Here is a 115,343-nt window from a genome sequence, read left to right as displayed (position 1 = left end):
ATGTTACAGCAGACAATCAGGTCTTTTCTGAGCTTCGCATACTTGAGATTTTTGCAGAATACTGCGATCAAATAGGTATTCGAATACCAAACGATTCTTGCTATTTTAGGGAAACAGCGCTAACCACAAAAAATCAAGATTGGTATTTTATGAGACCCGAGCGCTGGCCAAATGAAGAACTACTGGAGGTCATGGCACTAGCCCAACATCATGGTGTTCCAACTAGGCTTCTGGATTGGACAAAAATTCCTTATGCAGCCGTATATTTCGCGTCTAGTTCTGCGATATCTCAATGGAAGCAATGGAGAGAGTCAGATCGCCTGGCAATTTGGGCGCTAAATATTGAGCGAATTAGCTTGTATAAAGGCGTCAGGGTGGTTGAGGTTCCTGGCTCAATTAGCCCACATCTATCTGCTCAGTCTGGACTATTTACTGTTCATCCTCATAATGGTTTAAGAGGTGAAAACTTCACCGTTAAGGGGCTCGAGGATGAATTTGGAAATCTACCTGAAACTCCACTGTTGAAGATTACTGTTCCAGTAAAAGAGTCTGTAAGGCTACAAGAGCTTTGTGGATCAATAGGTTTTACGGGAGCACGGATCTATCCAAGTGCAGATGGAGCAGGCAAAGCGGTTATGGACAGCCTTAACCTTTGGGCCCTGCAGAAATCGCTATAACAAGGCCATGAACTTCGTGCCTTTCGGCGCCGGACAGCCTACGCTGCGCTCCGGCGGCTGGTTATGGCAACGTTATATTTCGGATGCGACAAACCAAGGAAAGGAAAATGTTCAGTTATAAAAATCTAAAAACCGTAAACCTTCAGCCGCTACTGATAGTCGCAAATATTTTGCATTTCATTTCAATTGCTGTTCTTGTCCTAGTGCCGATTTGCATTGTTCCTGCAATGCTTCTAGGTTTCTCTGCCTCATATACACTTTCGTTTATTTTCTACGGAGCATTTGGAGTTATTTTGGCTGGATTGCTCGCAGCAGTAGTAGCATTTGAAGAGAGCTACCGACGAAGGACGGCACATTTAGAGGCCACGCAGGAAGAGCAAGCTTGACCATCGATTGTGAAAAACATTGAGACGCAGGTATCACTACTTTCTGAAAAAGCAGAAACGGTGATGCGAAGCGACTGCCAACACAAAAATGAAGAAAATGGATACCAACAAAAATGACTGAAGCTACAGGCTTGCGAAACCAAACGGACTCAAAGCTCGATGATGATCTCTGGCTGAACGAGCACCTCTTTGAGATCCGCGAGAAAATCGTCGCCAGGGCGAATGAACTGTTGCTTGATGCGGATTATGAACTCACCAAGGCAGCGGCACTCTCGGAAGCAGCCAAGGAGTATGCGCCGGGCAAACGCTTTCCGGGTGAGCACCAGCACTCGTGGAGAGCAAGTATTCTGTCTCAATTGTCGGCGGTGACCCTGATTTCGGCGCTACTTGCCATTGTGTTCGGCTGTATTGCTTTCGGAATCTCTATTGCTGCTGAAGAAGGGGAACCGGTGCCGGATGTTTCAGGCTATATCGATCTCGTGAAGATCTTTGCCGGTGCCGTCGTAGGCTCGACCGGGGCGGCAGCAGTGGCTAGTCACACGAGGGGAAAAGTGAAGACCTGATCACACATATGGCACGATCAGCTATAAAGGGCACGCCGGAAGCTCCGGTTCTGAGAACCTCGCAAGGTGAGGCTACCAGTAACGAAAAGCACAGTTAGATAGTCAACATTGAGTAAGTACGATGAGCGATAGTTGGGACGAGTACGCTGAAGAGTGGGACTCGAATGCAGACGTGGCCGAACATTCCGAGAAGGCCTTTCTTTCGCTGAAAAAGTTCATTAAACCCGAGGGGTTAACCGTTTTAGATTTTGGCTGTGGTACCGGGCAGCTCGCACAGAAAATTGCGGACACCGCAGCTTCGGTTGTGGCAGTAGACACATCACCGAAAATGATTGATGTTCTGAAAGCCAAGAAGATCCCCAATATCACGCCAATGGCTCTGGATCTCTCGGAGAGTTCAGCTAAGGACAACCCGGCTTTTCGTACCGGGTTTGACTTGATTGTCGCTTCGTCGGTATGTGCATTCCTGCCAGACTATGGACAGGCGCTACTTGACCTGAAAGCCCTATTGAGAGAAGGCGGCACATTCGTGCAGTGGGACTGGCTGCGCTCAACAGATGAAGATGATCGAGGCTTTACCAAGGAAGAGATTATTGAAGCCTACTCGAATGCCGGGCTTTCGACCGTAGAAGTGTCGGAAGCGTTTTCTATCGGCTCCATGCAAGTATTGATGGGTGTAGCGACCAGGGCATAGTTGGGTATACATAGCATCGCCCACCCTCTCCGCAGTGCAATTATCGCCTGGCTGTTTTCTTGGCCAGAAAGATTGCGTGCCGCGCGCCCTTCCCCGGCCTTTCACGCACGGTTTTAACATCAACCTGAAATCCAGCCTTCTTCAGGCGGTTGGCATACACCGTATCGGGTGATGCCGACCAGACGGCGAGCACGCCTCCCGAGGTGAGGCTTTTATAGATGCTGCTGGTGCCGTCAATGGAGTACAGCCAGTTGTTATCGCTCTGGGTCAGGCCCTCGGGGCCGTTGTCCACGTCCAGTAGTACGGCGTCGTACTCCTCGCGGCGATTTACCAGCAGCTCGCCCACATCGCCAATGTGCACCCCCACGCGCGTGTCGTCCAGCGGGCGACCGGCGCACTCACCCAGCGGCCCACGGTTCCACTCCACCACTTCCGGGATCAGGTCCGCGACAATGACGTGAGCGCTGGGCGGCAAAGCGTCGAGTGCTGCGGCCAGGGTGTAGCCCATGCCCATACCGCCCACCAGCACGCGCGCATTCTTGTGATTTTTCAGGTGGGCGCAGCCCAGTACAGATAGCTGCTGCTCACTGTTGAACCGGCGGCTGTTCATCAGCTCCCCGCGGGGGCCGGACAGTGAAATGGAGAACTCCTGATCGCGCTGGCGCAATGTGAGGGTGCCGCCATCGTTGGGGATCTGGGCGGTTCCGAGTTCTATCCAGGGTTTCATGGGGCAAGCTCTGCAGGGGGGTAGATAGGGAGTGGCACTCTAGCATACGGTGGTGGATACTGGGTCGCGACAGGCCAATCACCAGCCAGGAAAAGGAGAACGGCATGGATTTGGGTGCATTTTCAATCAGCCTCGCGGTAAAGGATATCGAAGCCTCCAAGAAGTTTTACGAAAGCCTCGGATTTGAGTCACTGGGCGGCGACTGCGGGCAAGGATGGACGATTCTGAAGAACGGCGAGCATGTCATCGGGCTGTTTCAGGGGATGTTCGAGAAGAACATGCTCACCTTCAACCCCGGCTGGGACCAGCCTGCACAGAACACCGGGGAATTCACCGACGTCAGGGCACTGCGCGACGAGCTGGTGAAACGCGGCATCAAGATCGTCAGCGACGATGCCACCAGCGAGTCCGGCCCCGGCAGCATCGTGATCGAAGACCCAGATGGCAACCCGATCCTGATCGACCAGCACCGGTAACCTGTTCACGGGCACACACCTACCGACCACCCGGTCACAACTTGTTTCTCCCCACACTTTCCTCCCCCTCGACCGAGGGGGATAACAGCTCTGAGCGGAGCGGGCAAAATGGTGCGAAGAGGTAAAAAAGAACACCGTACCCCATTCACCCGTACGACCAGGTGCCCGCTATGTCCAAACCTTCCGGCCTGCTGTTTACGCTATTCCTCGCTATCAGCGGCAGCTGCCAGGGCGCCGTGTCTAGCTCGGTCCCGTCCATCAGTAAAGTAGAGCCGCCCTTCTGGTGGACCCGGATGGCAGAGCCGAACCTGCAACTGATGGTTTACGGCCAGGATCTCGCGGATGCCAGGGTACACGTTGAGTACCCCGGGGTCACAGTCACCGGCACTGAGCGAGAACAGAATCCCAATTACCTGTTTATCAACCTGAATATCGCCACGAGCACTCAACCCGGAACCCTCACACTCGAACTGCGCGGAGACGACTGGCGGCAGAGTATCGATTATGTACTGGCCCCCCGCCGCTCGGGATCCGCGGAACGTCAGGGGTTTGACAGCAGCGATACCATTTACCTGATCACCCCGGACCGCTTCGCCAACGGCGAGCCCGCCAACGACAGCACAGCAGACACAAAAGAAGAGGCCGACCGTACCGACCCGAACGGCCGTCACGGCGGTGATATCGCGGGTATGCAGGTGCACCTCGATTACATCGCCGATATGGGCTTCACCCAGATCTGGCCGAACCCGCTGATCGAAAACGACCAGCCTCAATACTCCTACCATGGTTATTCAGCCACGGACTTCTATCGTATCGACCCCCGTTACGGCAGCAACGCGAGCTTCAAAGCGTTCGTGGCGGCGGCGAAAGAAAAAGGCATCGGCGTTATCCAGGACATGGTGCCCAATCATATTGGCGACGGGCACTGGTGGCTCGCGGACCTGCCGAGCGGTGACTGGCTGAACGGCAAGGGCATCGAAACAGGCGAGTACGAGTACACCAACCACGCCCGCACCGTGCATATGGACCCCTACGCCAGTCACAAGGACCACCAGCTGTTTACCGACGGCTGGTTTGTGGACTCCATGCCAGACCCCAACCAGCGTAACCCGCGTATGGCCAACTACCTGATCCAGAACGCGATCTGGTGGGTGGAGTACGCCGACCTGTCCGGTATTCGTGTGGACACCTACGCGTATTCCGACGCGGACTTTCTTACCAACTGGTCAGCGCGACTGATGCAGGAGTATCCGAACTTCAATATCGTCGGCGAGGAATGGACCCGACAGGCGGCACTGGTGGCTTACTGGCAAGCGGGCAACAAAAACCGCAACGGCTACATCTCCCATGTGCCAAGCATGATGGACTTCCCCCTGCTCTACGGACTGCGCGATGGACTGGAAAAACCGGAGACCTGGAGCACCGGTCTAGTCACCCTGTACGAGTCACTGGCGAATGATGTGCTCTACCCCGATCCCAACAATCTGGTGATCCTTGGCGGCAACCACGATATGAGTCGCCTCTACAGCCAACTGGATGAAGACCTGGGCAAGTTCCGTATGGCGGTGGCCTACATCGCCACCATGCGCGGTATTCCGCAGTTCTACTACGGCGATGAAATTCTGGCGAAAAGCCCCAAGCGCCGCGACGATGGTGTGGTACGCAGTGACTTCCCCGGCGGCTGGGCCGGCGACAAGGTAAACGCATTTACCGGTAAGGGCCTGAGTATCGAACAAAAACAGGCACAGCAGTTTGTGCGCACCCTGTTCAACTGGCGCAAAGACAAGGAAGTTCTTCACAACGGAGAACTCACACACTTTGCGCCGATCGACGGCCTGTATGTGTATTTCCGCTATGACGAAAAAGACACGGTGATGGTAGCAATCAACAAGAGCGATAGGCCGCGTGAACTGCCGCTCACGCATCTCTCGGAAATTCTGGGGGGTAAATCCACCGCGACGGACATCACCAATGGCCAATCCAATACGCTCAATGAACTAGTTATCCCTCCTGGCGATGTGCTGGTTACCGAAATATTTTAAAAACAGAAGTAAGCGACGATGAAAGACATCATGACAAATAAGCCTAAAAGGCTATTTAAGAAACTCGGGCTGGCCACGCTGCTGGCGACCGCACTGCAACCTGCAGTTGCGGACTCACTCTCTGAATCCGCACGCAGTTACCAGAGCCACCAGCTGCTCGGTGACAAACTGGTCATCGAGACCAGCGACAGCCAGGTCACCCTGACACCGCTCAACCAGGCCTCCCTGGAAGTGCACTATCAGCGCGAGGGCATGAAGCAATTGCCCTCCTTCGCCCGTGCGGACCAGCTGCGTGCCGATGTACAGGCGCAGCTGAGCGTTTCCCACGATGCGCTGCGCTATTCCCTCGGCGAGCTGACCGCCGTCATTCACAAATCCCCTTTTGCCATCGAATACCTGCGCAATGGCGAGCGGCTGCTGAGCGAGGAGCACGGTTTCTTCGCCAACCAGACCCTGCGCGGCTTCCGCTTCAATCTGGCGGAAGATGAAAAGCTGATCGGTGGCGGTCAGCGCGTAGTCGGCATGGACCGTCGCGGTCACCGCCTGCCGCTGTACAACAAGGCACACTACGGCTACACCACCGAATCCGAGCAGATGTACTTCAGTCTGCCGGCGGTGATGAGCAGCAACAAATATGTGCTGCTGTTCGACAACAGCGCCAGTGGCTTTATGGACCTGGGCGCCAGCGAAGAGAACGTCCTGCAGTTCGAAGCCGTAGCCGGGCGCACCAGCTACATTGTGGTGGCGGGTGAAAGTTATCCACAGCTGATTGAAAACTATGTCGACGTCACCGGCCGCCAGCCGATGCCGCCGCGCTGGGCACTGGGTAACTTTGCCTCACGCTTCGGCTACCGCTCCGAGCAGGAAGTGCGCGATGTAGTGGCAAAGTTCCGCGAGGAAGACTTCCCGCTGGATGCGCTGGTACTGGACCTCTACTGGTTCGGCCCCGACATCAAGGGGCACATGGGCAACCTGGCGTGGGACAAGAATGCCTTCCCCACCCCGGTGGAGATGATGGCGGATCTCCGCGAAGACGGCATCAATACCATCCTGGTCACCGAGCCGTTTGTACTCTCCACTTCCGAGCGCTGGGACAATGCCGTTGCCAGCAATGCGCTGGCGAAAAACGTTGCCGGCAAGCCCAAGCAGTTTGATTTCTATTTCGGCAACACCGGTCTGATCGACGTATTTTCCGAAGACGGCCGCGACTGGTTCTGGAATATCTATAAAGACCTGAAAGAACAGGGCGTGTCCGGCTGGTGGGGCGACCTGGGGGAACCAGAGGTACACCCCGCAGACACCATTCATACCGTAGGCAGCGCCGATGAAATCCACAACGCCTATGGCCACCGCTGGGCGCAGATGCTGTTCGACAACGAAAAGGCCGATAGCCCGGAGCAGCGCCCGTTCATCATGATGCGTTCGGGCTTCCCCGGCTCACAGCGTTTCGGCATGATCCCCTGGACCGGCGACGTCTCCCGTGAATGGGGCGGCCTGCAGCCGCAGGTGGAGCTGTCTTTGCAGATGGGCCTGCTGGGCTTCGGTTACACCCACTCCGACCTCGGCGGCTTTGCCGGCGGTGAAGAGTTCGACCGCGAGCTGTATATCCGCTGGCTGCAATACGGCGTATTCCAGCCGGTATACCGCCCGCACGCGCAGGAACATATCGCCCCGGAGCCGGTATTCCACGACCGCAAGACCCGCAACATCACCCGCGAGTTCATCAAACTGCGTTACCGTCTGCTGCCCTACAACTACACCCTGGCCTTTGAAAACAGCCAGACTGGCATGCCGCTGATGCGCCCGCTGTTTTTCGAAAATGAAAATGCACTGGCGCTGATGGACAACAAGGACGCCTACCTGTGGGGTAACGACTTCCTGGTAGCCCCGGTCACCAAAGCAGATACCGACGAGGTCTCGGTACAGCTGCCCGGCGGCATCTGGTTCGATTACTGGAACGACAACCAGTACGGCGGCGACCTGGCACGGGTAGAAGTGGACCTGGAAACCATCCCGGTGCTGGTACGCGCCGGTGCCTTTATTCCCACCGTCCAGGACATGAAGACCACCCGCGAATATTCCAGCGCGAACCTGCGCCTGGATTACTACGCCCACGAGTCGGCAAAGCAGTCCAACGGCTACGTGTACGAGGATGACGGTGTTACCGCGAATGCCTTCGCCAAAGGGCAGTACCAGAAACTGCTGTTTGCCGGCGAGCGCAAAGAAACCGGTATCCAGTTCAGCTTTGACCGCGAAGGCAACGGTTATACCGGCGCGCCCGAGAGCCGCACCGTAGAGCTGGTGCTACACAACTGGGAGCAGGCGCCTGCGGAAGTAGCCGCAGGTGGACAGTCGATTGCGCTGGTGCGTCGCAGCAAGGAGCTCGCCGCAAACACCGCCTGGTACGACAAGCGCAACAAGACGCTGCACGTGAAGTTCAACTGGGCGGAAAAAAGCCAGAGCCTGACCGTTACCCAATAATCCAGCGACAGTAAAAACGAATATCGAATTATGAAAAAAATTGCACGACTACTGCTGGCTTCCGCCATCGCCACCAGCGCACTGACGGCCTGTGAGAGCAAGGTTGAAGCCCCGCAAGACCAGAAGCCGGCACCGGTGGCGAATGCCACCGACGGCAAGCCCGTGATCTACCAGGTATTGCCGCGCCTGTTCGGTAACACCAATGACACCAACAAGCCCTGGGGCACCATCGAAGAAAATGGCGTAGGCAAGTTCAACGACTTTACCCCCAAGGCCTTACAGGAAATCCGCGCGCTGGGTGCCAACTACATCTGGTATACCGGCTCCCTGCACCACGCGGTGGTGCGCGACTACACCGACTTTGGCATCGCCAATGACGATCCGGATGTAATCAAGGGCCGCGCCGGTTCTCCCTACGCGGTCAAGGATTACTACAGCGTAAACCCGGACCTGGCCGAGAACCCTGCGGAACGCCTGCAGGAATTCAAGGCGCTGATCGAGCGCTCTCACGAGGCCGGGCTCAAGGTCATCATCGACATCGTGCCCAACCACGTTGCGCGCAATTACCAGTCCCTCGCCAAGCCGGAAGGTGTGCGCGACTTCGGCGCCGACGATGACAGCAGCGTGGCCTACGCCCGCGACAACAATTTTTACTATGTTCCCGGCGAGCCCTTCCAGGTACCGGTGGCAGACGATGGTTACCAGCCGCTGAACGGTGAAGCACACGCGCTGATCGATGGCGAGTTTGCCGAGGTTCCGGCCAAGTGGACCGGTAACGGCAGCCGCGCGCCGCAGCCCGCGCAGGGCGACTGGTACGAGACCGTCAAAATTAATTTTGGTGTGCGCCCGGACGGCAGCCACGACTTCCCGGCACTGCCAAAGGAATTTGCACAGAAAGACTTCCGCGCGCACGCGGCCTTCTGGGCAGACAAAGATGTACCGGACAGCTGGAAGAAATTCCGTCAGATCACCGACTACTGGCTCGACTTCGGTGTCGATGGTTTCCGCTACGATATGGCCGGCATGGTGCCGGTGGAGTTCTGGAGTTACCTCAACTCCAGCATCAAGATGCAGAAACCGAACGCCCTGTTGCTGGCAGAAATCTATCAGCCGGACCTGTATCGCGATTACGTGCACCTGGGCAAGATGGATTATCTCTACGACAAGGTCGGCACCTATGACGCTATTCGCGCGGTAATGGAAGGCAAGGCCGGTACCGACCCGCTGGTGGACATCCAGCAGAGCCTGGACGGTATCGAAGACAATATGCTGCGCTTTATGGAAAACCATGACGAGCAGCGTATTGCCAGCCCGGAATTTGCCGGCAACCCGCAGGCGGGCGTCCCCGCCATGATCGTCTCCGCCACTATCAGCGGCGCTCCGGCACTGGTGTACTTCGGCCAGGAACTGGGTGAACCCGGTGCGGGCGATGCGGGCTTCGGCAAGGCCAGCCGCACCACCATCTTCGACTACTGGTCAGTGCCCACTGTTCGACGCTGGGTTAACGGTGGCCAGTACAATAGCGAGCAACTCAGCAACAGCGAGAAGGCCCTGCGCGAAACTTACCGCACCCTGCTCAATTTCGCCCGCCAGAGTCCGGCGCTTGGCGGTGAGTTTATGGACCTGCACCGCCACAATCGCGAGCACGGCAAAGAATACGGCGAGCAGCAGTACAGCTTCGCGCGCTGGGAAGGCGACGACCGCCTGCTAGTTGTCACCAACTTCGCCGACAGCGCAGTTGTATCGTCCCTGCACCTGCCAAAGGCGCTGATCGCGGCCTGGGAGCTGGATGCCGGTAAGTACACCCTTACTAACCAGCTGGATAGTGCGTCTGTAGAGATGGTTGTCGCCGATGATCAGACGGCCACCGTCTCTGTGAAGATGGCTCCGCTGTCCGGCCAGATTCTGAAAGTCGTTCACTAATAGTCACCCACTAATAGTCTCTCACCGACTTTCACATCCGATACCGGGGGCGCAATCGCGCCCCCGACTTCTCCCGCCGTCTTCAACTCCCCTCAAGCTCAGCCCTCTTGGCCACCGCTATAGGCGAAACCTTCCCGACCTGTTACTGTCCTAGACTTCACAGTCAGTGGTTTACACTGATTTTTGAGGCGCCAGATTCTGTGCGCGGGACTCAACGGGAGGATTTGCAGATGGGTGGCATCAAAGATTGGCTGATCGCCCTGCTGGTTGCGGCAGCGGTAATATTCGGCATCTACTGGTTCGCGGTGCGGGATAGCGCCGAGCCCGAAATCCCCGCCCCTGCACCCGAAGCCGCGCCGGAAACACCCAGTGTCGACCTCGATGAGCCTGAGGATGAACCGGTAATCCCCCCCGCCCCGGAGCCCGCAGAACCGGAAGATCCCCCTCGCCAGCTTCCCGCGCTTAACAACAGTGACAGCGAAGCCCGCAAAGACATCATCAGCCTCTCTTCCGACGGTGCCCTCGCCAAATGGATCGTCCCCGATGAAGTGGTGCGCAAATGGGTAGCCGCCGTAAATACGGCCACCAAAGGCGACCTGATGCATAAGAACCGCCCGTTCACCAATGTGGACGGCAAGCTCGCGGTCAAGGAACTGGAAACAAGACAGGACGGCCAGAAAGTCTATGTGCTGTCACAGGAGAACTACCAGCGCTATGAACAGCCGGTACGCCTGTTCGCCATGGTGGACACCGACACCGCGGTAAATCTCTACCAGTTCTGGTACCCGCGCCTGAAACAGGCCTACGGCGAACTGGGACTGAAGAACAAGAACTTCCACGCAGCCGTGCTCGCGGCCATCGACCAGGCCCTTGCCGCACCGGAAATCGAGGGCCCCATCAAGCTCGTGCGCCCAACGGTGTATTACAAGTTTGAAGATGAAAAACTGGAAAAGATGCCCGGCCTGCACAAGCTGATGATCCGCATCGGCCCGGACAATGCAGCGCGCGTGAAGGAGAAACTGCGCGAGCTGAAAGCGGCGTTACAGAATCTGCCGACCAACGAATAACCTGGATTTACTTCCCTGTACACCGGCGGCCTTTTGCCGCCGGTTTGTTGAACGTCTTAGAAAAATTCGTATTCCAAAAGCAATCGCAATGTCTGGTCCGGGCTCTCGCTTGTAAGCCCCTGGATCACCCCAACCTCCCAGCGCAATTGTCGCCCACCATCGAGACGCCAACTGCCCACTGCCACCGGGCCTATGCCAAGCAGATCTTCCGCCGCGTAGAATTCCAGCGCCGGTTCAAAGTGCGGGGATAATCGATAACGGGCCTGAGCACGCAGCTCGGTTTCAAACTCCTCGCTGACTCGCCCCCACTCGTACTCGAGTGCGAGGTTCGCGGAGCCTGTCCAGCGGCCCCAATCCCGGGCGGTGATCAGTGTTGCCGCGGCTTCCCACTGGTTCGCCGAGAACTCACGTTCGAGCTCAAACAACATTCCCCAGTCCGCGGCGTACTCACCCTGCTCCGTCAACTGCCACTTGGCCTCAAGCTCTACAGCCTCCACCTCGAAATCGTCCTGCGGTTGCTTCTCACCGATGGCATACACTTCGCCAAACCAGCGATCACTGAAACCGTAGCCAACCCCCAGTCTGTGCTGCCACAAGCCATCCAGCTCAGGCTCATCCGAATCACGCGCACCAACGGCGCGCCACTCGATTTCCGTTTCCAGAGCATCCACGTAGGGATCGTAAACCCGATCCACCAGATTGCCATCCGCCAATGCCGGCAGGCCAGGCAGGAAAAGTGCAAAGCGGGTTACAAATTTTAAGGCCAGCTTTGGTGTTAATCGGGGTATTAGCCTTGTAGCGCTATGCAAACTCATTGGAGACTTCTCTTCCCGATTCCGAAGGCGTTTTCATCCAGGTTGCCCACAGCAGCAATGCCATCAACATCAGGCCGCCGAGGTAAGCACTTACCGCCAGCAGCGTGGGTGAGGCTTCGTAACCCAGCAGGGCATAACACAGCTGGCCCACCAGTGAATTTTCCGGTAACAGCGCAGAGCTATCCCACAGCGGCGGGCCCGCGGGCAGCCAGTCTGCCTGCTCCAGTAACTGGGTAGCCTGCAGGCACAACCCCGCCGCCACCAGAGTGAGCAGTACCAGCGCAACTACTAAACGGCGCTTTCGCGCCAGCCCCACCAGCAGATAGTAAAACAGTGCACCAATACTGAAGCCGATACCGGCGCCGATTAGCGCACCCAGCATGACACTCTGCAGCGAATCGATCTGGTGCCGAAACGCGATCATGTACACGTAAACTTCCGACCCTTCACGCAGGGTAGCCAGGGCAACAGCCAGCGCCATGCACCATTGCAGCAGCTTCAGATACTGCTGTTTGCCGTCGCGATTCCAGATCAGCAGCATGCCGATCACCAACAGCAGCCCGTATATGACAAACTGCATCGCCGCGTTCAGTAACTCCTGCCCCATGCCCTCAAACATTTCCGAAACAGTGCCGATACTAGCCCCGTAGGCGATGGAACCAAGAATTCCACCCGCCAGCGCCATCAGGATCCAGCGCGCAGCCAGCCCGGTATACTGACTCATTGCAAGCAGAATACTGAGCAAAAGCGCCGCTTCGAGTACTTCGCGCAGTACCAGAATGACGCTGGTCAATAACATGATGTATTCCCCCGTACCGTCATTCCGCAATCACCTTGCCCTGTGCCGTCTTCGGGTTAAACTCACCGAAGAATGGATAAACACCGGGCGCCAGCGGACCGATAAAGATGATGGCCTTTTGCCCCCCCATGATCACTTTTTCGCGGTTAAGCTCATAGCTTTCGAACTCTTCTGGTGTCGGATCGCGGTTGATCACCACCAGCTTGATCTTGGTATTGGCAGGCACTTTAACGACCGACGGATAGAACAGGTGATCGCGGATTTCAATCTGCAATTCCGGGCGCGCAGCCTGCACTGGTAGCACAGGAAGCAGCACAGTAAGCAGCATGGCGATAAAAATGGTAACGAGATTACGCACGCCGGCTTTCATCTTGATTCTTTTCCGAGTTCGTTTCTAAACGGACTTTTGCATTGCGCCCTGGCACATCCGTCGCGGGTAAAGGGAGGCACACCGTCACCATCAACCCCGGCAACTGCGCATTTCCCAGCGGCGATGTGCCGAGTGTTATCCGCGCCCGATGCAACTCGGCGATGTGATGCACGATGGAAAGTCCAAGCCCACAACCGGGCACACGACTTTCATGCCGATCGCCACCCACCCGATAAAAGCGCTCGAAGACCCGTTCGCGCGCATCCGCGGGAATCCCCGGGCCCGAATCACAAACCTCCAGCTCAACGCACTTTTCCCGCTGATTTACAGCGACCGTGATACGTCCGCCCTCGGGAGTGTATTTACACGCGTTGTTCAGCAAGTTTTGCAACAGCAACACCAGTGCAAACCGATCGCCCTGAATAAAGGCCGCCTGGCCGCGTAGCTCTATTTCCTGTTCGCGTCGTGCAAATGCGGGATAGAGTTTAGCGACTACATCCCTCGCCATGCGATGCAGGTCGATGGACTCGAAGCGCGCCGGGTAGTGCTCTGGCGTCATCCGGAACAGGTTGAGCATCTGTTCCACCAGGTGGGCCATGCGCTCAATACTCTGCTGTAGCTGCCACAGGGAATCCGGCGCCTCTGCCCCGCTGTGCTCCAATGAATTCGCCAGATTGTCCGCATGTACCTGAATGGCGGCAATCGGTGTGCGCAGCTCGTGCGCGGCATCGGCGGAGAAGCGCCGCTCCCGATCAAAGGAGGCCTGCAAACGTTCAAGCAGCGCATTGGTGGAATCTACCAGCGGCAAGAGCTCCTCCGGCGGCGATGCCAGTGCCAGCGGAGTCAGGTCCTCCGCACGCTTGCGGCGCAACTCCCCCGTCAATTGCCGCAGACTGGCCAGGCCGCGGCCGATCACCAGCCAGATCAACAGGCCAGCAACGGGCAGCCCGAGCAGAATCGGCACCACCGACTGCAAAACCACCTCGTCCGCGAGGCGAAAACGCAAGTCGACCCGCTCGGCGACACGGATTGAACGGCCGTCGTCCGCAGCATGACTGTAGACGCGCCAACGAAAGCCGGAAAAGTTACTCTCGGCAAATCCATCCGATGCGTCGCCGATGGGATCGGTCGGCGCATTGTCGGAGCGCATCAACAATTTTCCATCGCGAGACCAGACCTGAAAGGCGAGCTGGTCATTTTCCTTCACGACCAATGGCGCACGCTCGTTAACAGGAATGGCGGCCAGCAATAGTGCGGTACCGATAACCTGGCGATCAAACAGGCGTTCCGCCTCTGCCATACTGGCGCGGTAGCCGTGTAAGGCGGCAATAAAGTTGACCAGAGTGATGGTCGACAGCAACGCGATCAACAGAAAAATACGAATGGACTTCAACGCGTGGGCCCCAGCTTGTAACCGACGCCGCGAATATTCTGGATAAGATCGGGACTGATTTTTTTACGCAGGTTGTGAATGTGTACATCCACCGTGTTACTGGCGACAGATTCGCCCCAGCTGTAAAGCTTGTCTTCCAGCTGCTCGCGACTGAGAATGTGGCCGGGACGCTCTGCCAGCGCACGCAATAAGCTGAACTCACGGCGTGAAAGGCGCACCGGGTTGCCCCCGTGCAGGACCGAGTGAGTTGCAAGATTGATGGTCACGTCGCCAATCACCACTTCTGCAGAGCCACCCACACTGCCGCGCCGCTCCAAAGCGCGCAGGCGCGCCAGTAATTCATCGACCGCAAACGGTTTGGTCAGGTAGTCATCGGCCCCCGCATCCAGTCCCTGCACCTTAGACGGTAAATCGTCGCGGGCGGTGAGGATCAGTACTGGAATTTTTCTCTGCTGGCTGCGCAGTGCTTTCAGCACGGCCAACCCGTCCATATCCGGCAGGCCCAGGTCGAGGACCAGCAGGTCCGGCTCGGACGCCGCAACCAGTGCAACGCCCTTACTGCCGGAAGGCGTGTGATCGACTGCATAACCGGCGTGACGCAAAGCCGTGGCAATGCCTTGCGCCAGTGACAGATCGTCTTCAATCAACAGTATCCGCATACTGATCCGCTGTTTTTCCTTGTGACCCGGACCCAGTCAGGCTAGGGATCAATCGAGTTTATGCCGGATTTTTACCTGCAGTCGCTTTATCTGGCCCAGGCGCCCTTCACGAGCCAGCGGACGATCCGGGTCTGCGGGACCGTGCTCCGCGCGGTCGGCATAGGTCAGTGCCTGGGCATAGTCCTTCTGCTGGAAAAGATAGTCCGCGTAAAAGTAGTTGGCATCCATGTCGCTGGCGCCATATTCCAGTCCCTTCAACAGCAGGGTCTGTGCCTTTTTATCATCCCCAAAGCCGATGGGCCAACCGGGAACCTGGTAATAGAGCGAACCGAGACTGGTATAGGCCGCGCCATCCAGGACACTGCCATCCAGGGCGATGGCCCGCTCCAGGTCCGCCTTTGCCGCTTTCACAATTGGCAATGCACCGAGCCCCCCTTTTGCACCAGCATGGGATGCGCGAATAATGCCACTCCATGTCCACACCGCGGGATTATTCGGATAGCGGGCACTCAAGGCGCTCGCTTTCTCTACCAGCGCGGCGAACTCGTCCGCGCGTTGTTTTTCCGGCACATGATATTGGATTTCAGCCCACTGCTGCTGAAGAGCGTGCACTTGCTGTTCCGCAGTCTGCGCAAAGGTTGGCACGGCCAGCACACTGACCATTAAAAACAACAAACTGCGCAGCCCGGTAACAATGCATCCTTTGCCGTAAATCGGGTGGGTCATCATGGCATATCTCCGTGAACTTGGTTTTGCTCCGCGAACCGGCGAATGACCGGCATTTTTTTGACCAGTGCGGTGTCCACCAGGAACGGCAGCAGCGCATTGACCTTGATAAACAGGCGCTCGGGCCAGCCCATAAAACGGCGCGCACTGCGCCTGCCCTCGAGCAGGGCGACACACTGGCGCGCCACCTGCTGAGGTGAATCCGAACGGTTTCCCAGTGCGCGATTGAGCCCCACTACCGCTTCGGTATTGAGGGAGGTATCCACCGCGCGCGGCGCGAGATAATGGACTTTGACCTGGCTATCCCCGAGTTCGCGGCGCAGCGCTTCGGTAAACCCGTGCAGGCCGGATTTACTGGCGCCATAAATACTGAATCCGGGGTGGCCGATGTGGCCGAAGGCAGAACCGATATTGATCACGGCACCGCGATGACTGCACTGCAACAGCGGCAGCAGATCGCGCGTGAGCGCCATGGGGACCAGCAGGTTGGTTTCCAGTATCGACTGCATGGCGACATCGTCGGTGTCTGCAAGCAGCGCAAAGCGCGCGATACCCGCGTTGTTAATCAGCACATCCAAACCACCGGGGAGGTCGCTGCAGGTTTTCACCAGCGTCGCACGCTGCTGTCGGTTGCACAGATCCGCGACCAGTACCTGATGCCGATGTTGCCCGGGTAGTGAGTTACAGAGCTGCTCCAGTGCCGTTTTGTTACGGCCCTGTAGCAATAACCGGTGCCCACGCGTGGCCAGCGTATGGGCCAGTGCACTGCCAATACCACCACTCGCGCCGGTCAGAAGAATCGTCAACGCATCGCTATTCCCGTCCATCTCACGCGACCTCTGCCAGTGCGGATCGGGTGTCCACTTCGCGGAATATATCCGCATACAGGCGATAAATGGCGCGCGCGCTGTGGACGATGGCTTTCTGGTCCTCGGGACTCTCGATCCGGTTCATTAGTCCCTGAAAAAATTCCACATGCCCTACATCGAGAGCACCGTGAGAGCGCAGGTAGCTAAACGCGCGGTCGGGAAGCCCAAGAGACTCCTTGATGGCACCTGCTGCCAGATCGGCGAGTTGGATAGAGGTGCCCTCCAGTACATTCACCATGCCGAAAAATCCCAGGGGGTTGCCGCGGGCAATCGTGTCGTACGCGTAAGACACCATCAGTTCGGTAGCGAAATTCGGTTTTCCGTGACGCACGGCCTCGGCATTGGCGCCGCAGGCTGCAATATCGTTCAGGATCCACTCCTGGTGCCCGATTTCTTCCTCGATATATTCCGCGAGAGCCTCCCGAATCCATTCCTGGCTGTCGTTAAGGCGACTGCCGCACGCCATCATCAGCGGCACCGTGTGTTTAACGTGGTGATAGGCCTGGGTAAGAAATCCGACGTATTCCTCAAGAGTGATTTCGCCCTGTGCACCGCGCTGGATCAGGGGAACACTGAGTAACTGCTGGCGCTCGGACTCGGTCTCACGCTGTAATTGGTCGAAGAAATTCATCAGGCAACTCCTGGAGTTTGTTCACCGGTTGAGGAAACCGGTACGAAATGGGAGGTTTGATTCGGTTCACCGCCCTTGTTCGGCTGGAAGTGATCGTTCTGATAGAGGCGCTCGATCAGCAGTGCATAGCGCTCGGCAATACATTCGCGGCGCGGGCGACCATTGGCGGTTAGCAGGCCATCGGCAAATGTGAGAGGCTGTGGCAATAGGGCCCAGTGTCGAATACGCGCGTAGTCGGGCAAGGTGCGGTTCACAGAATCGATCCACACGCCGATTTGCTGAATATCGCTGCCGGCTCGCGGCAGCACCAGTACGCCGCAATACGGACGCGCATCACCAACCACAACACACTGCAGCAGCGACTGTGCGCACAGCAGCTCGCTCTCAATCCACTCCGGGGATATGTTGCGACCATAGGAGCTGATCAGGATATTTTTCTTGCGCCCGGTGATATGCAGGAAGCCATCGCTGTCGCGGGAACCCAGGTCGCCGGTGGCGAGCCACCCGTCACCAGTGTCCTCGCCGTCATCGTCCTGCCCACTGCCCAGATAACCCAGGTAATGCGGCCCGCGCACTACCACCTCACCATTGCGCAACGCAATTTCACAGTGCGGCAGTGGTTTTCCCACGGTGCCCGCACGCGCGTCACCGGGAAGGTTCAAAGCAACCACCGACCCGCATTCGGAGAGACCGTAACCCTCGTAAACCGGAAGCCCCCGGCCTGACGCATCGCGCAGCAGGTCTGCAGATACCTTACCGCCACCCACGGCTACAAAACGCAGACTCGCAGGCGGTTGCCAGCCGCCCTCGTCCACCTGCTCCAGTAAAGATTTCAGAATCTGCGGTAACAGGATCAGGCTTTCGGGTTGATGTTCATCGATACAGGCACACAGGCGTTTCATATCTAATTGCGAGCTGCCGCTGAATCCGAGGCGCTCAAGACCCGGTGCCAGTACCGTCCCCCCAAGTAGCCAGCAGGTGTATGCGCCGGCCACATTTTCCAGCAGGGTTGCCAGCGGTAACAGGCAAAGATGGGTGGCACAGCCCAGTGGCGCAAGGCTGTTTGCCAGAGCCTCAGCCGTGGCGAACTGGGTCTGATTAGAGAGACAAACGCCCCGGGGAGTACCGGTGGAGCCGGAGGTGAAAGTGACTTTGGCGGTTTCCGCGGGCAGACTTTTTCCGGGTTGCGCTTCCTCATCCAGGGCTTTCAACTGGGCCAAATCCCACGGCAGCAGTGTCATGCCAGCGCAGGCTTCACCAGTGCCGAACCCCGGTGTATCGACAAAATATTCCGGCGAATCTGTGATTAATGCCTGCAACCCACTGGTGCGGACGGTGTGCAACAGCTGCTGCGGGGAAAAGAAGGCCGGCAGCGGCACCAGAGCCACCCCGGCCAGCTGGCACGCCAGATCCACCAGCAGCCAGCGGGGGCCATTGTTCGCGAACAAGCCGACCACATTAAGGTTGCGTGCTTTCAACTCCGCGGCAATCCCTGTAACCACCTGCAACAATTCGCCATAGGTAAATGCCTCGGTGTCGCCAAGCAGCGCGGCGCGACCGGGAAAGCATTCTGCGTTCGCATGCAGTCGGTGCAGCAGTGGGGAATCCGAGTTCAGCGTCGCACTCATTTGCCCGCCTCCAAAAATTTTTGGGCAAGCACGGTGGCCTGGGGACGGCACACCGCCATAAGCTCGCGGATGAGGGGGCGTGTCAGCAGCCGCTGCCGCTCGGCCCTGACGTTGATCGCGACCACCGCCGGGGAGGTGTTGTAGTAGGAGCCCCAGTCGGCCAATTCATCACCGAGGCGCGCGCCGTCGGCACGACACAGGACCAGCTGGTTGTCGGTGAGTTTCTGCAGCAAGTGCTGCACTTCCGGAGTGGCGGTGAATATCGCCCAGGTGAGATCTGCGGCGGCGAACAGTTCCGCCAGCATCAGGAACAGCAGCCGGCTGCCACCGCGGGCGGTAGCCACCAGATTGCCGATTTCGGCGATGTCTCCCCGGCCTACTGGGACTCCAGCCTTTTTGGTGAGCACCGTCTCTACCGGGTCATTGAGATAATGCTCAAGAAACAATGGCGCAGTGGAGGCGCGGCGCAGGCCAAGCACCCCGTGCATCTTCTGCCCTTTGCCGTAGGACAGCAGCCACGGCATGAAATGCCGCAAGCGCGCACCATAAACCTGCTGGAACTGCGCGGAGATGTAGCCTTCCACCGCCATGCGCTCGCGCTGGTCAGTGCCACAAAGCTGAAAGGTGATGGGCGCGGCTTCACGGTCACGCCCCTGCGCACTCTCAAAGCGATGTTCTACTGGGGAATTCTGCTCAAGATTAAAGGCACTCCAACAGCCGCCAGCTTCACCGGACGGTGATCTGGGCGGAATCGCAGACTGCAAGCGGACATCCACTGCCATTTCCTTTTCTCCTTGGGGGATATCGGATATGGACAGTCTACGGGGGCTAAATTAAGGCAAACTTAAGACTTTCAATCTGGCACTGGATCCTTTAGCCAGCACACGCTGGACGGTGAAACGGAAGACAATGCCATCCGCATCCAAGTGAATGACTCCCCACAGAATGCTTCTCGCGCCAGGTTTTCACCCGCTCAAACTCCTTGCAAGCTCGTGTAAATTCACAGAACATCTTGGACAGATGTACGAGGTTCCACAGCGGTGGCGCCTGATGAAGCATCAGGATAAACGCCAGACCGAAGCACTCTACACCGGCTCGGGAAAAGCGCCCCATGGAGAAATCAGCCAGAGGTACCTTGTTGTTCCAGCAATGCATTTTTGCATTGCTCACAGTTACTTTGAGCGCCTGCGGGGGCAGCTCGGGGGACACCAATGCTGGCTCCGGCTCTGGCAGCAGTTCTGGCTCCAGCTCCAGTAGCAGCTCAGGTTCCAGTTCCAGCTCAGGTTCCAGCTCCAGCTCAGGTTCCAGTTCCAGCTCCAGCTCCAGCAGCAGTTCTGGCTCCAGCTCTAGCAGCTCCAGTTCTGGGGGCGGCAGTTCCAGCGGTAGCGGCTCCGGGGGCAACTCCCCACCTGTAATCAGCAACATCTCCCTCACACCAAACCCCGCCTTTACCAATACACCTTTGCATCTGTCGATATCGGTAACAGATCCACAGCAACAAGAGTTGACTACCAGCTACCACTGGTCGGTGAATGGCATACCTATCGAGGGTACCGATGGCACCACGCTGGCCTCCGAGTACTTTTTCAAAGGCGATCAGGTAAGCGTTGTGGTTGAGGTCAGTGATGGAGAGCTTGTGGCAAGCAGCACTCAGTCGCTAACCATCAGTGATGCACCGCCCATATTCTATGTCTCGGGTGCCCCCGAAGCCGTAGCGTATGGCGTTCCGATCAGTTTTCCCGTCACCGCCGAGGACCCGGATGGCGACGAAGTCACTCTCGAATTCCTGGGCGGCCCCAATGGTATGCAGCTCGATGATGACGGCGTGATTTCCTGGACCCCCACTGGCCCCATGTTTGATACCCGACAGACGGTCCATTGGAAACTGTCTATGGCGCAGGGAGATATCAAGGAGGTGCTCTCCGGGCGTATTACGATCGTCGACGAAGATCGGCAGTCGCCACTGACTCGAAGCGGCATTCGTTTTGATAACAGCGGTCGGCAGAGCATTGCGTCAGGGGATTTTTCCGGGGATCAGACGCACGAGTTGCTCGTGGCCGATGACGCCCAGAGCCTGTACACCATTGGGTTCGACGGCAGCGGCTACGAGCAGAACTGGATGTATCCATTTATTCTCGAACCAGGAGGAAAAATTAGCTGTGTCGCTAGCGGCGATATCGACAACGACCAGATTGATGAGATATTCGTCGGCTTCGATAATTCAAACAATTTTGGCAGTGAAGACAAAACCAAAATACTGGTCCTCGATGGCAAATCCCGCCGTGTACGCCAATCCATTGACATTGATGCATCACTGGTAACCGCCATTCGAATCGGTGACGTGAACAATGATGGCCATAACGAGATCATTTCCCTGGTCAGGATAAACCCTTATGGAGACGATGAAAGTATCGTGGAAATTCGTAGCCACGATACCGCGAACGTGTTGTGGCAATCGTCCTTTTTAGCGCAGCAATCTGATTTAGCCATAGGTGATACCGATGGCGATGGCACAGACGAGCTCGTACTAAACGGGGGATACATTTTTGGTTTTAACGGCGACCAGTTTGCCAATGAGTGGTTTTACGGTGAAAGTTTTGGCTACCAGGTTAGGGCGGCGGATATCGATGGCGACGATATTGATGAAGTCATTGGAAACTCCAATAACAGCTCAGCTCCTGGGCTCAATGTGTACGACGCAGTAAACAAAACGGTAAAAGGACAGTTGGCCGGAAGATATTCAGATTTCTCGGCTTCTGATGTCGACGGTGACAAACGATCTGAAATACTTGCGATTCCATACGCAGAAAATGAGTCCGCGCTTTACAGCTTCAACCAGGATACAACATCAAACTTTTCCGCAGACTGGACGCTAAACCTGTCAAGTGCTGCCAGCAAGGGCTTGATTGCCGACATGGATGGCGACGGCGAGCAAGAATACGTCATCATTCATCCGAGAGAGTCTCCCCTGATCGTCGCAGGAGAAAATCCAGAAATTGAGATTGAATGGCAGGGTGGGCAGAGAGTGGATGGCCAATTCTCCGGTGGCGAGCAGGCAGAATTCAGTCACGATGGAAGTCGCCTGATTTTCTTTAACCGAGGGAGCCGAAATGCCCTGGCCATTCAGATGGATCCGCTGTCTGGCGACCTCAAATGGACTATGAGTCTTGGGGCTGGCACAGTCTCCACCTTCTGGGATATTGCCCTTAGTGACATAGGGCAGGATGGCAACCCCGAGCTACATTTTATCAATCGCCAAACGCTATCTATGTATGACTTTTTCTCCGATTCCATCGTCTGGAGCAGTACCCTGCCCGATTACGGACGTGCAATCGCAGAGGGAAGACTAAATGAAGTTTATAAAAGTGTGCTGGCGATTGTTACTGACGACGGCAGGCTGCAAGTCTATGACCCGAACAGCCAGACACTGCTCTGGGAGGCATTAGTCGAAGGTGGCAAGAGTGTCATGATCACCGATTTCGATGGTGACCTAAACAATGAAATTATCGTCACCACGAATGACACCATATCGCGCTACGCACTAGTCGACGGCAACCTGACGCTGGTGCAACAGCAGACCATGGCACAAATCGCACCACTGTTGGCGCCCCCCGAGTATGTTAGTGCTCTACAGGAGGCCTACATTAACAAGCTGGCTGTGGGCGATCTGGACAGTGATGGCAGGCAGGAGTTGCTGTTCACTGCCGCCTATGAGCCCGAAGTCACATGGCTTGTGGTTCTTAACCACGACCTCTCGCCACGCAGCGCGTACCGGCATTCCGGCGATATTGGAAGCCTGCTGGTACAGAACTATGGTACCGGCCGTCGCAATATTTTGATAAGCAGTGGCTCGGATCTGCTCAACAATACCCATAGCCAGATTCTGGAGCTCGCTCCCGATTCATTCATGCTGGTTTCGGAGTCACCTTACCTCCCCTTCATGCAGGCGGGACACGGGTTACAGTTTGTAGATACCAACAACGACGGCATTCCGGAACTGAGCTACAGCAATTATTTCTCGATGAACGTCACGCGTTGACTGCGCAAAAACAGCCAGCATCTACTCTCGGGGCAAAAAAAAGCCGGTACCAGAAAACCTGATACCGGCAAGCCTTTCGACGAGAAAGAGAGGGTCACACGCAGCCAATCACTGCTCTGTTACCGGCCCGGTCACATTACTTACCGGGCCGACGAATCAAATTCATTTCCGCTTAATCCCGGGTTATCGGGCGCTTAGTTTTTGCTTTTCAGGCGCACCCAGCAGCAGCGTATCGAACTCGGTGTCGAACACCAGTACGCCATTCTCTACCTTTGCTTCTGAGCCTGAGTAGTAATCTTTTACCAGGTTACCGTCTGCAAACACGTCAGACGCAGTCACACGTTTTTCACCCACCGGCATATCCAGGGCCACCATCACGCGGTCGCCTTCCAGTGAGCGGGAGAAAATATACGGTGCTTCGCTGAGCTGCTGGTGTACGCCGGCACCCACTGCGAAGTGAGACTGACGGAATTGACCGAGTTTCTGCCAGTGGCTCAGGATTTCACTGGTTTTTGCCTGTTCGATGCTGCTCCAGTCCATGGGCACACGCATGGAGGCGTCGCCATAGGCCTGCTCGTCAATCATCGGGCGGGCAATTTCGTCGCCGTAGTAAATCTGCGCAGCACCCGGGGCCAGCATCAGTTTCAGTGCAGAGCTCTTGACCTGCTTGCGCTCGCGGTCAAACGAGTGGTGGTCGTCGTGGGAGCCCAGGTAGTTCACCACGGAAACACCTTCCAGCTCACCGCCGTGGAGGATGCTGGAGTATTCGCTGAAGATAGTTTCCATATCCTGGCCAGCGTGGGCGGCGAAGCCCATGTTGATCAGGCTGTCGAAGCCGTAGTTGAAGAAATCCACCTTGCGATCGCCGAAGTCGTAGAAACGGCCGTCGCTGCTGGCGAAATCATTCACGCCATAGTGGAAAACCTCACCCACCATGAAGAAGCTGCGATCATCCAGCTTTTCTTGCGGGTTGTTGGCCTTCCACTCTTCCAGGGCAAGGCTGGCTTCTTTCTTGAGAACCGCCCAGATTTCCGGCTCCACATGTTTCACGGTATCCACACGGAAACCGTCTACACCGTATTCGCGCACCCAGTCGGTGAGCCATTTGACGATGTAGTACTTGGGCGCACGCGGGTAGCCGGTGCGCTCGAAGAAGGCATCCAGCTCCGCCACTTCCTGCTCCAGGCGGCCTTCGCGCTGCCACTTCTCGGTCAGCTGCGGTGGCAGCTCAACCGGCTTTTCACTCTCGGTGAGAATGTCGGGCAGATTGTCGGTCAGTGCGCACTGTACGTTCTGGGCAAAGCTGCTCCAGTCACACTGGGGATTGGTGCGTACCCAGTCGGAGGGCCACAAGGGGTCTTCTGCAGTAACCGGACCGGTGTGATTGATGATCACATCCAGCAGGATGCGTACGCCCTTGCTACGCGCCACCTGAATAAGTTCCGCCAGGTCTTCTTCGGTACCGAAGTTGGCGTCCACGGTGGTCCAGTCTTTTGGCCAGTAGCCATGGAAGGCATAAGTGCGCTTATCGCCTTCGTCATAACCGTGGATGTTCTCGATGACCGGTGACATCCAGATGGCATCGACACCCAGATCGGTGAAGTAGCCTTCTTCCAGCTTCTGGATCACACCGCGCAAGTCACCGCCGAGGAAGCCGCGCATATACGCTGCATCGCCCTTGCGCCCATAGGACAGGTCGTTGTCCGGATTACCGTTGTGGAAACGATCCGGCAGCATGAAATAGATGGTGGCGTTATTCCAAAAGGGGTCGGCAGCCGCAGACTTGATGTCGGTCAAGGCGGGAACGGCCTGCTCCGGCGAAGATGCCTGCGCGTCCGCGGGGGCATTCGCTGCTGAATTTGCGCCGCCGTCGGAACAGGCGGTAATTGACAGTGCCGCTGCGGAAATCAGCGCGGCCAAACCGGTCATTTTTCTCATTATCTTCTCTCCGTCGTTATCGAACGGTCATCACTACAGCCTAATGTACGCGCCTGGCGCCTGGATTCATCCTCCCTGCCCGGGGCGTAGGTGAAAAAACCGGCGGCCGGTGATAGGCTTGACCGCCCGTTCGCGGGGCCGCCCAGAGGCCCGTGGAACCTCCGGAGAGAGGCCTAAAGAGGGCGCCAACAATAGTGGGCGGTACGTCTGCGCGTTGGGCGAATCCTTACTGCGCAGTGAGAGAACTTAGGGACCAGATTTAAAAAATTGAAGGAGTGAACATGCAGGATAAACCCGTAGTATTTGTGGTGGTGGACCCCAACGACGACCGCCACGTTGCCCTGGAGCGCGCCCTGGCCACCGCCCGCGAGCGCAGCCCACAGCCAAAGCTTGCCGTTTTTGTGGCCGTCGACGGTGAAGCCGTAGACACCCGCGCAGTGAACGACCACCTGTTCCGCGATGAGTTCTGGTTCCGCGACCAGATCCGCACCCCGATCGAAGAAGCCGGCGTTGAATTCGAAATCAACGTCTGCTGGTCCAGTGACTGGCAGGGCGCGATCATTCAGGAATCCAAGCGCTACAACGCGGAAATGATCTATCTGCCGGTACACGCCCGCACCAGCAGCCGTCGTTTCACCTTTGCCGAGTCCAAGTGGCATGTACTGAAGCAGGCCAAGTGCCCGGTGGTACTGATCCGCCCGGGTGCCAAGGATCGCCGCAAAGTGGTACTGGCCACGGTCAACTACCAGGCCCAGACCACCCAACAGCGCCAGCTCAACCGCCAGATCACCGAGCGCGCCAACTACATCGCCGAGATGTACGGTGCCGAGCTGCACCTGGTCAACGCCTACCTGGACTCCATGCTCTATCCGGACCGCGGTGCCCTGGCCAAACTGGCACAAAAAACCGGCGTTCCCACCGACCGCATCCACGTGAAGCAGGGCTACACCAACGAAGTAGTTGCCGAAATCGCCAAAGAGATCGATGCCGATCTGGTGGTGATGGGCACCCTGAACCAGTACGGTGAGACCGGCTCCCTGCTGCGCGGCAATACCGCCGAGCGGGTGATCGGCTCTGTGGATACCGATGTGATGGTGTGTAACGCGTTTACCACAACCGCGCACTGATCCCATTGCTCCCGGCCCCGCATTTGCGGGGCCTTCCATTTCCCCCGCGCTCCCCATGTTCACCCTTCTCCCCCCAAGCCTAGGCTGAAGCAGGCTTCCTGCAGACATTGGATACTGGCACACTGCCCCAGCTGCGAGAGATATAACAGTGCGCAAGAAGCTCACCCTGGCCGTCGCCCTGCTGCTGGCGACCCAGCCGATAATTGCCGGCGCATCACCAACGCCAACATCTACCGCACAGCCGAACGTGCACGTGATGCCCGCCATCGAGATGGGCACCCTGCAACGAGAACGCACTTATCGGATTTACCTGCCCGAGAGCTACGAGGACTCTGACAAGCACTATCCCGTGCTGTATATGCACGATGGGCAGAACTTGTTTGACGACGCCACCTCCTATGTCGGCGAGTGGGGTGTGGATGAAACGCTCAACCAGCTGGCGCAGACCTGTGGTCTGGAAGTGATTGTCGTGGGCATTGACCATGGCGACAAGCTGCGCATGACCGAACTGAACCCCTATGACAATGAGCGATTCGGCAAGGGTGAAGGCGATGCTTATGTGGATTTCCTGGTCAATGAACTGAAGCCTCGCATCGACCGCGAGTATCGAACCTTGCCAGAGAGGGAACATACCGCGGTAATGGGAAGCTCGATGGGAGGCCTCATATCCAACCATGCAATCAATCGCCACCCGGATGTCTTTGGCAAGGCCGGCATCTTCTCCCCTTCCTACTGGATAGCGCCGCAGATGTTCGCCTCGACCAAAAACAATCCGCGCCTAAAGGAAACTCGCACTTACCTGTTGACAGGCAAACTAGAAGGCAAAGAGATGAGCGCAGGGCACCAAAAGATGCAGGCGCTCCTGGAGAACACCGTACCCGCCGGACAGTGGTATGCGGAGCTTGATCCGCAGGGGGAGCATAATGAAGCCTTCTGGCGGGGTGAATTTCCGCGGGCGGTGAGCTGGATGTTTGACGGGCATTGTGAAAATTAAATGGAGCGTCCGTTTAATTTGGGCACGCATCTACCTCTACTTTGCACTAAGCATAGGTCGAGATAAAAAAATGCCGGCAAACCGGCATTTTTTATTTCAGCGAACGGCATTGACCAGGCGATCGACCTCTTCCCGGTGGGACCGGAAGTTCAATCCACATCGCCCGATAAAACTCTGAATTTCATCTAGCTTGTACTTGTGCGCAAGCGCGTTGCCTGGCTTTAATTGATGCTGCTCAGGGTAAAGGCCGTAACCCGCCAAAAGGCAGTTCCAGGAAATCGAGGGGTAGTAGCGGTCGATATCCTGGCGATCCAGTTCATCGGAAATATTTTTCCCCCGCACCCAAGTCTCAAGAACCGCACGCAGTGAGGACGAGAGGTGTTCATTGCGCCCATTTTCAATCCAGTAGTCTGTATCACTGCGCGAATTGACCCTGTAGTGGGCCACAATATAGTTTCTCACCGCTTCAAATCGATCATTGATGCTCTTGTTAAATGGTGCACGATTCTTGTCTGTGAAGTTACCCTTCTCAAAGGCGTCGATAAACCCTTCCACCGTCTCCTGCACAAGGTGCAATGCGGTCGCCTCGAGCGGCTCAATAAAGCCTTGAGAAAGACCGACAGCCACGCAGTTCTTCATCCAGTGTTGTTCAAGCCGGCCCACCTTCATTTTCAAGTGCCGGACTGCCACATCGCTGTCCAACAAGCCAAGATGCTGCCGGAACTCCGTTTCTGCCTGCTCCGGGGTGCAGAAACTGCTACTGAACACATAGCCGTTGCCAATGCGGCTGGTCAGCGGAATCTTCCACGCCCAACCGTACTTGAGTGCCGTTGATATAGTCTGGGACTCGAGCTCATCTTCGCCAGGCGTCTGCACAACAACGGCGGAATCGTTGAACAGGTTTTTTCCAAAGCTAACGAAATCCGACTTCAGTGCCTGCTGGATCAATAAGCCCCGAAATCCGGAGCAGTCCACAAATAGGTCACCGGAGATTTCCTGCCCCTCATCAGTGACCACACTGGCAATGCCGCCATTCGCATGCAAGCGAACATCGTTGATTGTCGCCTGTACATGATTTACACCGTGATCGCGCGCAAACTGTGCAAGAAACTGCCCAAGCAACGTGGAGTCAAAGTGATACCCATAGTTGATTTCAAATGGAAAGTTTTCTGACGGGATCGGAGACTTCTTCTGGGCAGCGAGGTGCGTGGCCAGGAAAAAGTGATCCGGGTGCCCCTCCACATCAACGCCCTGTCGACGTACATAGCTGTTGTGAAAAAATGCCGGCGCCGTGTAATCATCCGGCTGTGCAGGAAAGGGATGGAAGTAGCTGGTAAAGCCAGGCCGCACCGACCAATCCTTAAAAGTGATTCCAAGCTTATAGGTCGCGTTACAGGCTGGCATCCACTGTTGCTCAGTGATACCCAAGGAATCCATGAAGCCCTTGAGCTGTGGCGTGGAACCCTCGCCCACACCAATAATGCCAATATTCGGTGACTCGATCAGTGTGATTTCAAATCCTTTTTTGATCCAGCTCTTTGCCATCAGGTTGGCGGCCATCCAGCCCGCCGTGCCTCCACCGACAATGACAATTTTTTTCGCGGGAGCAGCCCCCGGATTTTGACTCTGTTCAAACATGCTGAAACCACAATTCTTAAAGCAAAAAAGCCGCCTGTCGAGTTACCCCGGCAGGCGGCCTGTGTTACTGCAAAGCAGTCATGGGACTATCTTAAGTTCCGCAATCAGAACTGATAGCTCACACCCATGAAGTACTGACGACCGTACTCGGCGTACTCCGCAACCGCACTCGGTGTGCCGTAAGTTGCGATGTTCGGCTCATTGGTCAGGTTATTAACCTGGAACAGAACGTCTACACCATTATCGAAGGAGTAAGAAGACTGCCAGTCAACAGTGGTGTACTCATCGGCCATGGTCAGGCTGGAACCACCCGGTGCCACACCGGCAAAGGCATACTCATCGCGGTAACGAGCATTCACGTTAGTGCTAAAGTTGCCGATATCCCAGAATACACTGGTGCTCCACACGTTCTTTGAAAGACCGGGCAAAGGCAGCAGCTGATCAGGGAAGTTACCACCGCCATCTACCGCTGTCTCACTCTCAGTGTAGGAGTAGCTGCTGGTCATACCCAGGCCGGAGAAGATACCCGGCAGCTGATCAAAGGTATCGGTGTAAGCCAGTTCAATACCGCGGACGTAACCACCCATATCGTTGTTACGCACGGTCTGGTATTGACCTTCGACCAGACCTGCCGGCGCTTCCAAGCCGATCTCGGACCAAGCGATCTCACCTTCGAAGAAGGTAACAGTCTCGATCAGGGATTCGATATCTTTGTAGAACACGGCTGCAGTTACAGCACCGCCATCTTCAAAGTAGTGCTCGTAAGAGATATCCAGCTGGTTCGCGCGGAACGGATCCAAGTTTGGATTACCTTTTGACCACACGTTGTAGCGGTCGCTAACACCATCATTAGCGGTATCGATCCAGGAACCTGCACCACCGCGCAGCTGGAATACCGGCGGACGACCCATCACTTTAGCCGCGGAGAAGCGAACCTGGTCCTGCTCGGTGATGTGGAAGCTCAGGTTCAGAGACGGCAGTACGTCAGTGTACTTTGGACCGTACTCAACGTGAGCATAGTCATAACGTGCTACACCGTTGTCGTCGATGATTTCATCGCCTTCGCCGTCACGCACCTGCTGGATGCCGATAGACTTGGTATCGGTTTCAACTACGCGCACACCTGCGTTACCGGTGACCGGAATACCAAACATTTCGGTATCCAGGTTCGCCATGAAGTAATAAGCGGTAACTTCTTCTTTCAGCTCGCCACTTTCGATAAGGGTCCAGTTGTGGTCCCAGGTCTGCTGGGCATCGTAGTTACCCGGGCCAAATACCGCGTCGGCGATACCTTCCATATCTACCATCAGGTAGTTCGGGTAGCCGGACATGGAGCCACCGAAGGATCCTACGGTTACGAAACCATCCAGCTCCATTGGCATACATGCTGCGTCACTACGGTTGAACTCACAGCCTTCGTTCAGGACGACGTTGCCATCAGCATCAACAAAGCCGTTCTGGCCTTCGCGACGGCCCCAGCGGAAAGTGCTGCGGTCATCAGTAAATACCCGCTCGCTCCAGCGAACACCGGCCTCAAAAGAAGCAATTACCGGCATTTCAACATCGTATTTGAAGTCGAATTTCACGCTGTCCAGCTCATCGGTGTACAGGTGTGGGAATTGCTCCCAATCACCCAAACGCATATGGCTGAGGTCGGTGTAATCGGTATTGAATGCGACAGAAGGCATGTTGCCCGCGTTCAGCTGATACGCGAGACTCTGGCCACCCAGCTCTTGCCAGGACTGCAGGTTGCCGTCGGCATCGTATGTCAGGTCATAGGCGTGCAAGCTGGCGATACGGTCAAGACGGCTCTTCTCGCCACTGCTGTGTGCGATATCCATTTTCGCATTGAAAGTATCGGTGATCTGCCAGTCAAACTCGAAACCAAAGCTCTCGGTCAGGGACTCGGTTGACTGGTCCTCCTGGCGAACTTCGATCCATGGGCCAACCAGGGTGGTCAGGGTAACATCGCCACCGGTCAGGATACCGTCTTCAACGACAGCGTTTTCGATGTCGTAAGTTCCCGCGTCGCGCTGCAGGCCATCAACGTAGAAACCGCTGCGGGTGTCAACAGAGCTAAAGTCAGAGCGGAAATAGTCAAACTGGGCGCTGACGGTGTCACTTGGCTGCCAGACGACAGAAGCCAGATAGCCCTGACGTTCGTCTTCGCCATTTTCTGCACGCAGCTGGAAGCCCTTGATGATGCGATCTTCGCTACCGTCGCCATCAAAATCACGCGCACCTTCGATGAAGGAGTTCATGTGCTCAGCGTTGTTTGGCTGGGAAAGGTCGGCGTAACCAACAGCAACACCCAGGGTGTCATTGAGGAACTTGCCCTGGTAAGAGAAGCTCACGCGCTGGCCGGCGTCGTCGGCACCAACGTTTTCCGCAGCGTCGTTGAAGGAGTAACGCACGTTGGCATTGAAGTTATGCTGCTTTTCCGCCTCGAGGGGGTTGGCAGTCTTCATTTCAACAGTACCGGCAACACCACCCTCGATCAGGGATGCTTTCGGTGACTTGTAGACGGCGGCTTGGGTAATCAGCTCGGAGGGGTACTGGTCAAATGCAATCCAGCGACTGCCGGCGGTGTAGCCACTGGTGCTCGCCTGCTCGCGGCCATTCAGGCTGGTCTGAACAAAGTCACCATTCATACCACGGATGTTCAGCTGGGAAGACTGCCCAGAGTCGCGGACTGTGGTCACACCCGGCAGGCGGCCAAGTGCGTCAGCAATAGATACGTCCGGCAGAGATGCCAGGTCACCTGCGTCAATCACCTCGGCAACTACATCGGAATCTCGTTTGGCGGAAATGGAATCGAGAACACTGGAGCGAATACCAGTTACTACTACTTCTTCCAGCGCTTCAGCCTGTTCCTGAGCATAGGAACCCATGGAGGCGCTCACGGAAGCGGCAATTGCTGCAGACAGCAGTGCCGGCCGGAAACGTTTGTTAGTCAGACTCATCATCTTCTCCCTTGGACTTATGATTATGGTGAGTATTGCCATCCTAGGCTTACCCGAAGTCCTTATCCTCCACCCCCGGGGGGGGAGGAGGGGGGAGAAACTGGGGCCGGCGGAGGAATTAAGGAGGAAATGGAGCCGGCCCAGGTCACCATCGCGCGCGCATTATACAGATCGACTGAAATTTAACCAGAAAAAATGCTGCGCGAAAACACTGGAAGCGAAAGAGAGAAGAACTTGATCAGCGCTCTAGCCAAGCAGCCGCGCCGATCAGGGCGGGATAGCCGGCTTTCAGTACTTCCACCCGCACGCCCTGCAACCACTCTCCAAGGCGTCCCTTATTGGTAAAGCGCTGCTCGAACTGGCTCTCCGGCAGCAGGGATTCGATTCGCGGCAGAACACCGCCCCCCAGGAAGATGCCACCGCGGGCCACATAATAAAGGGCGGCGTCACCGGCGGCGCTGCCGAGGAAGTTGAGGAAGTCGATGAGGGTTTCACGGCACAGAGGGTCGGTGCCATCGAGACCGCGACCGCTGACGTCCGGTGGGGTGAGGTCTTCCGCCGGGCGTCCGTGCAGGGCGCAGACCGCTCGGTACAGATTGACCAGGCCGCCGCCACTCAGCACGTACTCGTTGTATACGGGCATCTGCTCGCGGGCCAGGATTCGCAGAAGCTCAAGTTCCCGCTCACTGCCGGCAGAGAGATTGGCGTGACCACCCTCTCCCGGCACGACGCGGTAGGCGCCAGCTTCATGGATGATCGCGGCTACCCCAAGGCCGGTGCCAGGGCCAAGCACAGCCATGCAGCCGTTGGCTTCCGAGGGCACATCCCGCAGTGCCCACTTGTCCCCTTCTTGCAGGCGCGGCAGGGAGAGCGCCAGGGCGGCAAAATCGTTGACCACCAGAGCGCGCTCCAGAGAAAAGCGGCTGCACAGCTCTTCGGCGCGTATATCCCATCCCAGGTTGGTCATGGTTACACGCCCGCCCTGCGGCGTCTTTTCGACCGGTCCGGCAACCGCGATACATGCCTGCGTTGGGCGCGGATCCTTCAAACCTTCCAGCCACTGCCCCATTGCGGAATAGAAGTCCTCAAATTTGGCGCAATTCACCACTTGGATGGACTCGAGCCGGTAGCCCCCTTGATGTGGGTGGGCGATGGCGAAACGGGCGTTGGTGCCGCCGATATCCGCGACGATACTGGTCATGACGCTTTCCTTACATATTCTGCATGCTGCGAGAGCGGCCGATGCGACTCGCTCGAAACCACTATCAGGGCGAACAGACACCCTGGAAAAATGGCGGTATAAGGTAATGATTTGCCGACGAAAACTCCAGTCCTCCCCCCTCTTTATGGTCACAAATTCGGGGGGATGAGGCGCCTGAAGAATCATCTTCAGATCGGACGTTTTCACGGCGTGTTAAAACGCGACACTGACGCATCGACTAAAGACATGGAAGCGGACGCAGGGGAAAAAATTACCGGCAGGGATGCCTGCCGGTCCAGCTAATACGGGAGGCCGACGAGAAAGGCCAACTAGCAGGAAGAGAGATGAAGTCAGGCCTCAATCCTTGTGACGAGCGCCGATGTACCACATCTGCGCCGCACAGGTTGCGCTGAAACCCGATGGACATAGCATGCGGCCAGGCCCTGCTCACGTCGCCCCACTTTCAAGAAATCGGCAAACTGGGCAGTGTCACTTTCGAAATTTTCGCAAACTGGATCACCGGGACAGTGGAATCACAACCGGCTGCGCTCCTACCCCGGCGGGAATTCTCATATACTCACGCAAACAAGAAAGATAAAAATGCCATAAGAACGAAATACCACTCGGCGATGACCCCATGAAAGAATATATCTTCAATATCCACGACGTGGTTCTGCTGATGACCGCGGCGGAATGCCTGTTGCTGGCGGTGTTCCAGTCGATCCTACCCACCCGGGCTCGCCACGACGGCCGCCTGTTGACCGCGTTTTTGCTAATTATCGCAGTGTCCTCTGGCTGCACCCTGCTTCTGTGGAATGATCAGTTTTCTCTTGCCCCCTGGTTTGAGCAGATCCTGCTGCCCTACCTGCTTTTCGCCTCCCTGCTACTCAAGGGACCGGCTATTTACCTTTACGTCTGCTCCCTTACGCAGCAGAAACTGAATCTCAATCAGCGCCATGCCCTACATTTGTTACCAACGGTTATCGGGCTACTGTGCGTTGCGGTGTTTAGCATCTCCAGCAATGACCTGCGCCTCATGCCGGACGCCGGTCAGTCCCTTTCAGCAACCACCATCGAATCTATCTGGGATCTGGCTTCCCTGGTGCCCTTTGCCTACGCAATCGCGGCCCTGATGCGCATCCGCCGCTACCGCCACGCACTGAAAGACGAGTACTCCCACTTTTCCGAAACGGAATTGCACTGGCTTTCCGCCCTGACGTGGGGTGTGAGCATTGCCTGGGGATGGACCATGGTCGTACACGTGGTGGCCAAGTTCTCCAGCGATGTCGTGGCCGACTATATGGGGATCGCCGACAACTACCTCGCGTTTATCCTGATCAACGCATTTTTTGCCTATAGCCTGACCTATGCGCACCAGTTGCTGGTAACCAAGCCAGAGGAAGAAACTCGCGAGACCATCAGCGAGGAAGAGCCTTCGGAACCCGCAATCGAGAAAGTGCGTAACGCAATGGAGGGCGACCAGATTTATCTCAAGAAGAACCTGAACCTGGAACAGTTTGCTGAACGCATTGATCTACCGGCAAAAGAAGTCTCGGCGGTGATCAACAAGCACTTCGGCACCAACTTCTTCGAATTTGTGAACAGCTACCGGGTCGAAGCTGCCAAGGCGCTGCTATCCGACCCGGACAAGACCGACATGACCGTGCTGGATGTACTGCTCGAGTCCGGTTTCAACAGCAAGTCTGCATTCCACCGGTTTTTCAGCCGTCTCGTAGGCATGTCGCCCACGGAATATCGCAAACGGGCGCTCGCAGCTGATGAGTAATCGCCCTAAACGAGGGCAGTGAAAATAGTTCGGCCAATAAAGTAAGGGCGCCATTTGGCGCCCTTACTTTTATCTCGCTCACTTTGCATGCACCGCCCCTGAGTGCGGGCACACCAGTGAATCAACCGCAGTTGATATCGGCATCCGCTTTTGAGGCGATGCGAATATCATGAACGGTCACGTCCAGAGAGCCCGCAGTGCGCACATAGAAGGGGGACAGCACCATATCCATTTTGGCGCCGCCGGCAGCCAGGCACTGCAGGTCTACGGTGACGGTTTTCCACTCACCGGGAGCTGCGCTCTGCAGCACGTCGGTAATGGACTGCTCCGCGCCACAATCCTGACCACAGTACATGCCCAGGCTCACCGCATCACTGGGTGCACTGTCGACCTTCACATCGAACATCAGTGCACCCTGGTTGCCCAGATAGGCGGAGAGGTCGGTGCGACTGTTGGCGAAGAAGCCGGCAATCGCGTTGCCCTCACCGGTCCAGCGCAAACGGCGACTGTCTTCCTGAACCTTGCGATCTACCGACTGCACGCTGATGCCTTGCAGCCTGGTGACACTACTGGAAATCACAGACTGGTTGTTTCCAGCATCGGTTACCTGGAGGCTCCAGGGGTCCATTGCCCGACCATTGAATACCGCCAGCGCTTCATTGCCGTCGGACTCGATCAGCCCGCTCTCCTCGGAAAGCACAGCCACCTGCACATTGTCTTCGTAGCCGAGGCCATAACCGTAGCTGAATTGCGCCAACGCTTCATTCTCGCCAGGGTTGCGCACGATGGGCTGGGCATCATTCGGCCAGGAGAAGGTCAATTTGCCGGTAAAGTCATGGTTCACCTCACCACTGACTTTGCGGAAGAGCACATCGGCTACACCGCCACCTTCGGTGCCGGGCTGCCAGATCACCGCAAACGCATCGGAGGCATTGATTTCCGGGTTGGTCCAAAGCGGGCGCCCAGTGATGAACAGGGAAACCACCGGGATTCCCTGCGCCTTCAGGCGCTGCAGTAGCGCCAGATCGGCATCGCCGTTGTAATCGAGATTGGCGATATCCCCCTGCATTTCCGCGTAGGGATCTTCACCAAATACGACAATGGCCACATCCGGTTTCTGCTCGAAGTTACCATCCACCGAGAGCTCCACGGTGCCGCCGGCCGACTCAACCACTTCGGCGATACCGCCGAACACGGAAGTCGCACCGGGGAAATCGCTGTTCTGGTTGCCGGTTCCCTGCCAGGTGATACTCCAGCCACCGGACTGCTTGCCGATATTGTCGGCGCCGTCACCAGCCACCAGTACACGCTGGTCGCGCGCAAGAGGCAGCAGTCCATCGTTGTTTTTCAGCAACACCAGAGATTCGCGCACCGCCTGACGGGCAATAGCGCGGTGCGCAGGCGCACCGATCAGGGACTCGTCACCGGCATTGGCGCGCTCGGACGGCAAGCCCGCCTCGAACAAGCCTGAACGCATTTTCACCCGCAGGATACGGCGCACCGCGTCGTCGAGACGCTCGGCAGAAATCTCACCGCTCTTCGCCTGGGCCACGGTGTTGGCAAAGAGGGCTTTCCAGCTCGGGTCCGGAGCCATAAACATGTCGAGACCGGCGTTGATCGCCTGCGGACAACTGTCAGTGCTGCAGCCATTCACGAACTGGTGACCGGCCCAGTCGCCGACCACAAAACCGTCAAAACCCAGGCGGTCTTTCAGTACATCGGTCATCAGGTATTTGTGACCATGCATCTTCTCGCCGTTCCAGCTGCTGAACGATGCCATCACCGACTGCACACCGGCTTCGATTGCAGAGAAGTAACCCTGGGCGTGGATCTTGACCAGCTCTTCTTCACTCATTACCGCGTCGCCGCGGTCGATGCCGTTCTCAGTGCCGCCATCAGCAAGCCAGTGCTTGGCAGTCCCGATGACGTGCTTGCCTTGCAAGCGCTCTTCAGTGTCGGCGCTGCCTTGCAGGCCTTCCACCAGTTTGCCGGCGTAGTTGTACACAACCTGCGGGTCTTCAGCATAGGATTCGTAGGTGCGCCCCCAACGGTCGTCGCGCACGACCGCAAGTGTCGGCGCAAAGATCCAGTCGATACCGGTCGCGCGCACTTCGGCAGCGGTGGCGGCGCCAATCTGACGCATCAGTTCGGGGTTCTGGGTGGCACCGAGGGCAATGTTGTGGGGGAACAGGGTCGCACCGATCACATTGTTGTGACCGTGAACCGCGTCAGTACCCCAGATCATGGGGATGCCGACTCCACCGTCACTGGTGTCCACGGAGGCCTTGTAGTACTCGTCCGCCAACGCAACCCAATCGGCCACGGTCGCGTGCTTGTTGTCGTTGGGGAAGCTACCGCCACCATTCAGGATGGAACCGATGTGGTACTGCTTCACATCTTCCGGTGTAGCGGTACGGATTTCCACCTGCACCATCTGGCCGACTTTTTCTTCCACGGTCATTCTGGCAAGCAGTTCGTCAATGCGCGCTTCGATCGCCGGGTCTTTGGTGATGGGGCTACTTAACTGCGGCCATGCGGCATTCACGCTGGCAGCGTTGGTGTCTTCCGTTTTCGCCCCCTCGGCCATTTTCTGCTCACCACAGCCGGCGAGTCCGCCGCCGGCTATCAAACCGGAGATGACCCCCAGCAGAATTCGCTTCTTCATCACCGTAATACTCCCATCATGATCTGGCCCATTATTGTTCTGAATTGTCATGTGACTTGTTATTGCCGGACAGTCGCGCTCGTCAAACAGCTGGCTAAAGCCTGCCCGGCTTTTCCAGCGTTCTTTTTACGCGCCGCCCCGAAAAGGGTCGTCCCACTTCGCCACCCGGTCGCAAAATGGTGCAAACCACCTTGCCACTTGGCGTCAGACGTCAAAATGGGACGCCGTTTTTCGATGAAGGGAGCGATCAACAGGCAGCGATCAACGGGTGAGTTTTACATTATCCACCTGTAGCACCACGCCCATCTGGTTGTCCCATCCTGGCGAAATCACGAAAGGGGTATTCACACTCGCGGTATTGAGCCCGCCCTGCTCCAGCTCCAATAGTGAGATCTGGAAGTGGGTCCATTGATCCAGCGCGGGCATGTCCAACGGATAATCGCCGGACGAACACGGGTACACACAGTCGGCGCGAAAGGTCAGAGCAGCGGAGCCCGCATCCGGCGGCTCGGCAAGCACCTGAAGGTCGAACTCGATGAAGGTGTAGTCGCTCAGGTCATAGGTGGCATCAGACTGGAAAAAGCCGATACCCTGGTCGGTATTCCAGGTGATCTGCCCCACGTCTCCATAGTCACCGCCGCCATCCGCCACCGCATATTCGACCGTGCCTGCTGCTGTCCACGTATACCACTGATAGGGCGCCTTCACTTCCCCATCGAATATCACCAGTTCATCGCCTTCAGTATCCGGAGCCTGCGGTGGTTGAGTGCCGGGATTGAGCACAAATTCGCCATCGGTGCTGGCACAACCCTTGCCCGTCTCAAAGTCTTCCGTGCACTGGTAAACCCTCACATAGTCGATCTGAAATTCCTGCGGGAAAGCACTCTCATCGATACCGGTATCGTTTACGTTGGCCGGCCAGTCACCACCTACCGCAAGGTTGAGGATCAGGTGAAACGTCTGGTCGAAGGGCGCCAGTGTGTTTTCCAGTGCAGCCGTGGTGTACCAGCCATCATTGGTCTGGGTGGCGTAATGGTCACCATCCACATACCAACGGATTTCACCTTCTTCCCATTCCACCGCGTAGGTGTGGAAATCGTCCGCCGGGTTCAGGTCACCGGGAATCTGGTAGGCCTCGCCGGTATGCACATTGCCCGGCCAGCTGCCGCCGTAGTGCAGCGTGCCGTAAACACGATCTTCGCCGCCGACCTTCAGATTCACGGCCTCTAAAATGTCGATCTCGCCGGAGAGTGGCCAGCCACCGTATACCCACTCGGTGGGAAGCATCCAGAACGCCGGCCAGGAGCCCTGTCCGAAGGGGAGTTTTGCACGCATTTCAAAGCGGCCATATTTCCAGTCGCCCAGCCCTTTGGTACGCAGGCGTGCAGAGGTATAGGTGCCGCTACCAGACACATCGCTGGGGTCGTAGTTGGGGTCGTCGTCTACGCGGTTTGGCCCAGTCGCATCTTCCCGGATCGCTTTGATATGCAGTATGTCATCCGCCACCCAGGAATTTTCCGGCGCATCGGTGTAGCACTGCGCCTCATTGTTGCCACCGCCGGTACAGTTTTGCTCATGGGACCACTTGTCACCATCAATACCCACACCGGAAAACTCATCCTGCCATACCAGGCAATATCCGGAGTTCATCGGATCCTCAATACACTGTTCGGGGCGAGTATCGACTACTGGCGGATCAACGAATTCGTTATCTTCATCATTACTGCTGGAGCTACCGCCGCCGCAGGCCGTCGCTGCCATGGCGATTGCGAGGGTCGAGCTGCGGAACATAAATCTGGACATCACTGCCTCCTAGTTCATTTGTTTATTTTTTTAATTGCTATCAACAGAGAGCGCGCCATTTTTAGCCCGTATCAGGATTCACCGTCGCCCCACATTGAGTGAACTTCTAACGTGGGTCATAGCCAACCCGGGCTTATACAAGAATCAGATACAGGCAATAAAAAGGGCGCGATAAAATCACCGCGCCCTCGGGTCAGGCTCTGAAAAAACGTTTACAGTGAATTCAGGAAATTCAGCACATCTTCTTTTTGCGTAGAGGACAGAGCCTGATACCCATTTTTCGCCTGCTGCCCCTCACCGCCGTGCCACAAAATGGCCTCTTCTACGGTGCGGGCGCGTCCATCGTGGAGATAGCTGTGTTGCGGAGTGCATACTTCATTTCCCTGTCCGCCAATGGGGTTTTCCACTCCGCCGGTAACACAGGCAGAAAGGCCCAACCCCCACAGCGGCGTGGTACGCCACTCCGCACCACTGGCTTCGTTCTCACCGAGATTGTCCGCGAGGCCCGGCCCCATATCGTGCAACAACATATCCGTGTAAGGGCGGATGGTCTGATCGCGCAACTCCGCAAATGGGTGGTCACTACTGGTCTGCTGTACTGGCGTGTGACAGTCGGCGCAGCCTATGGATGAAAACAGTTGTGCGCCGTTTTGAACGGATCCATCGTTGTAATTGCGCTGCGGACGCACACCCAGCAGAGCGATATACTTGGTAAGATCCTGCAGGTGTGTATCTGCCAGCTCAGTGCCTGACGATCCACAGTCAGACTGACTGCTGCCGCAATCCGGTTGCGGAAAAACCGAGGTCATCACGCCCATATCGGTATTGAAAGCACGCGCAAGTTGATGCCGAATACTCGAAGCACCGGCCTTCCAGCCAAAACGGCCGAGACGGGTCTCCCCCGATTCCGGATCCAGCACACGACTGACCCGTCCGGAGATACCATCACCATTGCTATCGGCCGGATCGGCTCGGGAAATGATGTCAGTTTCGGCAATGGCTTCTAACAGTCCCATTCCTACCAGGTTGGGGGCGATACGCGCAGAAAAACGCGCGGGTGTTACGCCGGAGAAACTGTAATTGGGTGACCGCAACCCATTCTGTTCCGTCCAATAAGCGATGGAAACCTGGCCCTCACTGGCCGCACCACCACGTGCTTTGGGTTGTAGCGCACTGCCAAGATAGGGGTCAGGATTGCCATTGGCATCGGCCACCTTAAACGTCCACTTTTCCAGCGGCTCACCCAGTGCTGCCGGCGCCGCGCGGCCATTGCGCTCGTGGCAGCTGGCACAACTGTCGTTGATATAGTGCGGCCCCGCCAGATTGATCATCGGCGCGAACGGTGGATTTTCGAGGGGCTTTTCATCATGCACGCCGTCGATTGCCGAACTGTGCAGTACGCGCCGGCCGCGCATAAATGGCTGCGCATTGTCGTAACCTACATTGGTTGCCATCTGCATAAAATGGTTGTCTGTTTCGCCAGAAGTCAGAGCGTGAACAGTGGTATCGCCACCGAGCCACGCGGCTTCAGGAAGCTTGAAGGAATCCTTGATACCCCCAAACGGGGTGGTGCCACCCACATCCCAGGGCACCAGCCCCTCACCAACGATGTACAGAAATGTTGTTCCGTAATAATTGGCGCGGCCGTTAGGCACACTCGCATCCAGGAACTGGCTGACTTCAAACTCCAACAAGTCGCCTATCTGGATATTGCGATTTTCCCGACAGTTAAATGTGCGCTCCTTGTAGTAGTTGTACTGATCCACCACCACCATGGTGCCGTTGTCACAGTATTCAGCGACCGTACCCACACCACGATAGAACCAGCGGTTTTCTGCCTCGGTATCGCTTAATTTAAATTCGGTGCGCACATTCATCCGCACAGAATCGCCGCCCTTGGCCACTTCATCGATAATTTCGACGGCCGCGGTGCGGTCTTCCCAGTAAAAACTCAGGTAATGATCGTATGCCTGAAACTGGTCTTCCTTTGCGTGACGATCCCGCGCGCGATCGGAGAAACGGGTGATGAGTGCTGTACCGGTCTCAAACTGAACCGCCGGTTCCAGTGCCGTACCGCTGTTATATAGCGGCACGATGTTGCCAAGGTCACCACCAGATGAACTGCTGGACCACGCACCTCCAGATGAAGAGCTACTGGAGGACGAACTACCGGAGCCACCGCCGGATGACGAAGACGAAGACGAAGACGAAGACGAAGACGAAGACGAAGACGAAGATGATGATGAGGAGGAGGAGGAGGAGGAAGAAGAACTACCGCTCTGGCCGGAAAACGTAAACTGGCTGGATGGCAAGTTTTCTCCAACACCACCGGTAATCTTGGTGTAGTAAACGGAGATGACATCACCCGCGGACAGGTTCGGAATATTATGGATCCACAGGTTTCCATTCTGCTGCATGCGAACATTCTGCTGACCACCACCATTGACCGAATAGTGCACGTCAACAATATCACCGCCTGTCACGCGGGCCTGCGCCGTGCTTGCATCCAGTTCCACCACGCACCCGCTGTCACAGCTTACGGGCGTACCGTAAATGCCCAGCTCCCAGATGGAATAGCCCCAGTAATTACCGGCACTGCGGGTCACACCGTGAATACGCACATGGCGGAAAGCGCCGCTGACTGGCACTGTATCTGTGCGATGACCGAACTGGCCGCCGGTCTGGGTAGACAGTGTGGTCCACTGGTTGCCGTCATTCGAGCCACGGATTTCATAGGTCTCCGCGTTGGCCGCCTCCCAAAAAATTTCCACCTGGTTAAGGTTGTACGGCTGGCCGAGGTCCACACTTAACCAGGACGGATCTGTCTGGGCGGCAGAAGCCCAGCGAGTGCCGTTATTGCCGTCAACCGCATTACTCGCGGCAAGGTCCGCGGTACTCGCAATTACCTGTGCGCCGGAGGCGAGATTGGTTTGCTGGGCCTGGCTAGGCGGAGAAAAGCTTACGGCGCCGATCATTAAAAATGCCGCACCACTAATTAGGGAAAAGATGGGCGCGCGAAACACGCTCCGGTCACTTTGGAGTTTACGCATCTAAAACCTCGCTTCTTCATTATTTTTGATTATCTGTATGCGAGCGCCGTAGTTCACATCTCAGTTCATCGCGAGGCTGAAGGTAGTTATTTTGATGCAGCGGGGTCGTCCCACTTTAAGAAAACCGCCAATCTGGGGCGAAAGATTGGCGACGAAAATAATTTCTACGACAGGAACGCCAACTAGCTACTGGTTTTCCGCGACAGAAATTCCTGCAGATATTGATCGTGCATTTTCAATTTCGACATGGCGCCGTCAACATGCTGGCTGACCTGCTGCATAAATCCGCGTAGTTCATCTTCAGACATCACGTCGACCAGTGGATGGTACCGCTCTGGCATTAACCCCTGCCCGAACATTACCTGCTGCCACGAATCCACAAATAGTTCATTGCCCTCTCTATTTACATGCCCCGTCTCGCGGAATAGTTCAATCTTGGCGGAGAGGGTATCGGGAATGCTCATATTGCGGCAGTAACGCCAGAATTCTGTGTCGTCTCGCTCTGTCACCTTGTAATGCAGGATGATGAAGTCTCGGATACGCTCCATATCAAATTCTGCTTCACGATTGAACGTATCTATGGCTACCGGACTGATTTCCTGATGGGGAAAGAGCCGCAGAAAGCGAACGATATTTTGCTGAATCAAGTGAATACTGGTTGACTCGAGCGGCTCCAAAAATCCGGAGGACAACCCTACCGCCACACAGTTTTTATGCCATTGTTTACGACGGCGCCCGGTCTGGAACTTGATTAATCTCGGATCGGTCAAGGGCTCACCAGCGAGGTTGTCCATCAACTGCTGGCGCGCGTCGTTCTCACTCTGGTAACTACTCGAAAATACGAGACCATTGCCCACCCGATGCTGCAGCGGGATTCGCCACTGCCAGGCACTTTCACGAGCGATTGATCGGGTATAGGGTCGTGGTGGCTCCACCGCCTGCGTCTGTACCGCGACGGCACCATCACATGGCAACCAGTGCGACCAGGACTCAAAGCCCGTATGCAAGGTTTTTTCGATCAACAGTGCCCGCATCCCGGTACAGTCGATGAAGAAATCACCTTCCAGCTGTTGGCCATTGTCCAGTTTCAGAGAAGATATATGACCGTTCTCCGAGTTGAGCTTCACATGGTCAATTTTTCCTTCGATACGCTTTGCGCCATGGCGCTCACTGAACTGCCGAAGAAACTTGGCGTACAGGCTTGCGTCAAAGTGGAATGCGTAATTCAGACCATTATTTGGCAAGTGGGAAAATTTACCCGCCTCTGCAGCACGGCGCTCCAGACAGTACTCACCAAAGTCACCGGCAAACCCAAGCTCTCTTGCGCGCAGCCAGAAATGTTGAAAACCACAGGCCCAACAATCTCTGCCGGTAACGCCAAATCCATGCAAATAATCATGCCCGACCTTGCGCCAGTTCTCGAAACGAATGCCGAGCTTGTACGTGCCCTGGGTCGCAGCAAGGAATTCAGCCTCATCAATACCCAGCAAACGATGGAAGAATAGCAAAGTAGGAATCGTTGCTTCACCTACACCTACGGTACCTATCTGATCGGACTCCACCAGAGTGATATCCAGTGAGTCACCCATCAATTTGGAGAGTGCCGCTGCGGTCATCCACCCCGCAGTACCGCCTCCCGCAATTACGATTTTTTTCAACGGCTTATTCATGGATTTCTCTCTCTCATCGTTCCCGCATTTTCACTCAGGGAGTTCTTTGCAGTTTTTCTAGTAATAATTTTTTCAACCTGCCGGAGGCGCCTCGATCCAGATTCGCGAGCAATCCCCGTCGCGCACGCGGTATGTGTTCTGCCGCCCGTTCCCGATTCACCACGAAGTGATCAAACAAGTTTCCCCAGGCACGGCGCTGCGTTTCAGGCAAGCCACCAATTGATAAAAGGGCATGCATAAGCGCATCTTGCGGCAACCCCGACCAGGCCTCGGTTGATCGCCACCAGTAGTTGATCAACATATTGACCTCATCAAGGCCCTCTACCTGATGCCACCACATGCTCGGCACATAGAGAATGTCGCCGGGCTCCATCTCGGCGACCTGGGCCCTTTCCATCGCCTCGCGAAATCGGGGGAAGCGCTGGTAATCGGGTGCGTAGAAGTCCACCATGCTGATCGCCTGACCAGCCGGATTGAACTCCAGCGGGCCAGGGTAGAGATTGGCAACCTGATCCGGCGGGAATAGGGTAAAGCGTCGACGGCCTGCGACAACGCAGGCCAAATTCTCGGGTAAATCGAAGTGTGCCGCGATACGAGTGCGATTGCCCAGCCACAGTGAAACGAGCGGCAGGTACTCGCCCAGGGCAAGATCATTGTCGTCGCGCATCCCAGGCAGGTGGTGATCTACCGGCGTAGAGCCGATATAACAATAGTCACTGCCTGCCGCGCCGGATTCCAGCATACGTAAAATTGCAACAAGATTTCCGGTGGCACGTTCGAAGTTAAAGCCGTCCATACTTTCGTTGTAAAAAATGCGGCCGTTTGTTTCCCCCGCAGCCCGGAACACGACAACCGGCCGCCCCCGGTCAAATGCTTGTAAATACTCACTCAACTGGTTGGCGCCTGCGGCCTTAACCAACGGCCAGTGAGAAACCGCGCTTTTGAAGAGTAAAGGATGTGTTCGGTTCTTTACTATTTCGGCGATCTCGTCTGCGTTGACACCAGAGCGGATCTTTACCGAAGGTATTTGCTCTGGATACTTCATGAAAAGGCGGCTCCCGTGGCGCTGTGCGCGATGATTTTTGCAATCAATTGGCGGTTATCCGGCAGTCCGTTGCTATATGCAGCCAACTGCTTCTGAACCTCTGCCATAAGGGCACGTGCGCGCGCCTGGTCATCGTCTTTCCGTGGGGAACGCAACCAGTCGCACTTGAAGCCCATACCATTCAGTACATAACGATAGCTCGCAGGAGGAAACAATGGCTGTGCTTGTGGGAAATCCTGCTTGGCCGGGGCGCGATGACGCCAGAACCCGAGGTTTTCCTGCAATGACTCTGGAATACTTTCTTCGGCGCGATGTGCCAGCCAGTAATCGGAATCGGTGCGCGCCGATAGCACATAGTGGAGCTTGAGAAAATCAACGATGTTGTCCCAGTGAGACAGCATCTGGCGATTATAACGCTTTGCCGCAAGCGGTATCTGCTGCACGCTGGCCGGCAGTAAATCCCGGATCAGCGCCGCACCCTGTTCAACCAGAGCGAGCGCGGATGCTTCCAGGGGCTCGATAAAGCCCGCCGACATTCCGACGGCCACACAGTTGGCCCGCCACATTTCCGCGCGGTAACCCGGGGAAAATTCCAGCTTGCGAATTTTCAGTTGCCCCATGTCTTCATCGGGCAACTCACCCCGCAGGAATTGTTTCAAGTCCGCTTCGGCCGTTTCCGTGTCACAAAATCGACTGGAATAAACCGAACCGATACCACGGCGTGTAGGCAGGCCAATGTCCCAGATCCAACCATGTGCCCGAGCGGTGGAACGGGTAACGGAAGCAATGGGTGCCGTCTCGCTGGCATAAGGGATCTGTACTGCCAACGCGCGATCGTTGAACAGGACCTGCGATTTATCGACCCACGGTACCTTGAGGTGTTCACCGATTAGCAGTGCAGAACCACCGGAGCAGTCCACATACAGATCTGCGCACAAATGCTCGCCAGTGTCGGTGACCAGTGCGCGAATTGTGCCGTCCTCGGCACTCTCCACGCGCGTAACTTCAGCCTGAACATGCTTTATACCAAGCTGATTGACGCAGTGATCCCGCAGACACAGTCCGAATTTTACTGCATCAAAATGGTAACCGTAATTTAGTACTGCAGCGTATTCAGGTGTGCCCAGCTGTTTGGGAGCAAGATGGGCATCGCAGATTGCGGCTTGGGGGGTCACGCGATAAGCGTACTCGCCGGCATCAGCGAAGCGCGCCAGATCCTGTTCGAAGTACCCGTGAGGAAGGGAAAAAGGGTGATAGTAACGCTCGCCAGGATTATGCGAACGCCAAGATGTAAATAGGGAGCCCTGCTTGAAGGATACCTCGCATTCGGTGAACAACCGCTTCTCACTGAGACCAATACGCCGCAGCGTTTCACGCATGGACGGCCATGTGCCCTCACCGACGCCGACGGTGGGAATCGCCGGTGACTCTACCAGTGTTACATCGCAGAGTCCGCCGCGTGCACGACCGTGTTCCGCAGCAAGTACCGCCGCGGTTAACCAGCCTGCTGCACCTCCGCCCAGAATTACAATGGAAAACGGAGACTGTGTCATTTTCGAGCCCTCCCACTTCAAGGACATCAAATAAAAAAAGGGCGTGATCACTCACGCCCTTTACATCCTGTGAGACGTGAGTGGCGGCTGCCCGCCACTCCAGACATTACATCAGAAGCTGTAACGCACCCCCAGATTATACCGGGCACCGGACTGGATCGCTCCAATCACCATGTTTTCATGACGACCGTACAAACGCTGAGTTTCGTCGGTCAGGTTAATACCCTCAAGAAATACAGAGAAGTTATCCTGGATATCGTAACTCACATTTGCATCCAGCTGGCCGTAGGCTTCGGTGTACACCGGGTTACGCTCACCGTTGCCGTCGAACGTGTTGGTCAGGAAGTCGTCACGCCAGTTGTAGGCAAGACGCGCCTGGATACCGTTCTTGTCATAAAAACCGATGACATTGAAGGAATCGCTCAAGCCAAACAGGACAAACTGGTTATCAACGCCTTCACCTTTGTTGGTATTGAAGTCGTCATACGCAATGTCGCCATTCACAGTGGTGAAGTTGACGATACCACCAAAACCGGAGTCACCAAACATATGCTGTACGGCAAACTCGAAGCCGTCGATTTTGGCCGTTTTGGCATTTACCGGGGTAAGTATCTTGAATTCGGCCAGAGCGTCGCCTTCTGCTACTGAACCAATAACGTCGCCATACTGTGCCTGCATGTACGCAAGAATTTCAGCGGAGGTCGCATCACTGCCCAGGGCTGCGACAGCCGCCTCGTAGCGCGGCCCCTTGGCCGGGTGCGCCAGGTCGAACGGCGTTTCGATGAACGATTCTTCGCCGATAAAATTATCGACATTTTTCTTATAGTAACCCGCAGAAACGTAGCTGCCCTCACCGTAATACCACTCATAGGATAGGTCGAAATTGGTGGACTCAAACGGATTCAGGTCGGGGTTACCACGCGCACCGGTGCCGTCAATGATACGCACACGCGGATCGATAGTCTGACCGCCCTGAATATGGGCATAGCTGGGACGGGTAATGGTCTTGCTGACCGATGCGCGTGCGACCATGTCATCATTCAGGGAAATGTTGAAGTCGATATTCGGCAGTAGGTTGCTGTATCCACCCTGTTGCTCACTGAAGCCAACGCCGTTGGCGTGTGCATCGAATTCGTTAGCAGAGGTCCACTCGATGTAGTCGTATTGGGGCACCTTTGCTTTCGCATCGATATCGGTCTTTTCGTAGCGCAGACCGATCGCCAATTGCATCGGCATGGGCACATCTTCCCAAGCCAGGTTCACCTGGGCATAGGCTGCCTGCTGGGTCTCAACCGCAATGCGGTCAGTGGTGAAGTTATCGTCTACACAAAGGACGGTACCGCAGGGGCTGATGGTTTCCCCGTTAGCCTGTGCAATTGCAGAGATGGCATCGCGCATGCCGTCAAAATCGGCCGCGTAGTAGTACGGGGTCATTTCCGCACTGTCGGCACTGCCGAACTGATCGAGCGCATCGGCCATGCTCTTACGCACAAAAAGGGAGTCATCGTAATCTTCCGGGGTACCGTAGCCGCCCCAGGTGCCGCGCTCCGCAACCGCGTACGCGGAACGGTTGGAGGACTCCATATGAGCAACACCGAAGTCAATGCTTTTAACCGCACTGGTATCGATATCAAAGGTGCCGTCAAACTTGGCCTGTTCGATATCGTGCTTCATGTAGCTGCTGCGGAAGCTGGTACCGGAGGTCAGCATCTGTGACGGATCGAAACCCTGGCCATCGATAAATTCGAAGCTCGTGGCTGGGAGGTCATACCCATAATTCACAGTGGTGGACGCGCGGTTGAACTGCACACCGGCAATATTGTTGTTCGTGCCACGCTCATCTTTTGCGCCGTTCTCAGCACTGGAGTTGTGGTAGTCGAACGCCAGCGTCAGGTCTTCGCGCGGACTCCACACCAGGTTGAGGCCGATAGAGTTATTTTTATTGACCCGCCCCCAATCGCCGGCGTTGAAGGTGACGTCAGAGCCGGTGCCGTCGGTGTACACGATCGGCGCGACAACGCTGCCGTTGCCAGAACCTTCGGTAAATGAGCCGGATACCGGCACACCATTGAACCAGGCACCCATGGCGTTGTACTGCTCTTCAACGTCCTGCTCGGCATAGGTGTAGTCCAGGGTGGCTTCAAAGTTATCCTGCGGCGCCCACTGCATGGTCAACTGGGCATTGGTGCGCTCGCGCTGAACTTCGTTGAATGAGTAACCCACACCGCGGGGCACCGCGTAGATGTCGCCCTCCTGTGGGGCGTTCTCGAAGTTGGTATTGTCCGGCGCGATGGAGCCCCAGTCACCTTGTCCGCCCGGAATGGTGTACCAGCCCGGGCCAGTTTCCGCTTTCGCGAAGCCGCTATCGCGCTTGGAGTGGGAGGCAGCCACCGCCACACCGAAAGTGTCGTCGGCAAACTTGGTGCTGAAGATACCGGAGACTTCCGGCGTCAGGCTGTCGCCAGTCTTGCTGGAGGTGTCATGAGTGGTCTTTGCACCCACATTCAACACCAGGTCGTCCATCTCAAGTGGACGTGCGGTGCGAATATTGATCACGGAGCCGATACCACCGGTGCTCAGGTCGGCCTTGCCGGTCTTGTATATTTCTACTGCACTCACGCCTTCTGCTGCGAGATTGGCAAAGTCGAAGGAGCGAGCAGCGGAAGCGGTGGTACCTTCAATGTTGGCCGCAGGCATCTGGCGACCATTCAGGGTGACGACGTTGTAGTCGGGACCAAAGCCGCGCACGGTAACCCTGCTGCCCTCACCATTCTGACGATCGATGGACACACCGGTGATCCGCTGCAGGGACTCAGCCAGGTTAGTGTCCGGCATCTTGCCGATGTCTTCTGCGGAGATGGCGTCAACAACACCTTGGGCATCGCGTTTGATATCTGCAGATTTTTCCAGACTGCCGCGAATACCAACTACGGTCACTTCTTCCAGCGCGGAACCCTGATCCTCTTGTGCCAGCGCATGACCACTAATGCCTGCCACGGTCGCGATGGCTACTGCGATCGATTTTTTCTTGAATTCGTTCATCTTACTCATGGAGTTGTCTCCCCCATCGTCACGTCATTTTCGTTATTGATTTCGCCAGGACCGGGGACCTCGAGACAACGCTAGGATAACCCGATCTGGCTCGAGCCTATACTCCCGCTGCGCGCCAGTTTGAGTCGTCCCACCTTGATAAATAACCCAAAAATGGACTATCCCACCTTGAACCCAGCAAAGCGGGAATGGGAAAAACCTTAAAAATCAATACGTTACAGAGGTGACGCATTTTTGCACTATTTCAGCGCAAACCTTCGGGCGGGACGGTGCAGTTTTGGGGGCCGAGGCGAAATTTTACCCCGAGGCAGGAAAATGACTAGATAGACAACCTGTGACTCCGGCGTCGAGCCCACTCAATCAGTCGACCATTGGCAACGGCACAGGTCCGATGAATACTGCCACAGGGTGTGGCCGCTCCGCCCTCAACCTTTTACCGCGCCGGCTGAGAGTCCAGATACCAGGAAGCGCTGCAGCGCCAGAAACAACAGCATGACCGGCAGAGACACGATAATGGAGCCCGCGGCGAAATAGCCCCATTCGGAAGCGTAATCACTGACGAAGAAGCGCAACCCCACCGGCACCGTGTACAGGGATTCATCGTCCATAAAGATGGAGGCGAGGATGAACTCATTCCAGGCGGTCATGAACGCAAACAGCCCGGTGACGGCGATGGCCGGACGCGCCAGGGGCAGGATGATGCGGGTGAAGATGGTCCAGCGAGAGGCCCCCTCCAATAGTGCCGACTCCTCGATCTCGTAAGGCAGCGTGTCAAAGTAGCCCTTCAGCATCCACACGCAGAACGGCAGCGCGGTGATCGAATACACCAGGATCAGCCCCAGCCAGGAATTTCCCAGCCCCAGCCACTGCACCACGATCACATACAGCGGGATTAGCATCAGCACCGCCGGGAACATTTGCGAGATCAGAAACAGCATCAGCCCACGCTCGCGGCCGGCAAAGCGGAAGCGGGAGAAGGCATAGGCAGCGCTGCAACTCAGGGATAAGCCCACCGCCGTAGTGGCTAGGGCAATCACCAGACTGTTGCCGAGCCAGCGCAGAAAAGGTTGCTCGCTGAGCAACGCGCGGAAGTTATCGAGGGTCCATCGCTCGGGCAGCGGTATCAGGGCGTGCAGGTGCTGTGCGGGGCTGGCATCTGCGGGCAACTGCACCAGCGTCAGCGCCTGCTGGCCGGAGAAGGCGAGACTGACCACCCACAGCAGTGGATAGGCGACCAGCAGCGAGGCAAACACCAGCAGGGCAAAACGCCAGCTGAAGATGTCACTGAGTATCCGGGCGAACCTGCTGGGCACGCTTCGCCTTGCCCTGCCAAGGACCACGTTCATCGCACGCCCTCCAGGGTGCGGCTGACTTTGGTCTGCCACAGGGCGTAACAGAACAGCAGCGCCAGGATCACCATGGAATAGGCGGCTGCGTAGGCGTACTGGTATTTTTCAAATCCAATGCGGAAGGCCTTGGTGATCAGGATATCGTTCGCTCCCGCCGGGGCGCCGTCGCTGACCAGGTAGATGACGTTGAACATATTGAAGGTCCACACCACCGACAGGACCACTGCCGGGATCAGAACTGGCTTCAGCAGCGGCAGGGTAATGGAGCGGAACTGGAACCAGCGCCCTGCCCCCTCTACTTTGGCCACTTCGTACAGCTCTCGCGGGATCGACTGCAGGCCGCCGAGGATCACCACCATCATGAACGGGATACTCAACCACACATTGGTCACCAGACCGGTGAAAAAGCTGGCACCGATGGAGTCGAACCAGGCCACCGGCGCAAAGCCCAGGACTTGCAGCCCCTGATTGATCACCCCGAACTGCGGATGGAACATCCCTTTCCACACCAGCGCGGTGATATAGCTGGGAATGGCCCAGGGCAGGATCAGCAGCATGCGGAAAATGCTGCGGCCGAATATCGGCCTATCCAGTGCCAGCGCCAGCACCAGCGCAAGCCCGACCGCCAGGGCGACATTACTCGCCGTCCACAGCACGGTAATAAACAGGGTCCAATAAAAATTGTCGAAATCGAGACTGCGCTCGCTACCCTCCCCGCGCCACAAATGAAAATCCCCGAGTATCGCCGCATAGTTGTCGAGCCCCACAAACCGCGACCACAAGGGTGTGTGCTCATTGAATACTGTGGTGTCGGTAACCGACAGCAGCAGCCCATAGATCAGCGGGAAAAACACCAGCACCAGCATGCCCAGCATCGCGGGCAATATATAAAGGTAAGCGGTGCGATTTGCTCGCCAGCTACCAGTGAGCTTGCGGCGGTAACGCCGCCACAGACCGATCGCGACCGCGATCAGTAGCAGCGGCACCAACCACAACCAGCCGGGCATTTGCACGGGGCCGTCGCCGCGCGCGCGGGAGCGTTCCAGCCGCGCCAGGTCCGCACTCAGGCGGCGCTGCAGCAACTGCAATTCCGCATGTGGCTGTGCCGCGCCCTTCACCACTTTTTTCAGCACATTTTCCAGAGGTACCCAGAGAAGCGCCATGGCGGGCAGGTTGGGAATGGGCACTGCGGCTTCCAGCTGCCGGCGGAACGCCATGGCTGTTTCATCATTGGCAATACGCGGATGTTCGAAGGCGCTGACATTGGCGGGCAGCTGCCCACCCTCGATGGCCATCTTTTCCGCAGACTGGCGACGGGTTAAAAAGTCCATCACCGCCACTGCGGCCTTGGGGTTGCTCGACCACGGCGAAAGAAACAGCCCTTCCACCGCAACCCAGGGCGCGAGCGGCTGGCCCGTCTCACTGTTAATGGGGAGCGGCTCCACGCGGTAGTTCACCTGCGGGGCAATCTCCCCGAGCATCCAGGGGCCACTGATCACCATCGCCGCGCGCCCCTGATTGAACAGGCTCGTCACCAGGGTGCTGGTGGGCTCGTCAGGCAATATCTGGTCCTGCTGCACCCAGCGAGTGAGCATCTCCAGGGAGCGGACATTGGCCTCACTGTCCAGGTTCAGGCTACCGCCGCGATCGAAGGGCCCACTGCCAAAACTATTCATCAGTGCGCCGTGGAAAAAGGGTTCGGTGTAGCTGTAGGCAAGGCCAAAGCGCCCGCTGCTGCGCTCGGTGTGGCGGCGGGCGAGCGCCACCAGCTCGTCGGTGGTAGCAGGGGCGGTCTGGATGAGATCGGTATTGAGGATCAGTGCCGGGCTTTTGAAGTTCAGCGGCAGGCCATAGAGGTCACCGGCAAAGGTCATGGCGTCCAGCAGCTTGTCGGGAAAGCGCCGCAGTATTCGCTCACTCACATAGCGGTCGATGGGTGCCACCGTCTGCCCGGCGCTGGCCCAGCCACCCACGCGGTCGTGGGCGATGATAAACAGATCCGGCCCCTGGCCGCGGGGCAGTGCGGCGGAGAGCTTGTCTGCGTAACCGCCAAAAGGCACCGCCAGGGCTTTGACCTGAATCTCACTCTGGCTTTGGTTGTAGTCGTCGATCAGCGCCTCGAAGGCGGTGCGCTCGGCACCGCGATAGCTGTGCCAGAGGTTGAGGGTTTCAGTAGCGTGCCCCCACAGCGGGAACAGCAGAAAAAACATGACCTGCAGGAGCCTGCCTGCAGGCAGGCTCATACCGTTTCGGGGAAGCATCAGGCACCCACTCCGGCGCGGGCCCCATCACTGCGAATACGCTGCCGGCTCTCGGAGTCAAACAGGTAGACCGCGGCGGGATCAAAGGCGAGCTCGAGGGTGTCGCCCGGAGTAAATGCCCGCAAACCCGGCAGCCTTGCGACTACCTGCGACGAGCCTGCGCGCAGGTGCACCAGCATTTCCGCACCGAGGCTCTCCACCAGCTCTATCGAGCCCGTGAGCCGCGGCCAGTTGGCCGGCGCATTGGCGGCATAGACCAGCTTTTCCGGGCGCAGCCCTAACACCAGCGCGCTTTTCAATGCCGACAAATGCGGACGCGGCAGGGTGAGCAGCTCACACGTAAGCTGCCGGCCATCGTTGTGCACCGGCACCAGGTTCATGGATGGCGCCCCCATAAAGCCGGCAACAAAGGTGTTGTCCGGGTCGTTGTAGAGCTCCAGCGGCGTGCCCACCTGCATCAGCGCGCCGTCATTGAGCACCGCGATGCGGCTACCCAAAGTCATGGCCTCCACCTGGTCGTGGGTAACGTATACCGAAGTGGTACCGAGCTGGCGGTGCAGGCGGCTGATCACGCTGCGCATTTGCACGCGCAGTTCCGCATCGAGATTTGACAGGGGCTCATCAAACAGAAACACCTGGGGATCGCGCACCATCGCCCTTCCCAGTGCCACCCGCTGGTTCTGGCCACCGGAAAGCTGCCCCGGCTTGCGCTGCAGCAGATCGGCAAGACCGAGCGTTTCCGCCGCCTCACGCACCCGCCGCTCAATACCCAGCTTGGGGAAATTGCGTACCCGCAGGCCAAAGGCCATGTTCTCGAACACGGTCATATGCGGATACAAGGCGTAGTTCTGGAACACCATGGCGATGTCCCGATCTTTGGGCGGCATGTCATTGACGCGGTGGCGGCCGATGGAAAGGTCACCGGAAGAGATGGATTCCAGCCCAGCGATCATGCGCAGGATGGTGGATTTACCACACCCGGACGGCCCCACCAGCACCATGAACTCGCCGTCACTAATCTTCAGATCTAGCGCCGAAACCGTGGCCGGACCATCACCGTAGTGCTTGGTCACCTTTCTGAATTCGATATTCGCCAATGGACTGCTCTCTTGTCGCCCTCTTGCCACCCTCTTTCACTGGGCCTAAGGGCCCGACCGTGTGCTTATTGTTATACGCCCAGTGAAGTCAGCAAACGACATTATACGAATGGCGGCGATATTGGAATTGTAGCGATTTGTGGTACGTAACCCCGACCTGCTCAGAACCATCTATGGCACATACGCTAACGTTGAAACCAGTTTGAAGCTTTAGAACCAATTAAATTGGCGTCGACGCCGGCGACTTTGTGGTGCAGGTGAAATGTTCTCGCGCCATTCAAATTTCAAAAGCACACGCCTGTACTAACTTGTATGGGCGCAGCTGTACCGTGCACTCAGAAGTCAATAAGTACGCTAAGGACAAAGAGATATGCGCCTGGCTCCTTCTGCCACACTGGCGGCTTTCGGGCTGACAATGGCAACTCTTTCCGCCTGCTCGGTGAAACCCGTCGCCATGGACGACGCCAGCATCGATCAGCGCGCAAGTTCCGACTGGCAAACCGCTTTTGGCAACCAGCAACCGGTCACCGGCCCCATCGACCTGAATGAAGCCATTGCCCGCGCTATTGCCTACAACATGGACAACCGCCTAAAACTGATGGAAGCGGTGGTCGCCAATCGCAACCTGAGTTTGTCGCGCTGGGACATGCTGCCGGAAATTGCCGCCAGCGCCGGCTACAACCATCGCAACAAACAGCACTTCGCCAGCAGCGAGGACGTGAACGGCAACCAATCCCTCGCCCAGTCCACTTCCCTGGATAAAACCTACAGTACCGCGGGGTTCGAGCTGTCGTGGAACGTGCTCGACTTCGGCATCAATTATCTCTCCGCCAAACAAGCTGCAGACGGGGTAATGATCGCGATTGAGCGCCAGCGCAAGCTGATGCACAACGTGATCATGGATGTGGAATACGCCTTCTGGATGGCCGCCGCCGCCCAGCGCGCGCAAGGCCAGTTGCCGGGCCTGATCGAACAGACCCGACGCGCACTGGAAAAGTCCCGCCAAAGCGCCGAGCGCGGACTGCGCCAGACCGAGGCCAGCCTCTCCTATCGTCGCGACCTGCTGGATCTGATGCAGCAACTGCTGGCACTGGAAGGAGACATGCACAACGCCAAAATGGAACTGGCTTCGCTGATGGGCTTACCACCCGGCACCCAGTTCTCGGTCAGCGCCGCACCCAGCGACGTGCTGCGCAGTCCCTTTTCCGAAATGAGCATTTTGGAACTCGAACAGTACAGTCTGCGCAATCGACCGGAATTACTTGAAGAGGACTACCGCCAGCGCATTGCCGCCACGGAAATCCGCAAGGCCTGCCTGCAATTACTGCCGGGTCTGGAGCTGCGTACCGGCTATTTCTACGACGATAACAGTTACCTGCTCTACAACGATTGGGCCGAAAGCAGCCTGCGCCTCACCTGGGATTTACTCGGCACTGTGGTCACCGGTCGCGACCTGATTGGCTACGCGCGCGACAACGAGCGCCTGGGCGATGTGCGCCGCGCGGCGCTAACGGTGGCAGTGCTTACACAAGTAGATCTCGCCTACAGCCATGTAAAACGGGCCCAGCTGAACCACAGTTATGCCGCGGAAATGGCGGAACTTGACCGGGCTATGGCGGGCCAGTCCCGTGCTCGCTGGCAATCCAGCCAGGGCACCGAACTGGAAAGCATTCATGCCGCCACTCAGTCACTGTTGTCCAGTGTGCAGCAGGACGTGAGCTACGCGGACTGGCGGAGCGCCAACGGCCGCCTGAGCAACGCCGTGGGTTTCCAGCCCGAGTTCTATATCGACTACCGCCAACCGCTGGACGTGATCGAACAACAGGTTGCGGATATGCGCACCCAGAGCGCGAGCATGGAACTACTTCCCATCGGAGGCTACAACCCGGAGGGCGTGGAACAGCGCGAGGCGGAAATTCGTGAAGACGGTCAGGCCGCGGCGCACTGGTAATTCGGCGGGCCGTGCCGGTCACAATATGTTCAGGCAATCGGTGACAGCAAAAAAGTCACAGTGGTAGATGTTTTGGTGGTAGCGACAATGCAAGTTCCGGTTTTTCTACGCGCGGTGATCCTCCTCGCCGCTGCTCTTGTTATCTGTACAGTACAGGCACAAACCCAGCCCGAAACCGAATCGGCGCCAGCAAAACTCAACGCACTCAGTCGAGTGCAACTCTCCAGCGAACTGGCCGCGCGCATTACCGAGGTGCGCGTACGCGCTGGAAACCATTTTAAAAAAGGCGACCTGCTGGCCCGCTTCGACTGCACCGAGCTGAAAGCGGAACTGGAAGGTGCCGAATCCCAACGCGCCCTGGCTCGTCGTCAATTAGAGGCAAATATTTCGCTGCGTCAACTGGGCGGCAATATTAGCGAGCTGGAAATGGTACAAAGCGAAGCGCAGCTGGCGGACGCCACCGCCAAGCGCAAGGTACTGGCACACCGCAACACCTATTGTGATGTGCATGCGCCCTTCGCAGGATTTGTGGTGAGCCGACAGATAGAGCCACACCAGCGTGTAGAAATCGGCACGCCGTTATTCGAACTGGTAGATAACCGGGGGCTGGAAGTGGAAGCCATTATTCCCTCCGGTTGGCTGGACAAGCTATCCGTGGGCGCTGCTTTCAGGGTCACCATCAACGAGACCGGCCGCGAGTACAACGCTGTTTTACAACGTATTGTTCCGGTAGTGGACCCGGTAACGCGTACGGTCCGCGTAATCGGCCAACTTGAAGAACACCCGCAAAATTTCTCATCGACACTCTTGATTTCCGGCATGAGCGGTGAAGCCCACTTCGCCCTGCCAGATCAATCCGACGATATGCTGGCGGACCGAACACACAGCAGTGCGTCCGAGGGAGCCAACTGACGTGGACGCAAGGCTGCTGGAAAAACTCAACAGCTTTCTCGCTCTGGAGAAAAAACTACGCACCGCTAACAATGAGGCGCAGATTGCGCGCATTGCCTGTACCGACAGCCAGCTACTGCTGGCGTTTGATGCCTGCCTGTTCTTCTCCGGTGCCGGGTTAAAACTTAGCGCGGCCTCCAATGTCAGCAGTGTCGATGCCACCAGCAGTGAAGCCCAGCGCTGGCGTCGCCTGGTCTCCGAGAATCTTCACAACACGAAAAATTCGTATCCTCTACAACTAGAGATTGCCGGGACTTGCAACCCGTCAGATCCAGACCAGCAGAACACTTCCCTCTTCCTGACACTGCTGCCACTCGATGGCGGCAGTGATATCCTCGGCTGCCTGGCATTTGTGCGCGCAAAAAGAATGTCCGAGCAGGAACTGGAAGTCCTGCAGGAACTTGGCGCCGCGGTCCGTCAATCCCTGCTCGCACTCAGGGGCGTGAAACACTTTTCCTTTCGAAGATTTTTCACCCGCCGGCCACTGGTGACAGCGGCTGTCATCGCCGCCATCTGCCTGATTCCGGTGCGCCAAAGTGTCCTGGCACCGGCAACGCTATCCGCCATAGAGCCTCGCATCGTATCCGCACGCACCGACGGCGTGATTCGGGAAATCAATATTCCTCCCAATGCCTCCGTTCAAGACGGCCAGCTGCTGTTCACACTGGAAGATGCCGAGGTCAGCGCCGAAATTGACCGGGTAGAGCAGGAAATTGCCCTCTATACAGAGCGCCTGCGCATGACCCGCCAATACAATTTCCAGCAGGCATCCGCCGGGCATAAACTGGCCGAGGCCGAGGCCGACCTCGCCATCCGCACCCTGGATCTCGCCTTCCAGCGCACGCAACTGGACAAGACCCGCATCAGAGCCCCCGCTGCCGGGGTAGCAATTTATACCGACCCGGCGGAGTGGATAGGCCGACGTATCCGTGCGGGGGAAAAAGTGATGGAAATCGTGCAGCCTGCCGCGCGTCAGATTCAGATTGATCTCCCCACCAATGACGCCATCACTCTGCCACAAAGTGCACCCGCGGTTTTTTACGCGGAGTCCGACCCGCTGTCTCCCATCGAGGGTGAGCTGCACTATCACAGCCTGCTGACCAGCGAAGGGGAAAACCTCCCCGCCAGTTATCGCCTGCTGGCAACCATTCAACAGGATCAGCCACAAGTCCGGATCAATACTCGCGGTCACGCCCGTGTATACGGCGCTCGTGTGCCACTGATCTACTACCTGCTGCGCCGACCACTGGCCTCCGCCCGTCGCTGGATAGGGGTTTAGCCCCCGAAAGAGGTAACCGAGTAACGTGCACAGCCAGAGTTTTGCCAGCCAGCCCGCGGACCCAATACCGCCTGAAGCCGCACAGGAAACCCAAGCTTCCTGGCCCCCCCTGCGCACCGACTTGCAGTTCCATCGCGCGAAAGAAAGCGACGCCCATAATGAAACCTGGTTGCTCTACGACCCCTTGCGCGGTCAGTACCTGGAACTCGGAGAGCTGGAGCTTTTGGTTTTGCAACTCTGGGACTGTGGCAGCGCAGAAAAGGTTGCCGCCGCTATCGCACAGCAACAAGGTTGCGCGGTCGATCCGCGACAGGTGGAATCCGTCGCCCGCTTTGTGGCCGACAATGAGTTACTTCAAACAGACAGCGGTACACTCTCTGCGAAGCTCGCCGCGGCGAGCCCCATGCAAAAAAGACTCGTTCAACTTCAGCAGAGCCTGTTCTGGCGTAGACCGCTCTTTGTTCCCGAGCTGAGCAGCCGCCTGTTACTCCCCCTGGCTCGCTGCACCGGTCAACCGTGGTTTTACGGTTTGCTGCTACTCGCCTCGCTGATCGCTGCCCTGTCGGTGGCACAGCACTGGCCCGAGTTCATCGCCTACTTCGACGCCAGCTGGAATCCGGTGGGAGCACTAAGTTTTTTTGCGTGCTACCTGTTGCTCAGCCTTGTTCACGAGCTCGGCCACGCGAGCGTAGCGCGTCACTACGGTATCCGCGCCAACAGCGTGGGAGTCGGACTGATTGCACTAATGCCGATCATGTTCAGTGAAATCACTGATGCCTGGCGCCTACCACGCCGCGCCCGTCTGCATATCTCTGCTGCCGGCGTCACGTTTGAATTGGTACTTGGAGTTTTCGCCGCACTGGCCTGGTGCCTGCTGGACGACGGGCCATTGCGCGCGCTGACGTTCTACCTGTTTACCACTTCCCTGTTCACCACACTGATGATCAATGCGAATCCATTAATGAAATTTGATGGCTACTACCTGTTGAGTGATTACAGCGGTGAGAAAAACCTGCAGCAAACTGCGAATACCACTCTGCGGCTCTGGCTGTGGTCAATGCTACTGCGTTCCCACCAGTTGCCGGGCGGCCGCAGGCAAGGCCTGTTAGTACTTTTTGGGTTAGCCAGCCTGACCTACCGGCTAATGGTATTTACCCTGATCAGCTATGCCGCTTACCAGCTTCTGTTCAAAGCTGCTGGCGTCATCATTTTTCTACTGTGTCTGGGACTGCTACTGATCATTCCTGCCTATCGGGAGGTTGTTAGTTTTCTCGCACACCTTAGAGAGCAACGACAACCGCAATTCGGCGATACAAGTCCACCGAAAGAAAAGGCAAACACCATGGCGCCTCCCCCGGGCCAGGAATCGCATGTTCACCAGCGAATCCTGCAATCTCTGCGCATGTTTCGGCCACGTGTTTTTCTGAGCCTCGGCATACTGACGGCTGTGTTGATGATCCCGCTGCCGTGGCCGGTGCAATTGCCGGCCGCCACCTTTTTTGCACAAGAGCAGAAAGTCATGGCACCCGCGGGTGCCATCTTGCAGTCGCTACCAGTGCAGCGCGGCGACACGGTGAACGCCGGACAGCTCATCGCCCAGTTTGATAACGATGAACTGGCGTACCGCATCGCGCGGACTCGCGCAGAGCTGACGCTGCTCAAGCGCCGCCAGCACAGCGATGGTTTTGCAGAAAGCCTCGATGCCCTCAACGGTGTCTACCTGCAGGATCTGCTCAGCAAACAGCAGTTGCTCCGCACGCTGGAAACAGAACACCAGCAACTTCAGGTAAGTGCCAAGGTTTCCGGGACCGTGGACTGGGTGTTACCCGGACTGCATACCAATCAATTTCTCGACCTGAACCAACCATTTCTGAGTATTGCCGCCAGCGACAGTATTCGCGGGCGCGCCTATGCCGAGACACAACAGGCCACCCGCCTAAATCTCTCTGAGAGAGATGAGCCCCTGCGCGGGCAGCTATTCCTGCACGGGCAATGGCAACCTGTTCCGGTTGTGGTAAGCGCGCTCGAACAGATCGCCTCGCGGCGCATTCAGGACCCCGCGCTCGCTTCGGCGTTCGGTGGTCCATTACAGACACTAGCGGATGAGCACCGCCGCTCTGCCGAGGCACTCCACCTGATTACGTTCGATATTGCCATTGAGGCGTCGAATGAAGGCAGTGGCGAAAAAGCCATACCCGGCACCGCACAACGTGCCGGTCACCTGGTATTACTGGGCGAGCCGGTGAGCCTTGCGCACTTGCTGGCACGACGTATAGCCGGTGTTTTGATCCGCGAAAGCGGCGTTTGACACCCGAGATTAAATCGTATTTTCCAGGTCATCCGGACGATGACCAATATGTACCGTAAGGAAAGAGGTATCCCATGGAACTCAACGAGTTTTCCAGATCGTCCCTGGCACAGGCCATCAACCAGCGGGGCCGCCGACTCACCAGCCTGCACCGAGCACTGGAAAAGCGGGTTTTACTGGATGCTTCCGTTGCCACCGATGTCAGCCATTCGGGCAACGACAGTGGCTTGACTGGAAGCGCAGGAAGTTTCGATAGCGGTGATGACACTACCGCGGCGCTGCATAACGACAAGCCCAGTGACAAGCAGGGCGATACGAAAAAGCTGTTCACTGAAATACAGGAAAGTGAGACCGGGGCAAGAACCGAACTGGTGGTGATCGACCTGCAGCTGAATGACGCCCAGGCACTGGTCGACGATCTGGTTCGACAGGCCTCGGAGATTACGGAAATTGGCGATGCGCTGCAGCTGACTATTGGTGAGCGCAGCATCACCTTGCTGGCACTGGATATCGATGACGGCCTGAATACCGTCACCGACTTTCTGCAGCATAGCGGACAGACATTCGACGCGATCCACCTGGTCTCCCACGGTGGCGCCGGCGGTATCGATGTAGGGGGGGATGCACTATCTCTCTCGTCACTGGCTGGAGAAGACGGTAGCGACCACAGTGCACAGTTGCAGAGCTGGGCTGACCACCTGAACAGTGGCGCGGACATTCTTCTGTATGGCTGTAATACCGGTTACAGCCTGACCGGGGAAAACTTTATTGAACAGCTCGCCAGCCTGACAGGGGCTGACGTTGCGGCATCGGAAGATGCCACCGGCAGTGCCCTGCGCGGCGGCGACTGGGATCTGGAGGTACAAAACGGCGAGGTGGAAACCGACATCGTTTTTTCCCAGTTGCTACAGGGCACCTGGGAAGGACTGATGGTGGCCACACCCTCGGCCACTGTGGATGCGCCCGCGGAAGACTTTATCAATGAGTCCACGGATATCGGCTTCTCCTTCGACAACGATGGTGACACCACTGGCTACGGTCCCTTTATCGATGTGGTGGCCGGGCCGGGGCTTGAGATCGAGAGCGTCAACGGCCTCGCCGGTGCAAATGTGGAAACCTACACCTACGAAAACGGCCAGTGGGTGGACAGCGGCGGCAATCCGGTGGAGTTCCACCCCTACGACTTTAATCAGACCGGGGCCATTCCCCTGCCCCCCGGTACGGAAGGTGCCACCTGGTATGCAATCCAGCTGCCCTTTGGTTCCTTTACCCCGGGCCAGCCGTCTTTCGATTTTAGTATTAGCGCGCTGCTGGATGAGGCGGCCGGGGCCATGGTCGGCGTGCCAATTCCAATCTGGGTGCGACCCGGATTCGCCTTTGGCAACGACCCACTGAACAACCCGGATACTGACCCGCCCATCCTCTCCAATCCGATCGAGACCACAGTCACCCCCACGGTAATCGATGTCACCAAGGTTGCACAGGATGGTGATGGCGATAACAGCTCCATCGGCGACGATGGCGAGACGGTGACCGGGCCCAGCGAGCCGGTAACCTGGCAGGTGAGTGTGGATATCGCCAACCTGTCGACCATCAATAACCTGGTGGTGACGGAAGTGGTACCCAACAACTTCTACTATCTGCCAGGCAATGTCGTCGTGACCGACGCCGGCGGCAATACCCTGCAGGAGGGCGTCGACTACGACCTGACGGAACCGCCCGAGGGAGCGACCAACAACGCCGAGCTGATCGTTGAGTTTAGCAATCCGGTCATCGGCATCGAGGGTGGTGGCGATATCGTCATTACCTACACCGGCTATGTGCCGGACTTTGATGCGAATGGTAACCCGATTGTCATCAACGACGGTGCCAACGATGCCGTGCGTAATACCGCCAGTGTCACAGGTGATTACAACGGTGAAGGCATCAGTGATAGCGACGATGCGATCATTACTGCGACCGCAACTGCGCTACAAAAAAGCGTAACAGCCATTGAAGACAACGGAGGTGCCGGAAACACCCCTGGAGATCGGCTGCAGTACACCCTGACTCTGCAAGTTTCGGATTATATGGAGCTGGCGAACCTGATCCTGACCGATACCATGCAGGACGGTATCGAGATTGATCCGGATTCGTTTACCTTTGAACTTTTCGTGAACGGTAATACGGTCGGCCCAGATGCCCTCGGCGCTGGCAATACTTCCGTGGTGGTAAACGATCCCGGCGACGGCACCACCGATATCAGTATTGATCTCTCCCAGGAACTGATTGATCGCGGCATCAGCGCCGACGGTAGCCTAATCGGGGACCTGTTCGCCGACGCGATCACCGAAGGCACCACCACCATCACTATTACTTACGAGGCCACCATTCGCGAGTTTTACCTCGCCACTGATGATCCGGTGAATGTGTTTGACACAATCAGCAATCAGTCCTCCGTGAACGGCACTGCAGAATCTGCCAACGGGGAGGGTGTCGAAAATGGTAGCGGCGCGGGTGTGACAATCGACGGCGCAGATTCTGAAAAAAGCGTCTACGCCATTGAAGGCAGCACCGACCCCAACGACCTTGGTGAAATTGCCGTAGGTGAAGCCGTCACATTCGCGATTGAAGTCGATCTCGCTACGCTCGATAGCAACGGTATCCAGATTACCGACTACCTGCCGCTTCCGGTATTTCTGGCCTCCGAACCCACATTTACCGATACTGCCGAAGGCTCCTTGATTCCCGGTGTTGGTGAATGGGGCTTTGGTCCGGCCACCGATTTTGACAACTGGCCACCTGACTACCTGAACGACATCAATATCACCACCAGTGCCAATGCTGGCGACAACTCGATCACCTGGAACTTTGCACCTGTCGATCAGGAGGATTCCATTGGCGGAACTATACAATTGCTGTTTACCGTCGAGGTACAAGACGAACCCTTCACCGACGGACTCTTCCTGACCAATGTATCGCAGACGTCTGTCTCTGGTACCGATGAAACGGTGACCTTACCACCGGATAATATTCAGGTTGAAGTGGTATCGCCGGAGATCAATGTCACCAAGGGCGTGATCGGTACCGATGATAGCAGCGGGGTATTTGACCCCACCACCACCGGGCCGGTGACCTTTGTTCCCGCTGGCACAGATCCCATTCCGAATACGCCGCCCTGGATTGGCACCATCACCAGCGACGGGCTCGATACCTCCCCCATCGACTCCAACCTGAGTGAGGTGGACGCCGGTGATACCGTCCGCTTTGCCATTACCGTGGAAAATACCGGTGGTTCCGATGCGTTCAATCTGGTGATCAGCGATACCCTGCCGGATGGATTTGAAATACCTGCGGGTGGCATCAACCTCCAGGTATTTACCGGTGACGGAACCCCGGTCGCGTTCACCGGTAATCCGGAAGACCTCTTCACCACAGGAATCACTCTGACCGACCCCTCCGCGGACGAGGGCGCGCTTAACGAGGGGCGCGATCCCGATACTGGGCCCACGACTGACGGCAGTAACATCATTGTCATTACCTATGACCTGATTTCCACAGACACCGTGCAGCCCGGTCAGATCATCGAAAACACCGCACAACTTGAGCAATACGGCGGAGTCGATGGGGGCAACGATTACACCGACGGCAACAGCAATATCAACTGGCAGGACGATGCCACCGTTACCCTGCGCGAAAACGAGGTCGAAAAAACGCTGGTAGGTACCAGTATTCCCGGCGACAACAATGCCAACGATGAAGCGGTTATCGGCGAGGTAATTACTTATACCGTAACGGCAACCATTGCCGAGGGTGTAACCCCCTCGGCCAGCCTCGTGGACACTCTGGACGACGGACTGGTGTTCCTTGGCATTACCACTGTCACTTCATCTTCTGCTGATATCCAGAATGGAGATGGCACGCCCTGGGGGATAGGCGATATTGATGAATCGACAAACGGCCAACAAGTAACCTTTGATCTCGGTGATCTCAACAATATCAACCGCGACAACAACGTCGCTGAGACGATCACGATCACCTATGAAGTACTGGTAGCGAATGATGTGGCCAACCAGAGCGGGGATCAACTGAATAATCGCGTTGAATTCCTCTGGGATAGCACGGCCGATGGCGTCGACAACCCCACCGTCAATGACACAGATTCTGCAGAAAATGTAACGGTGATCGAGCCGGACCTGCAGGTGGACAAAACCCTGTCCAGTACCGATCCGATTATCGATGCCGGCGACCCTATCCAGTACACCATCAATATCTCCCACACCGGCTTTTCCGACACGGGTGCCTTCGATGCAACCTTTATCGACACCCTGCCCCCGGAGCTGACTGGTGTATCGCTCGCCAGTGCCATCCTCACCGTGGATGGCATGAATACCGATGTAAGCGATATTTTCCAAACGGTCGGCAATACCGTACAGACCATTCCGGGAGAAAGTTTCGACCTGCCCCTGGGCGCTACTCTAACCATCATTGTGGATGCTGAGGTGGTCGATCCGATCCTCGCTGGCACTACCGTTACCAACACCGGTACCGTCGACTGGGAGAGCATCGACGGCGATGACCCCAACGAGCGCACCGGTGAGGACGGCGAGGGCGGGGCCCTGAACGATTATGAAGACAGCGGCAGTGTCGAATTCGATATTGCCTCGGTCGCAGAAGGCAAGGTCATTCTCAATAGTTCGGTTCAGGATGAATTCAACGGGCGCACTGAAGCGGTGATCGGCGAGGAAGTCACCTATTTTGCAGCCTTCCTGGTACCGGAAGTTTCTGTGCCGCTGGCACAGATCATCGATACCCTACCCGAGGGCATGGTGTTTGTCCGCGTTGAAAGTATTTATGTCGGTGACGATATCGAGATTCTCAGCGGCGGTTACGGCGACCCCACCGTCACCGTTAATCCGGACGGCACCACCACTCTGGACTTCGGCACCGCCAACCTGGCTAACAATGCCAACGGCACGCTGGATGCCAACGATCTGATTGGCATCACCTACACCGTGCGTGTCATCAATGTCGATTCGAATCAATCCGGCACCGAGTTAACGAACAACGCGCAGTTCTTCTGGGACCAGGACGGTAACGGCGACAATATGGACGATGACGGGTTCGTGGAAGACTCCACCACCGTCACCGTGATCGAGCCACAGCTGGTTATCGACAAGAGCGCAGATGTCACCAGTGGCGATAACGGCGATGCGGTCAATTACACCATCACTATCACCAACCCCGACGACGGCAGCAGTACCACCGCCTACGACATCACCTTCAGTGATCCACTGCCGGCTGAGCTGAGCGATATCACGTTCAGTGCCTCGCTGGAAACCACTGCCGGTACCTCGGACGTTACCGGCTTTTTTGAAATTATCGGTGGTGAACTGGTATTGAACCCGCAAGCGGAGCTGGACTTGGCGCCCGGTAGCTTGGTCACTATCAATGTCAGCGGCATTCTCACCAACACCATTGCCGGCAGTACTATCAGCAATACGGCGGACACCGACTGGACCAGTCTCGACGGTGTGGATGAAAACGAACGCACCGGGGACGGCGGAATAAACGACTATTTTGCCAACGACAGTGTAAATATCACGGTCAACGGACCGCAGATTGAAAAGGTCCTGGTTTCCACTTCACAGAACGACAGCCTCAACGACGATACCGAGGCTACTATCGGTGAAATTGTCACCTTCTCAGTGACCGTGACGCTGCCGGAGGCCTCCACCACCGGCCGTATTACCGACATCTATGGCCCGGGTTTTGAATTTCTCGAATTGGTCAGTGTCACCGTGAGCGACCCGGATGCGATCCAGTTCAACCCCGGGGATGTTACCGCTATCGACGACCCGGCTAACAACACGGTCGGATTCGACTTTGGCACCCTGGAAAATACCGATACCGACAACAGCACCGAAGAAACCATAACTTTCGTGTACCGCCTGCGGGTGACTGATATCCCGAGCAATGTCGACGGCACTACACTAAGCAACGACGCAACGCTGGAATACGATACCGATGGCGATGAGATTCCCGATGCCAGCGTCAGCGACAGCGCCTCGGTGGATGTGGTCGAGCCGCTACTCACCATCGACAAGGAACTGCTGAGTGACACACCGCTCACACTCGGAGGGATTGCCACCTTCCAGCTCACGGTGCAGCTGGACCCCGCCAGTGGTGGCCACGCTTACAACGTCACCATCGAGGACGCACTGCCACCCTTCCTCTCCGGCGTGGAAAATGTGCAGATTGAAGTAAGCGGCGGCACACCGGTCATTATCGACAACTCCACCGCCAACCTGCTGTTGCTGGAGATCAGCGAAATCGATCCATCCACGGTAGTCACCATCACTGTAGACGCGCGCGTAACCTCCGACCCTGCCGCAGTGGGCCAGACCACTACCAATATCGCCGATGCGGTATACACCAGTCTCGACACCCCCGAGGGCGGTGATGATGGCGATATCGAACGGGAGTACGACGACAGTGACCAAGTCTCGGCATTGATTGAAGCCGTGGACCTGTTTATCGACAAAGACGATGGTGGCATTTCCGCCGAGCCTGGCGACCAAATCACTTACACCATCAACTATGGCAACCGCGGCGAGCTCGATGCCACCGGTGTGGTCATTACCGAAAGCCTGCCCGAGTACGTCACCTTCGACCCTGCCGACAACCCGGGCTGGACCCTGAACGGTGACACCCTGACCTTTAATGTCGGGGACCTGGCAGCCGGTGAAACCGGCTCGGTGGAACTGGTCGTCACCGTGATCGAACCTCTGCCGGCCGGTGTCGAGGAGACCAACAACACCGTTTCCATCGATGGCGACGAGACCAATGGCGTCGACCCAACCCCTGAAGACAATACCGACGTAGACGTGACGCCGCTGATCGCGGCACCGGATTATGTAATCGATAAAATCGAGAACTTCGACGACCCCGCGGCCCCCGGAGAAACCATCAGTTGGGACATTGTCGTCACCAACGAGGGCAACCAGGACGGAACCGGAGTGGTGGTCACCGACACCCTGCCCACCGGCGACTTTTTCGATGCCGGGTTTACTGCCAGTGACGGCGGTGTAGTGGACCTGGATGCTGGCACTGTTACCTGGGATATCGGCGATCTCGCGGTGGGAGAAACGGTTACTCTGACTCTCACTACTACCGTTAATGAGAATGTTCCGCCAGTTTTGCTACCCACCCAAGTCAACTCGGTGGAAGTCACCGACGACGGCACCAATGGCCCTGATCCCACCCCGGAAAACAACAGCGACAGCGAGCCCTTCGACATCACTCTGGTGGATCTCGCCATCACCAAGGACGACGGCGGTATCTCTACCACGCCGGGGGGCTCCATCACCTATACGCTGGAATATGCCAATATCGGCGGGTTTGACGCCGAAGACACGGTCATCACTGAGACATTGCCGGACAATGTAACTTTCGACGTAGCCAACTCGGATCCCCGCTGGGTGGATCAAGGCGATGGCACACTTACCCTCGATCTAGGCACCGTGGCGTCGGGCGAGAGCGGCAGCGTCACCTTTACCGTAATCGTCGATAACCCACTGCCAGCGGGGGTAGAAGAAATACTGAATGAAACCGAGATTGATTATGGCGGTGGCAATGGCCCAGACCAGAACCTGAGCAACAACACCGACGACGACACCACGCCAATCGACGCCGCACCGGATTACGTAATCGACAAGATCGAGAATTTCGAGGACCCGGCCAACCCCGGCGATAGCATCGAGTGGACCATTGTGGTGACTAACGAAGGCAACCAGGATGGTACTGGCGTGGTGATTACCGACGCCCTGCCGAGCACCAACTTATTCTCGGAGTTCACCGCCAGTGATGGCGGTGTGATCGACCTAAATGCAGGCACTGTGACGTGGGATATTGGCGACCTTGACGCGGGAGAAACCGTCAGTGTCACCCTGACAGCCGTGGTCGTAGAGCAGCTTCCAGTGGCGTTCCCCCCGCAGGCCAATGGCGTGGAAGTGACCGATGATGGTGCCAACGGTCCAGACCCGACCCCGGAGAACAATACCGATGTCGAGGAGTTTGATATCACCTTTGTAGACATGTCGATCAACAAGTCAGTCGGCATGCGTGAGATCGTACCGGGGCAAACGGTTATCTACACCCTGGAATATGGAAACCTTGGCACATCGGACGCCTCCGGGGTCACCATCACAGAATCCCTCCCCGAGTACTCGACCTTTGACCCAACAAATTCCACACCCGGCTGGACGCTTGTGGGCGACGAGTACGTCCTCGACATTGGTGATGTACCTGCCGGCGGCTCAGGAACCGTCACATTTGCGGTAACTTTCGACGAAACGATTCCCGCCGGGGTCACCATCATCCCCAATGTGGCGGTGATCGACGACGATGGCACAAATGGACCGGATCAGGAGCTGGAAAACAATACCAGCGATAACAGTCGGGTCCCCCCCGAAGTAGTCATCGTTGCCCAGCCAGATTATGAAATTGACAAGATCGAGAACTTTGATGACCCGGCCAACCCCGGCGACGCAATCTCATGGACCATAGTGGTTGCCAACAACGGCAACCAGGACGGCACCGGCGTTGTGGTAACCGACACGTTACCGGATACGAGCCTGTTCAACTCTTTCGTTGCCAGTGACGGTGGCGTAATCGATCTCGCTGCCGGCACCGTGACCTGGGATATCGGCGACCTGGCCGCCGGGGATTCCGTCACCCTCAGTCTGAGTGCGGTGGTCAACGAATCGGTGCCTACCAATATTCCTCCGCAAACCAACTCGGTAGTAGTGGAAGATGATGGAAACAATGGCGAGGATCCGACACCGGAAAATAACCGCGACGATGAAACGCTGGAAATTCAGTACGTGGACCTGTTTATCGACAAGGACTACGACGGTCCCGTACCCGAACCCACGGACACAATTGTCTACACACTGACGTATGGTAACCGTGGCACTGCCACTTCAAACGGTGTGGTTATCACTGAAACCCTGCCACCAAATACCAGTTTCGATGCCGCCAACTCGACACCCGGCTGGGTTCAGAATGGCGACACCTTCACGTTCGATGTCGGTACCCTGGCGCCTGGAGAGGTGGCCACCATCAATTTCGCGGTCGTTATTGACTATCCGCTGGACGCCACGGTGCAGCAGATCGACAACGCCGCCGTCATTACCGACGATGGCGGCAATGGTCCCGATCAAAATATCGAGGACAATACCGACTCCGATGAAATTGAAATTAGAAACGACACCAACGTCGACAACATCACCCTCTCGCAACTGCATGGCGACTACATCTACCCGCCGCGGGATTGGGAGCGCATGGCACCGGAGTTACACGGGCGCCTGATCTCCAGTGAAACTACGGATGTATCGGCAAACCTGCAGGGTGCCCGCAACGGTGGCAACTACGACCCCGCTTTCGGTGCTGTTGATGGCAAGCACTACCCCAACGACTGGTCACGGGTGTTTGGCAACGACCTCAGTATCGAGATCGGTGACGATACCCGCGGCGAAAAATCCAGCCCACTGCAGCTGGATGACGATATCGGCCGCTATCGGGCGAATTCCCTGTTTGGCGATTTCGAGCGTCCGGCGGCCAGTCCGGAGCTGCCTGCGGGCGCGCCGCGCTGGGCACCGGAGGCTGAGCCATTGCCATCGCCATTGCGGTCCTCTCCACCCGCCGACGAGCCAGTCAATCTCTCGCCGGAACGCAGCCAGCTGCAGCTACAACTGGATGACATCACCCGGGAGATGAATGAGTCCCGCGTGTCACCGCTGCTGGTCGCACTGGCGGAATTGAGTAGCGAGGAGGCCCGCCAGCAGCAGGCTAAATAGCGGCATCGCTCTCGCTGTCACCCTCGCTGTCGCAAGCAGGGGGGCAGGTTGGGTATCATGCCTCGAGATCTGATGCTCGAGAGGATACCCCCTTGCTCCCCATGGTCCGCGCCAGCGCGCTTACCGGTTATAAAACGCTGCTCGGCAGCTTCGGCGTCGATGCCAAGGCACTGTTGCAGCGCCTATCCTTGCCCGCAGATTACCTGGACCGCCCGGATCTGATGATCCCAATGGAAACCAAGGTGGAGCTGCTGGAGCTCGGTGCTCAGCTAAGCGGTTGTCAGCACTTTGGGCTCAGGCTCGCGCAGCAGCAGAATATCTCCGCTCTGGGCACCGTAGGATTGCTGCTTCAGCAGAGCCCGACCCTGCGTGATGCAATGAACACGGTCACCTCCTCCATTGGGCAGACGGCCCAGGGGCTGAAAGTCTGGCTGGAGGAATCCGGCCAGACCGCCTATCTGTGCTCACAATACGATTTCGATGGCCCCTCCGCCCACTCCCGCCAGCACAGTGACAACCTGGTAGCCAGTGGATTCAATATGGTTCGTTTCCTGCTCGCCGAGCCGGTATCACTGCACGCTGTCTATCTCTGTGGGGAAGCTCACGCATCCCTGACGCCATACCGGGAGCTGTTCCAGTGCCCGGTGAATTTTGGCCATGACTACAACGGTATCGCTTTCTCCCGCGAACTACTGCAGCGTCCCGTGGCCGGTGCCAACCCGGAAATGCGCGGGCTTATCGATAATTTCCTGAAGAAAAAGCAGCTGGACGATTTTCAGGAACAGCTGTTATGGACCATCACCAACCTGCTACCACGCGGCACAGTCACACTGGAAAAGGTCGCCGACAGCGTCAATATGGCACCGCGCACCCTGCAGCTGCGCCTCAGCCAGCAGGGCACCACCTTCCAGCACCTGCTAGACCGCACCCGCGTAGAGCAGGTTTGCACGTATCTGCTGGAGGGAAATCTATCGCTAACGGAGATCGCCGAGCTGGTGGGTTATAGCCAGCTCAGTGCCCTCACCCGTGCCTTCAAGCGCATCATGGGTGCAAGCCCCAGGGCCTGGCTGCGCCAGCGCCCGGGCTGAATGCAACAACTGCGCCCTGCGCCGGCGCGGTAAATTGCGCGATCTGTCAATTTCGTGACGCAATCGGTCAACTCTTGCTGGACGGAATTGCGTATTCTGGGTACGACTACCATTAGATCCCGGATCCAACGCTGCGGAGCGAACATGAATACCCAGACACTGACCAGTGATACCGCCCAGACCGCCGTACTGGAAAACCTGCTGGCGCAACAGCGTCAAGCCTACCTCGCCGACCCCGCGCCGGATTACCAGCAGCGGGTAAAAGACCTCAAATCCCTCGCGCAGATGATCCGTGACCACCAGGATGAGATGGTGCAGGCGGTCAGCGCCGACTACGGTAACCGCTCCCACCACGAAACCCTGTTTGCGGAAATTTTCCCGGCCTTGGACGGAGTCAAGGACACCATCAAGAAACTCAAGAAGTGGATGAAGCCGCAGCGCCGCCATGTGGACATCACCGCCTTCCCCACTTCGTCCAACAAGGTGATTCCTCAGCCGCTCGGCGTGGTGGGTGTGATCGTGCCGTGGAACTTCCCTGTGAACCTTTCCTTCGGCCCACTGATCAACATCTTCGCTGCCGGTAACCGTGCCATGGTGAAGATGTCAGAGAACTCTCGTCATCTCACCGCGCTACTCAAGCGAATCAGTGGCGACTATTTTCCCGAGGACAAACTGGTGTTTCTCGAAGAGACTGGTGGCGTGGGCATCGAGTTTTCCAAGCTCAAATTCGACCATCTGATTTTCACCGGCTCTGGCACCACCGGCCGCAAGGTAATGGCCGCCGCCGCCGCCAACCTGACCCCGGTCACCCTTGAACTGGGCGGCAAGTCACCGGCCATTGTCGGCCCGGACTACAGTACCGACACCGCAGTGGAGCGGGTGCTGTTCTGGAAACTGTTTAACGCAGGCCAGATCTGTACCACCGTCGACTATCTGCTGTTGCCAGAAGACAAAGTCGATGCGTTCGTACAGCAGGCCAAAAAGGTATTCAAAAAACGCTACCCGGATATCCAGCACGCGGATTACACCTCGGTGATTGACGAGCGCTCGTTCCAGAGAATCTGGAACACCCTGGACGACGCAGTACAAAAAGGTGCAACCGCCATCGACCTCACTGACGGTCAGGGCAACCGCGACGACGCCCTGAAGAAATTTCCTGCGCATCTGCTGGTCAATGTCAGCGATGAAATGGAAGTGATGCAGCGGGAAATTTTTGGCCCGCTGTTGCCGATCAAAACCTACAAAAACCGTGAGGAAGTTGCGGCCTACATCAACAATGGTGACCGCCCGCTGGCCATCTATCCGTTTACCAACGACAAGAATCTGCGCGATTACTACATCGATCACGTGATGTCAGGCGGAGTCAGCGTGAACAACGCAGTCCTGCACGTTGGCCAACACGATATTCCGTTCGGCGGTGTGGGTGAGAGTGGCATGGGGCATTACCACGGTTATGAAGGGTTCCTTACCTTCTCCAAGTTGCGTCCGGTGTTTTACCAGGGGCCGCTCGATCCTCTGAAATTGTTGATGCCCCCCTATGGCAATGTGGCGAAAAAGATGATGCAGCTGATGCTTCGTCTCACCAAGTAAACGACGATTCCTTTCCACGCCTGTAACCCGGCGCAAGATCAAGCGCCGGGTACCCCTTAACTTTCACGCCCCCTCAATTTCACACAGCCCTAAATCTCACACCTCCACCAACCGAAACAAAATTGCGATAAAACCGTAATTTTTGGTAGGGTATTCCAAGAGATTGCCTATCTGGCGCTCTTTTTCTCTGGACTCTAGTTGATCGAGCTTCCAGCACAATGCGGCGATGCAATATCACCGTGCATCCCGGGCAATGACGCCCGCTATCAAATCGCGCAATCCAGCTCGGATTCTTACGGAATACGCGTGATTACAAGGAGAAAAATATGTCTGCACCACACCGCAGCAGCCCTCACCATTCTGACGCACAATCCATTAACCTGCTTCACCGCGGCGGCAAGCGCCTGGTCAGCGCCATTGCCCTCGCCAGTACCCTCGGGGCCAGTTCCGCCTTCGCACAGCAATCCGTTCTTGAAGAAGTCACTGTCACGGCGCAGAAACGCGAACAGTCCATGCAAGATGTCTCCGTTGCGGTAAGTGCCTTTTCCGGCGATGCCATCGACAAGATGGGTTTTGAGGAAGGCCTGGATATCACCCAGCAGGTGCCCAATATGAACTTCTTCGCCATATTTGGCGAAGCATCCAGCCCATCGGTGAGCTTGCGCGGCATCAGTCTGGTAAATTTCTCCGACTCCTGGGAATCACCGGTTTCGATTTATGTAGATGATGTTTACCGCGGCAACCCGGCAGGTTCTGCCATCCAGCTGTTTGACCTGGAGCGGGTAGAAGTACTGCGCGGCCCGCAGGGCACACTCTATGGCCGCAACACCACCGGCGGTCTGGTGCACTACGTATCGCGCAAGCCGACAGAAGAGTTTGATGCCAGCATCAGCGCCAGCATCGGCACCTACTCCGAGAGTATTCTCGAAGGCAGTATGAGCGGACCCATTAGCGACAGTGTGCGCGGCCGCGTTGCTATCAAGAGCACCCACAACGATGGCTGGCAGACCAACACCGTCACCGGTGACAAACTCAACGATACCGACAGCTTCGGCTACCGCACCCAACTCGAGTTTGATCTGGCAGAGAATGCGGGCCTGCTGCTGAACGTGCACGGCAGCAACGCCGACCAGCAATCCGTGGGTTTTGCGCACATGGGCTACCTGGAGGAAGCGGTAGAGGGATCGGGCAAATGTTCCGTCGGTGCCATTCAGAATGGTGCCTGCACCAGTGCCACTTTTGGACTTACCGGTGCAGAAGCGGTAAACGGCAAATTCGATCCTGAACACGTCGCCTCCGGCGCCGCCGAAGGCCTTGCCACAAAGATCGACACCTTTGGGACCTCCGCAACACTCAGCTGGGATTTCGAGAATTTCAGCCTCACATCAATTACCGCGTATGAAGAACTGGACAAGTTCTTGCAGGACGACGGGGATGGCACAGCCATCGTCTGGTTTGACGAGCAATACGCGGTAGATGCAGAACAGTACACTCAGGAAATTCGCCTGAATGGCAGTACCGAGAAAAGTAACTGGGTAACGGGATTCTATTACTACAAGGATGATCGCGGCCTGGTCACCGAGGCGCCGACCACTGCGGACGGTCTATGGCACCGCGAGATCGTCACCCTCGACAGTGAATCCTGGGCCCTGTTCGGCCAGCTGGAATATGACCTGAGCGAATCAATAACTTTGGTTAGCGGTCTGCGCTATACCGAAGAAGAAAGAGACTTTACCCAAGATGCCGGCCCGAGCTTTTATGAAGAAATCGATACCACCGGCGACCTGAGCGACAATGCCACCACCGGTCGTATTGGTCTCGACTGGCGCCCGGCACCCGATACGCTTGCTTACGCGAGTTTCTCCACCGGCTTCAAAAGCGGCGGTTTTTCCGGAAGTTATAACTCCTCTCTCGAGGCCACCGAGCCAGTAGGCGCGGAAAATATAAATAACTTCGAGCTCGGTTTAAAAACTACTCTGGCGGAAGTCTATCGACTGAACGCCGCCGCCTTCCACTACACCGTGGAAGACTACCAGGCCCAGGTATTCCTCACTGTGGCTGAAGGCAGTGTTATCACCAATGCCGGCGACGTCACCGGCACCGGGGCCGAAGTGGAGCTGACCGCACCGATCACCAACAATTTTGAAGTGATCGCCGGTGCCGGCTGGCTGAGTACCGAGTTCGATTCCGAGCAGTTATTCTTCGTCGCCGGAGATGCGTACACCCTCGACGGCAACGAGCTCCCCTCTGCTCCCGGCTTCACCTACAACCTGGTGGCGCGCTATTACCAAAGTCTCGGTGACAGCGGCGAACTGGTATTCCAAGGCGATTATGCCTGGCAAGACGACCACTACCTGCAGATCGAAAACGATCCCTACTCAAAACAATCCGCTTATGGTCTCGCAAACGCAAAAATCAGCTGGCACTCGCCTAGCGACGTATACAGCATTGAAGCCTTTGCCAGAAATCTAAGTAACGAAGAGTACTTTACCTACCAGAATACTCTGGGTTCGGATTGGGGCTACGGCGTCTGGGGGCAACCGCGCACCGCGGGGCTGCGCTTCAACTGGAAAATGTAAACCTGAAACGTCGATTCCCCCCGACACCGTGGAGTTTATGCTCTACACAAACGACGCAAGACGCTTGAAACTAAAACGCCTCAATTGAGGCGTTTTTTAATCTCACTATCATCATCTAACTGGTACGCACATACCCAGAATAATTGTGCAGCCACCATTGAGATCCTTTAGTATTTCGCCATCAATAAATACCAGCATTTTCAAAAGGACCTGAAAATGAGCACCCTGCTACTCTGCAACCGCGACCTCTCCTCGCCGGCAATACAGCAAGCATGCAACCTCAACCTGCAACAACTCTCTGCCCTCCATTGCCCCGCCCCGAAAGTAGCCAAAGCCAACACGCCTTACCTGTTGAATGGTCACAATCGCGCACAGGGCAAGCGCATCCAGGCTCTACTGGCACCACCGCAGATTGCCCGCCCGATCACGGATCTCTCGCTGACCTTCGGCGAGGACAACACCCTCGCAATCGCGGCCATGATGGAACAGCTCAAGGACTACAACATCGCCCTCACCGGCGCCTCCACCAGTATTTACGGGGAGCGGATCAATGGCTTTGCCAAATCGGTAAAAGAGTACCAGGTAGCGCTACTGACCTATCGCGATGCTAAATTGAATGGCGCCAGTAATCTCGGCCAACTCAAAAAGCTGGCGCATCGCGCATTTCAGCGCATGCAGATGCAGTTTCGCGCGGAGCTCAATGCCGCAACCAACCATATCCGCTCTCGTCGTGGCACTCCTTTGACGAGTGCCGAACGCGGGACAAATATCGCCCACAGTAGCCGCACTGCAGCGAAACTACAGATAAGTAGTGAGATTGAGGCACATAAACTGGTCAGGTTCAGCCAGTACACCAAACTGCTGGGTAATGGACTTGCAGTGGTAGACTTTGGCTCCCGAGTAGGAAAGGTACACAATAGTTATCAGGCTGGGGGGAACTGGGAGCGAGATCTGTTCAGGGAGTCCCTTAGCTTTGGAGTAAGTGCCGGCTTGGGAGTCGCGACAGCACAAATCGGAGCTGCTGCGCTAAGTATCTTGGTTGCGGCAACACCAATTGGATGGGTTGGACTTATTATTGGTGGAATTGCCATTGTTGGTCTATCAGCAGCGACGACCATGGCTGCAAATGAGTTAACCCAGTCTCATGCAGACAGTTGGTACGATAACGTAATGGGGGTTTTCAACTGAATATGAGTACATTTTCAGCACTTCTAGGCTGCTGTGTAGCAGTCATGTTATTCAGCCTTCTGCTATACGTACTTTTCGGACAAATAACCGTGCGCAAGTTGCGGAAAAATCCAGAAACAATGCAAGAGCTTGGACTGGAGTTCGCAAGTGGGTGGGATATTTTAAATGTTGCGCAGGCACTGGCGACTCCACGCAAAATTCACAAACTACTGGAGAACGGTCAACTTGCGTTCCTTCATGCTAATTCAGAGCTAATCTCCAAGCACACAAATCGCTTTGACAAAGCCCTCGCAATTTTATTTTTTTGGACGTTTATGGGATCGGCCTTATGTATGATTTCCCTTATCGCTCTCGATAAGATCGGGATGGTTAACTCATAATTTCTTACCACTCTATCCCCTTCCTAGCAGAAACCCCATTTTCAAACGCGTGCTTGACGGACTTCATCTCCGTTACTGTATCCGCCGCATCCAGCAAATACTGCTTGGCACCACGCCCGGTAATAATCACGCTTTGCTCAAACGGACGATTTTTGATGGCATCCACTACTTCAGCTTTATCCAGCCACTTGTAATTGAGTGCGTAGGTGAGTTCATCCATCACCACCAGATACACACTGTCGTCCGCCAGCGCTACTTTTAATTTCCCCCACAGTGCCAGCGCCGCAGCCTTGTCGGCCTCGAAATCCTGGGTTTCCCAGGTAAAGTCGGTGCCCATTTCGTGCCATTGCAGCGGATATTTATCGGCGGGAAGCTGGCCCAGCAGGTTTTTCTCTCCGCATTCCCACACGCCCTTGATGAATTGCCCCACCACCACCTTGTAGCCGTAGCCCAGTGCACGGGTGACCGTGCCAACGGCGGCGGTAGTTTTGCCTTTGCCGTCACCGGTGTAGACGATGACGATCCCCCGCTCTTCCAGCGCCTTGGCGACGCCGCTATCGACGATTTCCTTGCGCGCTTGCATGCGTTTTTTGTGGCGTTGCTGCTTGTCGGTTTCTGGATTGGTCATGAGGGTTATTGAAGTTTCTAGAGTTGGTTTTGAGAGAAGAGAATAACAGAGTGGAATTTTTAGCGGCAGGCGGAAATAAAAGCGGGCCTTACGGCCCGCATACTGAGGTTTTGCCCTTTTGCTCCGGTATCAATCCAGCGAGAGCTGTACCCCCGCGTAGATCGCTGCTCCGGTGGTATAAAAGCCGGCCACTTCGCGGTAGTCCTCGTCCAGAAGATTCTCGCCGCGTAGGCTGACGCTAATGCGGTCGCTGATATCGTAGACCGCGTTCAGGTCAAAGCGGTTGTAGCTGCCGAGGGCTTCTGCGGGGCTGCCGAAAGCGGGCGCAGGGCTGGTGCGGTCGTCGGCGTGGCGCCAGTTTCCTGATATGGTCAGCGCGTTCGCCAGCAGTGTGTAGCTGGCGCCCAGGTTGTATACCTCCTGGGCCACGTTGAATCGTGGTTCGCTTTCACTATCGGTGCTGTCGAGCCAGGTACCGTTGGCGTACCAGCGGCCGCTCTCACCAAGGCTGCCAGCGAGTGACAGCTCGATACCATCGGAATCGCTCTCGCCATTGTCCTGAGCGTAGGCACCCCAGCCGGTACCTAGGCCGTTCACATAAACAATCGCATCGGTTACGGATTGCTGGAATGCCACCAGTTCCAGCTGCAATATATCTGCGTAGCGATACTCCACCCCCAGCTCGTAACCGCGGCTTGTTTCCGGCCCTACCGGGTCAACGCCGCTATTCAGGTTAGTGCTAATTTCGTAGGGGCTGGGCGCACGGAAACCGGTACTGGCACTGGCGCGATACTTGAGTTGCTGGTTGTCGCCGATCAGTTGCGGTACGGCGGCGGAAACTCGCCAGCTGTTGTGATCCTGGTCTTCCAGGCTATCGCGACGATAACCGACACTGTAGAAAACCTTTTTCGCAATGTCGCTGCGCCACTCACCATAAATGCCGAGAATATCCACATCCTGCACTAAACCACCGGAACTATATTCCTGCTGATCCAGATCCGCACCCCAGGTGATGGAGCCGCCGGCCAGCGCGCGACTGCCGATATAGTTCAGTTCGGCAATGCTGCCCTCCATGGAAAAGCTGTAGTTTCCAGCGGAGTAACTTTCCCGTTCCAGCTCCTGACTGGATACGTTAAGGCGATGGCTTGCGCCGGCTGCCAGGAGATTCGCACCCAGCTGGTAGCTGGTCTGTACATAGGTATCTAGGCAGTCGTTTACCACATCCCAGCCCAGGTAGCAGTTGTCGTACTCAGTATCGGCGTCGGTGCGGCGCAACTGCGCTTCCACGGAAAGGTTCTCGTCGAAGGCATAGCCGATACTGGCGCTGCCAGTCTGGTTATCGTAACCGTCACGCTCACCACTTGCGTCGCTTTCACGCGCGTTGAAGCCTTCGCTCTCCAACTGGTTCAGGTCGAGCTTGTAATTCCAGGCACCCTGCTGACCGCGCGCCGCCAGTTGCGTACGCTCGGTATCGTAGCGCCCGGTCTCCGCGGAGAGCTCCAGCTGCAAGGGTTTGTCGCCTCGCTTGGTGATGATATTGATCACCCCACCGGCACCAGCGCCGTACATCATGCCCTGGGGGCCGCGCAGGATTTCGATACGTTCCACGTCGCCCGCCAGAATGTGCTGGAACTGGGTAGTGACCTGGGTGTTGGCGGCATCCGCCATGTTTACCCCATCCAGCAGTACCAGAGTGCGGGAACCCGCTTCGCCGCGCACATAAACGTTGCTGACCTTGCCAAGGCCACCGGTGTTGCTGATGGATATCCCGGGCAGGGTTTTGATCACGTCCAGCAGCGTGCTGTAGCCGAGTTTTTCGATATCTGCGGCAGTGAGAATGGAAACAGATACGCCGCTCTCAGCGCGGGGAATTTCCACCCGGCTCGCGGTAACAGTGACCTGTTCCAGGTCATTTTTTTCAGCCACCACGGGCTGGGCGGCGAGTGCAATCGCACCGGCCAGGCTGGAGAAAAGAACTTTTTGCATGTGAACCCCAATCAGAAAAAAGGTCGATTGAGGGAGGGGAATACAAGGGCGAGAAACAAGACCGGCGAGCGCTCCCCAAACGAGAAGAACCCAATCCGCAAACAAGCCCAGACAAAGCCCTCCGCTTTATCGTCAGTGGTTTGCTCGAGGCCGGTATCGGGCTTAGCGTTTCCTGAGAGAGTCAGAATTTGCATCACCGTTGCGGGGGCAGCGCCGGAATCAAAATACATTCACCGGACTTCCCGTTTAACCCAGCCAAGCCCGCCACTCTTGATGGCGTGTGCTACTGGGCACCTGAAGCGGTGGCGATTATAGCGGATTGTGTAACGGGCTACACCAGATCACCGGTGACAAATTCCGGGCGCCCATCACGCCAGCGGAATTCACTGTGAACACCGTAGACGTCGCCCACCTGTTCCGGCGTCAGCACATGCTCGGGAGAGCCCTGTGCACGCAGTCGGCCGCCTTGCAGCATCACAATGTGATCGCAATAGCGCGCCGCCAAGGGGAGATCGTGCAGGGCGAGAATTACCGTCTTGCCACTATCGGCCTGCTGGCGGAAGGTCTGCATCAGCTGCAGCTGGTGGCGGATATCGAGCGCTGCGCCGGGCTCATCCGCGATCAACACTGGAGCCTCGCCTACCAGTAATCGCGCCAGCTGTATACGCCGTAACTCGCCACCGGAAAGCTGGGTGACCGGGCGACGGGACAATGACACGGCGTCAACATCTTCCAGCGCGCGCGACACCCGCTCGCGCTTGTGCTGACTATCGATACTGCGTCCCCAGGGTAGTAGCCCCAGCGCTACCAGATCTTCCGCCACCATCGACCAAGCTGGCGATTCCTGTTGCGGCAAGTAAGCCAACAGCCGGGCGCGCTCTGCAGCAGAAACACTAGCTGCGGCGCGATCTCCAAGTTGCAACCTTCCCGTCGCGGCAGGCAGAGCACCCGCGAGACAACTGAGAAGACTACTCTTGCCGGCGCCATTGGGACCGATCACCGCGGTGAGTGCTCCCGCGCGAAAGTTGCAACTGATGGTATCCAGAACCTGTCGCTGGTTGCGCGACAAGCAAAGGTTTTCGCAGTGTATTGGCAGAGGCTCGTTCACAGGCTCGCCTCCCGTCGTCCTTTGACGATCAACCAGAAAAAGAACGGGGCCCCGATAAATGCCGTTACCGCACCGATGCGCAATTCCTGGGTTCCTACCGTATTCAGCACCAGCACGTCGGCGAGCAACAGTAACAACGCACCGGCCAATGCGCTGGCCCATAACAGTCGGCCGGGATCCTGCCCCACCAGCGGCCGCATCAGGTGTGGGACCACCAAACCAATAAACCCGATGGTGCCAGCCACGGCAACGGAGCTACCCACAGCGAACGCAATTCCAAAAAGCACCAGTAACGGATAACGTCTTCCGCCAAATCCCAATGAGGAGGCGCTGGCCTCCCCCAGAGACAGTGCGCGCAGATAATTGCGCGAGAAGAACAGGAACAGCGCGCCGATGAGGACAAACGGCAACGCGAGCAATACCTGGTCCCACCCCCGGTTCGCGAGTGAACCCAGCAGCCAGAAAACAATTTCCTGCATCGCAAACATACTCGGTGCGTAATTGAGGGCCAGTGCCATCAGCGCGGACAAAAAAGCGTTGATAGCCACCCCTGCAAGTACCAGCCGGCTTGCACTGGCGCCACGCCCGGCAAGCAGCCACACACTTGCCACGGCGAGTAGCGCACCCAGGATTGCCAACAGCGGCAACACAAGCCCGATACTCACCGCGCCGTAATACAGCACCAGAATCGCCGCCAGTGCCGCCCCACTACTGACACCCAGCAATGCGGGTTCCGCCAGTGGATTGCGCAACATGCCCTGCATGGCGGCGCCGCCCAGGCCCAGTGCCGCGCCCACCAAAATGGCGAGCACCGCCCGCGGCAGGCGCAACTGCCAGAGGATGACCGCATCGCTACTATCGCTGTACCAGCCATCGACAATTGCCGCCGGGATGTCAATCGATACCGGACCGCTGGACAACGCCGCCAACATGGCCAGCGGCAGCGCACAGGCTAAAAGGGTCAGAATTACTTTACGGTTGGCCAACAATTTCTTTTCTCTTTTCCATCAGCTGCTGCAGCACTTCCACAGCGGCCAGTGCCGGGCAAAAGCCCAACTCCTGCGGCAAGCGATACACACTGCCCGTGTCGATATAGTTGCGCAACACCGGATGGCGCTCCGCCAGATGCGCAATGGCAAAGTCCTGATCACTGCCATAGAAGACCAGCAGCTGTGGCTGTAAAGCAATCACCTGCTCCAGGCTTACCCGCCCCAATTGTTGAATACCCTGTTGCGCGGCCAGATTGTTAAACCCCGCGCGGGTCAACAATTCGTGTTCGAGCATGCCGTCGCCATAGGTGATGTTATTTGCGGAAAGAATCAGGGCACCGGGGTTGCCAGCAGCGGCCTCGGGAGCCTGATCCAGCAGCGACTGCAGTTTGCTGCGCTGTTGATGCAGTTCCGGCAAGGCTCCCAGAGTCTGCTGCAGAGATGCCAGTTGCTGCTGTAGCTGCGCCAGGTTGTAGGCGTCGGGAATGCGCACAACATGCAAACCCAGCTGGTCCAGGCGCTGCGATGCCCGCTGGGCACCGTATTGGCCGGTCAGTATCAGGTCGGGCTTCAACGGCAGTAATTCCTCCGCCTGTGCCCTGTTCAGGTATACATGCTCGGGCAATGGGGCGCGCCGATAGTGTTCCTCTCCAGACAGCCAGGTCACCGAGACAATTCTCTCCGGTGCGACCCACTGCAGCAGGATCTGGTCCATGCATAAATTAAGAGAGGCGATTCTGGCCTGGGCGTAGGCCGGCGCAGAGATCAGCCCCTGCATCAATAACACTGCCGCAATCGAGGACAGAAGCCGCAGGCCTCTGAGAATATCCCTGTATTTATTCATTTTTCCGGTGACACTGGTTGAATTCGCCCCTGCCACTGTCAATTGAATCCACACACTGCATCCAAATCGATTGCTCGGCACATCCTACTGGCACCAACGATGAATTGTTAATGACACACCCTTAATAACCAACCCTGGAGCACAACATGAATGAGGGCACCCTGGCGCTGCTGGTTCCTTTCGGATTTTTCCTGCTGGTCGGCGTTTCGCTGTGGATGGTACTTCACTTCCGCACCAAACGATCCCTGGAAATACAGCAAACCCTGCGCATTGCCATGGACAAGGGTCTGGAACTATCACCGGAGCTGATTGATCAGATGGGAGCCAGCAATAAACCGCACCCGCAAAAAGACGTGCGCAAGGGTATTGTGTGGATTGCCGTTGCCGTGGGCACTGCCCTGTTTGGCTACTGTGTACCCGATCCGAGCAATCAGGCCTTCTCCGCCATTCTGGCCATCGCCGCAATCCCCCTGGCTATCGGCCTGGGTTACCTGGCCCTGCACCGGTTTACCCGGGCGCAGGCTGCCTGACCAGGCAGCCTGCCGCCAGCGCTCAGCTCATCTCGATGGCGTTGAGCGCCTCGGCCAGCGTTTTCACCGCGATCACTTCCATACCTTCGATATCGTTTTTCAGACGGTTACTCGCCGGCACTATGGCCTTGCGAAAGCCGTGTTTGGCCGCCTCGCGCAATCGCTCCTGCCCTGAGGGTACAGGGCGGATTTCCCCGGCCAGGCCGACCTCGCCAAACACCATCATGTCGCGGGGCAGCGGGCGGTTGCGAAAACTGGAGACCACGGCAATCAGCAGCGTCAGGTCTGCACTGGTTTCCACCACCTTCACACCACCAACCACATTGATAAACACGTCCTGGTCGCCGACCAGTACACCGCCGTGGCGGTGCAGCACCGCCAGCAACATGTTCAGTCGATTCTGATCCAGGCCCACTGCAACACGGCGCGGGTTACCCAGGCTGCTGTCATCCACCAACGCCTGCAGCTCCACCAGCAATGGTCGTGTGCCTTCCCAAACGGACGTCACCACCGAGCCGGCGGCAATCTCGTCTGCCCGCTGCAGGAAGATGGCGGAAGGGTTGGAGACTTCCTTGAGACCCTGTTCGGTCATGGCAAACACACCCAGCTCGTTCACCGCGCCAAAGCGGTTCTTGTGCGCGCGCAGGGTGCGGAAGCGGGAGTCGTGGGTGCCCTCGAGCATGATGGAGCAGTCGATGATGTGCTCCAGTACTTTGGGGCCGGCGAGGCTGCCGTCCTTAGTCACATGCCCCACCAAAATCAGCGCGGTGCCGGTCTGCTTGGCAAAACGGGTCAGGTAGGCGGCACTCTCGCGCACCTGCGCTACCGAGCCCGGCGCGGACTGCACCTCAGCCATGTGCATGACCTGGATGGAGTCCACCACCATCACCTTCGGCTTTACTTCACCGGCGGTGAGGCAGATCTGCTCGACATTGGTCTCGGACAGCATCTGCAGGTGGTCCGCCGGCAGCCCCAGGCGCTTGGCACGCATCGCCACTTGCTGCAGGGATTCCTCACCGGTCACGTACAGCGCCGGCAGGGTTTGCGAAAGGTGGCACAGGGTCTGCAGCAGCACCGTCGACTTGCCGGCACCGGGGTGCCCGCCAATCAGCACCACCGACCCGGGCACCAGCCCACCGCCCAGCACCCGATCCAGTTCGCTGGCATTGGTGGGGATACGCGGCAGCTCGCTGAGGTCGATCTCAGACAGCTTCTGCACCTTGCCCTGCCCGGCAGCGCCGGCATAGCCGGCCTGGGCATCGGTAAAATTGGCGGAGCGACTGTCTGTGTGCGCCGGCCCCAGCCGTACTTCACTCAGGCTGTTCCACGCCCCACAGGCGCTGCACTGTCCTGCCCATTTGCTGTAGTCGGCACCGCAATCGTTGCACACGAAGGCGGTTTTTGATTTCTTGGCCAAAAGCTCTCCCCTTGCGGGACACTGGATGTTGAATATTTCGCACCGGTGGGCGCTACATGATACGTGCACAGCCCCGGAAGCCGCAGAGTTTACCCTTCCCCGGCGCCCAGCCCAAAGTCCTGCCCCGAGCAACTCACCAACAAACTCTCCCCGGTGGCACACCGGGCGCCCAGCGCTTAGCATTACCGCAAAGCACAAGTTTGTTAGCTCTATGACACTTCCCGCAGTCTGGCTGCTCCGCAGCGATGAAATAGCTCCCGGCAGCCCAGAGGCCCGGGAGCTCGCCACCCTGTTGTCGGCAGAAGAACACCGGCGCCAGGACAGCTACAAGCATACGGAGGGCCGGCATCAGTTTCTTTTGAGCCGGGGACTGCTGCGCAAGGTACTGGGGAAAATCAGCGGAAAGTCGCCGGACCAGCTGGAGTTCGATCGACTGCCAAGCGGCAAGCCTCTGTTGGTGGATTTTCCTGAATTGCACTTCAGCCTCAGCCATAGCGGTCAGTGGATCGCGCTGGCGGTCTCCTGCGAAGCACCCATCGGCATCGATATCGAGCAGCCGAACAAGCCACGGGACTTTTTACGCATCGCCCGCCACTATTTCCACCCGCAGGAATGCACGCTACTGGAATCACCACCGCGCGAGCTGATGCCCATGCACTTCTACCGACTGTGGACGATGAAAGAGGCTTTCTTCAAGGCCCGCGGCACCGGGATTTCTGAAGGCTTGGGAAGGATTAACCTGGCCCGCTTCCACCTGGGGGAAGGTGCCGAGTTCGATGCGGAACTGCCAGATACCGACGCCTGGAATTTTTATTACTCCATGCTGCCCCTGCCGGATACCACGCACCTGCACCTGGCACTGGCGGGCACCGACCCAGCCCTGGGAGAGCTCTCCCAGAACAGCATCCGCCGGGGGTTTGACTGACGCCCGTGGGACATTCACACCCCAGCTCGATAAACTGAAAAATCAGTACAATTTACCTCTGGCTGCAACCGACATAAAAATAATGAAAACTGCATCCCTATCGCGCAAAGTCCACAAGTGGCTGTTTCTGTTTGTCGGTGTCCAGGCCCTGTTGTGGACCCTGAGCGGCGTTTACATGGTGGTGATGGACCTGGACTTTATCCACGGCGATCACCTGGTCAAAAACCTGCGCGAGCCGCTGCCGAAGGAGCAGGACATCCTGGCGCCCACCCAGGCATTACTCGAACGCTATAGCGGGGTGAAATCCATCCAGCTGAAAGCGCTGCAGGCATCCCCCTACTACGTGATCCAGGCCGCGGATGGCACACACCTGGTCGACGCCCGCAGCGGCAGCGAAGTCTCGCCCATCGATGGCGACCGCGCCCGCACACTGGCGGAGCATTACTATTCCGGCAGCGTGCCGGCGGCGTCCGTGGAGCTGATTACCGACAACCCGCCTACCGAAATACCGTCCCGCGCACTGCCCCTGTGGCGGGTCAATTTTGACGACCGTTACGGTACCAGTCTTTATATCAGCCCGAATACCGGCGCCCTCGTCACCCGCCGCCACAACTACTGGCGCGCGTTCGATTTCTTCTGGATGCTGCACATCATGGATTACGAGGAGCGGGCCGATATCCATAACCCGCTGCTGCTGACCGTCACCATCATCAGCCTGACCGGCGTACTCGCGGGCCTGATCCTGCTGTTCTACAGCTTTGCGCGCAGGGAAAAAGCGGCCGGCACCGCGGCCGCGGCGGGAGGTGCACAGTGAGTTTCATCAAAGCTGCACACAAGTGGCTGAGTCTGGTGATCGGCGTGCAGCTGGCGCTGTGGCTGGCCAGCGGCCTCGCCTTCGCGCTGCTGGATTCCAATATCGTCAGCGGCCGCCATCTGGCCGAGCGCCAGGAGACCGCGCCGCTCTCCGCCGGCACATCGCTGGTACCTCATAGCGAGATTGTCGGCCTTTATCAAAACGCCGGTAGCAGCGTGGTGGATATCCGCCTGCAACCGGGGTTTGACCGCCCGGTGTACCGGGTACAGACCAGTGAAGGGGTCGAGCTGCGCGATGCGCAAAGTGGCAACCCGCTGGTGATCGACGCTGCGCTGGCCACGGCAATCGCCGCGCGTGATTACGCCGGCGACGACAGCCTGATCGGCAGCCCGCAGCGTCTGTCACAGCCAAATATGGAATCCCGCCGTCACGACGGGGCGATGTGGCGTGTCGATATTGCGGATGACGGCAATACCAGCCTGTATATCTCCGCCGCGGACGGCCGCGTTCTCGAGCGCCGCAACGACACCTGGCGGCTGTTCGATATCTTCTGGATGCTGCACATCATGGACTACACCGAGCGCCAGGATTTCAACAATCCGTTCGTGGTGGTTTTCGGTATCGGCGCCCTGCTGCTGTCCATTTCCGGCTGTGTGATGCTGTTTTCCAGCTTCTCCCGCCACGACTTCAATCTGCTGGCCAAGCTGCGCGGCAGTAAGGTGGCGATAACCCTGCTCGATCAGGCCGCCACCCCGGTGCAGGAGCTGGCCTTGCCGAGCGGCGTCAACCTGTTCGACGGCCTCGCCGCCAGTGGCGTGCAACTGCCCTCGAACTGTGGTGGCGGCGGTAGCTGTGGTTTATGCCAGGTACAACTCGACGCCGACGCGCCAATCACCAGCAGTGAAAAAGCCCTGCTGTCCGCGGCACAACTGGCTTCCGGCCAGCGCCTCGCCTGCCAGCAGCGCGCCGTGGCCGCCACCCGCCTGACACTAGATGACAGTGTGTTGCAGGCCGGTGCCTTCACCGCCGAGGTAAGGGAGACCCGCTTCCTAACGCCGTTTATCAAGGAAATCCGCCTGGCGCCGCAAGGCCAGCCCCCCTTCGGCTTCCGCGCCGGCAGTTTCGTGCAGGTGGAGATTCCTCCGCACCAGTTGCGCCTCGCCGATACACCGCTGGATGCACAGTACCGCGATGACTGGCAGCCGTGGCTCAGCGCCGCCAGCAGCGCTCACGCATCGCCCCTGCGTCGCTCCTATTCCATGGCGAACGCGCCACAGAAAAACGCGGACGGCGACGACACCATCCTCCTCAATGTGCGGATACAGCCGCCCCCCGCAGGACAGGAAACCCTGGCCGCGGGCGCCGGCTCCAGCTACATGTTCAATCTGCAGCCGGGCGATCAGATCCAGCTGAGTGGCCCATTCGGCAGCTTCCATGTGCAGGACAGCGAGCGTGAGATCATCCTGATTGGCGGTGGTGCCGGTATGGCACCTCTGCGCTCGATGATTGTCGACCAGTTACGCAATCGCGGCACACAGCGGCCAATGCGTTTCTGGTACGGCGCGCGCAATCTGCGCGAGGTGTTTTATGCGGAACTGTTCGATGAACTGGCGCAGCAGCACGACAACTTCCAGTGGCAACTGGGCCTGTCAGACCCACGCCCGCAAGATGCCTGGCAGGGCGCGACCGGTTTCATCAGTGATATCGCCGCGGACAGTTACCTGCGCCGGCATGCGGACATCGGCAATTGTGAATTTTATCTGTGTGGGCCGCCCGCCATGCTGCGCGCAAGCATCGCCATGCTGCAGCAACTCGGTGTGCGCGAAGAACAGATCGCGTTTGATGATTTCGGAAATTGACAGAAAAAATGGTGCGAAGACGTGCCCCACACAAGGTTGAAACCAGCTTATGAAACAGACTACTTTTTTGCGTACCCTCGCCATTTCCGCATTGCTCGCCCTGACTGCCTGCGCCAAAGCCGATCGAGACCATAAGGTGAGTGAAGACAGTACCGATGGGACCTCCGCGGCCATCGCCCCCGTTACTGCCACGCTGACCACTTATAAGAGCGCCACCTGCGGCTGCTGTGAACTGTGGGTGGAACACGCCGCAGACAACGGCTTCGAAGTCGACGCGCAGAACGTTTCGGACCTGAATGCCGTCAAAGACAAGTACCAGATTGCCGCGGAATTCCAATCCTGCCACACCAGCGTGTCGCCGAACGGCTATTTTTTCGAAGGGCATATCCCGGCAAAACTGATTCGCCAGTTCCTGCAAAATCCACCTGCGGGTGCCCGTGGCCTGGCGGTACCCGCCATGCCTCTCGGCAGCCCCGGTATGGAAGTAGGCGACCGCTTCACCCCGTACAAGGTGCTGCAACTCAATAAAGATGGCAGTACCGCGGTATACGCGAGCATCGATCGTATTGAACAGCAACACTGAGGAACTCATGGACAGGATCGAAGAACCCCGGGTTGCACTTCCGTCCCTGTCCCGTCGTCGCTTTGTCACTGGTGTTGCCGCAGGCGCCGCGCTGCTCGGCATGCCCGCGAGTGCCAGCAGTGCTGTACCCCGTGCCAATCCCACGCCGCAGACACTGCGCGGCAACCAGTTTGACCTGCACGTGAATTATCAGCCGGTGAATTTCACCGGCCGCGAGCGCACCGCAGTCGCCACTAACGGCTCGGTGCCCGGCCCTATATTGCGCTGGAAAGAGGGAGAAACTGTCACCCTCAATGTCACCAATCACCTGGCTCACGACACCTCCATCCACTGGCACGGCATCATCCTGCCCACCGGAATGGACGGTGTACCCGGGCTCAGCTTCAACGGCATCCGCCCCGGCGAAACCTTTACCTATCAGTTTGAGTTGAATCAGAGCGGCACCTATTGGTACCACAGCCACTCGGACTTTCAGGAGCAACAGGGGCATTATGGTTCCATCGTCATCGACCCGGCAGAGCCCGATCCGGTCGCCGGCGATCGCGATTACGTGGTGATGCTCTCCGACTGGAGTGACGAATCCCCCCACGACATTTACGCCAAGCTCAAAAAAGAGGGGCACTACTACAATCGCCGACGTCGCACCGCTGGCGACCTGTGGGATGAGATCCGCCAGAAAGGGGTCGCCCAGACATGGCAGGACCGCAAGATGTGGAACGAGATGCGCATGTCCGATCGCGACATCTCTGACGTCACCGGCTACACCTATACCTACCTGATGAACGGCCAGCCCCCGGACGGCAACTGGATGGCGCAATTCAAACGAGGAGAGAAGGTGCGCCTGCGCTTTATCAACGGCTCGGCCATGTCCATTTTCGATATCCGCATTCCGGGGCTGAAAATGACGGTGGTGGCGAGCGACGGCCAGAACATCGAGCCGGTCACTGTGGATGAATTCCGTATCGGCGTCGCGGAAACCTATGACGTCGTGGTGGAGCCGGTGGACGACCGCGCCTATACCCTCTTTGCCCAGACCATCGATCGCAGTGGCTATGCGCGCGGTACCCTGACGCCGCACCCGGAACTGCACGCCGAGGTCCCGCCAATGGATTACGCCCCTGTCCTCACCCACCGCGACATGGGCATGGATCATTCCGGCCACAATATGGGCGGCATGAGTGGCATGGACCAGAGCGGCCACGATATGGGCAACATGGGTGGCATGGATCACAGTGGCCACGATATGGGCAGCATGGGCGATATGGACCGTAGCGGCCATGACATGGGCAGCATGAGCGGCGTGGATCACAGTGGCCACGACATGGACAGCATGGGTGGTATGGACCACTCACAGCACGCCGGCATGCAAGCAGCCGCTGCCGGACAATACAGCCTGCACGGCGGCCGCCCCGAACTCGGCGGCATGCAGGGCGTCTGGTATACCGATGGCCTCGGCCGTGCCGGACATGGCAGCAGCAGCCGTATCGTGCACCTGCCCAGTGAATACCGCTACGGTGTGGATATGCGCTCAGAGATGCCCGGCAACGGACTGAACGATCCCGGCATCGGACTACGCGATCACGATACCCGCTACGGTCGCCGGGTACTTACCTATGCGGATATCCGCAACCTTACCCCCACCCTCGACAGGCGCGAGCCCACCCGCGAGCTGCAACTGCATCTCACCGGAAATATGCACCGCTACATGTGGTCGATGGATGGAATCAAGTTCAACGATGCCGAACCCCTGATGCTGAAATACGGCGAGCGTATCCGCATCACCCTGGTGAACGACACCATGATGACGCACCCCATTCACCTGCACGGCATGTGGAGTGAACTCGAAACCGGCGACAGCGAGTACATCCCGCGCAAGCACACGATCATTGTGCAGCCGGGCTCCAAGGTCAGTTACCTGGTGACCGCCGATGCCTACGGCCGCTGGGCCTACCACTGCCACCTGCTGTACCACATGCCCGGCATGTTCCGCGAAGTAAGAGTGGTGTAAGGACGATGCAATTGATCAGAAAAACGCTTCTGGCAATAACCCTGGCCGCGCCGCTGGCGCACGCCGCGGAAGAATCGCACACGCAGCACACCCATTCGATGCAGGACGATGAACACAGGGCCCATCAGCACATGGGGCAAAACTATCCGGCACCGCAAGAGGCCAGGCCCCCCGCTGCACCGAACCTCCGTCACGCCCCCAACGAACCCGATCACGTGATGGACCACGAGCTGCTGCTGACCAAGGTCACCATCGACCAGCTGGAGGCGCGCGAGGACGATGGCAGCGCGCTGGAAGGCAGCGTGTGGTTCGGCGGCGACAAGCACAAGGCGTGGTTCAAGACGGAAGTCGAGCGGGCGGAAGGCGAAACGGAAAAGGCGCTGTCTAGAACGACTAAAAAAGAGTTGCAAGCACTGTACAGCCGCGCCATTGCCCCCTTCTGGGATCTGCAGATGGGCGTGCGCCACGACTTCGAACTGGAAAGCGACAGCCGCAACTGGGGTGTCCTTGCCCTGAACGGGCTCGCGCCCTACTTCTTCGAAGTGGATACATCGCTGTTTGTCGGCGAAGACGGGGACACCGCCCTGCGCCTGGAGGCGGAATACGAGCTGCTGTTCACCCAGCAGTGGATTCTGAGCCCGGAAATTGAAGTGAATTTCTTCGGCGAGAATACCCCCGAAACACACACTGGTTCCGGCCTTTCCGACATCGAAGCCGGCCTGCGGTTGCGCTACGAATTTACCCCGCAGTTTGCGCCCTACATAGGCGTTAATTACGAGAAAAAATTCGGCAACACCGCGGACTTCGCACGTGACGATGGGGAGGCTACCAGCGAGACGACCTGGGTTATCGGGTTGCACGCCTGGTTCTGATCAACCACAAGAGCCCGCCATAAGGCGGGCTCTTGTGTACATTGATCTATGGAAGCACTAGCGCTGGGACAAGCGGGCAAAGCCCCCGGTAGCCAATGCGAGCGTATCGGACGCCAAAAAGTCCCGCGCTTGCGATATCCCCTTTATCTCCGCATCCAGGAAAGCCAGACTGACCGCGTTGGCCATCATCAACGCATCGGTCTGCGGCTCCGCATCCAGTTCCAGACGACAAATCAAATTTCCGAAATAATGGTCGGTGCCCTCGGTTACCAGCAGTCTGTTCAGTCCCTTTACACCACGTTCGTAACTCATCGCGTGCAGTCGCCAGTCGCGGAAAAAGCGCGCCTCCACATCCCAGGTACCCGTTGTCACCAATTGGGGAACCGTCATGTTCTGCCAGCTCTGCTCATCAACCATTTCAAACATCGGGCCGGGAGGGCTAAAGGCTACGACAGCCTGAAAGCGCCCGTCACGCTCCTGCAAGCGCTCGTCGCCCCCGGGGATTGCGGCATCAGCGCCACCCAGCATCTGCGCAGTGAATGCGCCAAAACTGTGACCGGCGGCGACGACTCGATCACGGTCAATGCGTCGATTCAGCTCCGCTGCCTGGTCTGCAATGGCATTCAGGTTATCGAGGATATTGATCAGGTCGCGGGGGCGCTGCTGCATCACGCCATCCTTACCGTATCGCGTCATCGCCCAAATACCGTTCAGCAAGCCTCCCGCATCCCGGTGATCAGGCGCTAACACCACGTAGCCGTGGCTCACCCAATGGCGAATGATGCGATCGTAGGCCCGCCGATTGGAAAAATTGCCGTGGGAAAACAGGACCAGCGGATAGCTACCCTCCGTTTCGGGGTAGAACGCGGTCAAAGTCAGAGGCCCATCCCGGGTGGTGAGATTGATTGCGGGAATGATTGCGATGGGATTGGGTCCGGGATCGAGACCATAAATTGCTGACAGTTGCGCGTCTGCCGCTAACGGCTTTGCCTCAGCCAAGACCACCGGAGCAGGCTTGAAAGCCAGGGAATAAAGTCCCCAGCTACCGACCAGCAGGGTAACGACAACCAGAGTTAACCGCCTGAGGAATTTCATTCGCCGGCCTCCTGATCAACAAATGCAAGTAAATCCTGCATTGCGGTATCCACGCCCTCAACCGGTAACAGGTGCCCGGCACCCGGGTAGATTCGCAGTGCCACCGGACTGCCACCGCGCTCAATCAGCGCCCTGAACCGCTCGGCCTGGGCCACCGGTAACTGGGGATTTTTCTCTCCCCACATGACCAGTGTCGGCACCTGGATCTGGGGCAATACCGAGAGGGTCTCGGGAGATTTAAAGTCCTGCATTCGCCCGATAATTCCGCGCCGAATATCGCGATTACGGAAGTTGTGGATGAATTCGGTCTTAAATGTGTCACTAGCCCGGTTGTCTGCAGTCAGCCAATCTACAAAGTAGTGCAAAGACCAGTCCGGCAAGTATCGCAGTACCCAGTAGGCCCCATCCGGCAAACCACCGCTATCGGCTTTATCATGACCTTCCAGCCCACCGGAATTAACCAGCACCAGTTTCTCAACACGCTCGGGATACTCGGCGGCAAAGTTGAACAGGGTTGCTCCTCCCATGGAGGCACCAATGAGAATGGCGCGATCGATGCCCTGATGATCCATGAACTCACGCAAAGTACTCATGGTGCTCCGCAGAGAATAGTCTCCATTATTCGCCAGTGACGACAGGCCGTGTCCGGGCACATCGAATCGATAGACCGGGCGGTTGCGCGCCAGCTCCGACGCCCATGAATCCCACATACCCATGTGGAAAAACATCGCGTGCAGCAGGATCACGGGCGTTGTGTCGTCGTGCTTCAGACCATCGGCACGGTAGGCAATTTCGGCGTGTGGCGTTTTCAGGAAGGAGACATTGCGGGCAGCGTCACTATCGCGCAGCGGCTGGTCCCGATAGGCAATACCGCCATACACAGCAAACAACAATGATAGTGCCAGCAGCGTCCCCAGAAAACGCAGCGACCATTTCCAGATAAATCCCAACATAACCATCCCGCCCAGTGAATTTTACCCATCGCCAGCCGATAAAGATGTCGCGTTTCGGCAAGCGGTCACAGGGCCAGATAGCAATAAAAATGGCATTTATCAATTTTCGCCGAAATTTCCGGCTAGAGGGATGGAGGCTGCCAGTGCATGTGAACAAAATTTTCGAAATTCGAGGTCTCTATTCAACAACCAAAGTACCGCGATACATCTGCATCTGGCAGTGAAAGGGATATTCCCCAACATTCGCCGCTGGAATGGTGACTTCAGTGATCTGATCCACACCCAATTGCGCACTCACTTCCAGGTCGGGAAACAGCACCCACTCTGCACAGGGGGAGGCATCTTCCCGGCGGAAGTGGAGCACCATTTCCTCTCCTGCCGCAATGCGAATCCGGTCAGGCTCGTAGACCCCGTCTTTCACCAGTATTTCCAGCTTTTCGTCGGCACCGACAATCTGCTGTTTGCTCCCCTTGGGAGCCAGCCAGAACCACCAAACTGTCAATGCAATAGCAGCCACACCCAACAGGTTAATGAATAAAGAGGCCATTATTTTTCACCTCCATTATCGTTAGCCGAACTGTAAGAAGGTTTGAAAAAGCGCAGGCGGTTCGCATTGCTCACCACGGTGACAGATGAAAATGCCATAGCCGCGCCGGCAATCACCGGACTCAGCAACATGCCGGTAATCGGATAGAGCACACCGGCGGCAATGGGAATACCGAGGGTGTTGTAAACAAAAGCGCCGAACAGGTTCTGCTTGATATTGCGCAGAGTCGCTCGGGATAACTCTACCGCGTCGGCAACGCCGTGCAACGATGAGCGCATCAGGGTGACGTCAGCGGACTCGATCGCGACATCGGTTCCTGCACCAATTGCAAACCCTACATCTGCACGCGCCAGTGCCGGCGCATCGTTGATGCCGTCTCCGGCCATGCCCACCTTGGCCCCGCCCTTTTGCAGGTCGCCGACAATCTTCTCCTTGTCTTCTGGCAACAGATCCGCGTGCACGTGGTCTATCCCCAGCTGTCTGGCAACGGCCTCTGCAGTTGCCTTGTTGTCTCCGGTCAGCATCTCGATACGCAGGCCGAGCGCTTTCAGCCGCTCGACGGCGGCCTGGACATCTTCTCGAATAGGATCCGCTACGGCAATAATGCCAGCCATGGCACCATCGACCGCGGCGTACATGGCGGTGCGGCCCTGCCCGGCCAACGCCTGGGCCTTTTTTTGCCAGCGCCCGCTATCGATCCCCTCGCGCTGCATCAGTTTGCGATTGCCGAGGAGAATTTTCTTTCCACCCACTTCACCACTCACGCCGTGAGCGGTAATTGCTTCAAATCCTGTTACCTCACTGAGCGATAAATTTTTCTCCTTCGCCGCACTGACAATGGCTTCCGCCAGTGGGTGCTCTGAACGACTTTCCAGGCTCGCAAGCTGTTGAAGTAGAGCGTCGGTATCGCCATCAGTTTCAATATCGGTAAGCCTCGGCGCACCCTCGGTGAGCGTCCCGGTTTTATCCACCACCAGGGTATCTAGTCCCGTGGCCTGCTGCAGGGCCTTGCCATTGCGCACCAGCACACCATTTTCCGCGCCCTTGCCCACGCCCACCATCACCGACATAGGTGTGGCCAGCCCAAGCGCACAGGGGCAGGCAATAATCAGTACCGAGGTAAGCACTACCAGCATGTGCGCGACCTTCGGATCCGGGCCCCAGTTGTACCAGACGAGTGCGGCAATCACCGCGATGATCATGACACTGGGGACAAAAATCGCGGAGATAGTATCGGCCAGCCGCGCGATGGGTACTCGTGAACTCTGGGCGTTTTTCACCATCTGGATAATCTGCGACAGGCGGGTATCTGCCCCAACCTTTTCCGCTTTAAACAGAAGGCTGCCATTTTTGTTCAGGGTGCCCGCGGTGAGTGCATCGCCACCGGCTTTCTTTACCGGCAGCGGCTCACCGGTGAGCATGGATTCGTCCACCAGGCTTTCGCCCTCGACTACGCTGCCGTCCACGGGAATTCTCTCACCGGGACGCACCCGCAGTGTATCCCCTACCTGGAGCTGCTCGATGGGAATGTCCACCTCTTCGCCGTCACGAAGTACGCGCGCGCTGGCATCCTGCAATTGCAATAGTTTTTCTACCGCAGCGCTGGTGCGGCCGCGAGCGCGCACTTCCAGTGCCTGTCCAAGATTGATCAGGCCGATGATCATGGCACTGGCTTCAAAATAAACGTGGCGTGCGGATTCCGGCAAAAGTTGCGGTACCAGCACCACCAACATGGAAAATATCCACGCGGTGCCGGTACCCAAAGCCACGAGGGTGTCCATGGTGGCGCTGTGATGCCGAAATGCCCGCCAGGCGCCAGTAAAGAAGTGTCCTCCACAGAAGACGAGTACCAGTAGCGTCACCAGGCCAACGCTGCCCCAGGCAATTTGCTGGAAGCTGCTGTTTACCCCCATTTCTCCGGTAACCAGGCCCCAGACCATCAACGGGATTCCCAACCCCAAAGCGATACCAGCGCGCCACAGCAGTTGCCTGTAGTGGCTGTACTCTTCTTCGCGCTGCTGCTCACGCAGTTCCCGCGCGCTGGCCTGCACCAACTCTGCGCCATAGCCAGCAGACTCAACAGCATCTATGCAGTCCTGCGCAGCAGCATGCCCACGAACCGTCAGGGTTTTGTCGCCCAAATTCACTCGCGCGTCATCTACTCCGGACACATCGCCCAGCGCAGACTCGATTTTTCTCACACAGCCCGCACAGCTCACGCCCTGGAGGCGGAAGGTTTGCGAGGTGGCCGATGGCTTGTCACTCATGTTGTTCTCCATCAACGGATTCGTGACGCGATACTAAAAGGTTCCAGCGGGGGTAAGGCAAATCAATAGGGCAACAAAGCGCCCACTGCGAGCCACACAATGGCCATAAGCGCCAGCCCCAGTAGAACTCTGTCGCTCAGTTTGTCGGTAGCCAGGCTGGGTAAGCCCTTGGCTTTTATCCGCCAGACAAAAAAGAACACACTCAGCAGCAGGAAACCTAGGTTTAGGAAAAAGGTGTAATCAATCTTGAAGTAGGTACGCTCGGTAACGCTCTTACCGGTACCTGGCTGCGGCAACAGGTCTAGCGCGAGAAATCCGTAATGTAATAACAGGGCGGTAATCACTAGAATACACAGAAATATACCGAGAATATAAAGGGCCATTTTCCATCCGTAGTACTGGGCCTGAATACGCAACACGGGCAGCACGACCAAATCACTAAATATAAATGCCATGATGCCAGCAAATGCAACTCCGTTATCAAACAGAACGGCGGCAAGCGGAATATTTCCCATGGACCCGATAAAAGTAAAGAAGGCCGCAACGGGCCCCACTAGACACTGAACCAATACCTGCCAAAACGCTGGATCACTTTCACCGGAGCCGATGAACAGTGTCTGAAAAAACGATTTTGGAACGAAGCTTGCGATGATCCCTGCCACGGTGAATCCGATGGTCACATCTTTCCACACCATCTTCCATTCCATGACAAAGTGGTTCGCCACACGCTGCCAGCCCTCGGCACTGCGAATTAGCTCGCGCCAGTCAGGGACGTCCCCTCCCTCATCGCGGCCTTCCACCTGTCGCGCCTTTTCCCGGGCGGACTTCACCATCTTTTCCGACCGTGTCAGCCGCACCAGCAACCACATAAGCAGGATCAGGATCAGGCCACCAAAATACTCCCCGACAACAAACTGCCAACCAAGAAATACACCGATGACAATCCCTAACTCCACCACCAGATTGGTGGACGCGAGTAAAAAAGAGAGCGACGGGACCAATCCAGCGCCCTTGGCAAAGAGGGCTCGTGTTGTCGCTAACGCAGCAAAGGAACAGGAACTGGACACAAACCCAAAGAGAGTGGCCAAACCGACGCTTTTCGCGCCTGCCGTCCCCATGCTGCGACGCATACGCTCGCGTGTTACGAAAACCTGTATTGCACTGCTAATCAGGTATCCCAAAGCAAATGCCCAAAAGGCCATCCAGAACAATCCGAGCGTAGTCATGGCAGCCTGATGCCATTGTTCAAGAAAGGTGCTCACTGCGGGAGCCTCACTGTTCACGTTCAACATTTTTTACGGGCCATCGCTGACCCGAGTGCACTCACAGCATAGTGGATTCACTCGATTGGCATCGGAGGATTGGCCCAGGCTATAAGACCAATAAGAAAGCATTTACTTTTCTTACTCGAAATCGGTGCTAACTTAATATAAAAACAAATTACTTACCTTATCCCCTATGCCAATCGCCAACGCAAAAACAACTCTGGTGGCAGTGATGGCGGTGACCCTGATCGGCACCGCCGGCATCGCACTTCCCTACCCGGTATTAGCGCCGCTGTTCCTGGACGGTCCTGAAAATGACCTTACCCGCTTTATGGATATGCCCCCAAAGCTGCTACTGGGTATCGTATTGGCACTGTTTCCCCTCGGGCTATTGCTGGGCAGCAGTGTGGTCGGCGCGCTGTCCGATCAATATGGCCGGCGCCGCACCTTGGTGCTGACCTTGGTACTGGCTGCGGCGGGATACGCACTGTCGGCGCTTGCGTTGAGCTGGAACAACTTCCTGCTATTCGCAGTGGCGCGCTTCGTGACCGGGCTGTGTGAAGGCAATATCGCCATCGCCCGTGCAATGGCGGCGGACCTGCATCCAGTCATCGACCGTACCCGCGCATTGTCACTCGCCATGGCGTGTGCCTATGCGGGCTGGCTACTGGGGCCTCTCAGTGGGGGATATCTTGCGGTCAATGGCCCCGAGGCCGTGTTCTGGGCTGGCGCCCTGGCAGTAATCACCTGCGCGGTGCTGGCGCAACTTTTAATGCCCTCGGACGTGATGCCCACAGACTCGCCAGCAAAGTCCGAGGGCCGCACGCTGATGCATTTGGTTCGCTCACAGAATTCACTGACGCTGTGGCGGGAGCCGGCAATTCGCGCCCTGGCGCTGTTCAACCTGCTGTTCTGTCTCGGCGTCAATGCGTTCTATGAGTTTTATCCCTTCTGGCTTGTGGAGAAGTTCGCTTACCAGTCCCACCAGATTGCCTGGAATACCGTAATAGTCACCGGCGTAATGATTGCGACCAGTGTCCTGGCAATTCCCGCCCTCAAGCGACGTTATGGTGCAGAGCCTGTCGTATTTTCAGGCGCTGCAGGTCTCGGCATTTTGCTGCTGTTGCTCCCCTTCTCCAGCGCACATGGCGCTGCCGGACTGTTTGCTTTGATGGGTGTGGGGATCGCCACTGTGAACGGGTTCTTTCCCGCAATTATGTCGGAGCGCTTCGAACACTACGGCCAGGGCCGGGTAATGGGGTTACTTACCGCGAACTTCTGCCTGACCAGCACACTGATTGCACTGCTGGGTAGTGGCCTTGCGCTGCTGGGGAGTGAGTGGACACTGATCCTCGGCGGCCTGCTCTGCCTGGCCGGCGCAGGTTGGTTTGCAATGCTGCACAGGGCACCCGATGATTGGCCGACAAAAGCAGACGCGCGTTGAATATGTCCAACTCGAGAACATCACAAGCAAACGCCACCAGCGATTCCCGCGAGCAAATTCTCTATTTGCTGAAGACTCGCGGCGCACAATCCGCGCGGTTTATCGCAGAGAGCCTGGGGATCACCCCAGTGGGCGCACGCCAGCACTTGAACCAACTGGCAGACGAGGGCCTGCTGAGCCGATCCGACCGCGCGGAAAAGGTAGGGCGCCCGGCCAGCTTCTGGGAGCTGACGGAAAAGGCACAACAGCGATTTCCGGATCGCCACGGCGACCTTACCGTGAAGCTGATCGACAGCGTACGTGAAGTCTTCGGCGAGCAGGGCCTCGATGCGCTGATCGGTCGGCGTGAGAAGGAGTCACTGACGGAATACCGGCACGCGCTGGGAAGCTGTCAAACCCTCGGCGCACAGGTCAAAAAGCTCGCAGAGTTGCGGGACAGAGAGGGCTATATGGCCCAGGCCATACGGGAGAAGCGCGGTGTATGGCTACTGGTGGAAAACCACTGCCCGATTTGTGCGGCAGCGCGCAAGTGCCGCGGTTTCTGCAGGGCGGAACTGGAAATCTTTCGCCAGTGCCTGCCGGAAGCGCAAGTGGAGCGCTGCGAGTATCTGCTCGACGGCGCACGCCGCTGTGCCTATCGGGTAACCGCCCTACCGCGCTAGGGGGAATGGGCGGTGCGAAACCCTAGCCCCCTAAAATCCTGAAACTCAGAAGTCACCGAAGTTAGCGCTGTTCAGCCCCCAAATCCACTCCCGGTGACCGCGCCCCCGGTGGTATCATCGCGGCATGAAACACCCCCTGCTCCCGGAACGCCCCCTCGTTATCTCCCCGACTCTGGCCGCCACCCTCGGCCTGGAGGAGGCGGTATTGCTGGGCGCACTGGCAGACCTGCTGCCATTTTTACCCGCGGAGTCACATCCCGGCCGCGACTGGCACACCGTAGAAAGCGACCAACTACAGCAATTGCTGCCGTTCTGGGAGCCTGCGGACATTCAGCGGGTGGCCACCAGCCTGCGCAACCAGGGCGCCCTGCTGCTGGGGGCTGCGCCTTACGGTAGCAGTTCAATGCTCAAGTTCGCGCTGCCCTCGACGGTATCTCACACCAGCGCCGCCCACGCCAACCACCCCCACATCAACGCCCCGACGGCGCCCCAGATGCCGGCCGCGCGAGCGGCGAATACCATCTCGCCAAGCTGGCAGCCCGATGGTGAAACCATGGCGCGCATCGCCCAGCTCGGGGTGCCGGAGCACTTCGTGCGTGAACAATTGCCCGAGTTTGTCACTTACTGGCGAGACCGCGGCGAGAGCCGACATTCATTCGGCTCCCTGTTTCTCAAGCAGGTCAAAACCAAGTGGGAGGCCTTCCGCGCAACCCAGGGGCGCAAACAGCCCCTGCCGGAGCAGTGGCGCCCGGGTGAGGAGACTCTGCGCAAGCTGGCCGACGAGGGCGTGCCCAGCACTTTCGTGCGCCGCTGCCTGCAGCGCTTTGTGGAATACCACCGCAACAGTGCCAAGCAGTCCGTGTCTTGGGATCTGGAATTCAATGACTGGGTGACGGAAGACTGGGAAAAACAGGACACGCCGTTTATCGAAAAGCGCAAGCCTGAGCCCATGACCCGGGATTGGCAGCCCAGTGAAAATACCTGGGAGCAGCTGCGCCGATTGGCCATCAACCCCAGTTTTGCCGCAGAATTACTGCCGGAATTTATTTACAAATGGCTGGAACGCGGTGGTCACAGCGCTCGCTGGGGCGAGCAGTTTATCGACTACGCGCGCACGGAGTGGGCATACTACTGTCAGGGCATCGAGAAAAACCCGGTCGCCAAGCCCATCTCCCGCAACTGGCAGCCGTCCAGCGACTGCCTCGGCCACCTTTTGAATCAATGTGAAATTGACCGCGAATTTGCCCTCGGCCTGGTGCCCGAGTTCCGTCTGTACTGGCGTGAGCAGGGTGCGGCACGCAAAAGCTGGGATGCCGTATTCGTACGGCATGCCCGTTATCAGTGGGCCGAGCGCAATAAATTCGCGATAGGACAGCAACATGGCAAGCCACAACAATCCGGGCAATCAGGTAACCAGCGCACACGGGACACATCAGTCTGGGACATCGTCACAGACACAAGCTGGTAACCCCGAACTTGAAGCGCGCAAACGTGCGCTGAATGAAGTGTTCGGCCTGTTGAAACTGAGCTATCACAACCAGTTCAACTCAGCCTTCCAGGATGTGCAGACTCTGAACCACGCCAAGCGCCTGTGGCTGGAATCCCTCGCCGGTTTCTCACCGGAAGAAATGGTCGCCGGCGCCAAGCGCGCGATCAAGCAGTCCGAGTATCTGCCCACCATTCACAAAATGCTGCAGTTCTGCGCAGAGGGCGAAAACGGTCTGCCGGATCCCCGCGCCGCCTACAGGGAGGCGTGTAACGCACCGAGCCCCAAGGCCAATCACAAGTGGAGCCACCCCGCGGTGTATCACGCCGGGCGTGCATCGGACTGGTTCTTCCTCGCCAACAATCCGGAAGCTTCTGCCTATCCGGTGTTCGCCAGCCACTACAAAAAAATCTGCGAAAAGCTGATGGCGGGCGAGACCCTGCCCGCCCCGCAGCAGATCCAGCTGGAGCACAAAGCCGCAAAACCCCTTTCGAAGGCCGAAAATGCCAAGAAGTTGGCGGAATTGCGCGCGCAACTCAAAATATGATGTGATGCAGTAGGCTGCCGGTAACGTCAGCCTTGGATCCAATTCCGTGGTGGTAATGGATGTAGTCGGAAGCGGTTCTGCCAATAACCATTCATCGACTCCAGAGCAGGTATCGCCATGATCCGGCCCCTCCTTCTGCTTGTGGTACCACTTTCCCTGCTGGGCAGCAGCTTTGCCTGTGCAGACTTCTATTCCCACCGCTATGGTGGCCTCAGCTTTCAGGGCACCGCCCTCGACCCTCTTTGCAACAGTTCGAGGGAATTTGTTGAAAGCCTGAACCGGGAGCAGCAGTCCTCACAATTTGAAGGCTGCACCGACAGCGGTTCGGGGGCAAAACTCTACGCGGGATGGCGCTGGAGCCCCAACTTCGCGGTGGAGGCAGATTTTCGTCAGGCCGCTACAACAACCTCGCAGTTCACGGTAAGTAATCCACAGCTGCCGTACCTGCACATCAAGGAAAAACTCACCACCCGCATGGGCAATGCGTTCGTTGTTGGGCATCTGCCAGTGGGAAGATCTGGCGTCAGTGTGTTTGGCAAAGTCGGCGGCGGTTTCTGGCTCAGCCAGCTTCGCTCCAGACAGAGAGGCGATGCGCTCGCCATCTTCCAGCTCGAAGACGGCTCCCTGCAGCCTGTCGTGTTTCCTGTGGATGGTACTTTCTCTGACAGCACCAGCGGTTTCCACTGGGGATATGGTGCCGGTGTCAGCTATAGCTTCAGGAACCGCTGGACCCTTCGGGCAGAGTGGGAATTTTTCCCGGAAATCGGCAGTGATGAGCTTCTCGGAGAGTACGAGGTAGAGTCAGCCTCGCTGGGCTGGAGCGTACATTTCTAGGGGCACTTACCCAGGACGTTTGGTAGCAGCCTGGTCACGCGCACGTGTGGATGGCTGTAGCAACTCCAACACCGCGCTTCGCAACTTCGCAATCCACACGCCAGGCCAGGGCTTGATTTGAATAGTGATTCCACACTTGTCCACAACTGGGCTTACACACAGAAACTTGGGACAGACCTGTGCATAAGTTGCGAATAGGTGCCTTGAACCGCGTGACTGTTCGCCTCGGTAAAGAAGCCTAAAAAAACGTCAGCGCACCCGCACTCGGAAAGTAAATTCCACCCAGGTGTCACTGCCGGCGGATTGTCCGTTCATCCGCCCCGCTGGTTTCAGGCGGATATGGCGCACCGAGGGGTCGAAACCATCGGCATCCGGTACCGGAACATAACTCCAGTCGACGCCATCTTGGGAAAATTCCACGTGATCGGTGTCGCTATCCAATGCGGAATACACCCAGCTAAGGCCGCTTGCCGGTGTGCCATCGCTGAAGCTGACAGGCCCGGAACCTGCCGCCCCCAGATCTCCCACATACAAATCCACATGCTCAGGCAGGGCATCACCCAGAACCAGGCTGTCACTGTCGGTGCTGCCATCGCCGCTGTTACTGAGGCGCAGCGTGTACTGGCTCACCGCCCCGGGGATCGACTTGGGATTGACACTGCCATTGACCGGATCCCAAAGGGTAACGACCCATTTCAGCAGACTGAGAGAAGGCAACACCCGGCTGTTGGTGGCGGTACACAGGATACTGCTGTCGCCGGGCAGCACCGTGAGAGTAGTGCCAGCAAGACTGCCACCACTGCAATCGATCGCCAGGCTGTAGAGTCCGGAGTCGCCTACGGAGAAGGTCTCGGCGATGGTGCCGCTCTCCCCCGCATAGACGGTCACCGGGGTGCTATCAACGCTGTTGTTGCCCGCGGAAACCACCGCGCCCGTGCTGGCATTGTTATTGAACCCGCTACTGGTAACCGTGGCGGTGTCGCCACTGGCACCATCCTGCCAGGTCTTGCGCAGGGTTAACGTGGCGGAGCGACGGGTGTTGGTGAAGGTGCAAGCGACGTCCGTGTTGGGCATGGTGAGGGTGCCGCTGGTACCGCTGCCACTGGTGGCCGGCGTGGTGTCGCAACGGTAACTGGCGGTGTAATTGGCCAGATCGGTTCCGGAGCCGGCGCTCTCTGCGAAGGTCGCGCTCGCCCCCACATCCACCAGCTCACTGGCGCTGGCGCCGTCGCCCCCCTCGCTGCCAGTTGTGCCGTTGGCATTCATCACGAACAGACCGCTGTCGCCACCGGGCCAGGGACTGATCGGGGTAAGTTGTTTGGTGACGGTAAGGTTGCGCTGGCGCACATTGGTAAAAGTACAACCGATTTCGGCCCCCGGCTCGGACACCGCCGCGGCATCCAGAGTGACAGTTTGCGTTGCGAGGTCCGCACTGGCACTGCCGCCGCTGGCGAGCCCGCTGCAATTTACACTCGCCAGGCGCCAACCCGCTTGTGGCGTCTCCACCAGATCCGTAGCCACCCCCAATGCGGCAAGGTACTGCGCACTCCCACTCACCGATGCACCCGCAGACGCGGTGCTGATAGTCTGGTCACTCCAGCCATTGGAGCCGGTGAAGGTAAAACTGCCGCTGTCGCCGAGGCTGGTTTTGGTAACGGTCACCTGCGGCAGTTTGCGGTTGGTAATGGTGCAAGCGGCGGCCGAGTTATCTTCATCCAGGTCTGCAGTAATGCTGCGGTTGGCCTCGTCCACGGTAACGACCGGGTCGCCGCGCTGGTCAGAGCAGCTGATCAGCGCAGTGCTGTCCCAGCCGGTTTCCAGCTGTTCGCTGATCACAAGACGCTGTGCGGTTGGCAGTGCGGTAATAAACACCCGCGCGGTCTCGCCGTCGCTCAGGGTAAAGGTGGCGGTGTTGCCGGCACTGGCAATGGTGTCGGTGTAGCTACCATCGGCGCGCCGCACAATCACTTTGGAGCCACTTGGGCCACTGGCGGTATAAGTGAATTCCTGGCCATCGCCATCCGGCTCGGTCTGCTTGGTGACGTCCACATGCGCACCGGAGAACACTTTGACGTCGCCACTGACCAGACTGACACCACTGTTACACTTTGACTTCGAACCGGGCTCTACATCGGACGGCACCGCACAGGATGCCTGTTCATTCTGGTTGTAGGTCAGAACAAACGGTACTTGCAAAGCACCGGTGGTGGCATCCCCCTGGCAGAGCACGCGGATTTTATCCACGCGGACATCGTCATCGCCGCGCTTTGTGTAGTCACCGCAGCTGTTGGCAGTGTTCGCAGGGGTTTTATCGAACCACGGCAGCGGATTGGTGGGGAATGTTGCTACCGAGCAGGATTGTGAAGCATCGCTTGATCGTGGATCGTTACCCGCTTCGCCTACGAAAAATCCAACATCGTAACGATCGGCATTACTGCCGGAGAGGCCAATATCCACCCGGAATAAAAACTCTTCGCCCGCCACGCAGAATGGTGGCGTTCCGGGTTCGGCACTGAATACCGGTTCTACGGTAAATTCCCCGGCACTACAGTTCAGGTCGCTCCCATAGCGCGTGCCCGCGCACGACAGCCCCTGTACTGCATTGGTTGTGGTAATAACCTGGGTTGCCGCCGGCACAGCCAGCAGTGCGAGTGCGCCACCGGCAATCAGTTTGCGCATTGCCTTCGCCAACATCATTACTCTCCCGATTCGCTACCGCTGCCGAAGCGGGTGTTCTGGTCAAACTTGAAACGCAGTTGCAGGTATGGGCCCTGGGCCGTGTAGCGGGCGGCCTCGAAATCCCGATCGCGGAACCCCTGGAAATTCCACCCCAGGGTGATCCAGCCATCCCGTACCGGGGAGAAACCCAGCTGCGGGCCAAAGGAATAGAGGTGCGTACCGGCCTCCCAGGAATTGAGCGCACTGGCTTGCAGGCCGAGATCCATCCACTCATTGAGGTCGTAACGCGCTTCGACACCGAGCAGGTCGGTGTACCCGTCGTACTCAACTCCGTCGAAATTGTCCTGCGCATATTTGGCACCGTAAAACAGTGACAACTGGCTGCGCTGGTATCGCTGGAACAGGTTGCCGGTGCGGTCTTCACCACTCCAGGGACGGGAAATCCGGTTGAGGGCGAAATTATTAATCACACGGCGGCTGCGGGCATTGTCCGCGGCGAGGCTGTCGAAACCGAACAGGCCACCGTCGAAGGCCGCATTTTCAACACTCTCATAACGGAACTCCAGGCGATTGAGGATCGACCAGTGGCTGTCCAGCGGCCGCCACGCCCAGGAAAGATCCAGGCTGGCGAGATCACCGCTGGCGCCCTGCTCGGTATCATTGTGGAATGCCTCGAGGGTGCTCGAGAACGCAATACCCGCCTGCGCCTGACGCAGGAAGCCACTGCTCATTCCCACGCGATCGCCACTGTCCGCACGGCGGGATTCCAGCCGCCCACGCCAGGCCCATACATCGCCGCGCCAGGCTGCGCCGACACTCAGGGCAACAAAGTCTTCACTGATGCTGGTGACAGAAGACTGGACAAAGGCGCTGTTGCCGGTAGTCGTATTCAACTCCGGGGATGACGTGTCCTCGTCCAGGGAATGGCTGGCATCCAGTCCCAGATCCAGGCGCCACTGCTCGCTCAGGTTTGCCGCCTGACTCACCCCCAGCTGGGAGTAGCGGCGCGGACCATAGCCACTGGCACGACTCTCATTCAGGGTGGACGTAACAAGACCTCCTACCCAAGGCGTGAGCTGGACGCCCACACGACTGGCGCGGCTATTACTGCTATCGCCGTCGCTAAATTCCTGCCCGGCCAGCAGTCGGGCGTAGTCGGTGAGCGCATAGCTGGCTCCCAGCAGGTAGCGATCCGGATAATCGGCGCTCTCACTGCGGCCACCGCCGAGGGAAGTTTCGGTTTGCAGCGACAGGTCGGCGCGGCCATTCAGTAGCTGGCGGCTGGCAGAAAATAGCGCCTGACTGGAATTCGCTTCAATCGGCGCCTCGCCGGCGGTAGTTGCCGGTAGCTCATCTGCAGCGTGCTGGGCACCGAAACTGATCCGTGTTGCATTGGTTTCGTAGCGCAACCGCGCCTCGGCAGCATTGCGGCGCGCGTCGTTGGTCAGGTTCTGCTGCTGGTAAGCCTCCCCCTGCAAGGACCATTCTTCGCCCAGGTGAACCTGTCCCTGCACACCGGACTTGCGCTGGCCCGACTGCCCCGCGGTTTGCTGATTCAGGCCAAACTCCGCATCCTGCTGGCGGCTGTAGGCGAGCACATCGTAACGACTGCTGTGGTGTTCCACTTCCGCCAGCCAGGCCTCGCCGTCGCGCTCGGCGTCGTCGCCACGAGTCTGCGCGGCTTCCAGGCGCAGCTCGCTGTCGTCACCAAAAAACCATCGCAGGTCGGCACCGGCGAGGTCCGCGCTCCCGTCAATGCCTTCGTCGCGCAGGCCACTGACACCAACCTGCAGCGTCTCATCCTGCAGGTTGAGCCCAACACGACCACCACCGGCGAATGCCCGGTTGTTGCCGCCACTGGTTTCGTATTCGGCAACGATGTACACCGGATTAAAGTCGAGGTCCCGACTGAATATCGGCTCGCGGAAAAACAGGGTGCCCGCGGCATAATCGATTTCGTAATCGATGTAGGGCGTCAGGATTTCGGTTTTCAATACCTGCTCGCGGTGTATCCGGTCGCGGGTTTCGATACGCACCCGTTCACTGTTGAGCAGAATTCCCGGATAGCTGAGGCGGTAAAGGCCGGAGGTGCCATCGCCCTGAATTTCATCGCGGGCATAGCTCTGCTCGGTGTCTGCGGCAAATACCGTGTACACCACCAGACCGCCACCGTCTTCCGCCTTGAAACCATTGAGGGTACGGCTATAACGGGAAAGCTGGGTTTTCACCAGGCCGGTTTCGTAGTCACCGAACAGGGCGTAGAACTGGCCCCGTTCCATTTTTACGTAAAGTTTCTCGCGGCTAGCAGCACCGTAAACCTGGGTGGTACCGTCGCCATATAGGGTGTAGTAGCGGGATGGGTCGATGGGCGACATCAGCGCCTGGTCCCTTGGCTTGTCGCTGTCGTAAGCCATGGTCAACAGCCACTCGCCCAGCACGCGACCCTTGGCGTAAAAGCTCAGCTGGCCATCGGTATAAACGCCTTCATCCTCAGCCGCCGGCAGGGATTCCATACGCTTGTTGAGGGTGTTGTAGCCCAGGGTGCCTTCGGCAAAACCCACTACAACCCAGTCCCGGGCGGCGGGTGACATCCACCCGTACAGCTGTTGCTCACGGCGGGTGTCGACACCTGTGTGGAAGCGGAAGTCCAGGGTAAACGCACCGGAGCGGGTGGTGGGTGCCAGCTCGATCCAGGCGATACCCTCATCCCCTTCTACCCGGTACTGGGGCTGGAATTCACCCAGCCCCGCCAGTTTGCGCTGTTGTTTATCGTTCTGACTCTGCCACGCCTCGTAGGGGGCACTGATGGCGACGCTTCCGGTGATGCCGTCGCGCACCGGGAAGCCATCGCGATCCAGAATACGCACCGCGATACGTGGGCGCGACACGCCATCGGCGCGCAGATCCGAGCGCTCCGGCAACAGCTCCGCCCGCGCCGGGGTATTGGCAAAGTGCACCACACGAAGGTAACTGGCGAGCAGCTCGCCGCTATCGTCATACACCTTTGCCAGCAGCTGGTTATCACCCTCTTCCAATGGCAGCGCTCGCCAATGGCTGGTGGCAACGCCACCCCGTGGCGCTGTTTCAATACCTTCATAACTGAGTGCCGGGGCGGGCTTGCCGTTTACGGTAAGCTCCACGCGTTCACCGACACCGTGGGCGATCACCGCGCGCACCGCCGGTGCCCGCGGGTTGTGCCTTTCCTGCGGAAACAGGAAACCCTGCTCACCCGCTGCCTGCGCCAGCCAGTCCACACCCGCGCCTGCCGCGGATGCGGAGGAGGTCTTTTCGTCCTCGCCCGCTGCCCCATCATTCGGCGCCAAGTAAGTGGCCGGGTCGGTCAGGTTGACGGTAAGACGGCCGCTGTCGCTTTGCGTTTCAGGCGTACCTGGTTCTTTATCCGCCGCGGATTTGCAATCAAGGCGGTTTTCCGCAACCGGCAAGCGAAGGTTTTCACCAACGGCGGTATCCACCAGCGCATTGACCTTGATGGTGTTTCCGGCCTCGCACTGGTCGGTATCGACCTGATCCCGGCGCAGCGCTTCCGTTTCAAATGTGAACTGGCGGGCGTAGGGCGCACTGTTGCTCTGCGGCAATCCGGTAGCGTCCGGGAGACGCCACATCAGCACCACACCACTCTGGCGGGGGTCGTCCACGGGCTCCCCGTCCAGGCGTGCTGTGCCGGGGAGATAACGCAAGCCTTCGGGCAACATGGCGGTAACGCGCAGATTGGTAAACGTACCGCCACTGGTGTCCAGCGCAACCGTGTGCGTACGTTGCAGGCGCTTGCCTACCTCAACTTCCGCCGGGCCAGTACGGCCGTATACCAGAACATCCACCCGCCGGTTGCGGGCCATCCCCTCCCAGGTGAAATTGTCTGCCAGCGGCAGGCTTGGGCCCATACCGCCCACGGTTACCCGCTCGGCAGAAAGCCCCAGAGCCTCTCCCAGCACATTGGCAACCGTGCTGGCGCGGGCCATGGACAGCCCGTGGTTATCGCGGAATTTTGCTCTGGCACGGCGCGAGAGACGCTGGCTGTCGGTGTGGCCGACAATCTCCAGCCCGAACACCTCACCACCTTTTAAGGTCTCCACCAGCGCCTGCAGCTCCGCCGCCGACTCAGGCAACAGCTGGTCGTCCCCGGAGGCGAATCGGCCGCGGAAGGTGTACTTGGTCGGCGCCACTTCTTCCAGCAGTGGCAACGCCTGCTCCTCTCGGGTCTGCAGACGCAGCCCGGCCCTGGATGGACGCAACTGAAAATCAGCGCGCCACAGGCTGCCGCCGCGGGCATCGACAAACTGTGAATAGGCGCTGCCGGCAAAGCGAGTGTTGTCCACACAGGATACCGGTTCCCACCCCATTGGCAGGTTGGCGATATCCAGCTGTACTACGTGGGTACCCGGGCGCAGCCCTTCCATGTGGTAACGGCCATCCGCATCGGTCACTACATAGGTGCCGTCGTCCAGCAGCAGGCGCACATTCGCCAGGCCTTTGCGTTCGCTCCACGGGGTGTCGCAGTCACCGCCATATACGCCGCCCACCAACGTGAAACGGTCGCTGATAAAGGGCTCGGTGATCGTTACCGCTACCTGCGCGAGGTTGGAACTTAATTGGCCACCACCTGGGTTGAGCGCAGTGGCAGTCGCGGTGTTGACCGCATCACCGGTCTGCGCGCCTGCGGTTACCTCGACAACGTAGCGCACTTCCAATTGGGCATCAGCGGCCAACTCACCGAGAGCAATCTCAAGTGTTCGGCCATCGGCGCCAATGGTTGGATCCGCTTGCTGTTCACCATCGAGGTACAGTGATCCCGCACGGTAGCGCATACCCGCCGGCAGGCGATCGACAATCAATGCCTCGCTGGCGGGAGCGGAAATCAGGCTCTGCAGCTGCAGGCGGTATTGCAGGTAATCACCGGCGGCAGCGGAGCTTTCAGAGACGCTTTTCTCCAACAGCAGTCCCGCGGTGGATGGATCTACAGGCACATCCATTGCCAGCGCAGGACTCACCGAAACTGAAAAACTCTCACCCCGGGATCCGGCCACTACCCGATAAGGCTGGCCGTCGGGGGCCGGGGGTATTTCGCTGTCGGCAACGGTGGAAGGCGCGGTGTAGTCCGAGGGGGGCGTTACCGTCAGGCGGTAGTTGCCCGGCGGAACATAGGGGAAGCGAAAACCCGGGGTACCGCTGCCACCGGTAATCTGGGTATTTGAGAAGGGTGTGACACCGTCGTCGCCATAAACAATCGCCGGCGATCCGTCATCGGCATTCACCAGCGCTACCGTGGCCCCGACGAGGGGGGTTCCATCAACGGAGTCGAATACTACGCCAAGCGGATCGGCGAGCGCGCCGGCGCGTGCGGATTCGCCGGAACACATGGGGTCCAGGTAACTCAGCGCGAGTTGCGCGTTTTCACCCAGCACCAGTTGCCCGTCGCTGCTCTGGGGCCGCCGATCGGCTTTATAAAAACTACTTGCCACTGCTGCAGCGAATACGCCGGTATCCAGACCGGTTTCGTACAGGTATAGCTGCTCCCGCTCTGGCGACGCAGAGCCTGTGCCGGATACGGTCGTCGGGTAATCCACAGTGAGTTCCACTGCCACGGTTTCGCGCACAGTGGGGTCGATATTGCGGTTGCCATCCTCCAGCGCGATCAGAACCGGCTCGCCACCGTGATATACCGTCGCTGTGCGCGATGCCACCGCTTGCAGCGACAGGGCACCGCCATCCAGCGCAGTGGGTACCGGCAGGGGCAAGCGTGCTCCCGAGGTATCAACGTAGCTGCCACCACTGAAGTCGCGGCCGACACTATCGGGGGCCGACAAACTGGACGGGATATGCTGGTAAAAGCCTACGGAGGAAGGGGTACACGCTGGGGTTGCCAATACGCCCAGGCTGACACTATTGGAGTCGAGAAAACGGGAGGCAGAGTCGCCCGCATGTACCCAGCTTGCGCGGGCAGTATTGACCACTTCGATATCCGCGGCACGCAGTGAAGTGGAGGCAAGCATTAGCCCGAGCAGCAGAATCGCCGCCAGCCCCGACAGAAAACGCCGGGCGCAACAAAGCCCGGCGGACTTACGTCCCCCGGGCTTAAGTGAGTGCTGGGCCAGGAGGGTATCAACCATAACGGCTACGCATCGCGCACCGCTGGGGAGCGGAGCGGGTGGCGTGGGCCACCCGTTGCGAAAGGTTAGTCGATTGTTACCTGGAAGCTTACCCAGACGCTCTCACCGGGGCTAACTGTCGGGAATGTCGCAGTCACGGTACCGCCTGACTCGTCACCTAGAGACGGGGCGTCAGCGCTACTACCGCAGGTTGTGCCCGAGCCGGTAGCGACACTACTTGCCTCAAAAGAGGTGTATAAGGGAACTCCGTCGCTCACGGTAACGTCTGTTGCGTCCGCGGTCGCGGTATTACTGTTGGTTACCACGATGCAGTACTCAACCAGAGCGCCAGGAATAGCCTTGAAATTGGAGCTGCTTACGTAGTCATCGATCACTGTCGAAGACTTGGCCACGGAGAGGTTGGCACCGCTGATGGAGTAGGCTCCGTAAACACTTATCTTGCCGTCATAATCAGAATCGGTGACGCCTGTTGCATCGCCAAATATGGTTTCCATCCCGCTGGTGTTTGCACCGGTGTCTTGCGACAGGGGGTCGCCGTTCGTTTCCGTGGCGGTTGCCGTAAGCACCACACCGATCGTCTCGCCATCAACCACCGACGAGGGAATATCGATGCTCACTAGTACATTAACGCTATCGTCGGCGCCCAGATCTTCAATTCGGAGAGAATCAGTTCCTACGTCATAAACACCATTCCCGTTAGTGTCTAAAAAGGCAATTATGTTTGTGCCTTCCTGGTCGTCTGTGCCGATATTCGTGGGGCCCGGGTTGACCAGGTCGCCGTTTACCGCGTTGATGGCATCAAGATCAAAGTCAAGAGGGGCGTTGGACGTATTGGTGAGAGTGTAACTGGTAATCTTCGAGGTGGCGCCAGGTACTGGTGCAGTTCCAAGGTTACCGTCCAAGGCCAGGGTCATGCGAATAACACGATCCACGACAAAAGTCTCTTCGTTACTGTCGACATCCTCCTGATCCACGCCACCTACCTGATAGGAAACTGTCGCCGTATTGGAGATCGTTTCACCCGCGTCGGTACCCACAGCAAATGCTTGCGGCACAAACCCCACAGTCAGCAGGCCGATCGCCGCCCAAAGTGCCTTTGATTTCTTGTTAAACATTTTTAGTTCACCCCGATTAGATTTTATAAATAATTAATACGGTTCGTTGCGCCATCGCGCTTTATTTCAAAACTGCCCGGTAACGCACGCTGCCGGAGTCGCCCGGTGCGACGCCCCCCTGCAAAGTCCAGCGCAATGCGACCACATCGGATGCCTTCGCTGCGCGCACTGTTCCATCGGCTTCGGTTACCCGCAATGAATCCAGTGCATCGAAAAGATTGCCGTCTACGGAAACCTGGATGAGCGCACTCTCACCCTGAGCGGTATCGGCCACGTACACCATCTCTTTGGGTATCCGGTTATTTACCACCAAGTTCTCCGCTGGCTCCTCACCTGCGTTGCGATAGGTGATGACGAATACCACTTCCTGCCCTGGCTGGGCACGCTCCACCGGTTCCATTTTTGTGACTGTCACACCATTTGCATCGGTAGTGGTCACCTCAATAAAAGCGCGAGTTTCAAGCTCCACTGCCGCGAAAGCCGGCACTGCGGAAGCCATAAACGCGGCGGCAAGAGCAAAAGCCCCGAAGAATTTTTTCATTTGAACCTCTTTAGCGATCAGTCAATTTCGACCTGGAAAGTGGCCGTATAGCTAGCCGGTGCGTTGACCGTACCGATATTGATTTCGATACGCGGTGGTGTAGCGCTACTGTCAAATCTCGCTTCATCACTGTCGGCCGCATCGCTTTTGCCTGCGCCGTTCAGGGTGATGGAGCCGGCCAGGTAAGTGGTGTTATCGGGAATGTCATCGCTCAGGATCACATCCGTGATCTCGCCGCTGCCACTGGCAGAAAAAGTGAGGGTGTAGGTAATGACCGCGCCCTGAACCGCAGCACTGCCGCCAAAGGGGTCGACAACGCTCTGGCTCTTGGTGAAGGAAGGCTGCACCAGCGTTATCTGGTAGCCGTTCTGGGCCACCGCTGTGGCACCACTACTGCCTACCACTGCATTGCCACCGCCATCGCCCTGGCCCGCAAACACGGTACCCGGTGCGTCACTGCCGGCACTCGCCTGTGCGGTAATCGATTCCGCAGTCAGCTCGACCAGGCCCAGGTCACTGCTGGACAGTGCATCGGGAACGTCGGCAACCACAAACACCGCGATCGACTCATCGGCAGCAAGTTGCAGGGGCGAACTTGCGTCATACAGTGCGTCGCCTGCATCGTAGAGGCCGTCACCGTTGCTATCGATATAAATCAGCGCATTCTCAGGGTCGAACTGATCACCACTAAGCGCAGTGTTTACCGCGAGGTCATAGGCCTCATCCCCGTTTCCGGTATTGGTGACGGTAAAGGACAGCACAGCGCCGATCTCCGGCGATGAAGCAGAGATATAACCCGCATCATTGGAAGCGACAGTTACATCCAGTAACTCGTCTACACGGAGGCTGGTGGTATTGGAGCTCACGGACTGCGGATTGCCCGTGGTGTCGGTATAGGTGGCCGAGGCCGTGTTACTGATGGTGGTGCCGGCCCCGGTGCCGACCGCAAACGCCTGCACCGAAAGAAGCAGCGCAGCCCCCCCCAATAGCCATCTTTGCAAAGACATCGTGTTTTCCCTAAAACCTTATCGGCGAGCGGTGGCTGCAGAAAATCCCTAGAAACCGTTCAGCTACGCGCCTTATTTAATTTTTTGTGACTCTTGACACAGATTTTATCCACACCCAAATATCAATGGAAGAAGAAAACGCCTAAAAGGACTATATTCCGCCAATGAGTCAGTAATGGGAGCTCAATCTGATCACTTATTAACCGGCATCTTTTTATGAAGAGGCCGGCACGCCTGAAACCACTTCTGGATCTATTTTTTGTCATCATTCTTGTTGATAACTAGATCCTTTCCCCAGCCCTTCCAGGTATTCACCGCTTACACAACGCACAGCCTGTGGATTACCGACTTTCCCACAGTTTCCATGGATATAGCTGGGGATAACTGCGGGATATTGGGCGTGAGTGGCATGGTTACTGGCGTTGAGAAAACGTTTAAAAAACCGTCACGCCTATTTTTGCAAATTTGCCGCGATGAAAAATGCGTTTCTTCCACAAAATGAGGCTATCCAGCCCAAAACGAAAAAAGCCCTGACCGCGTTAGCGATCGGGGCTTTTTGTTGTATTCCGTATGCAGCGGTATGGCGCTGCGAGTCTGCAGACCTACACTGGGTGTCGAGCTGCGCTCGCCATCGCTGAAGCGACGCCTTCGGCGCCCCAAACTGGCACCTTCGGTGCATCGTTTGTCACATGGCAGCGCGGGGCGCTGCAAGGTAGTGGCAGTAATTCACCGTATCCTAAATAAAAAAAGGGCCACCCAAATGGGTGGCCCTTTCTTTTATTTAGAAGCCTGACGATGACCTACTCTCACATGGCGAAACACCACACTACCATCGGCGATACTGCGTTTCACTTCTGAGTTCGGCAAGGGATCAGGTGGTTCCACAGTTCTATGGTCGTCA

77 protein-coding genes, 1 rRNA gene and 1 riboswitch (1 of these 79 running past the window's edge) are annotated in these 115,343 nt (G+C 57.4%); of the genes, 35 read left to right on the top strand and 43 right to left on the bottom strand.

The features are described 5' to 3' along the window. From LC059_RS00390 to LC059_RS00375, 4 genes are all read left to right on the top strand, one after another. A protein-coding gene (locus LC059_RS00390; RefSeq protein WP_226701879.1) for an FRG domain-containing protein crosses the window boundary here: on the top strand, positions 1-677 show its 3' portion. The gene continues 31 nt to the left of window position 1, outside the view; the window shows 677 of its 708 coding nt (coding positions 32-708); its start codon lies beyond the left edge, outside the window; the stop codon is at positions 675-677. Between the two features lie 107 nt (positions 678-784). Next, positions 785-1,063, top strand: a complete 279-nt coding sequence (locus tag LC059_RS00385; RefSeq protein WP_226701878.1) for a hypothetical protein — start codon at positions 785-787, stop codon at positions 1,061-1,063. A 113-nt stretch (positions 1,064-1,176) separates the two neighbouring features. Beyond that, on the top strand, positions 1,177-1,626 hold the full coding sequence (locus tag LC059_RS00380) for a hypothetical protein (RefSeq protein ID WP_226701877.1): 450 nt from the start codon (positions 1,177-1,179) through the stop codon (positions 1,624-1,626). Positions 1,627-1,747: 121 nt separating this feature from the next. Then, positions 1,748-2,320 (top strand): class I SAM-dependent DNA methyltransferase, encoded by a 573-nt coding sequence (locus tag LC059_RS00375; protein WP_226701876.1) that lies wholly within the window; start codon positions 1,748-1,750, stop codon positions 2,318-2,320. Positions 2,321-2,360: 40 nt separating this feature from the next. Here the strand turns inward: LC059_RS00375 and LC059_RS00370 are convergent, their stop codons facing one another. Beyond that, positions 2,361-3,047: a hypothetical protein gene (locus tag LC059_RS00370; RefSeq protein ID WP_226701875.1), complete on the bottom strand. Its 687-nt coding sequence runs from the start codon at positions 3,045-3,047 to the stop codon at positions 2,361-2,363. A gap of 104 nt (positions 3,048-3,151) precedes the next feature. Between LC059_RS00370 and LC059_RS00365 the strand changes: the two genes are divergently transcribed. The 5 genes from LC059_RS00365 (at position 3,152) to LC059_RS00345 (ending at position 11,036) form a co-directional block, all read left to right on the top strand. Then, a complete protein-coding gene (locus LC059_RS00365) occupies positions 3,152-3,523 on the top strand; it encodes a VOC family protein (protein ID WP_226701874.1) in 372 nt (123 codons plus the stop codon). 170 nt (positions 3,524-3,693) lie between these two features. Continuing rightward, on the top strand, positions 3,694-5,565 hold the full coding sequence (locus LC059_RS00360) for a glycoside hydrolase family 13 protein (RefSeq protein WP_226701873.1): 1,872 nt from the start codon (positions 3,694-3,696) through the stop codon (positions 5,563-5,565). A gap of 30 nt (positions 5,566-5,595) precedes the next feature. Beyond that, positions 5,596-8,046 carry a TIM-barrel domain-containing protein gene (locus LC059_RS00355; RefSeq protein WP_226701872.1) on the top strand — a complete coding sequence of 817 codons (2,451 nt, stop codon included), beginning with the start codon at positions 5,596-5,598 and terminating at the stop codon, positions 8,044-8,046. A gap of 30 nt (positions 8,047-8,076) precedes the next feature. Beyond that, positions 8,077-9,969 (top strand): alpha-amylase family glycosyl hydrolase, encoded by a 1,893-nt coding sequence (locus tag LC059_RS00350; RefSeq protein ID WP_226701871.1) that lies wholly within the window; start codon positions 8,077-8,079, stop codon positions 9,967-9,969. 230 nt (positions 9,970-10,199) lie between these two features. Then, complete coding sequence (locus tag LC059_RS00345; RefSeq protein WP_226701870.1) at positions 10,200-11,036, top strand: DUF3014 domain-containing protein; 837 nt, start codon at positions 10,200-10,202, stop codon at positions 11,034-11,036. A gap of 56 nt (positions 11,037-11,092) precedes the next feature. On the opposite strand, the gene LC059_RS00340 is transcribed toward LC059_RS00345, so the two are convergent. The 11 genes from LC059_RS00340 to LC059_RS00290 all read right to left on the bottom strand — a co-directional run bounded on the left by LC059_RS00340 (position 11,093) and on the right by LC059_RS00290 (position 20,351). After that, positions 11,093-11,851, bottom strand: a complete 759-nt coding sequence (locus tag LC059_RS00340) for a hypothetical protein (protein ID WP_226701869.1) — start codon at positions 11,849-11,851, stop codon at positions 11,093-11,095. After that, positions 11,838-12,650 carry an FTR1 family protein gene (locus LC059_RS00335; RefSeq protein ID WP_226701868.1) on the bottom strand — a complete coding sequence of 271 codons (813 nt, stop codon included), beginning with the start codon at positions 12,648-12,650 and terminating at the stop codon, positions 11,838-11,840. Before LC059_RS00335 ends, LC059_RS00340 begins: the two co-directional genes overlap by 14 nt. Positions 12,651-12,669: 19 nt before the next feature. Continuing rightward, on the bottom strand, positions 12,670-12,978 hold the full coding sequence (locus tag LC059_RS00330; protein ID WP_226703157.1) for a cupredoxin domain-containing protein: 309 nt from the start codon (positions 12,976-12,978) through the stop codon (positions 12,670-12,672). 22 nt (positions 12,979-13,000) lie between these two features. Continuing rightward, positions 13,001-14,413 carry an ATP-binding protein gene (locus LC059_RS00325; protein ID WP_226701867.1) on the bottom strand — a complete coding sequence of 471 codons (1,413 nt, stop codon included), beginning with the start codon at positions 14,411-14,413 and terminating at the stop codon, positions 13,001-13,003. Next, the gene (locus LC059_RS00320) at positions 14,410-15,072 is read right to left on the bottom strand and encodes a response regulator transcription factor (RefSeq protein WP_226701866.1); all 663 of its coding nucleotides are present in this window, start codon (positions 15,070-15,072) and stop codon (positions 14,410-14,412) included. Before LC059_RS00320 ends, LC059_RS00325 begins: the two co-directional genes overlap by 4 nt. Before the next feature lie 48 nt (positions 15,073-15,120). After that, positions 15,121-15,801 (bottom strand): tetratricopeptide repeat protein, encoded by a 681-nt coding sequence (locus LC059_RS00315; protein ID WP_226701865.1) that lies wholly within the window; start codon positions 15,799-15,801, stop codon positions 15,121-15,123. After that, on the bottom strand, positions 15,798-16,625 hold the full coding sequence (locus tag LC059_RS00310; protein ID WP_226701864.1) for an SDR family oxidoreductase: 828 nt from the start codon (positions 16,623-16,625) through the stop codon (positions 15,798-15,800). Before LC059_RS00310 ends, LC059_RS00315 begins: the two co-directional genes overlap by 4 nt. A gap of 1 nt (position 16,626) precedes the next feature. Then, entirely contained in the window at positions 16,627-17,298 is a 672-nt protein-coding gene (locus LC059_RS00305) for a TenA family transcriptional regulator (protein WP_226701863.1), read from the bottom strand. Continuing rightward, entirely contained in the window at positions 17,298-18,926 is a 1,629-nt protein-coding gene (locus LC059_RS00300; RefSeq protein WP_226701862.1) for an AMP-binding protein, read from the bottom strand. Before LC059_RS00300 ends, LC059_RS00305 begins: the two co-directional genes overlap by 1 nt. After that, positions 18,923-19,708 carry a thermostable hemolysin gene (locus LC059_RS00295; protein ID WP_226701861.1) on the bottom strand — a complete coding sequence of 262 codons (786 nt, stop codon included), beginning with the start codon at positions 19,706-19,708 and terminating at the stop codon, positions 18,923-18,925. The genes LC059_RS00300 and LC059_RS00295 overlap by 4 nt, the downstream gene beginning before the upstream one ends. 91 nt (positions 19,709-19,799) lie before the next feature. Continuing rightward, positions 19,800-20,351 (bottom strand): hypothetical protein, encoded by a 552-nt coding sequence (locus tag LC059_RS00290; RefSeq protein WP_226701860.1) that lies wholly within the window; start codon positions 20,349-20,351, stop codon positions 19,800-19,802. A gap of 79 nt (positions 20,352-20,430) precedes the next feature. Here LC059_RS00290 and LC059_RS00285 point away from each other — a divergent pair, with 79 nt between their 5' ends. After that, the gene (locus LC059_RS00285; protein WP_226701859.1) at positions 20,431-22,965 is read left to right on the top strand and encodes an FG-GAP-like repeat-containing protein; all 2,535 of its coding nucleotides are present in this window, start codon (positions 20,431-20,433) and stop codon (positions 22,963-22,965) included. A gap of 183 nt (positions 22,966-23,148) precedes the next feature. On the opposite strand, the gene LC059_RS00280 is transcribed toward LC059_RS00285, so the two are convergent. After that, entirely contained in the window at positions 23,149-24,903 is a 1,755-nt protein-coding gene (locus LC059_RS00280; RefSeq protein ID WP_226701858.1) for an alpha-amylase family glycosyl hydrolase, read from the bottom strand. Between the two features lie 281 nt (positions 24,904-25,184). On the opposite strand from LC059_RS00280, the gene LC059_RS00275 reads away from it, so the two are divergent. Then, a complete protein-coding gene (locus tag LC059_RS00275) occupies positions 25,185-26,030 on the top strand; it encodes a universal stress protein (RefSeq protein ID WP_226701857.1) in 846 nt (281 codons plus the stop codon). A 148-nt stretch (positions 26,031-26,178) separates the two neighbouring features. Further along, entirely contained in the window at positions 26,179-27,024 is an 846-nt protein-coding gene (locus LC059_RS00270; protein WP_226701856.1) for an alpha/beta hydrolase, read from the top strand. Between the two features lie 96 nt (positions 27,025-27,120). Here the strand turns inward: LC059_RS00270 and LC059_RS00265 are convergent, their stop codons facing one another. The 3 genes from LC059_RS00265 to glk form a co-directional block, all read right to left on the bottom strand. Then, positions 27,121-28,662, bottom strand: a complete 1,542-nt coding sequence (locus LC059_RS00265) for a tryptophan halogenase family protein (protein WP_226701855.1) — start codon at positions 28,660-28,662, stop codon at positions 27,121-27,123. 104 nt (positions 28,663-28,766) lie between these two features. Further along, on the bottom strand, positions 28,767-31,628 hold the full coding sequence (locus LC059_RS00260; protein WP_226701854.1) for a TonB-dependent receptor: 2,862 nt from the start codon (positions 31,626-31,628) through the stop codon (positions 28,767-28,769). A 235-nt stretch (positions 31,629-31,863) separates the two neighbouring features. Next, the gene (gene glk, locus LC059_RS00255; protein ID WP_226701853.1) at positions 31,864-32,826 is read right to left on the bottom strand and encodes a glucokinase; all 963 of its coding nucleotides are present in this window, start codon (positions 32,824-32,826) and stop codon (positions 31,864-31,866) included. Positions 32,827-33,463: 637 nt separating this feature from the next. Between glk and LC059_RS00250 the strand changes: the two genes are divergently transcribed. Next, positions 33,464-34,612 carry a helix-turn-helix domain-containing protein gene (locus LC059_RS00250; RefSeq protein WP_226701852.1) on the top strand — a complete coding sequence of 383 codons (1,149 nt, stop codon included), beginning with the start codon at positions 33,464-33,466 and terminating at the stop codon, positions 34,610-34,612. Positions 34,613-34,733: 121 nt separating this feature from the next. Here the strand turns inward: LC059_RS00250 and LC059_RS00245 are convergent, their stop codons facing one another. The 10 genes from LC059_RS00245 to LC059_RS00200 form a co-directional block, all read right to left on the bottom strand. Next, positions 34,734-37,277: a glycoside hydrolase family 3 protein gene (locus LC059_RS00245; RefSeq protein WP_319005057.1), complete on the bottom strand. Its 2,544-nt coding sequence runs from the start codon at positions 37,275-37,277 to the stop codon at positions 34,734-34,736. Positions 37,278-37,538: 261 nt separating this feature from the next. Beyond that, the gene (locus LC059_RS00240) at positions 37,539-39,080 is read right to left on the bottom strand and encodes a glycoside hydrolase family 16 protein (protein WP_226701851.1); all 1,542 of its coding nucleotides are present in this window, start codon (positions 39,078-39,080) and stop codon (positions 37,539-37,541) included. Between the two features lie 212 nt (positions 39,081-39,292). Further along, a complete protein-coding gene (locus LC059_RS00235; RefSeq protein WP_226701850.1) occupies positions 39,293-42,055 on the bottom strand; it encodes a di-heme oxidoredictase family protein in 2,763 nt (920 codons plus the stop codon). A 257-nt stretch (positions 42,056-42,312) separates the two neighbouring features. Beyond that, complete coding sequence (locus tag LC059_RS00230) at positions 42,313-43,800, bottom strand: tryptophan halogenase family protein (protein WP_226701849.1); 1,488 nt, start codon at positions 43,798-43,800, stop codon at positions 42,313-42,315. A 34-nt stretch (positions 43,801-43,834) separates the two neighbouring features. After that, complete coding sequence (locus LC059_RS00225; protein WP_226701848.1) at positions 43,835-44,845, bottom strand: cupin-like domain-containing protein; 1,011 nt, start codon at positions 44,843-44,845, stop codon at positions 43,835-43,837. Beyond that, positions 44,842-46,398 (bottom strand): tryptophan halogenase family protein, encoded by a 1,557-nt coding sequence (locus tag LC059_RS00220; RefSeq protein WP_226701847.1) that lies wholly within the window; start codon positions 46,396-46,398, stop codon positions 44,842-44,844. Before LC059_RS00220 ends, LC059_RS00225 begins: the two co-directional genes overlap by 4 nt. A gap of 111 nt (positions 46,399-46,509) precedes the next feature. Further along, entirely contained in the window at positions 46,510-49,449 is a 2,940-nt protein-coding gene (locus tag LC059_RS00215; protein WP_226701846.1) for a TonB-dependent receptor, read from the bottom strand. A gap of 425 nt (positions 49,450-49,874) precedes the next feature. Then, complete coding sequence (locus tag LC059_RS00210; RefSeq protein WP_226701845.1) at positions 49,875-50,762, bottom strand: sugar ABC transporter permease; 888 nt, start codon at positions 50,760-50,762, stop codon at positions 49,875-49,877. Between the two features lie 29 nt (positions 50,763-50,791). Continuing rightward, on the bottom strand, positions 50,792-53,041 hold the full coding sequence (locus LC059_RS00205; protein ID WP_226701844.1) for an extracellular solute-binding protein: 2,250 nt from the start codon (positions 53,039-53,041) through the stop codon (positions 50,792-50,794). A 17-nt stretch (positions 53,042-53,058) separates the two neighbouring features. Next, on the bottom strand, positions 53,059-54,156 hold the full coding sequence (locus tag LC059_RS00200) for a sn-glycerol-3-phosphate ABC transporter ATP-binding protein UgpC (protein ID WP_264189055.1): 1,098 nt from the start codon (positions 54,154-54,156) through the stop codon (positions 53,059-53,061). A gap of 370 nt (positions 54,157-54,526) precedes the next feature. Between LC059_RS00200 and LC059_RS00195 the strand changes: the two genes are divergently transcribed. From LC059_RS00195 to LC059_RS00155, 9 genes are all read left to right on the top strand, one after another. Next, positions 54,527-56,107 (top strand): TolC family protein, encoded by a 1,581-nt coding sequence (locus LC059_RS00195; RefSeq protein WP_226701842.1) that lies wholly within the window; start codon positions 54,527-54,529, stop codon positions 56,105-56,107. 87 nt (positions 56,108-56,194) lie between these two features. After that, positions 56,195-57,019 (top strand): efflux RND transporter periplasmic adaptor subunit, encoded by an 825-nt coding sequence (locus tag LC059_RS00190; RefSeq protein ID WP_226701841.1) that lies wholly within the window; start codon positions 56,195-56,197, stop codon positions 57,017-57,019. A 1-nt stretch (position 57,020) separates the two neighbouring features. Next, the gene (locus LC059_RS00185) at positions 57,021-58,337 is read left to right on the top strand and encodes an efflux RND transporter periplasmic adaptor subunit (protein WP_226701840.1); all 1,317 of its coding nucleotides are present in this window, start codon (positions 57,021-57,023) and stop codon (positions 58,335-58,337) included. Between the two features lie 25 nt (positions 58,338-58,362). Next, positions 58,363-60,645, top strand: a complete 2,283-nt coding sequence (locus LC059_RS18025; protein ID WP_226701839.1) for a biotin/lipoyl-binding protein — start codon at positions 58,363-58,365, stop codon at positions 60,643-60,645. A 74-nt stretch (positions 60,646-60,719) separates the two neighbouring features. Then, positions 60,720-70,484, top strand: a complete 9,765-nt coding sequence (locus LC059_RS00175; protein WP_226701838.1) for an isopeptide-forming domain-containing fimbrial protein — start codon at positions 60,720-60,722, stop codon at positions 70,482-70,484. A gap of 101 nt (positions 70,485-70,585) precedes the next feature. Then, positions 70,586-71,572 carry an AraC family transcriptional regulator gene (locus tag LC059_RS00170; protein WP_226703155.1) on the top strand — a complete coding sequence of 329 codons (987 nt, stop codon included), beginning with the start codon at positions 70,586-70,588 and terminating at the stop codon, positions 71,570-71,572. A gap of 144 nt (positions 71,573-71,716) precedes the next feature. Continuing rightward, positions 71,717-73,162, top strand: coding sequence for a coniferyl aldehyde dehydrogenase (locus LC059_RS00165; protein WP_226701837.1), 1,446 nt, complete (start codon positions 71,717-71,719; stop codon positions 73,160-73,162). 326 nt (positions 73,163-73,488) lie between these two features. After that, positions 73,489-75,741: a TonB-dependent receptor gene (locus LC059_RS00160; protein ID WP_226701836.1), complete on the top strand. Its 2,253-nt coding sequence runs from the start codon at positions 73,489-73,491 to the stop codon at positions 75,739-75,741. Positions 75,742-75,957: 216 nt separating this feature from the next. Further along, the gene (locus LC059_RS00155) at positions 75,958-76,929 is read left to right on the top strand and encodes a hypothetical protein (protein ID WP_226701835.1); all 972 of its coding nucleotides are present in this window, start codon (positions 75,958-75,960) and stop codon (positions 76,927-76,929) included. 384 nt (positions 76,930-77,313) lie between these two features. Here LC059_RS00155 and cobO read toward each other — a convergent pair whose 3' ends face one another. The 5 genes from cobO to LC059_RS00130 all read right to left on the bottom strand — a co-directional run bounded on the left by cobO (position 77,314) and on the right by LC059_RS00130 (position 82,864). Next, entirely contained in the window at positions 77,314-77,937 is a 624-nt protein-coding gene (gene cobO, locus LC059_RS00150) for a cob(I)yrinic acid a,c-diamide adenosyltransferase (protein WP_226701834.1), read from the bottom strand. A 129-nt stretch (positions 77,938-78,066) separates the two neighbouring features. Continuing rightward, a complete protein-coding gene (locus LC059_RS00145; RefSeq protein WP_226701833.1) occupies positions 78,067-79,923 on the bottom strand; it encodes a TonB-dependent receptor plug domain-containing protein in 1,857 nt (618 codons plus the stop codon). A 130-nt stretch (positions 79,924-80,053) separates the two neighbouring features. Next, a riboswitch (cobalamin riboswitch) is annotated at positions 80,054-80,236 on the bottom strand. An 18-nt stretch (positions 80,237-80,254) separates the two neighbouring features. Then, the gene (locus LC059_RS00140) at positions 80,255-81,031 is read right to left on the bottom strand and encodes an ABC transporter ATP-binding protein (RefSeq protein ID WP_226701832.1); all 777 of its coding nucleotides are present in this window, start codon (positions 81,029-81,031) and stop codon (positions 80,255-80,257) included. Then, positions 81,028-82,017 carry a FecCD family ABC transporter permease gene (locus LC059_RS00135; protein ID WP_226701831.1) on the bottom strand — a complete coding sequence of 330 codons (990 nt, stop codon included), beginning with the start codon at positions 82,015-82,017 and terminating at the stop codon, positions 81,028-81,030. Before LC059_RS00135 ends, LC059_RS00140 begins: the two co-directional genes overlap by 4 nt. Next, the gene (locus tag LC059_RS00130; RefSeq protein WP_226701830.1) at positions 82,004-82,864 is read right to left on the bottom strand and encodes an ABC transporter substrate-binding protein; all 861 of its coding nucleotides are present in this window, start codon (positions 82,862-82,864) and stop codon (positions 82,004-82,006) included. The genes LC059_RS00135 and LC059_RS00130 overlap by 14 nt, the downstream gene beginning before the upstream one ends. Positions 82,865-83,010: 146 nt before the next feature. On the opposite strand from LC059_RS00130, the gene LC059_RS00125 reads away from it, so the two are divergent. Further along, positions 83,011-83,394, top strand: a complete 384-nt coding sequence (locus tag LC059_RS00125) for a DUF6249 domain-containing protein (protein WP_226701829.1) — start codon at positions 83,011-83,013, stop codon at positions 83,392-83,394. Positions 83,395-83,416: 22 nt separating this feature from the next. Here the strand turns inward: LC059_RS00125 and radA are convergent, their stop codons facing one another. Next, positions 83,417-84,811: a DNA repair protein RadA gene (radA, locus tag LC059_RS00120; RefSeq protein WP_226701828.1), complete on the bottom strand. Its 1,395-nt coding sequence runs from the start codon at positions 84,809-84,811 to the stop codon at positions 83,417-83,419. A gap of 211 nt (positions 84,812-85,022) precedes the next feature. On the opposite strand from radA, the gene LC059_RS00115 reads away from it, so the two are divergent. The 6 genes from LC059_RS00115 to LC059_RS00090 all read left to right on the top strand — a co-directional run bounded on the left by LC059_RS00115 (position 85,023) and on the right by LC059_RS00090 (position 91,872). Continuing rightward, positions 85,023-85,736 (top strand): 4'-phosphopantetheinyl transferase family protein, encoded by a 714-nt coding sequence (locus LC059_RS00115; RefSeq protein ID WP_226701827.1) that lies wholly within the window; start codon positions 85,023-85,025, stop codon positions 85,734-85,736. 82 nt (positions 85,737-85,818) lie between these two features. Further along, a complete protein-coding gene (locus LC059_RS00110; protein ID WP_226701826.1) occupies positions 85,819-86,550 on the top strand; it encodes a hypothetical protein in 732 nt (243 codons plus the stop codon). Beyond that, complete coding sequence (nqrF, locus tag LC059_RS18020; RefSeq protein WP_226701825.1) at positions 86,547-88,409, top strand: NADH:ubiquinone reductase (Na(+)-transporting) subunit F; 1,863 nt, start codon at positions 86,547-86,549, stop codon at positions 88,407-88,409. The genes LC059_RS00110 and nqrF overlap by 4 nt, the downstream gene beginning before the upstream one ends. A 49-nt stretch (positions 88,410-88,458) precedes the next feature. After that, on the top strand, positions 88,459-88,992 hold the full coding sequence (locus LC059_RS00100) for a DUF411 domain-containing protein (protein WP_226701824.1): 534 nt from the start codon (positions 88,459-88,461) through the stop codon (positions 88,990-88,992). A 7-nt stretch (positions 88,993-88,999) separates the two neighbouring features. Next, positions 89,000-91,000, top strand: coding sequence for a copper resistance system multicopper oxidase (locus LC059_RS00095; protein ID WP_226701823.1), 2,001 nt, complete (start codon positions 89,000-89,002; stop codon positions 90,998-91,000). Positions 91,001-91,005: 5 nt separating this feature from the next. After that, positions 91,006-91,872 (top strand): copper resistance protein B, encoded by an 867-nt coding sequence (locus LC059_RS00090; RefSeq protein ID WP_226701822.1) that lies wholly within the window; start codon positions 91,006-91,008, stop codon positions 91,870-91,872. A gap of 57 nt (positions 91,873-91,929) precedes the next feature. Here LC059_RS00090 and LC059_RS00085 read toward each other — a convergent pair whose 3' ends face one another. From LC059_RS00085 to LC059_RS00065, 5 genes are all read right to left on the bottom strand, one after another. Next, positions 91,930-92,967, bottom strand: a complete 1,038-nt coding sequence (locus LC059_RS00085) for an alpha/beta hydrolase family protein (protein WP_226701821.1) — start codon at positions 92,965-92,967, stop codon at positions 91,930-91,932. Then, complete coding sequence (locus tag LC059_RS00080) at positions 92,964-93,920, bottom strand: alpha/beta fold hydrolase (RefSeq protein ID WP_226701820.1); 957 nt, start codon at positions 93,918-93,920, stop codon at positions 92,964-92,966. Before LC059_RS00080 ends, LC059_RS00085 begins: the two co-directional genes overlap by 4 nt. Positions 93,921-94,098: 178 nt before the next feature. Beyond that, a complete protein-coding gene (locus LC059_RS00075) occupies positions 94,099-94,467 on the bottom strand; it encodes a cupredoxin domain-containing protein (protein ID WP_226701819.1) in 369 nt (122 codons plus the stop codon). Then, on the bottom strand, positions 94,467-96,734 hold the full coding sequence (locus LC059_RS00070) for a heavy metal translocating P-type ATPase (protein WP_226701818.1): 2,268 nt from the start codon (positions 96,732-96,734) through the stop codon (positions 94,467-94,469). The genes LC059_RS00075 and LC059_RS00070 overlap by 1 nt, the downstream gene beginning before the upstream one ends. A 62-nt stretch (positions 96,735-96,796) precedes the next feature. Continuing rightward, positions 96,797-97,996 carry a permease gene (locus LC059_RS00065; protein ID WP_226701817.1) on the bottom strand — a complete coding sequence of 400 codons (1,200 nt, stop codon included), beginning with the start codon at positions 97,994-97,996 and terminating at the stop codon, positions 96,797-96,799. A 196-nt stretch (positions 97,997-98,192) separates the two neighbouring features. On the opposite strand from LC059_RS00065, the gene LC059_RS00060 reads away from it, so the two are divergent. From LC059_RS00060 to LC059_RS00040, 5 genes are all read left to right on the top strand, one after another. Continuing rightward, positions 98,193-99,443, top strand: a complete 1,251-nt coding sequence (locus LC059_RS00060) for an MFS transporter (RefSeq protein ID WP_226701816.1) — start codon at positions 98,193-98,195, stop codon at positions 99,441-99,443. A 2-nt stretch (positions 99,444-99,445) separates the two neighbouring features. Continuing rightward, on the top strand, positions 99,446-100,105 hold the full coding sequence (locus LC059_RS00055) for a helix-turn-helix transcriptional regulator (protein WP_226701815.1): 660 nt from the start codon (positions 99,446-99,448) through the stop codon (positions 100,103-100,105). A 124-nt stretch (positions 100,106-100,229) separates the two neighbouring features. Next, positions 100,230-101,573: a DnaT-like ssDNA-binding domain-containing protein gene (locus tag LC059_RS00050; RefSeq protein WP_226701814.1), complete on the top strand. Its 1,344-nt coding sequence runs from the start codon at positions 100,230-100,232 to the stop codon at positions 101,571-101,573. Continuing rightward, positions 101,485-102,138: a replication protein P gene (locus LC059_RS00045; RefSeq protein ID WP_226701813.1), complete on the top strand. Its 654-nt coding sequence runs from the start codon at positions 101,485-101,487 to the stop codon at positions 102,136-102,138. The genes LC059_RS00050 and LC059_RS00045 overlap by 89 nt, the downstream gene beginning before the upstream one ends. Before the next feature lie 117 nt (positions 102,139-102,255). Then, entirely contained in the window at positions 102,256-102,972 is a 717-nt protein-coding gene (locus LC059_RS00040; protein ID WP_226701812.1) for an outer membrane protein, read from the top strand. A 249-nt stretch (positions 102,973-103,221) separates the two neighbouring features. Here the strand turns inward: LC059_RS00040 and LC059_RS00035 are convergent, their stop codons facing one another. The 5 genes from LC059_RS00035 to LC059_RS00015 form a co-directional block, all read right to left on the bottom strand. Further along, entirely contained in the window at positions 103,222-105,669 is a 2,448-nt protein-coding gene (locus LC059_RS00035) for a hypothetical protein (protein ID WP_226701811.1), read from the bottom strand. Continuing rightward, positions 105,669-111,779, bottom strand: coding sequence for an OmpA family protein (locus tag LC059_RS00030; protein WP_226701810.1), 6,111 nt, complete (start codon positions 111,777-111,779; stop codon positions 105,669-105,671). Before LC059_RS00030 ends, LC059_RS00035 begins: the two co-directional genes overlap by 1 nt. Before the next feature lie 65 nt (positions 111,780-111,844). Then, positions 111,845-112,894: a hypothetical protein gene (locus LC059_RS00025; protein ID WP_226701809.1), complete on the bottom strand. Its 1,050-nt coding sequence runs from the start codon at positions 112,892-112,894 to the stop codon at positions 111,845-111,847. Positions 112,895-112,955: 61 nt separating this feature from the next. Further along, entirely contained in the window at positions 112,956-113,435 is a 480-nt protein-coding gene (locus tag LC059_RS00020; RefSeq protein ID WP_226701808.1) for a DUF11 domain-containing protein, read from the bottom strand. A 17-nt stretch (positions 113,436-113,452) separates the two neighbouring features. Continuing rightward, the gene (locus LC059_RS00015; RefSeq protein WP_226701807.1) at positions 113,453-114,442 is read right to left on the bottom strand and encodes a hypothetical protein; all 990 of its coding nucleotides are present in this window, start codon (positions 114,440-114,442) and stop codon (positions 113,453-113,455) included. A 404-nt stretch (positions 114,443-114,846) separates the two neighbouring features. On the opposite strand from LC059_RS00015, the gene LC059_RS00010 reads away from it, so the two are divergent. Continuing rightward, positions 114,847-115,080 (top strand): hypothetical protein, encoded by a 234-nt coding sequence (locus LC059_RS00010; RefSeq protein WP_226701806.1) that lies wholly within the window; start codon positions 114,847-114,849, stop codon positions 115,078-115,080. Positions 115,081-115,229: 149 nt separating this feature from the next. On the opposite strand, the gene rrf is transcribed toward LC059_RS00010, so the two are convergent. Further along, positions 115,230-115,343, bottom strand: a 5S ribosomal RNA gene (gene rrf / locus LC059_RS00005); the annotation flags it as partial.

It is taken from the genome of Microbulbifer elongatus, from assembly GCF_020524885.1.
Lineage (GTDB): Bacteria > Pseudomonadota > Gammaproteobacteria > Pseudomonadales > Cellvibrionaceae > Microbulbifer > Microbulbifer elongatus_A.
Note: the sequence above shows the minus strand (reverse complement) of the source record. Positions and strands in the feature narration are given on the sequence as shown.

Excerpts from the sequence above, each read along its gene's own strand:
- LC059_RS00335 (WP_226701868.1), bottom strand. The coding sequence starts at position 12,650 with ATGTTATTGACCAGCGTCATTCTGGTACTGCGCGAAGTACTCGAAGCG.
- LC059_RS00015 (WP_226701807.1), bottom strand. The coding sequence starts at position 114,442 with ATGTCTTTGCAAAGATGGCTATTGGGGGGGGCTGCGCTGCTTCTTTCG.
- LC059_RS00320 (WP_226701866.1), bottom strand. The coding sequence starts at position 15,072 with ATGCGGATACTGTTGATTGAAGACGATCTGTCACTGGCGCAAGGCATT.
- LC059_RS00025 (WP_226701809.1), bottom strand. The coding sequence starts at position 112,894 with ATGTTTAACAAGAAATCAAAGGCACTTTGGGCGGCGATCGGCCTGCTG.
- LC059_RS00095 (WP_226701823.1), top strand. The coding sequence starts at position 89,000 with ATGGACAGGATCGAAGAACCCCGGGTTGCACTTCCGTCCCTGTCCCGT.
- LC059_RS00020 (WP_226701808.1), bottom strand. The coding sequence starts at position 113,435 with ATGAAAAAATTCTTCGGGGCTTTTGCTCTTGCCGCCGCGTTTATGGCT.
- LC059_RS00055 (WP_226701815.1), top strand. The coding sequence starts at position 99,446 with ATGTCCAACTCGAGAACATCACAAGCAAACGCCACCAGCGATTCCCGC.
- LC059_RS00205 (WP_226701844.1), bottom strand. The coding sequence starts at position 53,041 with ATGAGCCTGCCTGCAGGCAGGCTCCTGCAGGTCATGTTTTTTCTGCTG.
- LC059_RS00380 (WP_226701877.1), top strand. The coding sequence starts at position 1,177 with ATGACTGAAGCTACAGGCTTGCGAAACCAAACGGACTCAAAGCTCGAT.
- LC059_RS00365 (WP_226701874.1), top strand. The coding sequence starts at position 3,152 with ATGGATTTGGGTGCATTTTCAATCAGCCTCGCGGTAAAGGATATCGAA.
- LC059_RS00250 (WP_226701852.1), top strand. The coding sequence starts at position 33,464 with ATGAAAGAATATATCTTCAATATCCACGACGTGGTTCTGCTGATGACC.
- LC059_RS00110 (WP_226701826.1), top strand. The coding sequence starts at position 85,819 with ATGAAAACTGCATCCCTATCGCGCAAAGTCCACAAGTGGCTGTTTCTG.
- LC059_RS00195 (WP_226701842.1), top strand. The coding sequence starts at position 54,527 with ATGCGCCTGGCTCCTTCTGCCACACTGGCGGCTTTCGGGCTGACAATG.
- LC059_RS00240 (WP_226701851.1), bottom strand. The coding sequence starts at position 39,080 with ATGTCCAGATTTATGTTCCGCAGCTCGACCCTCGCAATCGCCATGGCA.
- LC059_RS00315 (WP_226701865.1), bottom strand. The coding sequence starts at position 15,801 with ATGATGACCCACCCGATTTACGGCAAAGGATGCATTGTTACCGGGCTG.
- LC059_RS00085 (WP_226701821.1), bottom strand. The coding sequence starts at position 92,967 with ATGAAATTCCTCAGGCGGTTAACTCTGGTTGTCGTTACCCTGCTGGTC.
- LC059_RS00370 (WP_226701875.1), bottom strand. The coding sequence starts at position 3,047 with ATGAAACCCTGGATAGAACTCGGAACCGCCCAGATCCCCAACGATGGC.
- glk (WP_226701853.1), bottom strand. The coding sequence starts at position 32,826 with ATGACCAGTATCGTCGCGGATATCGGCGGCACCAACGCCCGTTTCGCC.
- LC059_RS00170 (WP_226703155.1), top strand. The coding sequence starts at position 70,586 with ATGGTCCGCGCCAGCGCGCTTACCGGTTATAAAACGCTGCTCGGCAGC.
- LC059_RS00165 (WP_226701837.1), top strand. The coding sequence starts at position 71,717 with ATGAATACCCAGACACTGACCAGTGATACCGCCCAGACCGCCGTACTG.
- LC059_RS00375 (WP_226701876.1), top strand. The coding sequence starts at position 1,748 with ATGAGCGATAGTTGGGACGAGTACGCTGAAGAGTGGGACTCGAATGCA.
- cobO (WP_226701834.1), bottom strand. The coding sequence starts at position 77,937 with ATGACCAATCCAGAAACCGACAAGCAGCAACGCCACAAAAAACGCATG.
- LC059_RS00060 (WP_226701816.1), top strand. The coding sequence starts at position 98,193 with ATGCCAATCGCCAACGCAAAAACAACTCTGGTGGCAGTGATGGCGGTG.
- LC059_RS00155 (WP_226701835.1), top strand. The coding sequence starts at position 75,958 with ATGAGCACCCTGCTACTCTGCAACCGCGACCTCTCCTCGCCGGCAATA.
- LC059_RS00090 (WP_226701822.1), top strand. The coding sequence starts at position 91,006 with ATGCAATTGATCAGAAAAACGCTTCTGGCAATAACCCTGGCCGCGCCG.
- LC059_RS00385 (WP_226701878.1), top strand. The coding sequence starts at position 785 with ATGTTCAGTTATAAAAATCTAAAAACCGTAAACCTTCAGCCGCTACTG.
- LC059_RS00130 (WP_226701830.1), bottom strand. The coding sequence starts at position 82,864 with ATGAATAAATACAGGGATATTCTCAGAGGCCTGCGGCTTCTGTCCTCG.
- LC059_RS00360 (WP_226701873.1), top strand. The coding sequence starts at position 3,694 with ATGTCCAAACCTTCCGGCCTGCTGTTTACGCTATTCCTCGCTATCAGC.
- LC059_RS00030 (WP_226701810.1), bottom strand. The coding sequence starts at position 111,779 with ATGGTTGATACCCTCCTGGCCCAGCACTCACTTAAGCCCGGGGGACGT.
- LC059_RS00070 (WP_226701818.1), bottom strand. The coding sequence starts at position 96,734 with ATGAGTGACAAGCCATCGGCCACCTCGCAAACCTTCCGCCTCCAGGGC.
- LC059_RS00260 (WP_226701854.1), bottom strand. The coding sequence starts at position 31,628 with ATGATGAGTCTGACTAACAAACGTTTCCGGCCGGCACTGCTGTCTGCA.
- LC059_RS00275 (WP_226701857.1), top strand. The coding sequence starts at position 25,185 with ATGCAGGATAAACCCGTAGTATTTGTGGTGGTGGACCCCAACGACGAC.
- LC059_RS00190 (WP_226701841.1), top strand. The coding sequence starts at position 56,195 with ATGCAAGTTCCGGTTTTTCTACGCGCGGTGATCCTCCTCGCCGCTGCT.
- LC059_RS00245 (WP_319005057.1), bottom strand. The coding sequence starts at position 37,277 with ATGAAGAAGCGAATTCTGCTGGGGGTCATCTCCGGTTTGATAGCCGGC.
- LC059_RS00080 (WP_226701820.1), bottom strand. The coding sequence starts at position 93,920 with ATGTTGGGATTTATCTGGAAATGGTCGCTGCGTTTTCTGGGGACGCTG.
- LC059_RS00040 (WP_226701812.1), top strand. The coding sequence starts at position 102,256 with ATGATCCGGCCCCTCCTTCTGCTTGTGGTACCACTTTCCCTGCTGGGC.
- LC059_RS00160 (WP_226701836.1), top strand. The coding sequence starts at position 73,489 with ATGTCTGCACCACACCGCAGCAGCCCTCACCATTCTGACGCACAATCC.
- LC059_RS00050 (WP_226701814.1), top strand. The coding sequence starts at position 100,230 with ATGAAACACCCCCTGCTCCCGGAACGCCCCCTCGTTATCTCCCCGACT.
- LC059_RS00075 (WP_226701819.1), bottom strand. The coding sequence starts at position 94,467 with ATGGCCTCTTTATTCATTAACCTGTTGGGTGTGGCTGCTATTGCATTG.
- LC059_RS00225 (WP_226701848.1), bottom strand. The coding sequence starts at position 44,845 with ATGAAGTATCCAGAGCAAATACCTTCGGTAAAGATCCGCTCTGGTGTC.
- LC059_RS00265 (WP_226701855.1), bottom strand. The coding sequence starts at position 28,662 with ATGTTTGAACAGAGTCAAAATCCGGGGGCTGCTCCCGCGAAAAAAATT.
- LC059_RS00035 (WP_226701811.1), bottom strand. The coding sequence starts at position 105,669 with ATGATGTTGGCGAAGGCAATGCGCAAACTGATTGCCGGTGGCGCACTC.
- LC059_RS00145 (WP_226701833.1), bottom strand. The coding sequence starts at position 79,923 with ATGCAAAAAGTTCTTTTCTCCAGCCTGGCCGGTGCGATTGCACTCGCC.
- LC059_RS00175 (WP_226701838.1), top strand. The coding sequence starts at position 60,720 with ATGGAACTCAACGAGTTTTCCAGATCGTCCCTGGCACAGGCCATCAAC.
- LC059_RS00280 (WP_226701858.1), bottom strand. The coding sequence starts at position 24,903 with ATGAGAAAAATGACCGGTTTGGCCGCGCTGATTTCCGCAGCGGCACTG.
- LC059_RS00235 (WP_226701850.1), bottom strand. The coding sequence starts at position 42,055 with ATGATCGGCGCCGTAAGCTTTTCTCCGCCTAGCCAGGCCCAGCAAACC.
- LC059_RS00355 (WP_226701872.1), top strand. The coding sequence starts at position 5,596 with ATGACAAATAAGCCTAAAAGGCTATTTAAGAAACTCGGGCTGGCCACG.
- LC059_RS00220 (WP_226701847.1), bottom strand. The coding sequence starts at position 46,398 with ATGACACAGTCTCCGTTTTCCATTGTAATTCTGGGCGGAGGTGCAGCA.
- LC059_RS00300 (WP_226701862.1), bottom strand. The coding sequence starts at position 18,926 with ATGAGTGCGACGCTGAACTCGGATTCCCCACTGCTGCACCGACTGCAT.
- LC059_RS00215 (WP_226701846.1), bottom strand. The coding sequence starts at position 49,449 with ATGAGTAAGATGAACGAATTCAAGAAAAAATCGATCGCAGTAGCCATC.
- LC059_RS00350 (WP_226701871.1), top strand. The coding sequence starts at position 8,077 with ATGAAAAAAATTGCACGACTACTGCTGGCTTCCGCCATCGCCACCAGC.
- LC059_RS00345 (WP_226701870.1), top strand. The coding sequence starts at position 10,200 with ATGGGTGGCATCAAAGATTGGCTGATCGCCCTGCTGGTTGCGGCAGCG.
- LC059_RS00305 (WP_226701863.1), bottom strand. The coding sequence starts at position 17,298 with ATGAATTTCTTCGACCAATTACAGCGTGAGACCGAGTCCGAGCGCCAG.
- LC059_RS00295 (WP_226701861.1), bottom strand. The coding sequence starts at position 19,708 with ATGGCAGTGGATGTCCGCTTGCAGTCTGCGATTCCGCCCAGATCACCG.
- LC059_RS00230 (WP_226701849.1), bottom strand. The coding sequence starts at position 43,800 with ATGAATAAGCCGTTGAAAAAAATCGTAATTGCGGGAGGCGGTACTGCG.
- LC059_RS00045 (WP_226701813.1), top strand. The coding sequence starts at position 101,485 with ATGGCAAGCCACAACAATCCGGGCAATCAGGTAACCAGCGCACACGGG.
- LC059_RS00115 (WP_226701827.1), top strand. The coding sequence starts at position 85,023 with ATGACACTTCCCGCAGTCTGGCTGCTCCGCAGCGATGAAATAGCTCCC.
- LC059_RS00330 (WP_226703157.1), bottom strand. The coding sequence starts at position 12,978 with ATGCTGCTTACTGTGCTGCTTCCTGTGCTACCAGTGCAGGCTGCGCGC.
- LC059_RS00100 (WP_226701824.1), top strand. The coding sequence starts at position 88,459 with ATGAAACAGACTACTTTTTTGCGTACCCTCGCCATTTCCGCATTGCTC.
- LC059_RS00310 (WP_226701864.1), bottom strand. The coding sequence starts at position 16,625 with ATGGACGGGAATAGCGATGCGTTGACGATTCTTCTGACCGGCGCGAGT.
- LC059_RS00290 (WP_226701860.1), bottom strand. The coding sequence starts at position 20,351 with ATGTTGCTGATTACAGGTGGGGAGTTGCCCCCGGAGCCGCTACCGCTG.
- LC059_RS00340 (WP_226701869.1), bottom strand. The coding sequence starts at position 11,851 with ATGAGTTTGCATAGCGCTACAAGGCTAATACCCCGATTAACACCAAAG.
- LC059_RS00125 (WP_226701829.1), top strand. The coding sequence starts at position 83,011 with ATGAATGAGGGCACCCTGGCGCTGCTGGTTCCTTTCGGATTTTTCCTG.